The 115,343-nt window shown below is 36.1% G+C and carries 115 protein-coding genes, 8 pseudogenes and 1 riboswitch (2 of these 124 cut by a window edge); of the genes and pseudogenes, 86 read left to right on the top strand and 37 right to left on the bottom strand.

Annotated elements, in window-relative coordinates:
- The 3 genes from RCG17_RS18920 to RCG17_RS18930 all read left to right on the top strand — a co-directional run.
- Window positions 1-2,436, top strand: the 3' portion of a protein-coding gene (locus RCG17_RS18920; RefSeq protein ID WP_308171643.1) for an AAA family ATPase. The gene continues 573 nt to the left of window position 1, outside the view; only the last 2,436 of its 3,009 coding nucleotides appear in the window; its start codon lies beyond the left edge, outside the window; the stop codon is at window positions 2,434-2,436.
- A 31-nt stretch (window positions 2,437-2,467) separates the two neighbouring features.
- Window positions 2,468-3,412 (top strand): 3'-5' exoribonuclease YhaM, encoded by a 945-nt coding sequence (gene yhaM / locus RCG17_RS18925; protein ID WP_308171644.1) that lies wholly within the window; start codon window positions 2,468-2,470, stop codon window positions 3,410-3,412.
- A 129-nt stretch (window positions 3,413-3,541) separates the two neighbouring features.
- Window positions 3,542-3,730, top strand: a complete 189-nt coding sequence (locus RCG17_RS18930) for a sporulation YhaL family protein (RefSeq protein ID WP_308171645.1) — start codon at window positions 3,542-3,544, stop codon at window positions 3,728-3,730.
- Between the two features lie 59 nt (window positions 3,731-3,789).
- On the opposite strand, the gene RCG17_RS18935 is transcribed toward RCG17_RS18930, so the two are convergent.
- The gene (locus RCG17_RS18935) at window positions 3,790-4,704 is read right to left on the bottom strand and encodes a peptidylprolyl isomerase (RefSeq protein WP_308171646.1); all 915 of its coding nucleotides are present in this window, start codon (window positions 4,702-4,704) and stop codon (window positions 3,790-3,792) included.
- 200 nt (window positions 4,705-4,904) lie between these two features.
- Here RCG17_RS18935 and RCG17_RS18940 point away from each other — a divergent pair, with 200 nt between their 5' ends.
- A complete protein-coding gene (locus RCG17_RS18940) occupies window positions 4,905-4,994 on the top strand; it encodes a YjcZ family sporulation protein (RefSeq protein WP_308171647.1) in 90 nt (29 codons plus the stop codon).
- A 53-nt stretch (window positions 4,995-5,047) separates the two neighbouring features.
- Here RCG17_RS18940 and RCG17_RS18945 read toward each other — a convergent pair whose 3' ends face one another.
- On the bottom strand, window positions 5,048-5,227 hold the full coding sequence (locus tag RCG17_RS18945) for a hypothetical protein (RefSeq protein ID WP_308175885.1): 180 nt from the start codon (window positions 5,225-5,227) through the stop codon (window positions 5,048-5,050).
- A 308-nt stretch (window positions 5,228-5,535) separates the two neighbouring features.
- Here RCG17_RS18945 and RCG17_RS18950 point away from each other — a divergent pair, with 308 nt between their 5' ends.
- Window positions 5,536-5,871, top strand: coding sequence for a DUF1878 family protein (locus tag RCG17_RS18950; RefSeq protein WP_308171648.1), 336 nt, complete (start codon window positions 5,536-5,538; stop codon window positions 5,869-5,871).
- Between the two features lie 3 nt (window positions 5,872-5,874).
- Here the strand turns inward: RCG17_RS18950 and RCG17_RS18955 are convergent, their stop codons facing one another.
- Entirely contained in the window at window positions 5,875-6,450 is a 576-nt protein-coding gene (locus RCG17_RS18955) for an HTH-type transcriptional regulator Hpr (RefSeq protein WP_308171649.1), read from the bottom strand.
- A gap of 347 nt (window positions 6,451-6,797) precedes the next feature.
- Here RCG17_RS18955 and RCG17_RS18960 point away from each other — a divergent pair, with 347 nt between their 5' ends.
- Window positions 6,798-6,989 carry a membrane protein YhzF gene (locus RCG17_RS18960; protein WP_308171650.1) on the top strand — a complete coding sequence of 64 codons (192 nt, stop codon included), beginning with the start codon at window positions 6,798-6,800 and terminating at the stop codon, window positions 6,987-6,989.
- A gap of 67 nt (window positions 6,990-7,056) precedes the next feature.
- On the opposite strand, the gene RCG17_RS18965 is transcribed toward RCG17_RS18960, so the two are convergent.
- From RCG17_RS18965 to RCG17_RS18980, 4 genes and pseudogenes are all read right to left on the bottom strand, one after another.
- Window positions 7,057-7,587: a tryptophan transporter gene (locus tag RCG17_RS18965; protein ID WP_308171651.1), complete on the bottom strand. Its 531-nt coding sequence runs from the start codon at window positions 7,585-7,587 to the stop codon at window positions 7,057-7,059.
- A 134-nt stretch (window positions 7,588-7,721) separates the two neighbouring features.
- Window positions 7,722-8,451, bottom strand: a pseudogene (locus RCG17_RS18970) (EcsC family protein).
- Window positions 8,452-8,510: 59 nt separating this feature from the next.
- Window positions 8,511-9,725, bottom strand: a complete 1,215-nt coding sequence (locus RCG17_RS18975) for an ABC transporter permease (RefSeq protein ID WP_308171652.1) — start codon at window positions 9,723-9,725, stop codon at window positions 8,511-8,513.
- Window positions 9,718-10,458 carry an ABC transporter ATP-binding protein gene (locus RCG17_RS18980; protein ID WP_308171653.1) on the bottom strand — a complete coding sequence of 247 codons (741 nt, stop codon included), beginning with the start codon at window positions 10,456-10,458 and terminating at the stop codon, window positions 9,718-9,720. Before RCG17_RS18980 ends, RCG17_RS18975 begins: the two co-directional genes overlap by 8 nt.
- 586 nt (window positions 10,459-11,044) lie before the next feature.
- Here RCG17_RS18980 and RCG17_RS18985 point away from each other — a divergent pair.
- Window positions 11,045-11,464 carry an HIT family protein gene (locus tag RCG17_RS18985; RefSeq protein WP_308171654.1) on the top strand — a complete coding sequence of 140 codons (420 nt, stop codon included), beginning with the start codon at window positions 11,045-11,047 and terminating at the stop codon, window positions 11,462-11,464.
- A 102-nt stretch (window positions 11,465-11,566) separates the two neighbouring features.
- Here the strand turns inward: RCG17_RS18985 and RCG17_RS18990 are convergent, their stop codons facing one another.
- Window positions 11,567-12,076 (bottom strand): antibiotic biosynthesis monooxygenase family protein, encoded by a 510-nt coding sequence (locus tag RCG17_RS18990; protein ID WP_308171655.1) that lies wholly within the window; start codon window positions 12,074-12,076, stop codon window positions 11,567-11,569.
- Window positions 12,077-12,331: 255 nt separating this feature from the next.
- Between RCG17_RS18990 and hemE the strand changes: the two genes are divergently transcribed.
- The 3 genes and pseudogenes from hemE (at window position 12,332) to hemY (ending at window position 15,960) form a co-directional block, all read left to right on the top strand.
- Window positions 12,332-13,369, top strand: coding sequence for a uroporphyrinogen decarboxylase (hemE, locus tag RCG17_RS18995; RefSeq protein WP_308171656.1), 1,038 nt, complete (start codon window positions 12,332-12,334; stop codon window positions 13,367-13,369).
- 199 nt (window positions 13,370-13,568) lie between these two features.
- Window positions 13,569-14,503: pseudogene (hemH, locus tag RCG17_RS19000) on the top strand (ferrochelatase).
- Window positions 14,504-14,538: 35 nt separating this feature from the next.
- Window positions 14,539-15,960: a protoporphyrinogen oxidase gene (gene hemY / locus RCG17_RS19005; protein ID WP_308171657.1), complete on the top strand. Its 1,422-nt coding sequence runs from the start codon at window positions 14,539-14,541 to the stop codon at window positions 15,958-15,960.
- A 337-nt stretch (window positions 15,961-16,297) separates the two neighbouring features.
- Here the strand turns inward: hemY and RCG17_RS19010 are convergent, their stop codons facing one another.
- Window positions 16,298-17,209, bottom strand: coding sequence for a nuclease-related domain-containing protein (locus RCG17_RS19010; RefSeq protein ID WP_308171658.1), 912 nt, complete (start codon window positions 17,207-17,209; stop codon window positions 16,298-16,300).
- 350 nt (window positions 17,210-17,559) lie between these two features.
- On the opposite strand from RCG17_RS19010, the gene RCG17_RS19015 reads away from it, so the two are divergent.
- The 3 genes from RCG17_RS19015 to RCG17_RS19025 all read left to right on the top strand — a co-directional run bounded on the left by RCG17_RS19015 (window position 17,560) and on the right by RCG17_RS19025 (window position 20,920).
- Window positions 17,560-18,294, top strand: coding sequence for an MBL fold metallo-hydrolase (locus RCG17_RS19015; RefSeq protein ID WP_308171659.1), 735 nt, complete (start codon window positions 17,560-17,562; stop codon window positions 18,292-18,294).
- Window positions 18,295-18,309: 15 nt separating this feature from the next.
- Complete coding sequence (locus RCG17_RS19020; RefSeq protein ID WP_308171660.1) at window positions 18,310-19,299, top strand: lipoate--protein ligase; 990 nt, start codon at window positions 18,310-18,312, stop codon at window positions 19,297-19,299.
- Window positions 19,300-19,651: 352 nt separating this feature from the next.
- Window positions 19,652-20,920 carry a M48 family metallopeptidase gene (locus RCG17_RS19025; protein ID WP_308171661.1) on the top strand — a complete coding sequence of 423 codons (1,269 nt, stop codon included), beginning with the start codon at window positions 19,652-19,654 and terminating at the stop codon, window positions 20,918-20,920.
- A 56-nt stretch (window positions 20,921-20,976) separates the two neighbouring features.
- Here RCG17_RS19025 and RCG17_RS19030 read toward each other — a convergent pair whose 3' ends face one another.
- Window positions 20,977-21,219: an IDEAL domain-containing protein gene (locus tag RCG17_RS19030; protein WP_308171662.1), complete on the bottom strand. Its 243-nt coding sequence runs from the start codon at window positions 21,217-21,219 to the stop codon at window positions 20,977-20,979.
- A gap of 180 nt (window positions 21,220-21,399) precedes the next feature.
- Between RCG17_RS19030 and RCG17_RS19035 the strand changes: the two genes are divergently transcribed.
- Entirely contained in the window at window positions 21,400-21,978 is a 579-nt protein-coding gene (locus RCG17_RS19035) for a competence protein ComK (RefSeq protein ID WP_308171663.1), read from the top strand.
- Window positions 21,979-21,985: 7 nt separating this feature from the next.
- Here the strand turns inward: RCG17_RS19035 and RCG17_RS19040 are convergent, their stop codons facing one another.
- Window positions 21,986-22,357 carry a YhjD family protein gene (locus tag RCG17_RS19040; RefSeq protein WP_308171664.1) on the bottom strand — a complete coding sequence of 124 codons (372 nt, stop codon included), beginning with the start codon at window positions 22,355-22,357 and terminating at the stop codon, window positions 21,986-21,988.
- Between the two features lie 290 nt (window positions 22,358-22,647).
- On the opposite strand from RCG17_RS19040, the gene RCG17_RS19045 reads away from it, so the two are divergent.
- The 5 genes and pseudogenes from RCG17_RS19045 (at window position 22,648) to addA (ending at window position 31,744) form a co-directional block, all read left to right on the top strand.
- A complete protein-coding gene (locus tag RCG17_RS19045; protein ID WP_308171665.1) occupies window positions 22,648-23,586 on the top strand; it encodes an LCP family protein in 939 nt (312 codons plus the stop codon).
- A gap of 193 nt (window positions 23,587-23,779) precedes the next feature.
- The gene (lepB, locus tag RCG17_RS19050) at window positions 23,780-24,334 is read left to right on the top strand and encodes a signal peptidase I (protein ID WP_308171666.1); all 555 of its coding nucleotides are present in this window, start codon (window positions 23,780-23,782) and stop codon (window positions 24,332-24,334) included.
- A gap of 142 nt (window positions 24,335-24,476) precedes the next feature.
- Window positions 24,477-27,962 (top strand): helicase-exonuclease AddAB subunit AddB, encoded by a 3,486-nt coding sequence (gene addB / locus RCG17_RS19055; protein ID WP_308171667.1) that lies wholly within the window; start codon window positions 24,477-24,479, stop codon window positions 27,960-27,962.
- 64 nt (window positions 27,963-28,026) lie between these two features.
- Window positions 28,027-28,446, top strand: a pseudogene (locus RCG17_RS19060) (UvrD-helicase domain-containing protein); the annotation flags it as partial.
- Window positions 28,447-28,855: 409 nt separating this feature from the next.
- Window positions 28,856-31,744, top strand: a complete 2,889-nt coding sequence (gene addA, locus RCG17_RS19065) for a helicase-exonuclease AddAB subunit AddA (RefSeq protein WP_308171668.1) — start codon at window positions 28,856-28,858, stop codon at window positions 31,742-31,744.
- Window positions 31,745-31,785: 41 nt separating this feature from the next.
- Here addA and RCG17_RS19070 read toward each other — a convergent pair whose 3' ends face one another.
- The 6 genes from RCG17_RS19070 to RCG17_RS19095 all read right to left on the bottom strand — a co-directional run bounded on the left by RCG17_RS19070 (window position 31,786) and on the right by RCG17_RS19095 (window position 33,740).
- Window positions 31,786-32,004 (bottom strand): spore germination protein, encoded by a 219-nt coding sequence (locus tag RCG17_RS19070; RefSeq protein WP_308171669.1) that lies wholly within the window; start codon window positions 32,002-32,004, stop codon window positions 31,786-31,788.
- A gap of 66 nt (window positions 32,005-32,070) precedes the next feature.
- Window positions 32,071-32,445: a spore germination protein GerPE gene (locus tag RCG17_RS19075; RefSeq protein WP_308171670.1), complete on the bottom strand. Its 375-nt coding sequence runs from the start codon at window positions 32,443-32,445 to the stop codon at window positions 32,071-32,073.
- 2 nt (window positions 32,446-32,447) lie between these two features.
- Window positions 32,448-32,630 carry a spore gernimation protein GerPD gene (locus RCG17_RS19080; RefSeq protein WP_308171671.1) on the bottom strand — a complete coding sequence of 61 codons (183 nt, stop codon included), beginning with the start codon at window positions 32,628-32,630 and terminating at the stop codon, window positions 32,448-32,450.
- Window positions 32,627-33,244, bottom strand: coding sequence for a spore germination protein GerPC (gene gerPC, locus RCG17_RS19085; RefSeq protein ID WP_308171672.1), 618 nt, complete (start codon window positions 33,242-33,244; stop codon window positions 32,627-32,629). The genes RCG17_RS19080 and gerPC overlap by 4 nt, the downstream gene beginning before the upstream one ends.
- Before the next feature lie 25 nt (window positions 33,245-33,269).
- Window positions 33,270-33,500 (bottom strand): spore germination protein GerPB, encoded by a 231-nt coding sequence (locus tag RCG17_RS19090; RefSeq protein ID WP_308171673.1) that lies wholly within the window; start codon window positions 33,498-33,500, stop codon window positions 33,270-33,272.
- Between the two features lie 18 nt (window positions 33,501-33,518).
- The gene (locus RCG17_RS19095; protein WP_308171674.1) at window positions 33,519-33,740 is read right to left on the bottom strand and encodes a spore germination protein; all 222 of its coding nucleotides are present in this window, start codon (window positions 33,738-33,740) and stop codon (window positions 33,519-33,521) included.
- A 150-nt stretch (window positions 33,741-33,890) separates the two neighbouring features.
- Here RCG17_RS19095 and RCG17_RS19100 point away from each other — a divergent pair, with 150 nt between their 5' ends.
- From RCG17_RS19100 to RCG17_RS19165, 14 genes and pseudogenes are all read left to right on the top strand, one after another.
- Window positions 33,891-35,051: a DUF418 domain-containing protein gene (locus tag RCG17_RS19100; RefSeq protein ID WP_308171675.1), complete on the top strand. Its 1,161-nt coding sequence runs from the start codon at window positions 33,891-33,893 to the stop codon at window positions 35,049-35,051.
- Between the two features lie 222 nt (window positions 35,052-35,273).
- Window positions 35,274-35,360: riboswitch (cyclic di-GMP riboswitch) on the top strand.
- Window positions 35,361-35,454: 94 nt separating this feature from the next.
- Window positions 35,455-35,796, top strand: coding sequence for a DUF192 domain-containing protein (locus RCG17_RS19105; protein WP_308171676.1), 342 nt, complete (start codon window positions 35,455-35,457; stop codon window positions 35,794-35,796).
- A gap of 14 nt (window positions 35,797-35,810) precedes the next feature.
- Window positions 35,811-35,981 carry a Flp family type IVb pilin gene (locus tag RCG17_RS19110; protein WP_308171677.1) on the top strand — a complete coding sequence of 57 codons (171 nt, stop codon included), beginning with the start codon at window positions 35,811-35,813 and terminating at the stop codon, window positions 35,979-35,981.
- 95 nt (window positions 35,982-36,076) lie between these two features.
- Window positions 36,077-36,580, top strand: coding sequence for an A24 family peptidase (locus RCG17_RS19115; RefSeq protein ID WP_308171678.1), 504 nt, complete (start codon window positions 36,077-36,079; stop codon window positions 36,578-36,580).
- Between the two features lie 19 nt (window positions 36,581-36,599).
- Complete coding sequence (locus RCG17_RS19120; protein WP_308171679.1) at window positions 36,600-36,974, top strand: TadE/TadG family type IV pilus assembly protein; 375 nt, start codon at window positions 36,600-36,602, stop codon at window positions 36,972-36,974.
- A 23-nt stretch (window positions 36,975-36,997) separates the two neighbouring features.
- Window positions 36,998-37,927, top strand: a complete 930-nt coding sequence (locus RCG17_RS19125) for a pilus assembly protein TadG-related protein (RefSeq protein WP_308171680.1) — start codon at window positions 36,998-37,000, stop codon at window positions 37,925-37,927.
- An 11-nt stretch (window positions 37,928-37,938) separates the two neighbouring features.
- Window positions 37,939-38,613: a Flp pilus assembly protein CpaB gene (gene cpaB / locus RCG17_RS19130; protein ID WP_308171681.1), complete on the top strand. Its 675-nt coding sequence runs from the start codon at window positions 37,939-37,941 to the stop codon at window positions 38,611-38,613.
- The gene (locus RCG17_RS19135) at window positions 38,613-39,443 is read left to right on the top strand and encodes a CpaE/TadZ family protein (RefSeq protein ID WP_308171682.1); all 831 of its coding nucleotides are present in this window, start codon (window positions 38,613-38,615) and stop codon (window positions 39,441-39,443) included. The genes cpaB and RCG17_RS19135 overlap by 1 nt, the downstream gene beginning before the upstream one ends.
- A 278-nt stretch (window positions 39,444-39,721) precedes the next feature.
- Window positions 39,722-41,014, top strand: a complete 1,293-nt coding sequence (locus RCG17_RS19140) for a TadA family conjugal transfer-associated ATPase (protein ID WP_308175886.1) — start codon at window positions 39,722-39,724, stop codon at window positions 41,012-41,014.
- A gap of 5 nt (window positions 41,015-41,019) precedes the next feature.
- A complete protein-coding gene (locus RCG17_RS19145; protein WP_308171683.1) occupies window positions 41,020-42,018 on the top strand; it encodes a type II secretion system F family protein in 999 nt (332 codons plus the stop codon).
- A gap of 2 nt (window positions 42,019-42,020) precedes the next feature.
- Window positions 42,021-42,665, top strand: coding sequence for a hypothetical protein (locus RCG17_RS19150; protein ID WP_308171684.1), 645 nt, complete (start codon window positions 42,021-42,023; stop codon window positions 42,663-42,665).
- 14 nt (window positions 42,666-42,679) lie between these two features.
- Window positions 42,680-42,952: pseudogene (locus tag RCG17_RS19155) on the top strand (type II secretion system F family protein); the annotation flags it as partial.
- A 29-nt stretch (window positions 42,953-42,981) separates the two neighbouring features.
- Window positions 42,982-44,277: an O-antigen ligase family protein gene (locus RCG17_RS19160; RefSeq protein WP_308171685.1), complete on the top strand. Its 1,296-nt coding sequence runs from the start codon at window positions 42,982-42,984 to the stop codon at window positions 44,275-44,277.
- A gap of 269 nt (window positions 44,278-44,546) precedes the next feature.
- Window positions 44,547-44,915: a YisL family protein gene (locus tag RCG17_RS19165; protein ID WP_374120846.1), complete on the top strand. Its 369-nt coding sequence runs from the start codon at window positions 44,547-44,549 to the stop codon at window positions 44,913-44,915.
- A gap of 33 nt (window positions 44,916-44,948) precedes the next feature.
- On the opposite strand, the gene RCG17_RS19170 is transcribed toward RCG17_RS19165, so the two are convergent.
- Together RCG17_RS19170 and asnB are read right to left on the bottom strand one after the other, a co-directional pair.
- The gene (locus RCG17_RS19170; RefSeq protein ID WP_308171686.1) at window positions 44,949-46,487 is read right to left on the bottom strand and encodes an alpha-amylase family glycosyl hydrolase; all 1,539 of its coding nucleotides are present in this window, start codon (window positions 46,485-46,487) and stop codon (window positions 44,949-44,951) included.
- 142 nt (window positions 46,488-46,629) lie between these two features.
- Window positions 46,630-48,480: an asparagine synthase (glutamine-hydrolyzing) gene (asnB, locus tag RCG17_RS19175; protein ID WP_308171687.1), complete on the bottom strand. Its 1,851-nt coding sequence runs from the start codon at window positions 48,478-48,480 to the stop codon at window positions 46,630-46,632.
- A 224-nt stretch (window positions 48,481-48,704) separates the two neighbouring features.
- Between asnB and RCG17_RS19180 the strand changes: the two genes are divergently transcribed.
- Window positions 48,705-49,268, top strand: coding sequence for a DUF2777 domain-containing protein (locus RCG17_RS19180; protein ID WP_308171688.1), 564 nt, complete (start codon window positions 48,705-48,707; stop codon window positions 49,266-49,268).
- 38 nt (window positions 49,269-49,306) lie between these two features.
- Here the strand turns inward: RCG17_RS19180 and RCG17_RS19185 are convergent, their stop codons facing one another.
- Window positions 49,307-50,341: a ThiF family adenylyltransferase gene (locus tag RCG17_RS19185; RefSeq protein ID WP_308171689.1), complete on the bottom strand. Its 1,035-nt coding sequence runs from the start codon at window positions 50,339-50,341 to the stop codon at window positions 49,307-49,309.
- A gap of 153 nt (window positions 50,342-50,494) precedes the next feature.
- Between RCG17_RS19185 and RCG17_RS19190 the strand changes: the two are divergent.
- A pseudogene (locus tag RCG17_RS19190) lies at window positions 50,495-52,320 on the top strand (aldehyde ferredoxin oxidoreductase family protein).
- 129 nt (window positions 52,321-52,449) lie between these two features.
- Here RCG17_RS19190 and RCG17_RS19195 read toward each other — a convergent pair.
- The 4 genes from RCG17_RS19195 to RCG17_RS19210 all read right to left on the bottom strand — a co-directional run bounded on the left by RCG17_RS19195 (window position 52,450) and on the right by RCG17_RS19210 (window position 54,581).
- Window positions 52,450-52,722, bottom strand: a complete 273-nt coding sequence (locus RCG17_RS19195) for a MoaD-like domain-containing protein (protein WP_308171690.1) — start codon at window positions 52,720-52,722, stop codon at window positions 52,450-52,452.
- Window position 52,723: 1 nt separating this feature from the next.
- Window positions 52,724-52,996, bottom strand: a complete 273-nt coding sequence (locus RCG17_RS19200; RefSeq protein ID WP_308175888.1) for a ubiquitin-like small modifier protein 1 — start codon at window positions 52,994-52,996, stop codon at window positions 52,724-52,726.
- 107 nt (window positions 52,997-53,103) lie between these two features.
- Window positions 53,104-53,970 (bottom strand): SDR family oxidoreductase, encoded by an 867-nt coding sequence (locus RCG17_RS19205; protein WP_308171691.1) that lies wholly within the window; start codon window positions 53,968-53,970, stop codon window positions 53,104-53,106.
- A 119-nt stretch (window positions 53,971-54,089) separates the two neighbouring features.
- Window positions 54,090-54,581: a YajQ family cyclic di-GMP-binding protein gene (locus RCG17_RS19210; protein WP_308171692.1), complete on the bottom strand. Its 492-nt coding sequence runs from the start codon at window positions 54,579-54,581 to the stop codon at window positions 54,090-54,092.
- Window positions 54,582-54,723: 142 nt separating this feature from the next.
- On the opposite strand from RCG17_RS19210, the pseudogene RCG17_RS19215 reads away from it, so the two are divergent.
- Window positions 54,724-55,603: pseudogene (locus RCG17_RS19215) on the top strand (S1 RNA-binding domain-containing protein).
- 100 nt (window positions 55,604-55,703) lie between these two features.
- Window positions 55,704-55,835, top strand: a complete 132-nt coding sequence (locus RCG17_RS19220) for a DUF3941 domain-containing protein (protein ID WP_084029058.1) — start codon at window positions 55,704-55,706, stop codon at window positions 55,833-55,835.
- Window positions 55,836-55,854: 19 nt separating this feature from the next.
- Here RCG17_RS19220 and RCG17_RS19225 read toward each other — a convergent pair whose 3' ends face one another.
- Window positions 55,855-56,724: a DegV family protein gene (locus tag RCG17_RS19225; protein WP_308171693.1), complete on the bottom strand. Its 870-nt coding sequence runs from the start codon at window positions 56,722-56,724 to the stop codon at window positions 55,855-55,857.
- A gap of 105 nt (window positions 56,725-56,829) precedes the next feature.
- Between RCG17_RS19225 and RCG17_RS19230 the strand changes: the two genes are divergently transcribed.
- Both RCG17_RS19230 and RCG17_RS19235 read left to right on the top strand, forming a co-directional pair.
- Window positions 56,830-57,672 carry a YitT family protein gene (locus tag RCG17_RS19230; protein WP_308171694.1) on the top strand — a complete coding sequence of 281 codons (843 nt, stop codon included), beginning with the start codon at window positions 56,830-56,832 and terminating at the stop codon, window positions 57,670-57,672.
- Between the two features lie 17 nt (window positions 57,673-57,689).
- Window positions 57,690-58,067: a hypothetical protein gene (locus RCG17_RS19235; protein WP_308171695.1), complete on the top strand. Its 378-nt coding sequence runs from the start codon at window positions 57,690-57,692 to the stop codon at window positions 58,065-58,067.
- A gap of 43 nt (window positions 58,068-58,110) precedes the next feature.
- Here RCG17_RS19235 and RCG17_RS19240 read toward each other — a convergent pair whose 3' ends face one another.
- The 3 genes from RCG17_RS19240 to RCG17_RS19250 all read right to left on the bottom strand — a co-directional run bounded on the left by RCG17_RS19240 (window position 58,111) and on the right by RCG17_RS19250 (window position 59,397).
- On the bottom strand, window positions 58,111-58,299 hold the full coding sequence (locus tag RCG17_RS19240; RefSeq protein WP_308171696.1) for a DUF3813 domain-containing protein: 189 nt from the start codon (window positions 58,297-58,299) through the stop codon (window positions 58,111-58,113).
- 1 nt (window position 58,300) lies between these two features.
- A complete protein-coding gene (locus RCG17_RS19245; RefSeq protein ID WP_308171697.1) occupies window positions 58,301-58,453 on the bottom strand; it encodes a hypothetical protein in 153 nt (50 codons plus the stop codon).
- A 131-nt stretch (window positions 58,454-58,584) separates the two neighbouring features.
- Window positions 58,585-59,397, bottom strand: coding sequence for a Cof-type HAD-IIB family hydrolase (locus tag RCG17_RS19250; RefSeq protein ID WP_308171698.1), 813 nt, complete (start codon window positions 59,395-59,397; stop codon window positions 58,585-58,587).
- Between the two features lie 211 nt (window positions 59,398-59,608).
- Between RCG17_RS19250 and RCG17_RS19255 the strand changes: the two genes are divergently transcribed.
- The 3 genes from RCG17_RS19255 (at window position 59,609) to RCG17_RS19265 (ending at window position 62,006) form a co-directional block, all read left to right on the top strand.
- Window positions 59,609-60,379 (top strand): alpha/beta fold hydrolase, encoded by a 771-nt coding sequence (locus tag RCG17_RS19255; RefSeq protein WP_308171699.1) that lies wholly within the window; start codon window positions 59,609-59,611, stop codon window positions 60,377-60,379.
- 18 nt (window positions 60,380-60,397) lie between these two features.
- Complete coding sequence (locus RCG17_RS19260) at window positions 60,398-60,706, top strand: metal-sulfur cluster assembly factor (RefSeq protein WP_308171700.1); 309 nt, start codon at window positions 60,398-60,400, stop codon at window positions 60,704-60,706.
- A gap of 175 nt (window positions 60,707-60,881) precedes the next feature.
- Window positions 60,882-62,006: a TIGR04053 family radical SAM/SPASM domain-containing protein gene (locus tag RCG17_RS19265; RefSeq protein ID WP_308171701.1), complete on the top strand. Its 1,125-nt coding sequence runs from the start codon at window positions 60,882-60,884 to the stop codon at window positions 62,004-62,006.
- Window positions 62,007-62,045: 39 nt separating this feature from the next.
- Here the strand turns inward: RCG17_RS19265 and RCG17_RS19270 are convergent, their stop codons facing one another.
- Window positions 62,046-62,744 carry a Crp/Fnr family transcriptional regulator gene (locus tag RCG17_RS19270; protein WP_308171702.1) on the bottom strand — a complete coding sequence of 233 codons (699 nt, stop codon included), beginning with the start codon at window positions 62,742-62,744 and terminating at the stop codon, window positions 62,046-62,048.
- 323 nt (window positions 62,745-63,067) lie between these two features.
- On the opposite strand from RCG17_RS19270, the gene moaA reads away from it, so the two are divergent.
- On the top strand, window positions 63,068-64,099 hold the full coding sequence (moaA, locus tag RCG17_RS19275; RefSeq protein ID WP_374120847.1) for a GTP 3',8-cyclase MoaA: 1,032 nt from the start codon (window positions 63,068-63,070) through the stop codon (window positions 64,097-64,099).
- Window positions 64,100-64,143: 44 nt separating this feature from the next.
- On the opposite strand, the gene RCG17_RS19280 is transcribed toward moaA, so the two are convergent.
- Both RCG17_RS19280 and RCG17_RS19285 read right to left on the bottom strand, forming a co-directional pair.
- Window positions 64,144-64,647: a hemerythrin domain-containing protein gene (locus tag RCG17_RS19280; protein ID WP_308175889.1), complete on the bottom strand. Its 504-nt coding sequence runs from the start codon at window positions 64,645-64,647 to the stop codon at window positions 64,144-64,146.
- Window positions 64,625-64,843: a DUF542 domain-containing protein gene (locus tag RCG17_RS19285; RefSeq protein WP_308171704.1), complete on the bottom strand. Its 219-nt coding sequence runs from the start codon at window positions 64,841-64,843 to the stop codon at window positions 64,625-64,627. The genes RCG17_RS19280 and RCG17_RS19285 overlap by 23 nt, the downstream gene beginning before the upstream one ends.
- A 194-nt stretch (window positions 64,844-65,037) precedes the next feature.
- Here RCG17_RS19285 and glp point away from each other — a divergent pair, with 194 nt between their 5' ends.
- The 3 genes from glp (at window position 65,038) to RCG17_RS19300 (ending at window position 67,842) form a co-directional block, all read left to right on the top strand.
- Complete coding sequence (gene glp, locus RCG17_RS19290; protein WP_308171705.1) at window positions 65,038-66,303, top strand: molybdopterin molybdotransferase MoeA; 1,266 nt, start codon at window positions 65,038-65,040, stop codon at window positions 66,301-66,303.
- Entirely contained in the window at window positions 66,291-66,809 is a 519-nt protein-coding gene (gene mobB, locus RCG17_RS19295; protein ID WP_308171706.1) for a molybdopterin-guanine dinucleotide biosynthesis protein B, read from the top strand. The genes glp and mobB overlap by 13 nt, the downstream gene beginning before the upstream one ends.
- Window positions 66,810-67,119: 310 nt before the next feature.
- Window positions 67,120-67,842, top strand: coding sequence for a YwiC-like family protein (locus RCG17_RS19300; protein ID WP_308171707.1), 723 nt, complete (start codon window positions 67,120-67,122; stop codon window positions 67,840-67,842).
- A 29-nt stretch (window positions 67,843-67,871) separates the two neighbouring features.
- On the opposite strand, the gene RCG17_RS19305 is transcribed toward RCG17_RS19300, so the two are convergent.
- Window positions 67,872-68,564 (bottom strand): Crp/Fnr family transcriptional regulator, encoded by a 693-nt coding sequence (locus RCG17_RS19305; protein WP_308171708.1) that lies wholly within the window; start codon window positions 68,562-68,564, stop codon window positions 67,872-67,874.
- 254 nt (window positions 68,565-68,818) lie between these two features.
- Here RCG17_RS19305 and RCG17_RS19310 point away from each other — a divergent pair, with 254 nt between their 5' ends.
- Together RCG17_RS19310 and clpB are read left to right on the top strand one after the other, a co-directional pair.
- On the top strand, window positions 68,819-68,998 hold the full coding sequence (locus RCG17_RS19310; RefSeq protein WP_308171709.1) for a YjzC family protein: 180 nt from the start codon (window positions 68,819-68,821) through the stop codon (window positions 68,996-68,998).
- Between the two features lie 104 nt (window positions 68,999-69,102).
- Window positions 69,103-71,701 (top strand): annotated as a pseudogene (gene clpB / locus RCG17_RS19315) (ATP-dependent chaperone ClpB).
- Between the two features lie 248 nt (window positions 71,702-71,949).
- Here clpB and RCG17_RS19320 read toward each other — a convergent pair.
- Window positions 71,950-72,132 carry a YjzD family protein gene (locus RCG17_RS19320; RefSeq protein WP_308171710.1) on the bottom strand — a complete coding sequence of 61 codons (183 nt, stop codon included), beginning with the start codon at window positions 72,130-72,132 and terminating at the stop codon, window positions 71,950-71,952.
- 186 nt (window positions 72,133-72,318) lie between these two features.
- On the opposite strand from RCG17_RS19320, the gene RCG17_RS19325 reads away from it, so the two are divergent.
- The 36 genes from RCG17_RS19325 to RCG17_RS19500 all read left to right on the top strand — a co-directional run bounded on the left by RCG17_RS19325 (window position 72,319) and on the right by RCG17_RS19500 (window position 107,859).
- Window positions 72,319-73,053, top strand: a complete 735-nt coding sequence (locus RCG17_RS19325) for a lipase family protein (protein WP_308171711.1) — start codon at window positions 72,319-72,321, stop codon at window positions 73,051-73,053.
- A gap of 71 nt (window positions 73,054-73,124) precedes the next feature.
- Window positions 73,125-73,937 (top strand): hypothetical protein, encoded by an 813-nt coding sequence (locus tag RCG17_RS19330; protein WP_308171712.1) that lies wholly within the window; start codon window positions 73,125-73,127, stop codon window positions 73,935-73,937.
- Between the two features lie 79 nt (window positions 73,938-74,016).
- Window positions 74,017-74,217 (top strand): ComZ family protein, encoded by a 201-nt coding sequence (locus tag RCG17_RS19335; protein WP_308171713.1) that lies wholly within the window; start codon window positions 74,017-74,019, stop codon window positions 74,215-74,217.
- Window positions 74,218-74,920: 703 nt separating this feature from the next.
- On the top strand, window positions 74,921-76,858 hold the full coding sequence (locus RCG17_RS19340) for an asparagine synthase-related protein (protein WP_308171714.1): 1,938 nt from the start codon (window positions 74,921-74,923) through the stop codon (window positions 76,856-76,858).
- 14 nt (window positions 76,859-76,872) lie between these two features.
- Complete coding sequence (locus tag RCG17_RS19345) at window positions 76,873-76,998, top strand: paeninodin family lasso peptide (protein WP_308171715.1); 126 nt, start codon at window positions 76,873-76,875, stop codon at window positions 76,996-76,998.
- Between the two features lie 81 nt (window positions 76,999-77,079).
- The gene (locus RCG17_RS19350) at window positions 77,080-78,015 is read left to right on the top strand and encodes an aldolase (RefSeq protein WP_308171716.1); all 936 of its coding nucleotides are present in this window, start codon (window positions 77,080-77,082) and stop codon (window positions 78,013-78,015) included.
- Window positions 78,012-78,308, top strand: a complete 297-nt coding sequence (locus RCG17_RS19355) for a lasso peptide biosynthesis PqqD family chaperone (RefSeq protein WP_308171717.1) — start codon at window positions 78,012-78,014, stop codon at window positions 78,306-78,308. The genes RCG17_RS19350 and RCG17_RS19355 overlap by 4 nt, the downstream gene beginning before the upstream one ends.
- 30 nt (window positions 78,309-78,338) lie before the next feature.
- Complete coding sequence (locus RCG17_RS19360) at window positions 78,339-78,800, top strand: lasso peptide biosynthesis B2 protein (RefSeq protein ID WP_308171718.1); 462 nt, start codon at window positions 78,339-78,341, stop codon at window positions 78,798-78,800.
- Between the two features lie 12 nt (window positions 78,801-78,812).
- On the top strand, window positions 78,813-80,009 hold the full coding sequence (locus tag RCG17_RS19365) for a nucleotidyltransferase domain-containing protein (RefSeq protein WP_308171719.1): 1,197 nt from the start codon (window positions 78,813-78,815) through the stop codon (window positions 80,007-80,009).
- Between the two features lie 4 nt (window positions 80,010-80,013).
- Window positions 80,014-81,810, top strand: coding sequence for an ABC transporter ATP-binding protein (locus RCG17_RS19370; protein WP_308171720.1), 1,797 nt, complete (start codon window positions 80,014-80,016; stop codon window positions 81,808-81,810).
- Between the two features lie 245 nt (window positions 81,811-82,055).
- A complete protein-coding gene (locus tag RCG17_RS19375; RefSeq protein ID WP_308171721.1) occupies window positions 82,056-82,781 on the top strand; it encodes a YveK family protein in 726 nt (241 codons plus the stop codon).
- Window positions 82,759-83,415 carry a CpsD/CapB family tyrosine-protein kinase gene (locus RCG17_RS19380; RefSeq protein WP_374120848.1) on the top strand — a complete coding sequence of 219 codons (657 nt, stop codon included), beginning with the start codon at window positions 82,759-82,761 and terminating at the stop codon, window positions 83,413-83,415. Before RCG17_RS19375 ends, RCG17_RS19380 begins: the two co-directional genes overlap by 23 nt.
- A 246-nt stretch (window positions 83,416-83,661) precedes the next feature.
- Window positions 83,662-83,802: a hypothetical protein gene (locus RCG17_RS19385; protein WP_308171723.1), complete on the top strand. Its 141-nt coding sequence runs from the start codon at window positions 83,662-83,664 to the stop codon at window positions 83,800-83,802.
- Window positions 83,803-83,837: 35 nt separating this feature from the next.
- Window positions 83,838-85,664: a polysaccharide biosynthesis protein gene (locus tag RCG17_RS19390; RefSeq protein ID WP_308171724.1), complete on the top strand. Its 1,827-nt coding sequence runs from the start codon at window positions 83,838-83,840 to the stop codon at window positions 85,662-85,664.
- Window positions 85,665-85,684: 20 nt separating this feature from the next.
- Entirely contained in the window at window positions 85,685-86,842 is a 1,158-nt protein-coding gene (locus RCG17_RS19395; protein WP_308171725.1) for a glycosyltransferase family 4 protein, read from the top strand.
- Window positions 86,827-87,936 carry a glycosyltransferase family 1 protein gene (locus RCG17_RS19400; protein WP_308171726.1) on the top strand — a complete coding sequence of 370 codons (1,110 nt, stop codon included), beginning with the start codon at window positions 86,827-86,829 and terminating at the stop codon, window positions 87,934-87,936. Before RCG17_RS19395 ends, RCG17_RS19400 begins: the two co-directional genes overlap by 16 nt.
- Before the next feature lie 5 nt (window positions 87,937-87,941).
- A complete protein-coding gene (locus RCG17_RS19405) occupies window positions 87,942-88,826 on the top strand; it encodes a glycosyltransferase family 2 protein (RefSeq protein WP_308171727.1) in 885 nt (294 codons plus the stop codon).
- Window positions 88,827-88,863: 37 nt separating this feature from the next.
- Window positions 88,864-89,943 (top strand): EpsG family protein, encoded by a 1,080-nt coding sequence (locus RCG17_RS19410; RefSeq protein WP_308171728.1) that lies wholly within the window; start codon window positions 88,864-88,866, stop codon window positions 89,941-89,943.
- Between the two features lie 18 nt (window positions 89,944-89,961).
- Entirely contained in the window at window positions 89,962-91,083 is a 1,122-nt protein-coding gene (locus RCG17_RS19415) for a glycosyltransferase family 1 protein (RefSeq protein WP_308171729.1), read from the top strand.
- A 20-nt stretch (window positions 91,084-91,103) separates the two neighbouring features.
- Entirely contained in the window at window positions 91,104-92,303 is a 1,200-nt protein-coding gene (locus RCG17_RS19420) for a glycosyltransferase (RefSeq protein WP_308171730.1), read from the top strand.
- A gap of 23 nt (window positions 92,304-92,326) precedes the next feature.
- Window positions 92,327-93,391 (top strand): UDP-glucose 4-epimerase GalE, encoded by a 1,065-nt coding sequence (galE, locus tag RCG17_RS19425; RefSeq protein WP_308171731.1) that lies wholly within the window; start codon window positions 92,327-92,329, stop codon window positions 93,389-93,391.
- A 20-nt stretch (window positions 93,392-93,411) separates the two neighbouring features.
- Window positions 93,412-93,555, top strand: a complete 144-nt coding sequence (locus tag RCG17_RS19430; RefSeq protein ID WP_308171732.1) for a YwzD family small protein — start codon at window positions 93,412-93,414, stop codon at window positions 93,553-93,555.
- Entirely contained in the window at window positions 93,552-94,196 is a 645-nt protein-coding gene (locus RCG17_RS19435) for a sugar transferase (RefSeq protein ID WP_308171733.1), read from the top strand. Before RCG17_RS19430 ends, RCG17_RS19435 begins: the two co-directional genes overlap by 4 nt.
- Window positions 94,162-94,800, top strand: coding sequence for an acetyltransferase (locus RCG17_RS19440; protein ID WP_308171734.1), 639 nt, complete (start codon window positions 94,162-94,164; stop codon window positions 94,798-94,800). Before RCG17_RS19435 ends, RCG17_RS19440 begins: the two co-directional genes overlap by 35 nt.
- Window positions 94,801-94,849: 49 nt before the next feature.
- A complete protein-coding gene (locus tag RCG17_RS19445) occupies window positions 94,850-95,974 on the top strand; it encodes a DegT/DnrJ/EryC1/StrS family aminotransferase (RefSeq protein ID WP_374120972.1) in 1,125 nt (374 codons plus the stop codon).
- Window positions 95,975-96,009: 35 nt separating this feature from the next.
- Window positions 96,010-96,360 (top strand): helix-turn-helix domain-containing protein, encoded by a 351-nt coding sequence (locus RCG17_RS19450; protein ID WP_308171736.1) that lies wholly within the window; start codon window positions 96,010-96,012, stop codon window positions 96,358-96,360.
- 44 nt (window positions 96,361-96,404) lie between these two features.
- Window positions 96,405-97,448, top strand: coding sequence for a glycosyltransferase family 2 protein (locus RCG17_RS19455; protein WP_308171737.1), 1,044 nt, complete (start codon window positions 96,405-96,407; stop codon window positions 97,446-97,448).
- 80 nt (window positions 97,449-97,528) lie between these two features.
- On the top strand, window positions 97,529-98,707 hold the full coding sequence (locus RCG17_RS19460; RefSeq protein ID WP_308171738.1) for a CDP-glycerol glycerophosphotransferase family protein: 1,179 nt from the start codon (window positions 97,529-97,531) through the stop codon (window positions 98,705-98,707).
- The gene (locus RCG17_RS19465; protein WP_308171739.1) at window positions 98,694-99,125 is read left to right on the top strand and encodes an FAD synthase family protein; all 432 of its coding nucleotides are present in this window, start codon (window positions 98,694-98,696) and stop codon (window positions 99,123-99,125) included. Before RCG17_RS19460 ends, RCG17_RS19465 begins: the two co-directional genes overlap by 14 nt.
- Before the next feature lies 1 nt (window position 99,126).
- The gene (locus tag RCG17_RS19470; protein WP_308171740.1) at window positions 99,127-100,119 is read left to right on the top strand and encodes a glycosyltransferase; all 993 of its coding nucleotides are present in this window, start codon (window positions 99,127-99,129) and stop codon (window positions 100,117-100,119) included.
- A 45-nt stretch (window positions 100,120-100,164) separates the two neighbouring features.
- Window positions 100,165-101,355, top strand: coding sequence for a glycosyltransferase (locus tag RCG17_RS19475; protein WP_308171741.1), 1,191 nt, complete (start codon window positions 100,165-100,167; stop codon window positions 101,353-101,355).
- 6 nt (window positions 101,356-101,361) lie between these two features.
- The gene (locus tag RCG17_RS19480) at window positions 101,362-102,555 is read left to right on the top strand and encodes a glycosyltransferase (RefSeq protein ID WP_308171742.1); all 1,194 of its coding nucleotides are present in this window, start codon (window positions 101,362-101,364) and stop codon (window positions 102,553-102,555) included.
- A 117-nt stretch (window positions 102,556-102,672) separates the two neighbouring features.
- Window positions 102,673-104,244, top strand: a complete 1,572-nt coding sequence (locus RCG17_RS19485; RefSeq protein WP_308171743.1) for a lipopolysaccharide biosynthesis protein — start codon at window positions 102,673-102,675, stop codon at window positions 104,242-104,244.
- Between the two features lie 85 nt (window positions 104,245-104,329).
- Window positions 104,330-105,481, top strand: coding sequence for a DUF2334 domain-containing protein (locus RCG17_RS19490; RefSeq protein WP_308171744.1), 1,152 nt, complete (start codon window positions 104,330-104,332; stop codon window positions 105,479-105,481).
- A 98-nt stretch (window positions 105,482-105,579) separates the two neighbouring features.
- On the top strand, window positions 105,580-106,659 hold the full coding sequence (locus tag RCG17_RS19495) for a glycosyltransferase family 2 protein (protein WP_308171745.1): 1,080 nt from the start codon (window positions 105,580-105,582) through the stop codon (window positions 106,657-106,659).
- A gap of 72 nt (window positions 106,660-106,731) precedes the next feature.
- Window positions 106,732-107,859 (top strand): glycosyltransferase, encoded by a 1,128-nt coding sequence (locus tag RCG17_RS19500; RefSeq protein ID WP_308171746.1) that lies wholly within the window; start codon window positions 106,732-106,734, stop codon window positions 107,857-107,859.
- A gap of 910 nt (window positions 107,860-108,769) precedes the next feature.
- Here the strand turns inward: RCG17_RS19500 and RCG17_RS19505 are convergent.
- The 3 genes from RCG17_RS19505 to RCG17_RS19515 form a co-directional block, all read right to left on the bottom strand.
- Window positions 108,770-109,927 (bottom strand): acyltransferase family protein, encoded by a 1,158-nt coding sequence (locus tag RCG17_RS19505; protein WP_308171747.1) that lies wholly within the window; start codon window positions 109,925-109,927, stop codon window positions 108,770-108,772.
- 648 nt (window positions 109,928-110,575) lie between these two features.
- Entirely contained in the window at window positions 110,576-112,846 is a 2,271-nt protein-coding gene (locus tag RCG17_RS19510) for a right-handed parallel beta-helix repeat-containing protein (protein WP_308171748.1), read from the bottom strand.
- Between the two features lie 46 nt (window positions 112,847-112,892).
- Window positions 112,893-113,243: a hypothetical protein gene (locus tag RCG17_RS19515; protein WP_308171749.1), complete on the bottom strand. Its 351-nt coding sequence runs from the start codon at window positions 113,241-113,243 to the stop codon at window positions 112,893-112,895.
- Window positions 113,244-113,706: 463 nt separating this feature from the next.
- On the opposite strand from RCG17_RS19515, the gene RCG17_RS19520 reads away from it, so the two are divergent.
- Complete coding sequence (locus RCG17_RS19520) at window positions 113,707-113,964, top strand: hypothetical protein (RefSeq protein WP_308171750.1); 258 nt, start codon at window positions 113,707-113,709, stop codon at window positions 113,962-113,964.
- Between the two features lie 488 nt (window positions 113,965-114,452).
- Window positions 114,453-114,839 (top strand): hypothetical protein, encoded by a 387-nt coding sequence (locus tag RCG17_RS19525; RefSeq protein WP_308171751.1) that lies wholly within the window; start codon window positions 114,453-114,455, stop codon window positions 114,837-114,839.
- 89 nt (window positions 114,840-114,928) lie between these two features.
- Here the strand turns inward: RCG17_RS19525 and RCG17_RS19530 are convergent.
- A pseudogene (locus tag RCG17_RS19530) lies at window positions 114,929-115,343 on the bottom strand (transposase) (its annotated part continues 28 nt past the right edge of the window); the annotation flags it as partial.

A 115,343-nucleotide genomic window follows, 5' to 3' on the forward strand; every position in this document is an offset into this window, starting at 1 on the left:
CATAGCTTGAACAAAGAGTTAAACGCAGCAGCAGCTAAAAATAAGGAATATGAAGTGCTGGTTCAACAAAAAAATAGGCAAGATCATGAAATGACTGAAATGCAGGAAAAGATAAAGGACATTCAAACACAAGTTGAAAACCTAAACGAGTGGAAAAAAGTAGAGAGCTTTGTAAAAGAAGAAAATTGGACGCTAAACGAGATTAATAAGTTAGAGAACGTTGACTTTCCAAACCGAGGGATACAAAGGTTAGAAGCTCTAAAACCGCTGCTATCTTCAAATAAAGCACAAATTGTCAGTTTAACTACAAGAATCGAACATATAAAAGAAGAAATTGAGAAGCTAAAGCCGAATCTTTCAATGCTTGAACAGGAATCCGAAATTCTGGGAGCACTAGAGCAGTATCCACTTTATCAACAGTTAAAATTACAGGAAAAACAAACTGAAATCAAGCTTAGCCAATTTGAAGAAAAACTCTCAAGTATTAGAGAAAAGTTGCATTTGCGTGGCGATGCTGAGGAAGTTTCCTCTATCAATACAAATATGTTTATGAAAGATAAGGCAGAGCAGCTTTCAAGAAAAGGACAATCGCTTAAAGAAAGAAAAATACAGCTTGATCATAGGTTTAACGAAGAAAAAGGTTCCCTTGAGTTGATAGAGGAAAATATCCGAACACTGCAAACGAAGTTGCTTCCAGACATGGAAAGAAGCGAACTAGAGAAGAAAGTAAATGATAGTCTGAACAGTGACAAAATTGAAATGAAATTAGAGAGTGTTCGGGATAAAATTGAACTTTATAAAAAAGCAGCACAACAGGAAAAGAAAATAGAGATAAATCTAAAAAGACAAAAGCATATACTCTTTTTAGTGCTTATCACATTGTTCCTGGGGCTTGGCATCTATGGCTGGGCATCCAATCAAAACCTGCTTGCCATCATAGGCGGGCTTGGTTTTATCGCATCCATGATTTTTTTGGCGGCGAATCTTCGAAAGCCTATAAGAAAGCCAAATGATAATACTCTGACAAAACTTTTGGAGGAAGAACAACGATTATTGCAACAGGCAAGAAGTGTTGATTTTAAGAAAATGGCTGTCCTTCAAGAAAAATTGGCACAGGATCAAAATTTTCGGGAACAACTGCAGGTGATGCAGGTAAAATATGATCAGCAGATGCATCAATATGACAAAGTCATTAAAATGTTTGAAGAGTGGGAACTTGATACTTCTCAATACAAAAAGCAAATAACAGAAATAAGCAGGCTGCTCTCGATATCTGAAGAAGTGGCAGAATCATATTTAGTTGAAGCGTTTCAGATGATTGAGCAATATAAATCGATAGAAAGAGAACGGCAGCAAGTACTCCAAAGTTTACATGCAGCCAAAAGTGAGCAAGAAGAAATGCTCACCAGAATCAACCAATTGGGAGAGCAATTTTTACAAGAAAAAAACGTGGAAACACAAGAATTAGTCTATTTACTTAGGAATAGTTTGAAAATGGAACAGGAGAAAAGCGTCCAATGGAAGGAAAAGCAGACAAAGCTCGCTGACTTGGAGGGGGACCTCAATCAATTAAGACAGGAAGGGCAGCAACTGGAATCCGATTTCTTACTGCTTTTAAAGGATGCAAGTGTTGAAAATGAAGAAGCATTTTACGAGCTTGGAGCGAAGGCTGAAAAAAAAGCAAAGTATTTAGAAAGACTGGAAGACTTGGAGAAACAATTGCATCATTCTTTTTTAAACAAAGCAGAAAGAGAGAACTATTTGCAAATTCATGATTGCGATGAAAACATTGCTGAGCATAATCGTGAGATGGAGGAACTCAGATTACGTCTAAAGGATCTCCAAGAGATGCAGGCTTCGATTAAGTATCAAATCCAAATACTTGAAGAAGGCGGCTTGTATTCCGTTTTACTGCACGATTTTAAGCAGAAAAAATATGAATTGGAAGAAGCTGCAAAAGAGTGGGCTGTTTTTTCCTTAGCACAAACTATCCTCATGCAAACGATTGAAAAGTATAAAAATATTCATTTGCCTCGGATGCTTTCCAAGGCCGATGAATATTTATCATTCCTAACCGAAGGAAATTACCGAAAAATTCTACTCCATCAATCTGGCCCAGGCTTTCTAATTGAAAGAAAGGATGGTACCATTTTTGAAGCGTATGAATTAAGCCAGGCAACTACAGAACAGGTTTATGTTGCGATCCGAATCGCTCTGGCGACAACGTTATATGAAAAATTTCATTTGCCCATTATTATTGATGATAGTTTTGTTAATTTTGATGCGAAGCGAACAAGAAAGGTTATAAGTCTTCTCCATCAGTTAAAACAAAATCAAATATTATTTTTTACATGTCATCAACATTTATTAGAGTTATTTACTAAAGATGAATTACTTTACCTAAATAATGGTGCTACCCGGCATTCAATTACATGATATACTTTGTCTAAGGGAAGGGGCGGATAGGATGAGTAAAGGCGTTCTTCAGTATGATGTTGGAGAGCAGGTTGAATTATTTCTCTTAATAAAAAGTGCGACAAAGGGAATTGCAAGCAACGGAAAGCCCTTTTTAACACTTATATTGCAGGATAAGAGCGGCGATATTGAAGCAAAGCTTTGGGATGCAAGTAATGATGATGAAAAAAACTATGTAGCTCAGAATATCGTTAAAGTAATGGGTGATATCCAAAATTACAGGGGAAGAAGTCAACTTAAGATTCGGCAAATCCGACCGTCATCACAGGTTGACCAAGTAAAATTGGCTGACTTTATTGAAACAGCCCCAGTAAGCCGTGAAGAGATGACTAGTAAGCTTACACAGTATATTTTTGAAATGAAAAATCCAAATATCCAAAGAATTACTAGGCATTTAATCAAAAAATATCAAAATGAATTTTTAGAGTATCCTGCTGCTACTAAAAACCACCATGAGTTTGTATCAGGGCTGGCTTTTCACGTTATAAGTATGTTGGATTTGGCAAAGTCAATCGCCTCTCTTTATCCAAGTCTTGATAAGGACCTCTTGTATGCTGGAGTTATTTTGCATGATTTAGGGAAAGTGGTGGAGCTTTCGGGTCCAATTTCAACGGTTTATACAATAGAAGGAAACTTACTGGGTCATATTACGATCATGGTCAATGAAATTGGTAAAGCCGCTGATGAATTAAATATTGCTGGGGAAGAGGTTATGATTCTCCAACACCTAGTTTTGAGCCACCATGGCAAAGCAGAATGGGGAAGCCCTAAACCACCTTTAATTAAGGAAGCAGAAATTCTGCACTATATTGATAATATCGATGCCAAAATGAATATGCTTGATCGAGCATTGGAGAGAGTGAAGCCTGGAGAATTTTCGGAGCGTATCTTTGCACTGGACAACCGCTCATTTTACAAGCCTGTTTTTCATAAATAGTCTTGGACAGCCCCATTTATTGGGGTATTTTTTTTGCCCATTATGAAAAAAATGCGCATTTTTTTGAATTAATTCGAATATGTTGATAAAAAATGGACAACCATTCACAAGTGAAAGGAGCAATTAAAGATGATCCCGATTTGGGTGTATGCAGTTGTAGCAGGAATCATTATCAGTGCAGTCATGGCAATAAAAACAGGCCGAGAAGAGCGTGTTTTTGAACTTGAGAATATAGAAAAGGAAGGGGAGGTCTATATGAAGCGCCTGGAGGATGAAAAAGAAACACGTGAAACCCAAAAAGTAATGGGGACTGAATAAATGAAAAGGATAAAAGCAAATGCTTTTATCCTTAATTTTTTTGCAGACTAAGTTTTATATTATTGTCCTGTTGTTACTCCGCCAGCTCCGCCAGCTCCACCGGCTCCGCCAGCAGCATTGCCGCTGGATGTAGCAGGATTAAGCGCATCTTTTAGTGCTGAGTCATCAACTTTTACGTTGGCAGCTTTGAGTTCTTTTTGTATTCTTGCATTAATAATATCGTTTGTAAGCTTAGACTCTTTAACAGCGGTGATGATATCCTTTTTCATTGCATTATAGGATTTCTTCGGTTTCTCGCCAGTTTTTTGAATAATATGATAGCCATATTGTGATTTAACTGGTGCACTGATTTCGTTTACTTTAAGAGCAAATGCAGCCTTTTCAAAGTCAGGATCCATCTTGCCTGTTCCAAACCAGCCAAGATCGCCGCCTTTATCTTTCGTACCTGTATCTGTTGAGTATTTTTTAGCCAAATCCTCAAATTTTGCCCCAGCATCAAGTTGTTTTTTCACATCATTGGCAGTAGCTTCATCAGCCACAAGAATATGTCTTGCTTTAATATCAGGTTTATAGTTATTGTAGTAATCCTTTAATTCTTTATCCGTAACCTTTACATCCTGCATGGCAGCCTTTTCTTGGAGCATACCAACCTTCATAGTTTCCTTAAGGTCACTCTCGTTTTTATATCCATATTGAGCTAAGGCCATTTGGAAGTTTGACCCTAAATCGGTTTTAAGCTGGGATACCTTAGCGTTAAGCTCCTTGTCAGTAACAGTATACTTTTTTGAAAGAACCTTTTCATAAAGAAGCTGCTGCAAGGCTTGAGTCCCAATCTTATCTTTCATCATCGTATAAAGCTCGTCCTTCGTAACGTTTCCTGCACTACTTTGAGCTACGTTGCTTGAAGAAGCACTACATGCACTTAAGGCTAGTACTCCACTTGTTAAAGTGAGAGCCAACATCCATTTTTTCATCAACAAATCTCTCCTAAAGTATATATTCGATTACAATACAATTTTTACTATAACATAAACCTTTGTGACTTCAAAAAGATATACCATATTTATGTAGTACTTTTTATGGAAAAATGCTCGGATTAGAGATAATTGGGTACTAACCCATCCCAATTTTTTAGGAAATACATATGATAAAAAAAAGATAAGGAGGTGGAATTATGTCTGGTGGTTACGCTGGAGGAGGATTTGCATTAATTGTTGTCCTCTTTATCTTATTGATTATTATCGGAGCCTCTTGGGTTTATTAATCTGAGTTTCCAAACGGGAAAAGCGGTGAGGACGATCTCAGCGCTTTTTCTTTTTATGTGAACAAATTTTCTATATAGGAGGATACAAGAAGGATGGTTATTAAGATATTAATTGTTCTAAACACTTTATTTTGCCGTTCTTCAGGTATGTCCTTTTGAATACATAAAGAGTTTGTCATCTTGTTCACATAGTATAGTATGGTAACAGCCATCACAATAAAAATGGAGATCATCAAAGATTCCCTCCCTTGTGTAAAATATTTTATTTAATGGGAGAGCACCTTTTAAAATAAAAAAAGACCCACCATATTCTTCATGAATACTACGATAACAAAAATAATTAAAAAAAGATAGCTTAAAAAGATTTAAACGTAAAATTAGTAGAATTATAAGGTGTAAATGTGAGAAAATGGTAAGCGGAATCACCCACGGTTAAAGAGAAATCAATAAAAAGCATCTCTTTAAAAAAATCGTTTACCTCTATGATGTTTAGGTGAATAATGAATTATAATATGGAAAAGGTCTGAAATGAGGTTGTATTATGGATGAACGTGAGCTCTTAAAACGAATCCAACTGCTGGAATATCATCAAAAACTATTGTTAAAGCTAGTAAACAATCCAAAATTGGAATTTAATAAACTAATTATTGAAAAAGGGATTTCAGAGCAGGAAGTAAAAAACTTCTTCAAATTGTGTGAAGAAATGTGCAAAAAAATGGAAGCACAAAAAGCGGAAGGTTTTGTCTATTTTAGTCCGCTTTTTGATGAATTTTCTACTTCCTTACCACTTACTCTCCAAACAGAAGAAGTAATACAAGCTTGCCTTAGCCAGAATCTATTTGAGTCGCTCATGCTTGATTTCAAAAAATACATTTAACTTTTACACTAATTCTTGTTCTGAGTTCTGAATTTTTACAAGCTTGCCATTTTCCTCTGTAAATTCATTTTCAACATTATTAAATGACTTTTCGAAAATTTCCATGAAGTCATCGCCGTAAATATTGCGGACGATTGCCATCATTTCAATAATATCAGGGAACTTTCCATAAAGTTCCTTTAGCGGTAATGCCCCAGATACCACAGAATTAGTCGTCGGGTTATAGTTTTCCATTAACCGCAACAAGATGTCTTCACCTTCAGGAGTAAGTTCAATGTACGTGTTACGTTTGTCATTTTCTTTTTTAGAAAATTTAAGTAAACCTCTTTCCTCTAATTTTTTCGAAAAATTGAATGCTGTGGATACATGCATAACCCCAAATTTTGCAACGTCTGAGATTGAAGCACCATGTAAATGGTACGCAATCCAAAGAATATGATGTTCATTAATGTTTAGATCAAAAGGTTTGATCCACTGCTGCCAATCCTTCTCAATTGATTTCCACAATGCTTTACTTAATTGTGCAATTCGCTGGCTAAATAGCATCGCTTCTTTCATGGAATATTGTTTCTCAGCCATCCCCAATTTCACCTACTTTTTTATTTCTCTATTAATATTATGCCAATAAAACAAAGATTAATAAAGATGTTAATTTACAAAATTTTTAGAAATTATTTTAGTCACTAAAACATCCTATGTTACGTTTTTAAAAGTTGTTATATAAATGGATGTATTTAAAAATAATTAGTTATCAATTTAATAATAAATAGTTTTCTCGAATATTTCCACTTTTTTTGAAAGTTTTGTTAACATTTAATATTCAGATATTGAATGTTAAATGTTTTTAGAATATATTGGGCTCATATGAAGACACAAAACCACATATAAATGGGAGAACAGCTTCTTTAAGTAAGGGAGGTTTGCCAATGGTCACTACAGCAATCATTTTATTCATTGTTAGTGCGTTATTATTTATGGCAACCATATATTATGGGCTGGCATTTTTAAGACCGGGTGTATATCCTCCAAAACAAGTTTTAAAGAGCAGAGCCCTGGCGTCAGGGAGTGCTGGAGGAATTTTGCTGATCATCGGAATCCTTATTTTTATCATTTGGTAAGCTTATATAAAAAAAGAACCTGAGAAAGGTTCTTTTTTCTGTTACAGCCAGCTACGTACTGGTGTACTTACTTTTGAGCAAGTGATTGTGAAGTTAATTTTGTTCTTTTCACAATGGAAAGAGCAATTGGGTAGATAACTATCATTGCGATTGTGTTAATAACTGCAGCTGGTAATACGACAGCAGCAAATAATCCAGTGAATGCACCAGGTAATCCAACAATGAAATATGCAGATGTTAAAAATGCTATCCCTGAAATAATCGTTCCAACCGCTGTTAGGATTGCAACACTAACAATGTTGTTGCGGAATTTGTTCAAAGATAGGAATAATCCAAAGAAAACAAAAGATGTGACAAATTTATCAATAATGTTTGGAATTAAGCCGCCAGGGAATGTTGTTGTAATCCCTGAAATTAAGCCAGTAACGATCCCTAAAAGCAGAACACTTTTAAAATCTGGAAAAAGAATAATTCCTAAAAACATCATTGCCAACATCATATCCGGTTTCATTCCAAGAAAAATTCCAGGTATTACAGCATGTAACACTGCCCCAATTCCCACCAAAAGTGCAAGAGCAACTAAATTCTTCGTATTCATTTCTCATCTCTCCTCAGCTATTCTAATAATTTTATTTGGTTTCTCCTGCAGTGCACTCATTGCCTGCAGCGAAAAACTTGATAGTATTATAGCATACTATTTTAAAAGGATAAAGTAATAAATTTTCAGTTAATTTACTGTTCCAAAATGGATGGAGGGGTCTTTAAAAACCTTAACCGATAGGCGTTCATTGCCGTTTCTCCAAGTTGATTGAGAAGATTATGATTGGCATAGGCACCCACAAATGCGCCGATACCGGGCACAAGCTGGAGTAATTTGGCAAAGTCGATATAATCCCTGTATTCTTGTTGAAACTTGCGCCAATCCATATCAGCAAGGAGACTTTTCTGGTTCTCCCAATCTTCAATAATGGATAACGTTTCCTTTCGAGTTAGATTGCTTGAAAAGGCAAGCTGAAATACATGAAGAATAAATAATCTTTCTGTATATTCCTTTGTATCAAACCCGTATATTGAAGCCAGTTCATAAAGGAACTTCATTTTTATCGTTAGTAATAAAGGAAAATCAGCCAGACCAAGGAGAATCCCCCCGCACCGGTCTGGCACCCTCCACCAAGGCCGTTTTTTGATAAAGGGCTATTTTTTTTCTGGCTAAATCATCTTTTTCAGCAAGTGATAACCCCTGGGCCTGATTTCTGGGGGTAGTGATTTGTGATCCGGCTAAAGTAACTTTGACCATCTGCTTTATACTCTCAGTTACAGCTTGGTGTACCTTATCAGGGATCAGATCAGTGATTTTCCCTTGTGCCTTTTTGGACATTCTAGCCATAATTCCCGACCGTTTCACGAGCTTGTGCTTCCATAATAGAATTTCCTCATAAACTTTTAACTCATAATCGTTCATAATCCCCCAACCTTTACGGAGTATTTTGGGTCTCAAGACAAGAGGTGAAAAACGACATTTCATTCAGACTTAAATCTGTTTTTATTATAAATAAATACAAAAATGTAGCTGAATGCACTTCCTGCAAGCAATTCAATTAAAGCACTCGACCATTGACCTTTGAACAAAAGAATGACCGTAAAGAGAACGGTTTGAACAATTAAAACCACCATTAATAAGGAATAAAAGGCGGTTTTTTTATAACTTGCCTGGACTGGATACAACTCGACCCAAATTTTACTTTGATGATGGTTCCAAAGCGGCAATAGTTGAAAACCAGTTAAGTATAAAAACAAAACCGCTATCAATATTTGTCCAGGTCCAAAGGAAAGGAAATAAATCGCCAGTCCTCCAATAATTGTTAATCTGATAAATAGGCCAAGATAGTCACCAGAGCGAAGAAAGGTTCTGACGAATAAGTATTGGAAGGTTTTCTCCTGAGAAAAACCCATTGGCTTTACAAGCAAATCCAGCCATTTTCTCCGTTTGACTGTATCTTTAAGCATTGGAACATCTGTAAAAAGATTAGCCAGTCGATAAAAGGAATTCATCCGTTTTTCTTCTTGGCTAATTAATAAATCCCATTTTAAACTACTGTTTTTTGTTGATTTATAAAAGAATCGATAGTATAAAGCCATGACAACAGCAATCAAAAGTAAAATTAGTGGATTTGCCTGCTTAAATAATAAAAAGGCAAATGTAGTATTAATAAAGTAGCGAACGATCCCATCCCATCGGTAAACAGCAGGATGGATAAAATATTGTATTCGCCAGCTGCTAGCCAAATTCCAAGCCTTAAGCGCCAGAAGCATAATTAAAAAAGTGAAAAAAGGGCGGAACCCACTGGTGCTTACCCTGGCATACATGGGCATGAAGACTGCGAGAACCAATAATAATATGTACCCTTGATAAATAAGACTAACGATCCCGGAACGGTAAAAATACCGTTTCATTTTGTTTTCAAGCGGCAGTAAAAACACTTGATCGGCTTCCAGTAAAAAGTTATAAACGGGGCTGTAGGTGAGAAAAAGCCCAATGAAAACTGCCATAATGATTTCTGCCGGAAAATGCTCTGGCAGCCCTTTTACCCAGTTTTGATAATAGTAGGCAGCTGCCCCAATTAAAAAGACTAATACAATCATTAAATGGCCATTAAAGATATAACGGAGATATTTCCCCAAATCTTTTGTTCGCTGGCTAAAACGGTCTCTCCAAAGTTTATGATCATCAAACATAATTTTCTTCCTTTGTCAGCTGGATATATAAATCATCTAAAGAAGCATCAGGCATTGAAAATTGCGCTCTTAATTCTTGAAGGGTGCCCTTTGCACGGATTTTCCCTTCATGGAGGATGACAAAGCGATCACAATATTTTTCTGCTGTGGCCAAAATGTGAGTTGAAATTAAAATGCCGGCACCCGCATCTTTCATTTTCTTCATTAAATCCAAGAGGGATTGAATACCCAGCGGGTCAAGCCCAACAAACGGCTCATCCACTATATAAAGGGATGGTTGCACTAAAAAGGCACACATAATCATTACTTTTTGTTTCATTCCTTTTGAAAAATGAGCAGGAAACCAGCTTAGACGTTTTTCCATTCGAAATTCTTTAAGTAATGGTGATATTCTTTCACGATATGAGGCCTCATCTAATCCGTATGCCATAGCCGTCAATTTTAAATGTTCCTCCAGAGTGAGCTCATCGTATAAAACAGGTGTTTCAGGGATATAGGTAATCAATTTTCGATAAGCTTCTTTTTCCTTGTTAAAGGAGAGTCCGTTGATCTTAATTTCTCCATGATGGGGTTCCATCAGACCAATAATATGTTTTATGGTCGTACTTTTTCCGGCACCGTTCAAGCCAATGAGGCCGACCATCTCCTTATTGTTAATTTCAAATGAGATGTCCTTTAAAACGGGGTTTCTTGTATATCCACCCGTTAAATTTTCAATTGATAATAAAGACATTCGCAACGTCCTTCCTATTCTTTATGCTTTTATTTTAACAAATCATCATAAGGTAAAAAAGAAATTGAAATAAATCGAAATTCTTTTGTATATTCTTCTCCCAAACGGACATCATAATATTCGAAGGGGAACAAAAAAAGTGATGATAACTTCATCGCAAAAATTGAAATGAGGTGTTGGTCGCAGACCAGTTTCCTTCAATTCATTAGCTTCAAGAACGTTCCAAAAAAGGGGATGGTTGTTTTGCACAAAGTGTATTGTAACCATTTGATGAACCATTTAGCTTTTTGAAATAAACAACTTCAAATGAGGTGTTTATCAAAGACCATCAACCGTTTAACACTTTATACGTTGTGAAAACATATGAAGAAGATTAGGGGATGGTAAGCTTGAACAGTAATCGCTCTTTATAAGAAACACTACATGATAAATGAGGTGTTTATCAAAGAAAGAGACCTAATTGAACGATAACTTAAGAAGCAAAGAGTTTCCCTTCAAGAAGGCAGGATTCTACGGATCCTGTCTTTCTTTTTTTCTTATGATTGATAAAATCAATAATAAACATAATTTGGAAAGGTTGTGCAAAATGAGCGATTGTATTTTTTGCAAAATTATAAATGGAGAAATTCCATCCTCAAAGGTATTTGAAAATGAACATGTTCTTGCTTTTCTGGACATCAGTCAAGTAACTAAAGGGCATACACTCATAATTCCAAAAGTACATAAAGAAAACTTATTTGAACTAACACCTGAAATGGCAAAAAATATATTTGAAGTGGTTCCTAAGATTGCCAATGCTTTAAAAACAGAGTATGAACCAGTTGGCTTAAATCTTGTTAACAATAATGGAGAGCAAGCAGGCCAAACTGTTTTCCATTTCCATATGCATTTAATCCCTCGTTACGGGAAAGGTGATGGTTTTGGTGCTGTTTGGAAAAATAATCAAAGTGATTATTCACCAAATCAGCTGCAGGAAATGGCGGAAGGCATTCGTAAGCGTTTATAAATTTAGGAAAGCAAAAAGGCTGAGATTTCCTCAGCCTTTTTATTTAAATTAAGAAACATTGCGAAGTGTTTAAAAAATGATGAATCCCTTGGCACCATCTGATCACACTTCTAATAGTGTATATGTTGTCGTGTAAGAAGGGCTGGAGAATATTTGGTGCTGTGGCTGAGCTCCGATTTCCTCTGCTTGTTTGTTATGGGCGCCTTTAAACGAAGATGAATTTTTCCAATTAGAGAATGCTGTTTCGTTTTCCCAAACCGTTAAAACAATGTAAGTATTGGAAGAAAGCGGCCGAAGAACCCTGATAGCAATAAATCCTGGTTCATTTTCAATTTGTTTTGACCTGTTTTTAAAACGATATTCAAAGATTGGACGACCTTCGTCAGTAACAGGAATATTATTAAAAATAACAAACCCCTCAATTCCGATACTCCCTGAGGAATCAAGCACTTCGTATTTTCTGGGTTCTTTGAAGACTGTTTCACCTTCGGTTTCGTGCAACAACAAGGCAGTATCATCATTTTCCATGATTGCAATACTTTCTTGAGAGTTCTTTGCTTTGATTGTTTTTAAATATCCCAAGGTTCCTACTGTAATATAAACATTCATCATTAACACCTCCTTTTATTTAAAGGTAACAATCTTATCTTTTAATTTAAACAAATTTGTAAACTTAAAAACGACTTTTTTTTGACAGTTAAGAATGGAATCTACCCAAGGATTTGAATAATCGATATAGTGAATACAACTGCATATGATTAATTTTAATACTATTAGCAAAAGCAAAGGCTACTTGTACCAAGTTTTACTTTATTATCAGATATATTACAATGTTAGCAGATAAGTCTTGAAAGGTGGATATTTTTAATGGCAAAACCAATTAACGATACGTTACTAAAAGCAGCAAGAGGAGAAAAGACCGATTACGTACCTGTTTGGTATATGAGACAGGCAGGGCGCTCCCAACCGAAATACAGAGAAATCAAAGAAAAATATTCGCTGTTTGAAATTACACACCAGCCTGAGCTATGTGCTTATGTGACAAGGCTTCCTGTTGAAAATTATAATGTTGATGCTGCTATTCTTTATAAGGATATTATGACACCGCTTCCTGCCATAGGAGTCGATGTTGAAATTAAAGGCGGTGTAGGACCCGTCATCTCCAATCCAATCAAATCCTTAGCGGATGTTGAAAAACTAGGAGAAATAAACCCTGAACAAGATGTTCCATATGTACTCGATACCATTAAACTTTTAGTCGAAGAACAATTATCTGTTCCGTTAATTGGTTTTTCAGGTGCTCCGTTTACCTTGGCGAGTTATATGCTCGAGGGTGGTCCCTCTCGGAATTATAATAAAACAAAAGCGTTTATGTATACAGAACCAGTTGCCTGGTTTGCTTTAATGGATAAACTTGCTGATATGATTGTCACATATGTAAAAGCTCAAATCCATGCAGGGGCAAAAGCCATACAAATTTTTGATTCATGGGTTGGTGCCTTAAATGTGGAAGATTATCGCTTTTTTATCAAACCAATTATGGACAAGATTTTTTCAAGACTTCGTGAAGAAAATGCCCCGCTTATCATGTTTGGAGTAGGTGCAAGTCATTTAGCGTTAGAATGGAATGATCTTCCGCTTGATGTCGTTGGTTTGGATTGGCGCATGCCGATTCGGGAGGCAAGAGAATTAGGAATTCAAAAAAACTTGCAGGGTAATTTAGACCCAGCTATTCTTTTAGCCCCATGGGAAGTGATTGAAGAGAAGACAAAAGCCATCTTAGACCAAGGCATGGCGCAAGATGGGTATATTTTTAACCTAGGACATGGTGTATTCCCACAGGTTAATCCAGATGTACTGAAGAGATTAACTGCATTTATTCATGACTATTCCGCTAGTAAGTGAGAAAATGTAGGGTTTCTTTCATCTCGACATTTATAAAATTGGTAAACTGACCATTTTTTTGGCACAATATAGGGAGCAATGACTAAAAGAGGGGATTATTGTCGTGCTCCCCTCTTTTCTATGGTGTCATCGATAAAATGGCTTTTTATAGTCAATTTTATGTGGACCCACTAGGACTTGAAACGAGGTGCTAAACAAATTGACAAAAAAGAAAATGGGTTTGCTTGTTATGGCATATGGAACCCCTTATAAATTGGAAGATCTTGACCGCTATTATACACATATTCGACATGGACGCAGGCCCTCTCCTGAAATGATTGAGGACTTGAGGAATCGATACGAGGCGATCGGCGGTATTTCTCCTCTTCGCGAATAACCCTTGAGCAAGCGGAAAAATTGGAGAAACAGCTTAATAAGGTCCAAAATGAGATAGAGTTTAAAATGTATCTAGGTTTGAAACATATTGAACCGTTTATTGAAGATACAGTAAAACAGATGCATGAAGATGGTATTGAAGAGGCCGTTAGTATCGTGCTTGCTCCTCATTTTTCTAGCTTCAGCGTTAAATCATATAATGACAGAGTCAAAGAAGAAGCAGAGAAGATAGGCGGCCCGAGATTTATCTCTGTTGAAAGTTGGTATGATGAGCCTAAATTTATTGACTATTGGGCAGAAAAAGTTAAGCAAATTTATGAGCAAATGTCGGAAGATGAGAAGAATGATTCCATGATCATTTTTTCTGCTCACAGTTTGCCTGAGAAAATCTTGCAATCTGGTGATCCTTATCCCCATCAGCTTCAAGAAACAGCTGATTTAATTGCTGAACAGGCGGGGATCAAAACCTACACGGTTGGCTGGCAAAGTGCCGGGAAAACACCTGAACCATGGCTTGGACCAGATGTTCAAGATTTAACAAGGGACTTATCTAAAGAACATAACTATAAAGCATATGTATATGTGCCCGTTGGCTTTGTGTGCGAACACCTTGAGGTGCTTTATGATAATGATATTGAATGCAAACGAGTAACAGATGAAGTAGGAGCGAACTACTATCGTCCTGAAATGCCGAATGCGAAAGAAAATTTTATTGATGCATTGTCTACTGTCATTTTGAAGACTGTAGCTGATCGTTAGAATAAACAGCAAGAAATGTGAAAGAGGTGACTTCCGTGAAGGAAGGCAAATACGTAGTTGCGATTGTTGGGGGTGGAATTACTGGACTAACTTCAGCATTTTATCTTCAAAAAATTGCTCAGGAAAAAAATCTTCCCATTGATGTGAAACTGATTGAAGCATCACATCGATTAGGCGGGAAAATGCAAACTGTGGTAAGGGATGGATTTACGATTGAGCGGGGACCTGATTCATTTTTGGCTCGAAAAACGAGTATTGTTAGGCTTGCCAAAGAAGTAGGAATGGAAGACCAGCTTGTACATAATTCAACAGGAAAATCTTATGTTCTTGTAAACAACAAATTATATTCAATGCCTGGCGGTTCAATTATGGGGATCCCAACAGAGGTTGGACCGTTTGTCACAACGGGCCTATTTTCCATTCCCGGCAAAATAAGAGCCGCAGCGGATCTTTTCTTGCCAAAGTCTGAAAGTGGAAAGGATCAATCGCTGGGGGAATTTTTCCGAAGAAGATTAGGAAATGAAGTGGTTGAGAACTTAATTGAGCCGTTATTGTCCGGTATTTATGCTGGTGACCTTGATCAATTAAGCTTATTGGCAACCTATCCGCAATTTTATCAAGTGGAACAAAAATACCGCAGCCTAATCCTGGGGATGAAAAAACAAGGCCCTTCGCAGCCGAAAAGGCAAGAACCGACTGGATCATCAAAAGGTGCTTTCTTAACCTTTAAGAGTGGTCTTCAATCTTTTGCGGATGCGATTGAAGCTAAATTAGAACCTGGCTCTGTAATACGCGGGCATCGTGTCAGCAAGATTTATAAAATAAACGATCAATATGAAGTGTTCTTAAATAATGGGGAAACGCTTATGGCTGATAGTGTGATAGCCGCAACTCCTCATAAAATCACACAGTTAATTTTTAAACAATATCCATTTTTTGATCCATTTAAAAATGTACCTGCTACTTCTGTTGCCACCGTTGCGCTGGCTTTTCCAAAAGAAGCGATTAAAAAGGACATTAATGGAACGGGATTCGTTGTCTCCCGAAACAGTGATTATACAATTACTGCCTGCACCTGGACACATAAGAAATGGGAGCACTCTGCTCCGGAGGGCAAAGTATTGCTTCGTTGTTATGTGGGACGTGCTGGGGATGAGACGGTCGTGGACCTTTCAGATGATCAAATTATTAAGATCGTCCTTGAAGATTTGAGTAAAACGATGGACATTTCGATGGATCCGGATTTTGCTGTTGTTTCTCGTTGGAACAAAGCCATGCCACAGTACACGGTCGGACATAAAGAACGGATTGCCACCATTCGGAAACATGTAGCCGAAGAATTGCCTGGAGTTTTCTTAGCGGGCTCTTCCTATGAAGGGATTGGCGTACCTGATTGCATCGACCAAGGCGAGGCAGCTGTGCAACATGTATTAGACTATTTAAAATTAAATGCTTGAGAAGCTGTTCAATTGTATCGGCTTCTTTTTTTATTTTTTGCAAAAAGTAGGTTGCGAAAGCTTGTCGGTGCTCGATGATGGAGGGGGCAGGGGTAGCATCGGGATGCGGCCAATAGAATTTATTGACGACCTGGAAGATGAAAAAACAGCTAGCAAGGTAGCCAATAGAATTTATTGACGACCGAGTAGACGAAAAAAATAGCTGTCAAGGTCGCCAATAGAGCTTATTGACGACCAGGCAGATAAAAAAATAGCAACCAGGGTAGCCAATAGAGCTTATTGGCGACTTAGAAGAAGAAAAAATCAGATGGCGAGTAGCCAATGAAACTATAGGCCATTACTCATAATATGTCCATTGACCAAACCCCAACATTTGATAATTTTGTTTTAATATTCTTCTATACTTCTTCGTAGACCCAATCCCCCCACACCAATCATAAACCAAATTCGTAGTAATCTTTTTATCAGGAAAAAGAAGTTTCAATTCTTCCACGGACCGTAAAATGGCTGAATCTACATGTTCTTCACAATCGCACTTTTCACAAAATACTTTCCAATCCCCATCATACGTCATAAATGAAAAGCAACGAGAACAGAGGATATGTTTTTTCAACAGATCATACTCATATGGTGGTATTTTGGAATTCGGATTTTTAGGTAGATGCATAGACACTAACTGAGCACCAATTTTTCTGTGCCAGTCAGTTAGTTTTGACGGTTTCTGATTCAGTGTGTTCATTAACCGTTTTAGCTGTGTTGGGAAAATAATCTGTTCGTTCAAGGGAGCTTGGTATAAGGTGAATTCAGGGTTAATGAAGACAAGGTAATCTTCAAGAGGCAGTTGAATATGTAAGCTTCGGAGTAAATCTTGAAGTAAGTTTCGGCATCGGTTTAATTGACCTAGTGGATTTAGAATTTCCTTCTTGGATAAAACCAATTTGAAATTATCTGATTCATAAATATAATCATCTTTATAATTTTTTACTTCAAAAAGGTAAATGGCTTTTTGGGAAATGATTAATGTATCAATTTGGAAAATGGTATTGCTAAATTCAAGGCATAAATCGTTGATAACCAAGATATCATTATGAAGTTCTGCAGTTAATTGATCAAACATTACTTCGCCTTGATAGCCTTTTTCCAGATTTATATTGTGCTTTTTTTCTTCTTCTGATAAATCTGCTCGAGTGTTTAATGACCTCATAACGCTTAACTCATGTGAAACGGACCTTTGCTTAACTATTTCCATAACCCACTTCCTCTCCATTAACGAACGATACCTTCATTTTACAAATAAAATTGCGAAATTTTTGAAAGCATTTATAACGATTTTGTTAATAATGATATTAAAATAAAAAAAGACCAGCCTCATAAGAAGGCTGGTATCCCAATATAAAAAACTTTTGAGGAAGGGTTGTATGAATAGCTGTCATAACAGGGAAGGGAAGTTACCGCTATTACATACAATAAATGTTCTTCATTGACATATTTATTGTAATATAACAGATTGGATGAGTCAACACCTTGTTGTTGTACACTTGCATAAAATCTGAAAAAATGACAAATTGTGAGTATATTATTGATATGGGAGGTAATTTGATGAAACTTACAGTTATAGGATTTTGGGGCGGCTATCCGAAAAAAAATGGAGCCAGTTCAGGCTATTTGCTCGAGCATAATGATTTTAACCTGTTACTCGATTGTGGCAGCGGCATTCTTGCCAAACTGCAGAATGTGCTGCAGCCAGAGGAACTTGATGCAGTAATCCTGTCACATTATCATCCTGACCATATTGCCGATATTGGCGTGTTGCAGCATGCAAGACTGATCCAAGGTCTCCTCGGTAAGAAGATGGACACATTGCCTATTTATGGGCATCATTATGACCAAAGTGAATTTACGAAGCTTACCTATAAAGAAATTACAAAAGGAGTGCCATTTGATCCTGCTGCAAGTCTTGCAGTCGGACCATTTAAAATTACCTTTTTAAAGACGGACCATCCTGTGCCTTGCTATGCAATGAGAATCGAGGCGGACGGAAAAGTGCTTATCTATACTGGTGATGGATCGTATAAAAATGAACTAATTGCTTTTTGTAAAAATGCCGATTTGTTATTGTGTGAATGTAATTTTTATGGAAATCAAAACGGAAAACAAGCAGGACATATGACGAGCCTTGAAACGGGGGAACTCGCTCAAAAAGCAGTGGTTAAACAGTTATGCCTAACCCATCTGCCGCATTATGGCAATACACAAGAGCTAGTAAATGAGGCATCAGGTAAATATACTGGTATAATAAAATTGGCGGAGGAGTTTCTAGCCATTTCACTATAAAGGAGAAAAGATGCGATGCTGTTTATTGATAACAAGGGCATAACAGATCCTCAAATTAACTTAGCTATTGAGGAATACGCCCTAAAAAATCTAGATATTAATGAAACCTATCTTTTGTTTTACATAAATGAGCCTTCCATCATCATCGGAAGAAACCAAAATACTATTGAAGAAATAAATACAGGGTATGTAGAAAAAAATGGAATCCGTGTTGTCCGTCGTCTTTCTGGAGGCGGTGCTGTCTATCACGACCTTGGAAATTTGAACTTTAGCTTTATTACTAAGGATGATGGAGAAAGCTTTCATAATTTCCGTAAATTCACGGAACCGGTGACTGCTGCGCTTAAAAAACTGGGGGTTAATGCCGAATTAAGCGGCAGGAATGATATTGAAGTTGAAGGCCGAAAAATCTCTGGCAATGCCCAATTTTCAACTGGCGGCCGAATGTTTAGCCATGGTACTCTGCTACTGAACTCTGAAATGGAGAATGTTGTATCTGCATTAAAGGTAAAAAAAGATAAAATTGAATCAAAAGGAATTAAGTCTGTTCGCAGTCGGGTTGCGAATATATCAGAATTTTTATCAGAGCAAATGACCATTGAAGAATTTCGCTCATTGTTATTAAAAAGTATTTTTGAGGGTCAAGATGACATCCCTGAATATCTGCTTACAGATGAAGACTGGGAGAAAATCAATGAGCTTTCAAAGGAACGTTATCAGAATTGGGAATGGAATTACGGGAAATCACCTAAATTTAATTTACAGCATTCGCACCGTTTTCCTGTAGGACAAATCGACGTGCGGCTGGAGGTTAATAAAGGGATCATTGAAAATTGCAAAATATATGGGGACTTCTTTGGTGTTGGGGATGTAAGTGATATTGAAAACACACTCCGGTCTGTCCGCTATGAAAGAAACGAATTGCAAAAAGCATTAGCCGATGTGGATACAACACATTATTTTGGAAAAGTTACCAATGAAGAATTTCTTGATCTAATCTATTGAAACATTTAAAGGCACTGCTGATTGATCAGCGTGCCTTTTTTATGTTGCACGAAGGACAGGATGTCCTAGTCAGGCAAGTGCAACTACGCCTCTGTCATCGCCCTTAGGGGCTCGCCAACCCACGAGTTTTCTTTATATGGTACGGTGTTTTAGGTGCGGCGGTTGTATTTATTACCGCTTTTTAAAGGCAAATGTTATGATTGTTGTATAAAGTTCTATTGTAGTATTGGCTGCTCTTTACTCCTACATATTTTACGTCGGCTTATTACCGGCTTTTTTTATTTCTTGTTCTAAACAGAGGCATTTTAACTAAACTAAATATAGAGACCTTGTACAAAAAGGGGGACAACTTATGGCTAGAAAAATAGGTGTATATGCAGTTTTAGCCTATGTATTATATGGATTATTTTTTTATTGGTATTTATTCTATTTTGCTCATACAAAATTGCCATTTGAATATCAAGGAACACAAGCGGATCCGGCGACCTTTTTGAATGGCAGAGAATTGATGCTGAGTGAGGAATATTCCAAAATAAAAAACTTATTATTTTTCTTATCTACACCTTTTGAATGGCTTTTTTACTTATTCATTCTACTATTTGGCCTCTCGAAAGCTTTTAAACGCTGGGCAGAAAGTTCATCGAAATATAAGATATTGCAAATCGCTATTTATGTGATTTGGCTTTCCTTTTTTGCTTTTATCGCAACCTTTCCACTGAACTATATTAGTTATTCGTTATCAAAGATGTACCATATTTCCACGCAAACTTTTCCCTCCTGGATGAAGGATGAGCTTATTGATTTTTGGGTGAATTATGGAACAATGCTGATTATTGTCCCCATTTTATATTGGGTGATGAAAAAAAGTAAAAAACGTTGGTGGTTGTATGCATGGCTCTTGTCTATCCCATTTACCATCTTCATGATGTTTTTGCAGCCGGTAGTCATCGACCCTTTATATAATGATTTTTATCCATTAAAAAACAAGGAACTTGAAACGAAAATACTTACAATGGCCAACAAAGCACATATTCCAGCAAACCATGTTTATGAAGTGAATATGGCTGAAAAAACAAACGCGATGAATGCCTACGTAACAGGGATTGGTTCAAATGCAAGGATTGTTTTATGGGACACCACCCTGGACCGGCTGTCTGATAATCAAATTTTATTTATAATGGCCCATGAAATGTGCCATTATGTTGAGAAGCATATTTATTTTGGAATTGCGGGATATTTGCTGTTATCGTTGATTGGTTTATATTTAACCTATCGAATCATGAACTGGGCCGTAAAGCGATGGGGCAGGGAATTAAAGATATCAGATGTCAGGGATATCCGCTCACTTCCCTTGTTTTTATTAATTATTTCCGTTCTTTTGTTTGCTTCAAGTCCTTTAACAAACCTTGCTTCACGTTACGAAGAATCCAGGGCAGACCGTTATGCGATTAATATGACAAAAGATCCGACAGATGCCATAGGTTCTTTTCAGAAGCTTACTCGTTCTGGGCTTAGTCAGGTAAATCCACCGCTTTTGGTTAAAATCTTTCGCTATGACCACCCAACCATGCTTGAGCGAATTGCCATGCTTGAAGAATACGAAGTAAAACATCGGAATTAAAGAAGATGACAAAGGCCAGGAGCTCTTTAGTGCGCCTGGCCTTTGCTGTAGTTTTATTACCCAAATCGTTTGGTAAGTTCGATGAATTTTTCAGATAAAAGCATAAATGTTTCTTTATCCTTATTATCAATGGCATTGTCAATTTTTTTAACTAATTTTTCTTTTTCAGAGTTTAGTTGAATTTCTACCAGAAGCATCTCGATGTACAGGTTTTGAATAAAATTCTCTTTCGCCTGACTGCGGTTCATCGCACTGATTTTCATTAATTCCGTGTAGGATTTATCCTTCAAGAAAATCACCTCTGTGGCTTTTTAATATTATATGGAGCTTTCTTAATAAAATCAATAAATATTTAAATATTCTGAAAAAAATAAAGTTGGTATAATTTTATGAATAATTTCGCAACAATTTTAACCAATCAATTAATTAAATCTTAAAAATGATATGATGAAAAAAATGTAATAAAGGAGATGAAATAAATGAAGGAAAGACAGATAGAAGAGTATGAGGTTAATCCATATACAATGTTTATTAAACCAGTTGTATATGGAAGTAAGGTGTATTCAGAAATATATGAATTGGAAGATAAATATCTATATCCTTTTAAGCCCCTTGATATCATTAAAAAGAGTTGTGAGTATTTTTCCAGCAGCTTTGAAGGCAGAAAGGACGGTACAAAACAGTTGATCGGGATCACACACAAGGTACCAATTGTTATTGACCCGACTAATTTCATTTATTTTTTCCCAACTACATCGCCCACACGTTCTGAGTGCACTTGGTTTTCCCATGAACATGTTTGGGATTATCGCAGAGTGGACTCCCGCCAAACTATGGTTATTTTTCGAAATAAACAATCTTTTAATTTTCCAATCTCATTTTCTTCTTTTCAAAACCAAATGTTAAGAACTGCTGATTTAAGAATGAAACTTATGCAGCGAACAGGTCAGACTGAGAGACAATCCTTTTATATCATGAACAGGGCAAAAGTGGTAGAAGCTTCAGAGTCAATGCGGCAATATGGCTTTGAAAATTCATTTGGGCCTCATCAAAGCTAGTAATTACCTATTTTAGGCGGGACGGATGTTTTTGGGAAAAATAAATTCCCATTAATTCTTGAACTTTGTTTCGAATTCTTGGATTAAAGTAATTATGATGCTCTTCATAACCTTTGTATAAAAACATATACATTGTAAAAGCATCGTCCCGATTCGTTTCTAATACTTTCAGGTTATTTATTTTCAGATATTGTTTCACTTCAGCTAATTCCCTCTGAATGGTTTTGATTGTATCCTCAATTAATTCTTCGTATGGTTTCTTTAATTTAAATGGACTGTTTTTTACTACGGATAAATCACGATTTAAGACAATTAAAAGCATTGGCAGGTAAATAGCTTTTTCCATGATATTGCGGTCTTCCTCTGGAATCTTTGTCACCTTCTGGACAGCTCCTTTCTTCCATAACCTTTAGGGAACGTACGTTTGCTTTTATCATACGAAAAAGAAAGATAAAATGCAACTGCCTCTAACAAATTGTATTATCCTCGTTAAAATAATGGACAAAAGCCGCAAAACTTAAATGTGTTAGCGGTTTTTTGTTGCAAAAATTAGGGCATGTATGAGAAAGTTTTTTTATAGAAGTGAAATGTAGGGGAAAACTAATTTTTAATAGTAAAATCAGAATACCTTGAAATACAAATATTCTTGTTGAATGGATGGATTGCGGTATGAGACACGAACGGAAACAAAAAAAGAAAAAGAAGAAATGGTTAGCAGTTCTGCTTACTTTGCTCTTGCTTGTTTTCGCAACGATTGCTTACGCCTACTTCCAGTATGAGGAAGGAGTGTCCCAATCAATAAAGAAGGTAGAAAAAAAATCTCAAGTGGTCTACAACTTTGAGGGCAAAAAAGATGTGTACGGAGACACCAATATTTTATTATTGGGCAGTGACTCAAGGGAGAAAGATTATCAAAATTCACGCTCTGATACCATTATGGTTGCTTCTTATAACGAGACTAACCAAACGTTTAAACTAACATCGATTATGCGGGATTGCTATGTGCCGATTCCCGGACATGGAAAACACAAAATCAATTCTGCCTTTGCCTATGGAGGCCCTGAACTCATGCGGCAAACACTGAAACAAAACTTTGGAATGGATCTGCAGTACTATGCGATTGTTGATTTCCAGGGATTTGTTCAGTTAATTGATGAAGCCTTTCCAAATGGTGTCGAAGTAAATGTCGAAAAAAAAATGTCTGCATATGTTGATACCCCGTTACAGCCAGGACTGCAGAGATTAAATGGCCAGCAAATGCTTAGTTATGTTCGATTTCGCCATGACGCAGTCGGAGATTTTGGAAGGGTAGAACGGCAGCAAAAGGCGCTAAAATTAATAGGGGAACAATTAATTGGATTTGAAACGATTCCGAAACTTCCTAAGTTAATAGGGGTGGTAAAACCTTATATTAATACGAATATGAACACAACTGATATGTTATTCATGGCGAAGGATTTTTTGACAAAAAGTAAAGGGAATGTAGCAACTATGAGAATACCTGTTGATAACAGTTTTACCGAGCCGAAGATAAAAGGGGAGGGGGATGTGCTAGCAATCGATCTTGAGAAAAATAAACAGGCATTCAATCAATTTATGGCGCAGTAAAAAAAGGGGGCGAGTCCCCCTGAACATCATTCCTTAGTGACAAAACATTTACGATCGGTAATTGTATCTATTAATATTTTCGTTCTATGGTATTTTGGTAGGAGAATCGAAGTAAGATTGAATAAGAGTTTGGAAAACGTCCATAATGAAGAAATAGATAGAAGCAGCGGTTAGAAAATGGGAGGAGTTTCTTGTGAGGAATGAATGGAAAAAGGAAGGTCTCGAGTGGGTTAAAGCAATAGGAATTGGTATTATTATTTTTGCGTTTATTCGAACGTTTTTCTTTTCAAATTACGTAGTTGAAGGACAATCAATGATGCCCACTTTGCAAGAGGGAAATAAATTAGTTGTCAACAAAATTGGTTACCAGGTTAGCGATCTCCAGCGTTTTGATGTCATCGTTTTTCATGCAAATAAAAAAGAGGATTATGTGAAACGAATCATAGGTATGCCTGGCGATAAAATTGCTTACCAAAACGATCAGCTATATATAAATGGTAAAAAGGTCCCGGAAACTTTCTTAGATGTTTACAAGAAAAAGAATCCCAATGCAAAGTTTACTGCTGACTTTACGTTAGAGGAGTTAACTGGTAAAAGTACTGTTCCAAGCGGGATGTTATTTGTCCTTGGCGATAATCGTCCAGGAAGCTGGGATAGCCGCTATTTTGGTTTTGTCTCTACTAAAGAGGTCGTAGGCAAAGTAGATTTAAGATACTGGCCATTAAATGAAGTGAATGTCCATTTTTGAAAATACAAAAGGAGCACAACCAAACTGTGCTCCTTTTGTATTATCATTGGAAATTAAGAATGGTGACAAACGTTTGTGCCCCTTTTGTGATAGAATAGGAGGTAAAGAATCTGATAGGAATTAGGAGAGTGAGGTTTAAACTATGTCGTTACGAATGGTAATAGGACGATCGGGCAGCGGGAAAACTTCGATGTTTCTTGAGGAAATCTCAAAGATGCTTGCAGAAAATCCCGAAGGTTCACCAATTATTTATATTGTTCCCGAACAGATGACATTCTTATCGGAATATCGGCTTTCAACAGACCCGGCTCTCGGAGGGATGATTCGTGCACAGGTATATAGTTTTTCCCGATTAGCATGGAGAATTTTACAAGAAACTGGCGGAATTAGCCGTTATCATATAAGCAGTGTTGGCATTAGTATGCTTATTCGCAAAATTATTGAAGAGCAAAAAGAACAGTTGAGGCTATTCCAAAAAGCAGCAGATAAAAGTGGTTTTATTCAGCAGGTTGAACAAATGATGGTTGAATTTAAGCGCTATTGTATTAGTCCAGAGGAATTAACTCAAGAAGGTTTAATGGTTGTAAGTTCAAAAGCACTGCAAGATAAGCTGCATGATTTAGAAATGATCTATAAAAACTTTGAAGAAGCTTTATTAGGTAAGTACATTGATTCGGAGGATTATTTTCGCCTTTTGGCCGAAAAAGCATCTTCCTCAAAATATCTAAAAGATGCCGAAATCTATATAGATGGTTTTTATAGCTTTACGCCTCAGGAATATCGAGTCATCTCCGAATTGTTAAAGAATTGCAGACGGGTAACCATCTCTTTCACAACAGAAAAACTATTTTCTAATTCAGCTCCTGATGAACTTGATTTGTTTCGCTTATCAGGCGGGGCTTGCTATGCCATTCACGAATTAGCACTAAATGAAGGGATTCAGATTGAGGCCCCTATTCATTTAAAAGAAACAAAAAAATGGACTAATGAGCCATCTTTAGAACATTTAGAAGCAAAATTTGATACTCTCCCCGCTGTTCCTTTTTGGGGACAATCTGCGGTTCATATTGGTCAGGCTGTAAACCGAAGAGCAGAGGTAGAAGGAATTGCAAGAGAGATTTTTGAATTAGTCAGGAAAAAAGGGTACCGCTATCGTGATATTGCGGTATTAATCCGTAACGGCAGGGACTATCATGAAATCGTCGAACCAGTTTTTACTGACTATGCTATTCCTTATTTTATTGACCAAAAACGAACGATGCTTAATCACCCGTTGATTGAATTTATTCGATCCAGCCTTGAGGTTGTTACTGGCTATTGGCGGTATGAACCGATTTTTCGCGCGGTCAAGACAGATTTATTATTCCCGCTTCAGGAAGACCCCGTCCGTTTACGCGAAAAGATGGATAAGCTTGAAAACTACGTATTGGCATATGGTATTAAGGGAGAAAAATGGACAAAAAAGGACCGTTGGACATATCGAAGAGTCAGAGGACTGGAAATTGACGAGGCCATTCAAACAGATGCAGAAAAAAAAGTGGAGCAGGAAATCAATGAATTAAGACTTATGATTACGGCACCAATCTCAAGACTTTCACGGCGCTTGAAACGGGCCGATTCAGGGCAAAAGCTTTGTGAAGCTGTCTATCTCTATTTAGAAGAATTGGAAATTCCCGCAAAACTAGAAAAGTGGAAGTTTGAAGCTGAAAAAAATGGAAATCTCGTAAAGGCTAGGGAGCATGACCAAGTTTGGAATGCCGTTATTGATCTTTTAGATCAGTATGTTGAAATCCTTGGAGAAGAAAAAATTGCTGTTAAACAATTCACGACCATTCTGGAGGCCGGGTTTGATTCTTTAAATTTCTCACTCATCCCGCCATCATTGGATCAAGTCATTATTGCAGATCTAGAAAAATCAAGACTCTCAGAAATAAAGGCTGCCTTTGTGATCGGTTTGAATGAAGGGGTTCTTCCTGCAAAAATGTCGGATGATGGAATATTAGCGGATGAAGACCGTGAAGCCTTATTTTTAGCAGGGATGAAAGTAGCACCAGCTAGCCGAACACGTTTGCTTGATGAAAACTTTCTAGCCTATAAGGCATTTACGACAGGTTCAGACATCCTTTATGTGAGCTACCCGCTTGCAAACGATGAAGGCAAAGCATTAATTCCTTCATCTTATATAAAAAGAATCGAGGATCTGTTTCCAAATCATCAAGAGCATTTTTATGAAAACGATCCTGCCGAGTTGTCAGAAATCGAACAACTAAATTTTATTACTAACCCAACTATCACTTTGTCTTATTTGACAAGTCAGCTCCAAATGAAAAAGAGAAACTATCCGGTAAATGATTTTTGGTGGGATGTTTATCATTATTATATAAATGGATCAGTGAAGAAAAAGGCAGAAAAAGTCCTTTCAAGTTTGTTCTACCAGAATCAAACAACGAGGATCACAAAAGAGGTTGCAGATGAATTATATGGTGACTCGATTCAAGCCAGCGTTTCAAGGATGGAACTTTATAATGGCTGTCCGTTTTCCCATTATGCCCGCCATGGTTTAAAGCTTCATGAAAGGCAAATCTTCCGTTTGGAAGCTCCTGATATTGGAGAATTGTTCCATGGTGCACTGAAGCATATCGCCGAAATCGTGAATGAACAAAATATTTCCTGGGCAAATTTGACCAAAGCACAATGTGAGAACCTTGCCAAACAAGCAGTAAACATGTTAGCACCCAAATTACAAAATGAGATTTTATTAAGTTCTGCCAGACACCATTATATTAAACGGAAGCTGGAGCAAATCATAACTAGAGCATCCTATGTCTTAAGTGAACATGCCAAATTAAGCGGTTTTTCACCAATTGAATTGGAACTGGCCTTTGGCCCTAATGGCAAACTGCCACCATTATCTTTTTCCTTGAAAAACGGTAAAAAGATGGAGCTTGTTGGACGGATTGACCGCGTTGACAAAGCGGTCGATGAACAGAATAGTGTCTATTTGCGGGTAGTTGATTATAAATCCAGTGAAAAGGACTTAAACTTAAGCGAGGTATACTTTGGTCTTTCCCTGCAAATGCTGACGTATCTCGATATTATCATGACCTATTCAAATGAGCTGGTTGAGATGGAAGCAACCCCTGCGGGTGTCCTTTATTTTCATGTACACAATCCAATGATAAATTCTTCGAAGATCCTGACGCTCGAACAGCTTGAAAGCGAACTGCTGAAAAAGTTTAAGATGAAGGGATTAATGCTGAGTGACCAAAATGTCATTAGACTAATGGATCAATCCCTTGAATCAGGTAATTCGCATATTGTTGCTGCCGGTATCAAACAGGATGGCACATTAATGAAGAACTCAAAAGTAGCAAGCATGAATGAATTTGAGGATTTACGCCAGTATGTAAGGGAGCTCTATGTAAAGACAGGCAATGAAATTATCGATGGGAATGTTGAAATTGCTCCATATAAATTAAAAGATAAAACCCCATGTAAATTCTGTGCCTATAAAGCGGTTTGCCACTTTGATGAGGCCATTGAAAATAATCATTACCGAATTCTTAAACCAGAGTCAAACGAAACCGTTTTTGAGTTAATTAGAAAGGACGGGCAGGAAAATGGATAATCTGCTTAATATTCCTCCAAAGCCGCAAGATTCAACTTGGACGGAAGATCAATGGAAGGCAATTATGGCGAAGGATCGAAACATCCTTGTAGCCGCTGCTGCAGGCTCAGGGAAAACAGCCGTGCTTGTCGAACGGATCATTCAGAAAATCCTTTCTCCTGATGATCCAGTCAATGTCGATGAATTATTAGTCGTAACTTTTACAAGTGCTTCTGCCGCAGAAATGCGTCATCGAATTGGCGAAGCTTTAGAAGCTGCAATCATTCATAATCCGAAATCCAGAAACCTAAGGACACAGCTCAGTCTATTAAATAAAGCATCTATTTCGACACTTCATTCCTTTTGCATGGAGGTAATCCGAAAATACTATTATTTAATTGATTTGGACCCGAGTTTTCGGATTGCCGACGAAACAGAAGCACAACTATTACGGGATGAAGTAATTGATGAGTTATTTGAGGATGAGTACGGCAAAGAAGGTAATGAGGCATTTTTTACTCTCGTTGATACCTTTACAAATGATCGAAGTGATGTTGACCTCCAGGAGATTGTCCGTGATATATATGATTTTGCGAGATCTAACCCCTTGCCAAATCAATATTTACAAAAGATTATTTCCATGTATGAGGTGGAGAGTATCACCAAGCTGGAAGAACTTCCATTTATCGAAGCACTGCTTTATGATGTTGAACTCCAACTGGAAGCAGCGAAGGAATTGATTAGGCAGGCACTTGAGATTACGAAGCTTCCAGGAGGGCCTGCTCCAAAGGCAGAAAATTTTGTGGATGATTTAAATGTGATTGATACTCTTATTTTTGCGCAAAAAGATTCTTGGGAAACACTTTATCAAGCAATAAAATCATGGGCATTTGGAAGGGCCAAAACAGTAAAAGGTGACCAATACGATAAGGCTCTTTCAGAAAAAGCGACGAAGCTTCGCGATAAGGCAAAGAAAAAAATTCAAGATCTTCAGGATCAGCTTTTTTCAAGAAAAGCCGGAAAGCTTTTTGCAGGACATGAGCAATATGCTCCCCATCATTCAAACACTAGTAAGTCTGGTTCAATCGTTTTCGGAGCGTTTTGCCGCAAAAAAACAAGAGAAAGGAATTGTAGATTATTCTGATTTGGAGCATTATTGCCTTGAAATTTTAACGAGCGGGACTAGTGAGGAGGGAGAATTATTTCCTTCAGATGCTGCAATCGCTTATCGCAGTCATTTTAAAGAGGTATTTGTTGATGAATACCAAGATACGAATATGGTGCAGGAAACTATTTTAAAGCTAGTTTCAAAGGATGATGGAGAAAATGGCAACCTTTTTATGGTGGGAGATGTAAAACAAAGTATTTATCGTTTCCGACTGGCGGAGCCTAATTTATTTTTAGGGAAATATAATAGCTTTACACATGATGGTTCCTCACCGGGCTTAAGGATTGACCTTGCACGGAATTTCAGAAGCCGTCATGAAGTATTAGATGCGACGAACTTTTTGTTCAAGCAAATAATGGGAGAAAAAGTAGGAGAAATCGAATATGATGAAAGGGCTGAATTAAAGCCTGGTGCATCATATCCTGAAAATGAAGCCTATTCGGTTGAACTGTTGCTGATGGACCTTGAAGAAGGAAATGAGAAGGCCGTTGAAAAAACAGAGGAAGAGTCTCCTGCAGATGAAGAATTTGATCCTGAAGATTTAGAGAAATCACAGCTTGAAGCTAGGATGATGGCAGGGAAAATTAAAGAACTAATCCAGGAGGGCTCGCAGGTATATAATCCAAAAACAAAATCAATGCGTCCTCTAATGTACCGGGATGTTGTGATTCTCCTTCGTTCAATGACATGGGCACCGCAGATCATCGAAGAATTTAAACAGCGCGGTATCCCTGTTTATGCCAATTTATCAACAGGCTATTTTGAAGCAACAGAAGTTTCGATTATGATGTCTTTATTACGGGTTATTGATAACCCTGTGCAGGATATTCCATTAGCTGCGGTATTAAGATCTCCTATTGTTGGCTTAAACGAAACTGAATTAGCGAAAATCCGAATTTATCAAAAAAGCGGAGCATTTTGGGATGCTGTCTCGAAATTTTGTCGGCAGGCGCCCTTGGAAGAAGAAGAAGGATTTTATGAAAAAGTCCGTTCTTTTTATGAGCTGTTAGGAAAGTGGCGGACGATGGCTCGGCAAGGGTCTCTCGCTGATTTAATTTGGCAATTATATCGGGATACACAGTTTTATGATTTTGTCGGCGGTCTCCCTGGAGGAAAACAACGGCAAGCGAACTTAAGGGCTTTGTATGATCGTGCAAGACAATATGAAGAAACATCTTTCCGCGGATTGTTTCGCTTTTTACGTTTTATTGAAAGAATGACAGAAAGGGGCGGTGACCTCGGTGCTGCCCGTGCGTTGGGGGAACAAGAGGATGTAGTTCGCATCATGACTATTCACAGCAGTAAAGGGCTTGAATTTCCGATCGTTTTTATTGCTGGGTTAGCGAAAGACTTTAACATGAAGGATATACGTAAATCCTATATGCTCGATAAAGAATACGGATTTGCGGCAAAGTATGTAAACGTGGAAAAAAGATTTTCATATCCTTCATTGCCTCAGCTTGCTTTTAAACGGAAAAAGAAAATGGAAATGCTTGCAGAAGAAATGAGAATTCTTTATGTTGCTTTAACAAGGGCAAAAGAGAAGCTCTATTTACTTGGATCAGTAAAGGATGCTGCTAAACAGATCGATCAATGGATGGAAGCTGCCTCCAATCATGAATGGCTGTTGAAGGATTATGTAAGAGCTTCTGCAAAAGGTTATCTTGACTGGATTGGGCCTGCGCTTATCCGCCATCGAGATATGCAGGATTTAGTTCAAAAAGTGTCAGACGGCCAGCAAGTTTGGAACGGTATAAGCGAACATCCTTCAAAATGGACGGTCAAGCGACTAACAAGGGAAGATTTAAAGAAACAAAAGATAATAGAAGAATCGGGCGATGATGACTTTTTAAACTTGGTCATGGAAATGAAGGATGTCCCTGTCCAATCTCCATTTGCAGAAGAGGTAAATCAACGCCTGTCCTGGAGATATTTATATTCGGATGCCTCCAGCCATCGCTCCAAACAATCAGTGACAGAGATCAAAAGGCAGCGGGAAGTTTCTGATGAATACAGCGGAACGGAATTGGTCCGAAAATTTAAAAAATCAGTTTTAGCTCGTCCACGATTTATGCAAGAAAAATCATTGTCGCCTGCAGAGCGAGGAACAGCGATGCATTTGGTGATGCAACACGTGGATTTGTCCAAACCGATTAGCACGGAAACGATTAAGGAGCAACTCCAATGGATGATTAATCAGGAGCTCATGACCGAAGAACAAGCACAGGTCACTAACCCGGAACTTATTTTCCAATTTTTTGAGTCACCAATAGGAAGAAGATTGGTCTCATCAAAAAATGTTCAACGTGAAATCCCTTTTACGTTAACATTAGATGCGAAAGAAGTTTATATGGATTGGAAAGAAGAACAGGAGCAGGTATTTGTTCAAGGTGTGATTGACTGTATTTTCGAAGATGAAAGTGGGCTTGTTCTACTTGATTTTAAATCAGATGGAATCAATGATCGTTTTAAAGGTGGATTTGAACAAGCAAGACCAACACTTGAGAAACGTTATAAACTGCAAATTGATTTGTACACAAAAGCTATTGAGAAAATTTGGAAAAGAAAAGTGGACGAAAGGTATTTGTTCTTCTTTGATGGAGCCCACTTCTTAAAATTAGAAAAGGAACATTAACTACTAAAAAGACATAAACCATCACTTGGCTTATGTCTTTTTTAGTTATTTCCCACCGTTGGCTGGTCGATCAGATTTGTATCAACCACATTTGTACCATTTATTCCATTATTTGTGACAATGAAACCGCCAGTATTGAAGCCGCCAGAACCAGCATAGGTCTTCATGCTGCTTTTGGGGGAGATCCAAGCAGTATCACCAAATTGGACGACACCTCCGCCTACATTTATGATTTGTACTGGTCCAATAATCGCAGGCATGACAAACATCCTTTTCTATAAATTCTTTGGGCCATAAGGTAAAGCATGCTTCTCCTATCTGCTTTGCTATCTTTGTCGTGGAAGCAATTGACGGATATGTTTAACTCTTGCTTCCATTGAAATGGTTTGGCTGTTTCCAACATGTAAGACCGCAGATGAAGAAAAACCGATCACATTTACATGATTTACTTTGATGATTGGATTAAGATGATGTGTTTGAGAGCAGAAGTTTTCAGTAATAGGTGTAAATGGGATAGACTCGGAAAATACAGAATATGCTGCAAAGTTTCCCTCATTCCCATAATCCTGCTCCTCCTCCCGCTGTACAGCCAAGGCACGTGATAATCCATTAATAATGCAGGAATCTCCAAGCTGTAGGACTGAAGAATAGGAAGCAACCTTTACATTTATTGTATTTACATAAGAGCTTCGTGATAGCATGATCAGGTCGCTTCCGCTGTTAATGGGACGAATGGACCGATAATCAATGATTCAGGCGGGGTATCAAAGGTTGCAGCGAGCTGAATGGTTTGCGTATCACCAACCATGAGCAGCGAGGCGCTTGCCACCCCAATGACTCGGATCGTGTCAACGCAAATATCTCGGTTATAAACTTCAAATATCATTGCTGGTTCATTCCTTTCATATTTTCAGGTAAGTGTTGAAAAAAGGTGAGCACTCCATTTTGGATTTCTTGTTTAATGGCATGTAAAATATTTTCATGGATGACATTGTCATTTTCCTCAGTTCGATTTTGTGCTGCAGCCGCTTTTAAATGAAAATCAATTCGGCTGGGAAGCTGCTTTTTAATATCCTCTTTGATAAAGGATAAATAAGCATCATTTGGCTGGATATTTAATTTCATTTGTGTTTCTGTGATTATGTTAGGTAAATCTGTTTCTAAATAGTTGTATATGGAATCTTCTATTTCCATTGATCGCTGCATTTGGGCTTTAGGATCAACAGGCATATTCATGCCTGCTTGATTAATGGCTAAATCCTCAATTCCTTGTAAATCAGAAGGATTCAAACCGATATTTAATGTACCTTCAACCGTTTCAATCTTTAATTGATCAAACTTGTACTCGATTGTACCAACATGAATGGGCGGCTTATCTTTTAATTGCTTTAAATCAGCTGCCATTTGTTTTACCAGTTGCTCTAATTGAGCGATCCGTCTTTCTTGTGCTTGCACACATTGCTGCAGCCATTGGATGTATTGGGAATAGTCCTGATACATATCATCCCCCCCGAAAAGGTCCGACTTACCTTACTGGTGCTTGTAACGGAACGGCAGGTGCCAATAGTGGAGGAGTAGTTGGTGGTGTACCAGGTTTAAGGGCTTGAGGAGCTGCTTGGGTAAATCCTCCAGTATTATACAGATGTGCGGTTGGTTTCACGATGCCTGCACTGCCAATTTGTAAGACTGAAGCATTGGTAATTCCTCCGATTTTGATAAAATGGATCTTAATACACTGTTGAATATAAAAATTCATTAAGAATCACCCTTAGGCTTAAGCATTGAGAATGATTCCTTGGTCTAAGGAATCAGGATCATTTGTATTTGTTGAGCTTTGTGTATTTTGCAGGCGCAAACTTTCACCCGTGTTAAATGAACCAGCACCGGAAAAAGTTTTTGCATTAGATAATGGCATCATTTTGTAGACATCACCAATATGAAAAATAGAACTGCTCCCGAGTGTAATCACTTGGGCAACCCCGACAATAGCTGGCATTTTTCTGCACCCTTTTCGTATATGTTATTTCTTATATGGTATGTATAGGCGAATATAATGTGATTCATTCGCCCAAAAAATTAGTGTCACCAAAAATATTCTAACAAGTGGGTTACTTTCAGAAGGGTTAAACATATAAGGAGAAAAATTATGATTCCTCAAAACCGTATATTAGCTTTAGATGTGCTCAGAGGGATTGCTTTATTTGGCATCCTGATGGTTAACATAATGTCCTTTCTATCACCGATTCTGTACATTAATCCATTGCAATGGTGGACATCGACAGGTGATCATCTTACATATTTGATGATCGATCTTTTCTTTCGGTCGAGTTTTTATCCGCTCTTTTCACTTCTATTTGGCTATAGTCTAATGATCTTTCGTGAACGGGCCCTCGCAAAAGAACTGCCCTTTAACAGGCTGATCTTAAGAAGATTTTCCTTTCTATTTATGACCGGCTTTATTCATGTGTTATTTATTTGGCATGGGGATATATTAATGGTTTATGCTGTAATCGGTTTTTTTACGCTGCCATTTTTAAAAATGCCCCCCAAACTTTTGCTCATGTTTGGATGTGTACTATACTTACTTGCAAATAGTTTTTTTGCTATTTTTCTAGCTTTGTCAGGCTTCCTGCACCTTGGAACGAATGAACCTGCTCGAAATTATAAACTAATAAACACCATCGTACACATATATCAACAAGGTACATATAGAGAGATTACCAGACAAAGAGTGCAGGATTGGATGGTCGAGTATAATCCGCAAGCCATTATTTTGCTTTTCTTTACTGTGTTCCCCTTATTTTTAATTGGAGCGGGATTTTCTAAATTAAGATTGCTTGAACGGATCGAAGAGTATGGAAGCAAGTGGAAAAGAGTCTTTGTGTGGACACTTCTTCTTGGTATAATGATTAAATTTCTCCCTTACATTTTTGGAGAAATGAAGGCACTGATCTATATCCAGGATGTTTTTGGAGGATGTTGCCAGGCAATTTCCTATGCATGTTTAGTTGTCGTTTTACTTAAGAAAAAAAGAACAGCTAAGTTTTTTATGATTTTTTCGTTTGCAGGCAAAATGTCACTAACGATTTACCTGCTGCAATCAGGAGTGGCATCCATTCTATTTTATGGCTACGGGCTGCAGTTATTCGCCAGGGTTTCCTTACTTAGCGGAAGTATTTTAGTCTTGGCGATATATGGCGTTCAAGTAGTATTCTGTACTTTCTGGCTCAAGTATTCTTTCAATGGACCAATTGAATGGCTTTGGCGCAGTTTTACTTATTTTAGGTTTCTTAAGTGGAAACGTTAAACTAAAAAACAGGTAAATTTACCTGACTAAAAGCTAAAAATATGAATTTCAGCCTGTTTTTTCATAATTCTTAATAAACGCACATATAATCCTATTGAAAAAATTAAAATGAGTCTAAATACCTATTGTGTTTTAAAATAAAACGGTCCTTTTGATGCATGTTCGAAAGGGAAAAACGTTCTATTATATGGGTAAGAGATCGGTTGGAGTATTAAAACTGAGTCTCGATAAAGGCAAAACTGATGAAAATCAGTGACGCAAAGCTACAGGGGCTAAGGTGCTTTTGCACTATGCCAGCCAGTTACCGAAGGATCAGGGTACTTCACCTAGACGTACGTATGTTTAGTTATGCCCCCCTTTCGGTAAAGGCGGGGTTATTTACGTTGTATGGAGGTGAAACCTGATGAGAGTCGTGAACCTGTCAACTGGGACGGAAGTAGCAAACACGATTGCAACAGCAGAAACTTTTTTCACAAGATTAAAAGGGCTGATGTTTTCAAAAAGTTTGCTTACAGGACACGGCTTGCATATTAAACCCTGCCGATCGATCCATACATTTTTTATGAACTATCCAATTGATGTTCTCTATTTAAGTGAACAGCTGGAAGTAGTGGGCATGGACGTGGAAATGAAGCCTTCAGCAGTTGGAAAGTATCAGCCTAAGGCGTTCTCTGTTTTGGAGCTGCCAGCGGGAACCATTCAGGAAACAAAAACAAGAATCGGCCATTATTTATCGATAAATTGAAAGGGGTTTTTATCATGTTGAAAAAAATTAAAGCTTTGTTTGTAGAAGAAGAAGGACAAGGTATGACAGAGTATGGATTGATTTTAGGATTGGTTGCAGTAGGAGCAATAGCAGCATTAATTCTATTGAGAGACAAAATCAAAGGAATATTCGACAGTATTACTGGCCAACAAATTACTGGATAATATAGTTTTTCTATCAGATGATAAAGAGCTCTGCGACCGTGTGTTGCAGAGCTCTTTTAAAGAAAGGTCATTTTTTTATGTTAGGAGATATGGATATGTTCCTTAATCTATTATTTTTCATTACATTGACGATATCGGTTTATACAGATCTAAAAAGCAGAAAAATATATAATAAGGTCCTTTACCCCGTTCTTCTAATCATACTGATTACCCGCCTCGTTTTAAATGGCACAGATGGACTAGCGGGAGCTATCATTGGTTTTTTCACAGGGATGGGTATTTTGATCGTCCCTTTTTTCCTTGGCGGCATCGGCGCCGGAGATGTGAAACTGCTTGCCTTAGCAGGAGCTTTTAAAGGCTGGGTATTTGCCCTTTATACTGGCATTTATATGGCCATCTTTGGCGGAGTTATTGCGTTATTCATCATCTTATTTGGAAAAGGTTTGATAAAAAAAATAGTGATTTTCCTCCACGGAGCGAAATATATGCAAAACATGTCGTATCTATTTAATAGGAAAACGACCTATCCTTATGGAGTGGCCATTGCAGCTGGTGCCATTTGCGCATTTTTCCTCGAAGGGAGAGTGGTATTTTGGTAAAAAAGTGAAAAAGCTTGCTATGCAGGAGGAGGGTCAATCGCTTGTTGAATTTGCCCTTATTGTTCCCGTCTTTTTACTAATGCTAGTCGGTATGATTAATATTGGTTTCATACTCTATAATTATTTGAGCTTAAACTTGACGGCACAAGAAGCCTCCCGCCTGGCAGGCCTCGGCAAAACAGATGCGGACATTACCCAATTTGTTCAAAATCAATCGACGGTAACTCACCCTTCTGATATTACGATCACCATATCTCCCAATCAAACTTCCCGTGTATCCGGGAGCTATGCGACCGTAACATTGTCTTATCCGATGGCTGACATTACCCCCGTATTTGATCAATTCCTCTCTCCTTACAACCTAAATGCGAAATCAACGATACGTGTAGATTAAAAATGGAGAATAGGAGGATAAAGGTGGGTCTAATAAAAAAAAAGACGGTTACTTTATTGCGAAATGAGCAAGGAAATATAATGGTCCTTTTTGCATTTTCGATGGTATTGATATTTGGTATGGTTGGCCTCGTTGTTGATATCGGTATGGTTTACAAGGAAAAAAGTGATTTGAAAAAAGTTGCAACAACGGCGGTCTTGTCCGGTGCCCAGGAACTCCCAAACGGAGATCCAGCACGTGTACAAAACGTCGTCAACACGATTTTGTTATCTTATCAAGAACAATCGAGTCTGCAAAATATGCAAATCGATATGAACCAGCAAGTTAAGGTTTCACTAAAAAAAGCAGTCCCACTGCTATTTGCCAGAATCTTTGGCTTTGACAGCATAACGGTTCAAGAAAGTGCAACGGCAAAACTTTATCCAATTGGCGGAATCCTTGGGGCTACACCGCTTGGCATTGACCAATCAATAGCCATCACATACGGCCAAACCATGTCACTTAAAGTTGGGGCTGGAGATTCTACGAGCGGAAATTTTGGGATTTTGGCTCTGTCAGGCCCAGGTGCGCGTAATTATGGAGATACATTAAAATATGGATTTGATCAGCCTGTTTCCGTTGGCAAAGTTGTACCAACACAAACAGGAAATATCGCAGGCCCCACGCAAGATGGTGTCAATTATCGTATAAATCAATGCCCAAATCCTAGCGGAGATATGACGGTTCGAAATTGTGCACGCATACTCCCCGTTATTGTATATAAACCAAATATCTCCAGTAACAATACAATTAGTAGCATCACTGTAACCGGTTTTGCTTTTTTTTACTTACTTAATCCGATGAGCTCTACGGATACAACGATTACGGGTAAATTTATCCAGCGTGTGGATATTGGAACATATGGAGCTGCAAGTTTGGACAGTGGAGCCTACATGGCAAGGCTTGTAGAGTAGGAGAATGGAATATGAAAAAAAAGACAATATTTTTGCTCTCGATTATGATGGCTGGATTGGCGACTTTTCTTTTTTATCAATATACGAACCAATTATCAAAGCAAACATCTGGCCAGATGAAATCGGTTGTCGTTGCAGCTGTGCCCATTAAAAAGGATACGCAAATTACAGCCAACATGCTGAAGAAAATAAAAGTACCAGTAAAAAGTGTTTATCCTAATGCAGTCCAGGATGTTGCCGGCATCATGGGTCAATATTCTGCGGACGATATTGCAACAGATGAAGTAATTTTAAAGCATCATCTTCAATCATTGGAGGAAGCCACAACTCTAACTGGGAAAATTAAGGGAGATAATCGTGCTGTTACCCTTCCGGGAGGAAAAATAGAAACAGTAGCCAATATGATTGACCCTGAAGATACGATCGATATTATTTACACCGGGCCTTCACTGGACCCCAACGCTGCTAAACCGGCCGATACGGAAGTTCTACAGGAAAACGTTAGAGTTTTGGCTGTTGGAAGGCGTATGAAAACGACGGATGCATTTGCGGAGTATGATTCAATAACTGTTGAGGTAAAACAGACTGACGCAGTAAAGTTGATAAAGGCTTCAAAAACAGGTGCTCTTAATTTTATCCTGCATAGCAAAAGAAAAACATCAGATACACTAGTGGAGGGTTCATAATGATAGATCCAGGTTTACAGAAGCAAAGCCGGAAAGGAAAAATGGTTGTCATTTGCAGCGCAAAAGGCGGAGTCGGTAAAACAACTTTAGCCGTTAATCTTGCAATTGCTTTGCATAAAAAAAAGCTGCAAATCGCTTTAATGGACGGTGACTTCCAATTCGGAGATGTAAATGTAGCCATGGATATTGAATCTTCTTTTTCCATCAGTGACGTTGCTGAGAGGTTTGAGACACTAGATTCATTTAGTTTAAATAATTACTTGTTTAAACATACAAGTGGTGTACGTATTTTACAAGCCCCTGAAAGGCCGGAATTGGCTGATTTAATAACACCAGAAATTATCAATGAGGTTACAGATTTTATTTTAGAAGACTATCACTATCTTATTGTCGATACCGGGGTTGGTTTGAATGACCAAACACTCGCGTTGATTGAAAAAGCAGATGTGATCCTTCTCATGACAACATTAGAGCTTATTGCTATCAAAAACACAAAACGAATGCTGCAAATTCTTCAAACCCTGGAAATGGATGAAAAGGTTAGCATTGTCTTAAATCGTTCTACAATGGAAAGTATCATTCAAATCGATCAAGTACCGCAAATTTTACAAATGGACCATATCTATTCTATTCCCAATAATTTTCAAGTAGCGTCAAAATCATTAAATCTTGGGATTCCTTTTGTTATCAACCAGCCAAGCTGTGATCTTGCTAAAGCAATCTTTAAAATTGCTCAGCATCTGGATTCCAATGAGCCTATGGCATTACAAAAAAGGCAGACCTTACTGGAAAAGATGCTTTCAGGAAATAGAAAGAAAAGGAGAGAATAACCATGGGACTGTTAGAAAAAATGAAAGAAAAGACTAATGGTTCCCCCGCAGCCTATGGGAAAAGCAACGGTGCACTGCACCAAATAATCACAGAAAAAGAGTCTGTACCATTAGAGGTGGTTTCTGATAAGGCAGTAGTTTCCTTATCAAAACAAATAGATAAGAATGACCTTGAGCCTGAACAAGAAAACCAAAAGAAAAATGAAAAACGTATGGAAGAACAAATAGCAGCCCCACAACCAAATAAAAAGACAACAGAAAAAACATTGAAGACAAAAATGAAAAGTATTCTGACTACCAGCAGTTCTCCTCCAATAAATGAAAATAACCAAAAGTTAAAAGAAGAATTACAGAAAAAGATTTTAGAAGGGTTTACCTATGAGAACCAGGAAGAAATCACTTCTAAACTTGAAGAAATGGCTATCGAAATCATTCAGGATGATGATGCGTTAAAAGGAAGTGTTGACCGCCGAGTAGTCATAAACGAGTTGGTTAACGACATTACCGGCTTTGGCCCAATCAACCCCCTTTTAGCTGATTCAGACGTTAGTGAGATCATGGTCAATGGTCCTGACCAAGTATATGCAGAAAGAAAAGGAAAGCTGGAATTAACGGATATCAGATTTAGAGATTATGAGCATGTCATGAATATTATTGAAAAAATTGTTGCTCCGTTGGGCCGACGGATTGACGAGAGCAGCCCGATGGTGGATGCCCGCTTGCCAGATGGCTCTCGGGTTAATGCAATAATTCCCCCTTTAGCTTTAAATGGACCGACAGTCACCATTCGGAAATTTGCTAAAGATCCATTTAAAATTTCCGATTTAATACGCTTTGGAACTTTAACAGAAGAAATGGCTGCATTTATCGATGCATGTGTAAAAGCAAGATTAAATATCTTTGTCAGTGGTGGTACTGGCTCCGGTAAAACGACAACCTTGAATGTATTTTCTTCCTTTATACCAAATGATGAACGGATTATTACAATAGAGGATGCTGCAGAGCTGCAGCTTGGGCAGGAGCATGTCGTATCACTTGAAACAAGGCCTCCGAATATGGAAGGAAAAGGTGCCATTACGATTCGCGATTTAGTTCGGAACTCATTACGGATGAGACCAGAGCGCATCGTCATCGGAGAAGTTCGTGGAGCAGAAGCACTCGATATGCTGCAGGCAATGAACACGGGCCATGACGGTTCATTGGCTACCGGTCACTCCAATAGTCCACGTGATATGATCTCTCGGTTAGAGACAATGGTATTGATGGCAGGAGTAGATCTTCCACTCAGAGCGATCCGTGAACAAATTGCCGGAGCACTGGACCTGATTGTACAGCAATCCCGATTAAAGGACGGCTCACGTAAAATAGTAAATATCACCGAGGTACAAGGGATGGAGGGCGATATCATTGTTCTCCAAGACATTTTTGCTTTTGAGCAGCGGGGGCTGGATTCCAATGGAAAAATTATTGGGAAGCTTGTACCAACAGGAGTGCGTCCCGCTTTTTATGAACGGCTGGAAAGTAGCGGAATTCATATTCCTCCAACCGTTTTCTTTGAAAAGGAGGGTTAAGCTTCTTGTTTACAATCAGTATGTATGTTTATTTATTATTTCTTTTATTTGTTTTCTTCTTTTTTTTCTTTTTGCTTCAGCTATTTGTGCCGAAAAAACAGTTAATAGAAAGACGTCTGAAATTTTACTTGCTGCAAGATCATCCTGCAGCAGCACAAGAGGGTACGCAGGAAAAAAGGCAAAAGCAAGAAACCATTAGTATTAAGAACAACATTAAGATATACAACGAAAAACTAAAAAAAGTAATGAATAAAAGAAAATCCAGTGTAAAGGTGGAGCAGTTACTCAAAAGTGCCGGATTTGCCTGGACCTTCGGAGAATATGAGGCTTTTCGTTGGATTTTTGCCTTTATTTTGGGAGGTATTCTGTATTCCCTGACAGGGCAACTCTTGATTGTGTTCATTGGATTTATAGCAGGTTTTTTGTATCCCAAGCTATTGTTACATTCAAAAAGAAAAAAACGAATCAACAAATTTAATGATCAGCTTCAGGATATGATTACAACAATTATCAGTTCGATGCGAGCGGGATATAGCTTTAATCAAGCATTAATAGCAGTGGCAGAGGAATCCTCTTTCCCACTGAAGGAAGAAATTGAAACAGTGCTAAAGGAAATGAAATATGGAGTTAGTACAGAAGATGCCCTTCATCGTTTATACGAAAGAGTGCCCAGCAAGGACTTGGATATCATGATCCAGGCGATCTTAATCCAGAGACAGGTTGGCGGAAATTTGGCAACTGTTTTAAGCATTATCGTCGATACGATTCGTGAAAGGCAAAAAATTCACGCCCAAATTAAGGCACTCACCGCTCAAGGGAGGATGTCAGGCATTGTGATTGGAGCCCTTCCAATTGCCTTAGGGGCATTATTGTATATCATTCAGCCTTCCTATATCGGCATCTTTTTTAAAGATCCTATCGGTATCATACTAATTTCTGCCGCTCTTTTATCAGGTATTCTAGGATTTTTATTGATTCAAAAGTTAACTAAAATCGAGGTGTAATTATGCTATATGCTGCCTTTTTTTTCGCCATTTTCCTCCTTATCTTTGGACTGCTGTTCATTCCACTGAACAAAAAAAACCAAGTAAAACATCGAATTGAACAGTTAATGAGTGAGAATAAATCAAATCTTAAAATTTTGCCAAGTGAACATGAAGATAAAAATAATAAAGAATCCTTTCGAAATCGAATCTTACTACCTCTTTGGATGGAAGCAAAAAAAAGCTTTTCCAAACGATTGCCTAATAAACAAGTAGAAAAGCTGGATAAGCAATTAATACAAGCAGGCAATCCGTTTCATATGAAGGCAGCTGATTATCGAATGGTACAATTGGCCGTTATGATTGGAATGACTGTCTTATCCTTTTTTTATGGATTGTTACTGGGTGTCCAAGGCGCTTCATTATTCATTTTTCTATTTGTTGGATTAGTGATAGGCATGGTCTTGCCGCGCCATTACTTGAAAATGAAAATGGCCAAGCGAAAAAAACTTGCAGCAAAGGAATTACCTGATTTCGTAGATTTATTATTAGTATGTCTGGAAGCAGGTTTAGGCTTTGATTCTGCAATAACTAAAGTAATTGGAAAACAAGAGGGTGTTCTTGCCGGGAATTCCAGCGCTGCCTTGAGGAATTACGTCTCGGCTTAAGCCGCAAAGAGGCATTAATAGGCGTACGGGATCGTTTGGAAGTAGAAGAAATTTCGGTATTTATCAATAGTGTGCTACGTGCAGAGAAGCTTGGTGTCGGAATGGTACAGGTCCTGCGAATCTTAAGTAGTGATGTCAGGGAGCACAGGCGCCAAAAAGCTGAGGAAACAGCTATGAAAGCTCCTATAAAAATCCTGTTTCCATTAATATTCTTTATCTTTCCGAGTCTTTTTATTGTAATCCTTGGTCCAGTTGCTATTCAGCTTTTTCACCAATTCCATAAATAGAGAAATTTTCCAAAGGAGGTTGGGGTCATTTGTTTCGAGCTATTTATCTATTCTTAATCATCTTCCCTTTTTTAGTTATCCCGTATGATGAATATATAACGGTTATGAAGATGGGACTCCTCGCCTATCTTTCATTATCCATTTGGATCCTGATGTTTTTAAAATGGTACAGACAAAAAATGCTTCCTTTTGAGAAAAAACTTTACCCTCCGGAGCTTTTTCTTATTGCGTTTGCCGTTTGGGCAGCATTATCCGCTTGTTTATCGAACCATCCTTATATTGCCCTATTTGGAATGATTAAAAGGCATGAGGGCCTTTTAGCATTGTATTCTTATTTTACAATCTTTTTTATAACTTTACGTTTTGCTCCAATCGAAAAATATAAATCTTTGCTAACAGGGCTCGTTAGTATGTCTATTATTGCGGGAATATATGGAGTTCTCCAGAAATTTCCTTTATACTTTCTTCTTCCTGATCCGGGGCGAGTGGAGTCATTCTTTGAAAACGCAAATTTTTTTGGAAGTTATCTTGTAATCATGCTTTTAACGGCAACAGTATTGATGCTATTGGCAAAAAGCAGAAAAGAAATTACTCTATTCATCTTGATTGCAGATTTGCTTTTTTTAAATACATTGTATACAGGAACGCGAAGTGCCTTAATTGGTATCCTTGCCGGGGTGTTATTTTTTAGTGTGTTTATTTTAAAAAATTCCCCAAATAGGTTAAAGCGATATATATGGCTTCTTTTTACCTTTTTCATTATATTTGGGATTGTGAATGTGATGGAAGGCAACGTCTATTTACTTAGAGTGTTTAGTATTGCCGATAGTGCAAAGCAGGCATTACATAACGATGGGGACGCCGGAAGCTATCGCTGGAAAATATGGCAGCTTGCATTGCCATTAGTAGGAAAATACCCTTTGTTTGGGTCGGGACCGGATACATTAGTCTATGTATTTAATCAGGGTGCTTTTCGCAACTTCATTCATGTAAAGGACGCTCTCGTTGATAAAGCACATAACGAGTATTTACAAATATCCATTACCATGGGAATACCCGCACTCCTGTTTTATTTAGGATTTTTAAGCACCGTTCTAAGGTCAATTTGGAAAGCCATATGGAAGAGCAGCGGCGAAAAACAATTATTATTGGCAGGCTTCTTCGCCATTTTGATTGGATATATCGTTCAGGCATTTTTTAATATTAGTGTAGTGCCTGTAGCACCATTTTTCTGGTTCATGCTCGGGATGGCTTATAGGCTTTCGTATACAGAAACATTTACAATTGAAAGCCACACCCATATGTCAACAATTCCACTCTCTTAGGAATTATTGGAAAAATGAAGCTAAATAAAGCATAAGTGCCATAAAGATTCTCCTCTTTGTCACTTTCCGTTTAATCTGGAGATGACCCGCATGATTGACAAAGTTAACTTCAGCATTGGATCGCTAGCCTTCCCAACTACATCAAGTCTGTCAATTTCGGAATGCAAAGTTTGAGTTAACACTATGCAAGACGTATTTTTAGTTTTTGGGGACTGTCTATGATATGATATTTCATAATATATGGACTTGCCAGAAGGAGGAAAATTTATATGAACGGCCATATTACTGACGCCCATATAACTACATGGTTTTTGACATTGGTTTTATTTTTGATTGCACTAAGCTTAAACAAAAGCGGAAAAGCGAAGGGTTTTAAGATCCTTCATATGATTATCAGAGTTTTTTACTTACTGATTATATTAACTGGCGGGATGCTGCTTTTTTCGATTTACCAAATTAGCTTTTTGTATATTTTAAAAGTAATTGTTGGACTTTGGATTATTTCTTTATTTGAAATGATTCTGATAAAAGCGGGCAAAAAAAAGGAAACAAAGGGTATGTGGATTCAATTTATCATTGCGTTTTTACTAGTGTTGTATTTAGGCTTTAAACTACCGCTAGGAATTCATATTTTCTAATGAAAAAAGGCTGCAGATCTGCAGCCTTTTTGTTTATCTTTTTTGCTTTCTTCTCTTAATTATGAAATATAGGAAAGTGAAAAACGCAATATAGACTGCTGTAATTGCAGCGGTGAGCGGGAGGTTGATTCCTGATTTGTTTGCCAGTACATAAATTTCTGCATTGTCACGGTCAAGAATGATTTTATACTGGTGTTGATTGCTTTTTGCGACATCTCCGTTTAATAACCCGCGCAATTCTTTTCCATCTTCAATTTGTTTGTTTGATAGAGTAACCTGTTGAGATTTACTGGTATTATTAATGGCAATGACAGAGGTCTCATTTTGATAGACACGTTTATAGACGATCATGCCATTTTTTTCATAAAGTTTTTCAAATGTACCTCTTTTTAATGACGGAAGCTGGTTTCTTAATTGGCCCAGCTTAGTGATATAGTCAATTAAATCTTTATTTGCTCGGAAATTCATTTGTCGGTGGTTATCTGGAGCCTTGCCGCCGTTTAAAGCAATTTCTGAACCGTAATAGATAACAGGAATTCCTGGAGTTGTGTATAAATAAGTTAAAGCCATCTCCCATCGAGATCCAGGATACTGTTTATTGGAAACGATATCCTTTGTAAATCTAGTTGTTTGCGTGTCATCCATATAGGTTCCCATTAAATAGGGATTAGGGGTGCTCTGCTTCGTTTTTTCCCAATCAGAGAATAAATGATTTAATGATAGGTCTGTTGAAGCAAACCCCTTTCTTAAGTCCATGTTTAACTTTGAATCTGTAAAGCCATCCAAACCAGTGGATTTGTATAGATTTACGACATTTGGATCATCAGATTGGACATCTCCAAGTAAATAAAAGTCTTTTTTTGCGCTTTTTACAGCTTTGGAAAAAGTTGCCCAGAAAGCTGGCGGAACGAAATTGGCACCTGTTAATCGATACCCGTCAATATTTGTTTCTTTGATCCACCACTTTGCGGCATCTACTAAATAATTCGTGACTTCTGGATTTTCCTGATTTAAATCGGGCTGTCCATCAATCCAACTATTTTCAAGAACCTGTTGGTTATCAGATGATACATTTCCTTCTTGCTTGGGGTGAAACCAATTTTGCTTTGTCGGGTCATTTACCCATGGGTGTGTAGGGGCTACACTATTTGCAACAAAATCAATCATGATCTTGATTTGACGCTTATGTGCTTCATTAACTAGTTTTTTAAATGTTTTGATCGAACCAAAATGCTCATCTGTCTTGTAATAATTTTGAACTGAATACCCATCGTAACCTTTTGCGGCAGTATTTAAAATGGGTGTCAGATCAATGGCTGTAAAGCCCATAGCTTTTATATAATCCAGTTTATCGATAATCCCCTGAAAATCGCCTCCATTATAAGCGAGGGGATTTTTTGTATCCACATCAGGAGCATTATTCGAATCGCCATCATTAAAACGGTCCACCATTATGTAGTAAATCGACTCATCCTGCCACTTTCTGTCTGTTTTTTTTACAGCTGCAGAAGCAGGTACTGTTGAAAAGACAAAAAGGATGATGGCAAATAATAAGAAAGCAGCTTTTTTCAAATGATTAATCCCTCCTCATCAAAGGAAAGAGAAGTCCTTCCTTATCTTCATTGTAATGTAATTGACGGAATTGTCCAATAATATAACATTCCTTGAATTGTAAAAAACTCTGCCCTTGAGTTGGCAGAGTTTGGGATCTATTCTATTCAGCAATATTGATATTGTAGGCTTTAAACCAAATATGAATTTGGGCAAGGTATGCCAATAATTGCGGACCTGTCATTAATTGACCAAACCATGGTTCTTTAAAGGAGTCTCCACCTGTTTCGACAATACTTTGTAAATAAGCCTTATCAAAAAACTCATGTAATACCGAAGATTTATCCTTTAAAATATCCTGCAGCATCGTTTGAACAGCCAATGTATATTGAGGATTATGGGTTTTCGGATATGGACTTTTTTTGCGGTACAGCACATCCTCAGGAAGAACACCTTCAAAAGCTTTCCTTAAGATTCCTTTTTCGCGGTTGCCGTACATTTTTATATTCCAAGGGATATTCCAGACATATTCAACCAAACGATGGTCGGCAAACGGCACCCGCACCTCTAAACTTGCACCCATGCTCATTCGGTCTTTACGGTCAAGGAGTGTTGTCATAAACCAGATCATATTTAAATAAAACAGCTGCCTGCGTTGTGCAGCCTCACCGCTTTCGCCATCCAAAACAGGTGTTTCAGCAATGGTTTGATTATATTTTTCCATTACATAATCCTGGATATTTAATTTATTCCGCCAATGTTCTTTTAAAAGATTCTGTCTTTCGTTAACGGAACGCATCCATGGGAATCCGTCGCGCTCCAAATCGGCTTTACGGTGAAACCATGGATATCCGCCAAAAATTTCATCTGCACATTCTCCGGAAAGACTCACAGTAAAATCCTTTTTGATTTCTTTACAGAACCAAAGCAGGGAAGAATCAACATCAGCCATTCCCGGGCAATCGCGGACATATACAGCTTCAATAAGGTCATAAGCTAATTGTTCCTGTGAGATTATTTTTTTATGGCTCTGGGTTTTATAGGCATTTGAAACCATTTGAATATAAACTTCATCCGAATTTGGTTGGAATTCATTTGCTTTAAAATGAACATCATTGCCTTCATAATCAATCGAATAGGTATGAAGCTGACCTTTTCCTTGGTCCTTAAAACCTGTTGCGGCAATCGCAGTAATGATACTCGAATCCAGCCCGCCGGATAAGAATGTACATAATGGTACATCAGAAACTAGCTGTCTTGTAACTGCATCGGTAACCAAGTACTTGATATGGTCAGCAGTTTCATCGGCAGTTTCCGTATGTTTACTGCTTTTAACGTTCCAATACCTCCAGATTTTGAGACCATTTCTGGTAAATGTAAGAGCATGCGCCGGTCTAAGTTCATTAATTCCTTTAAAAATTCCTGTTCCAGGTGACCTTGAAGGACCAAGACCAAATACTTCTGAGAGTCCCGATTGATCTACCACGGTACTGATTTCAGGATTGGCAAGAATCGCTTTTATTTCAGATCCAAAAATAAGTCCCTTGTTGTTTTCCGAAAAAAATAAAGGTTTGACGCCTAAACGATCGCGGGCAATGAATAGCTTTTCTTGTTCACGGTCCCAAATCGCAAACGCATATATTCCGTTTAGATGATTAACACATTCTTCCGCCCATTCTATATAGGCTGTTAACAGTACTTCTGTATCAGAATGACCCTTAAAAGAATATCCTTTAGTAAGAAGGGTTTTTCGCAGATCTTCTGTGTTGTACAACTCACCATTATAACAGATGGTATAAGTATTTCCTTTGATGGATGGCTTTGACATCGGCTGTCTCCCCCCTGAAGGATCAACGACAATTAACCTTTTATGACCAAAACCGACATGAAGATCATTCCAAATATTGGTTTCATCTGGTCCTCTTTTACTTAATGTATTAGCCATTTTTTCAATGGTTTTTGACTCTTTGCGCAAATCCCTATGAAAGTCAACCCAACCTGAAATCCCGCACATATTACAGCCTCCTCCCTCCAATGAATGGAGCAATCAAAATCAAATCTAAGGTGAATGTTTTATATACTATTCCGCCCATTTTAAATGGTTAATTGTCCAAAAAACGTTACCTGCGAAAATTGAAATGAAATGAACAGAACTTCTCATCTCATTCAAGGAAAAGTATAAAAACAGTGGAAGATGTCTACAAAGAAGAAGAAAGCATCAATCACGGAGGTTAAGTGATGAATCGACAGCAACGATTAAAACTCTATAATAATCAAGAAAGAGCTCATACAGAAGGAACCGTTGAACAAATCAACGATCAATGGATTTTCTTTGATGCGGAGACAGAGGAAGCATCATTAATGGAGGATTTCCTGCAGCAAGACGTTGAAATATTCCGCTTAAACCGCTGGAAAAGTGGAGTGTTGGTTGAGGCAGGGAAAATTTCCATTGGAAAGGAAATCTTGCTGTTACGTGATCATGATCTTTTAAGGGTTCGGAAACATATCATTTATTCTCTAGAAAGATTATTGGATAGCATGAATGATGATGCCTTTTTCCAATTTGTGACGACGCTTAACTCCTTAGACTTTTCTCTCTATGATTGTCTTTACTGCTATAATCATTTGACATTCTTAACAGATGATACGCGTAAAGATGGAGTTAACTTTATTGTTTTTGATAATCAAATACAAATTTGCAATGTGCAGCATCATTTTTGTTATTTCGAAAAAGTAAGTGACCGATTTGAATTCACTTTAAATACGGGAAAACGGTTAATTATTGAAAAACTCATATCTTAAACAAAGGGAATCCCTAAAAATGAAGGGATTCCCTTTGTTTAGCTACCAATATATTTGGAATAAACTGTTTTTGCTTTGGAGATATCATTTGTACCATGCACTAACACACGTGAGTCGGTGAAGACGACGATGGTTATTTGCTGATCATCCTCAGGTGAGAAGCGAAGTAAAAAGTCGTTGGCAGCAACTTTGCCACTTTTTTGTAGCTGCCCGGCTAAGCTTTTTAAATCCACTTTTGCCTTTTTTCGATAATTAATTTGAACGGTCTCTCTTCCACAGAGTGTAGTATATGTAGCTTGCTCGTTTGAAGAACGGTCAAGAAATTCAAATTCATGATTCGCACAAGTAGGACACTTAGGATTTCTACCTTCGCTAATATTCATATCCATAAACGAATTGTCCCAAATATCTAATTGCGTGAGGCTAGGGTTTGGATCGGCTCCAACCAATAGTTTTATAGCTTCTATTGCTTCAAAAGAGCCGATAATATCCGTAATAGGCGATAGTACACCAACAGTATCGCATGTTTCCCCTCGGCCTAACGGGACAGTTGGAAATAAGCAGCGGTAGCAAGGTGTAATACCAGGTTTAATAACAGCAAACATTCCTCGTGAACTAACCGCTCCGCCATAAATCCAGGGAATGTCATATTTTACTGCCACATCATTGATTAAATAGCGGGTCATAAAATTATCGGTGCCATCCACAATGATATCGATATCAGATAATAATTCCTCGGCATTATCAATATTTAAATCAGCAATAACAGGTTCAATCTCAACAGTTGAATTAATTTCCTTCAGCTTTTGGGCAGCTGCCATGGCCTTGGGCAGGTTCAAACGTGCATCTTCCTCATCATAAAGCGTTTGACGTTGTAAATTAGTTAATTCGACAAAGTCTCTGTCTATCAATCTAACAAAACCCACACCAGAACGGACAAGATGGTTGGCAATAACTGCACCAAGTGCGCCCAAACCAACAATTGCAGCCCTGCTGCTTATTAATTTCTCCTGCCCATCATGACCAATTGGCTTAAATAATACTTGTCTTGAATAGCGGTGGAGCGGATCCATTTGGAACACCTCTTTTATTATTTTAGTATTATAAAAAGTTCATAATTTGTCCTTATTTTATAACAAATTAGTAGAGGGATTTTATAGATGAATATCCAATTTAAATAAAGTATATTATTTTTTCCAATATAAAGATATAGGGAGGTATAAGCTTTGAATATCGGGGGATTTAACAACAATGAAGTTATGGTGGATCTGTCGACTGGTGCAATCAGCTACAGAACCATTAATGAAGAGGATGCTAAAAAGTATATTGGCGGCCGTGGACTTGGTGTCAAATACGTGTATGATAATGGGCCAGATGTGGAAGCGTTTTCACCGGAGAATATTTTATGCGTGATGACAGGCCCGATAACTGGATCCCGTTCATCGATGAGCGGCAGATTATGCGTGGTTACGAAATCACCCTTGACTGGAACAGTAACAGATGCTCATATGGGCGGCTGGACTGCAGCCAGGTTAAAGTGGTCCGGATTCGATAACATTATTTTTTCTGGAAAGAGCGATAGACCAGTTTATCTTTACATTGAGGATGGAAAAGCGGAATTACATGATGCTTCAGAGTATTGGGGAAAAAGTACACGTGAAACGGTTAAAGCATTTAAAGAAAAATATGGTGAAGAAGATCTAAGTGTCATGACGATCGGCGTTGCCGGTGAAAAATTGGTCCGCTTTGCCGGCATTATGAATGAACTTGATCGTTCTGCAGGCCGGGCGGAACAGGAGCAGTAGCTGGATATAAAAATCTAAAAGCAATTGTCATTAAAGCAGCACAAAAAGGCAATATGCAGGAACCTAAACTTCCAGAAGACTATAAAAAAGCTAACAAGAATGCGGTGAAAGCGATCCTTGAAGGCGGTCTGACAGCTCCAAGAAAAGGCGGACTTTCTGTATACGGTACAAACGTTTTAATGAATATTCTTAATGAAGTGGGAGGACTTCCTACGAAAAACTCCCAACTTTCTCATTGGGATGAAGCTGATAAAACGAGCGGTGAATTTTTCGTTGAGAATTTACTCGTTGCAAACAATGCCTGCCATGCATGTCCTGTTGCTTGTAAAATTGAAGTAGAAGTAAAAGAAGGCCCATATAAAACAAAGGTAGAAAGTATTGAGTATGAATCTGCATGGGCATTTGGTTCGAACTGTCTCTTAAGTGATGCCAAAGCAATTGCCAAACTTGTTGATTTATCTAATGAATACGGTTATGACACAATTGAACTGGGCCACTGTTTCTCTATAACTATGGAAGCTTCAGAAAAAGGCATCATTTCCGACAAGCTTGAGTGGGGCGATGCGGATGCAATGATTGCTTTAGCACAAAAAATTGCTTTCCGTGAAGGCATTGGCGACACTCTTGCAGAAGGACCTGCACGTGCTGCTGACGTCTGGGGTGCCCCTGAGATCTCGATGTCCGTTAAAGGACAATCGATTCCAGCTTATGACCCGCGCGGTGTTCAGGGTATTGGTTTGGGGTATGCAACTAGTAACCGTGGTGCTTGCCATGTTCGCGGTTATACCATTGCCAGTGAAATTGCCGGTATTCCTGAGCCTACTGACCGCACTGTGCCAGAAGGCAAAGGTGCATTGTTGAAGATATTCCAAGACTTACTTGCTTTCTCTGATTCTATGGATATTTGTAAGTTCTCTTCCTTCTCAGAAAACGCCGATAATTATGCTGAACAATATAGCGGGATGACAGGAATTCAGCTGACGGCTGATGATGTAATGAAGGCAGGCGAGCGGATTTATAACTTGGAACGCCATTATAATAACCTTGCAGGTTTTAATAAACGCGAGGATGACTTCCTTCCTAAGCGGTTCACTGAGGAACCTGCTTCAGGAAACAGTGCTGGTATGGTCAGCCGCATGGATATTATGCTTGATGAATATTACCAAGAACGCGGCTGGAAAGACGGGGTTGTTACTGAAGAAAAGCTTGCCGAGCTTGGAATCGCTGATTCTGGAGTATCTAAGTAAGCAGTCCAATTCATAAAGAAAAGACTTCTGCATTCTGTTGCAGAAGTCTTTTTTTAGCTAATAAAAAAGTATAAGTACAACTACCCCTCTGTTATCGCACTTAGGGGCTCGCCAATCGGCGATTTTTCTTTATCCGCCGACTCTAGTCGTCTTCTTTCGATAGTTTTTGATTACTTGTTCTAATATTTCCTCATTATCAGCGATAAAACGAATCTTCACTGCATTTACGTGAAAGCTGGATGTTATGGTGATTACCTCTTCGCTTAAGATTTCTGCTTTCCAGGTCAAAGTCTCAAACAGATAGGGGGAAGAATCAGAAAGCTTTTCAGCACCCAGGTCCTCAAAATACATCCCAAGATGTGAGAGGTTTATTCCGCGAAACTCAAGTACCTTATTTGCCATCTCAGCCGCCAGCCACCGGCGGAAATAGAGCAAACTGATCTTTTTCAGTAACTTTCGTTTCAAAGCCGTCAATATGAATTATATTTCTGCCATTGATGAAGACATGTACAAAGGGTTTTAATGTTCTCTCAGGTGTAAAAATCTCTTCCTCCAAATCCGGAAAATTCTTAACCAATTGTTCGAGAATATCGATGACTCGATTACCGTTTACTTCAATGTTTACTGAAACTCCTCCGCAAATTTTTCGAAGGTTAGCAAAAACTTTTACGAGCACAACCATCCCAAAGCCACTCCTCTCTATACTTCCATAATAAAGCCAACCTTCCAAGTTTGTCACCAATAAAAACTGCGATCTCAATTGAAATCGCAGTTAAACAAATTTTATCCATTTATAATAGTCCCGCCATTTACGTGGAGCATTTGACCACTCACATAGGAAGAATCTTCTGAGGCAAGGTAGACATAGCTTGGTGCCAGCTCACAGGGCTGTCCAGCTCGCCCAAAAGGTGTATCGGAACCAAAGGTCTCTACCTGATCTGCTGTAAAGGTTGATGGGATCAATGGTGTCCAAATTGGGCCAGGTGCAACACCATTAACGCGTATCCCTTGCGGTGCCAAAGACTTTGCCAAAGAACGTGTAAACGTAACAATTGCTCCTTTAGTTGAGGAATAATCCAATAATTGTTCATTTCCTTCATAAGCGGTAATCGAAGCTGTGTTAATGATCGATGCCCCTTTTTGCAAGTGAGGAAGAACCGCTTTTGTCATATAAAAAAAGGAAAAGATATTGGTTCGGAACGTTTTTTCCAACTGTTCTGCTGTTATATCGATAAGGCTTTTTTGGGGATGCTGTTCAGCTGCATTGTTAACGAGAATATCAATTTTTCCAAAGTTTGTTTTTATTTTCTGAACGGTATCTTGGCAAAATGGTTCTGAACCAATATCCCCTGGAAAAAGCAGGCACTTTCGCCCTTCTGCTTCAATTAATTTCTTCGTTTCCTCTGCATCAGAAGTTTCCTCTAAATACACAATCGCCACATCTGCCCCTTCTTTGGCAAAGTAAATGGAAACGGCTCTGCCGATTCCACTGTCACCCCCAGTGATGATGGCTGTTTTGTTCGCTAATTTTCCGCTTCCTTTGTAATTGGGCTGAACCGAGATTGGTTTCGGATTCATTTCACTTTCAAGCCCAGGCTGGTGGTTTTGATGTTGCGGCGGGAATACCTTCTTTTTTTGCTGGTTACTCATACAATCACCCTCCAGTTCATCTATTTTCATAATTCCTTTATTTGCCGAGAACAAACGTGGAAATAGATGGATGAAAGTGATTTTCCAAAAAAATGCGAAAAGCAAAAAGCTTTTCGCATTTACCGATAATTAATAAATTGAACATCAATCGTAAGATCCGCTGCTTTTACGGCAGCAATGATTTGCTGGAGCTCATCGCGGCTTTTTCCGCTGACCCGAACTTGGTCATCCTGAATCTGACTTTTTACTTTTATCCCACTGTTTTTAATAATCGTATTAATCTTTTTCGCATTTTCCTTGTCAATCCCTTGGACAAGCTTAGCTCGTTGACGAACAGTGCCGCCTGAAGCCTTTTCAATTTTTGCATAATCAAGGTTCTTGATGGGAACGCCCCTTTTGATTAGTTTTCCAAGCAATACATCTTTAAGCTGATCTAATTTGTACTCATCATCCGAGACTAATACAAGCTCCTCTTTATCAAGCGAGACTTCACTTTTACTTCCTTTGAAATCATAACGGGTTTGAATTTCCTTCATCGTTTGCGTTATCGCATTGGTTACTTCTGAAAAATCAACTTTGGATACAATATCAAATGAACTATCTTTGGCCATGTTAAAACCTCCGAATTTTTATATCTTTCATTTTAATGATAAAATAGATAAATTTTTTTGAATTACATTTCCCTTTACGTTTTCATTATAGTAAAATATAGCAGTCCAAACAACCTTTTGGAAAAAGTACCATTAAAAAGAAATGAGGAGAATCAATTTGCCTTTAATCGAATTAGTTGGACAGGTTGCCAATTTAACGGTTGCCCGTAAAGCACCATTTGGCTTTTTTTTAACTGACGGACATGAAGACGTATTGTTGCATATAAATGAAACGGACCGCAAGTTTGAAGAAGGGGAGAGTCTAGACGTTTTTCTATATCCAGATTCGCATGGAAGAATCGCAGCTACTACCATAATCCCAACAGTTTTAGCCGGTAAATACAATTGGGTGAAGGTAACAGATATTAAGCCTGGTATCGGTGTGTTCTTAGATATTGGGATCCAAAAAGATTTATTGCTTGGAGAGGAAGATTTGCCTGCCCATAAATCTGTTTCGCCAGGCTCTCGGGGATATGCTTTATATTACATTACGAGTGAACCGAAATTATCGGTTATATGCGAAACTTGCAAGTGACCAGGTGATACATTCTATTTCGACAATAGCAACCCGTGAGGACTTTAATAAAAATGTCCAAGGGCACATTTATCGGACAGCCAAGGTTGGCAGCTGGGTATATACAATTGAAGGTTTTAAAGGATTTATTCATGAGTCACAGCGCTTGACTGAGCCGCGGCTGGGAGAAAAAATCGAAGGGCGGATAATTGATATTAAGGAAGACGGAACGATTAATGTGTCATTGTTGGCCCGTAAGGAAGAGTCACTCGATCGGGATGCTAACATGGTTTACGATTATTTAGTCAGCAGAAATGGCGCAATGCCATTTAATGATAAAAGTATGCCTGAGGATATTCAAGAGCGTTTCCAGCTAAGCAAAGGGGCATTTAAACGTGCTTTAGGAAAGCTATTGAAAGAAGGAAAAATTTATCAAGAAGGCGTATGGACCTATTTAAAGAAAGATTAAAAAACAAGCATAAAACGGATGCTTGTTTTTTTTTTACATACTCTCTGCAGTTTAACAAAAACTATTGTTTGTAACCTAGGTAAAAGAAAGGGGATTTACAATGCCGCATACGTCAGATAATGATAAAAAAGCGCAGGACAATAACGCTCTACGCCATGAAAAAAATATGATGCGTGAAAAGAATCGAAAAGCGGGAAAAAATCAGTACTCCAAGAAAACCGATCATTTATAAAAAATGAGTGAGGGGGTCCTCACTCATTTTTTTTGGGAAGTTGGTTCAAAAAAAAGATGGCAATAGTTCCTGGGCCGGTATGTGCGCCAATCGCAGAGCCAATCGCTGAAATATAGACATCTTGAGGATGAAATTCTTCTTCAATCATCCTTCGCATTTCTAACGCCGTTTCTTCATTATCAGCATGACTAATCCCAATTATTTGTTCATTTAATTGGCTGCCGCGTTCCTTCATAACTTCAATGACCCGATGAAGGAGTTTCTTTTTCCCTCTAATTTTTTCTAAAGGAACCAGTTTTCCATCCTCAACATTTAATAATGGTTTGATATTTAACAATCCTCCAAGAAATGCTGAGGCTTTGGAAACGCGTCCGCCTTTAGCAAGGTACTCTAGATCCTCAACGGTAAAAAGGTGTTCCATGTGCTGCACTCTAAAAAGAACATCCTTTAAAATTTCTTCCTTTGTCGCATTGTTAGCTGCGAGCCTTGCTGCTTCCTTAACAATTAGCCCTTGGCCAAGGGAAGCACATTTCGTATCGACAATTGTTAAATCAAAGTTAGGATAATTTTCCTTCACTTGGTCAAGAATCATAACAGCGGTTTGATATGTACCTGACAGTGCTGAGGAAAAGGCAATATAGATTCCGTCTTCATTATTTTTAGCCATGTTTGTAAATGCTTCTTCAAATAAAACCGGTGAGGGCTGGGATGTTTTCGGGATATTTCCGTTTCGAATGGCTTCATAAACCATTTGAGGCTGGATTGTTTTGACATCTTCGTATTCGTTTCCGTTTACTTGAACCTTTAAGGGTAATAATGTCGCATTTTGCTCTGTATAAAAATCAAGAGGTAAATCGCATGCGCTATCTGCCAGTATTTTTACTTGCATTCAAGCTCACCTGCTTTCAAACAAATATGTTTCTTATTAATTAAGTTTATCGGTTTCAAACTAAAAAAACAATTGACTATAATGCGAAACTTTGGGGGTGAAGGGATGATCTGGCTTCAGACAAAAAAATCATTTGTTGTGATTATGGGGGCATTTTTAGTTGCAATTTCAATGAACTTATTTTTAATTCCCGCAAACGTCTATTCCAGTGGTTTTGCTGGTGTTGCCCAATTATTATCAAAGGTTATATCTGAATATACCCCATTACATATTTCCATGGGATATTTACTTTTATTGCTTAATATTCCTGTGGCTATACTCGGTTGGAAGAAGGTGGGGAAGTCCTTTACGCTGTATAGTTTTTTGAGTGTTGTCTTTTCTACTTTTTTTTTAGAAATCATCCCCATTAAACATGTGGCCCATGATCTTTTATTGAATGCAGTATTTGGCGGTGTCATCTTAGCAATCGGTGTTGGCTTTACCTTGAAATGGGGTGCGTCAACAGGCGGATTAGATATCATTGCTATGGTATTATCTCGGCAAAAGGATAAGCCGGTTGGAAATTATATGTTTATCCTTAACGGAATTATTATCCTTACAGCAGGATATCTTTACGGTTGGGAAAAAGCACTGTACACGCTTGTTACGCTCTATACATCGACTAGAGTTATTGATGCTATTCATACAAGGCATGAAAAGCTGACAGCTCTTATTATTACGAGAAAAGGCGAAGAACTGAGGAAGGCAATCCATTCTAAGCTAGTCAGAGGAATAACGGCGATCCCGGCAAAAGGTGCCTATACAAATGAGTCCAAGGACTTGTTAATGATCGTTATTACTCGTTACGAACTATTCGATTTAGAACGAATCATTAAAGAAGTCGATCCAAAGGCATTTACCAATCTCATTGAAACAACAAATGTGGTTGGCTTTTTTCGTAGGGATTAAGCATTGGAGGAATATATGTGCGTGTGATATTTATTCTTTTAGCTTTATTAATGGCTACACCTCTAATTGACAGCAAGGCAGCCTCGATGCAAACCATTAAAGAAAGTGATCAGGTTTATCGAAAAATATATAAACTAGGATATAGGGGTAACTATGTTATAACGGGTGAAGCAAAAAGTTCCTTTTATTACAGCGTGGAGGATGGGCATGTTCAGTATATTCAGGAGAAAAAGGTGAACCTAAAAGGAAAACCATCCTTGTGGCATCCTTTTAAAATAATGATCAACATTCCGAGAACAGCACTGCCTGAAAATGGTTCTGTTATCGTAACATTTTATAAAAAAGGAGAAAAAACAGACACTTATCCGATTGTTCTTGAACAATTTTACCATTGAAACAGGGCTCGCCCCTAAACAGGGTTTAGGGGCGAAGTCCATTTTACGAGTTAAGATGATCAAGCTCATCTTGCATTTCGTGCAACTGACTTTGTTCGGCTATGGTTGAGTTAGCATAAGCTGAACTCAACGCATTTTTAGCTTTTTCCATAGCAGATTGTCTGTCATTCGTACTGGCGGATTTGGCCATATCAACAAATCTTCGGGCTTCTTGAAATAGTTGGTTACCCATCTTATAATCCTCCAAAAGAAGAATCAGGTTTATTGGCCATCTTATAGGCTTCTGCTTCTGCATATGTCATGTGATAGGGGATACGCTCGGCATGCTTACTAACAGAATCTTTCCCTTGTTGGACAAAGCGCTTCGATTTGTTTGATCTACCCATTCGAATCCCTCCAATATTGAGCTTGTTCAGTCACAAGGGGCCACCTCGGTCCTTTGTGTTTGAAGAAGCATTACTGCTTCTATAATAGTATGCCCAGGAGAACCATAACCATTTAGGTAATCAATGTCACTTCACGAAAGATTCAAAAAGTCAGCCAAATAAACAGCAACTCCATCTTCTTCGTTGCTAAGCGTAACTTCATTGGCGATATTTTTAACTTGCTCAATTCCATTTCCCATTGCAATGCCGTGACCAGCATATTCAAGCATTTCTAAATCATTGTCCTCATCACCGAACGCGATGATTCTTTCTTTAGTGATACCATAATAATCTGCTGCTTTTTTCAAACCAACCGCTTTACTGAGTCCCCTTCTGATAATTTCAATGACATGCCACGGAGCTGCCCAGCTGCGGTGTTCAATAACTTCAGCGTGTGTTTCGGATAAGTGATTTCGAAGGGGTTTTAGTTGTTCTTCTTCTGTATGAATTAACAGGCTGGTTGGGGAATCATGTAAGTAATTAACTAAGTCGCCAGTTGTGATTCTTGGATTACCAAAGCCAAAGATATCCAAAAGTTTTTCATCATGATAATGAAAATAGACGTCATCCATAACTTCGGCAACAATATTATAAAATTGATAAGACCTGCAGGCATCCACAATGTCCTTGGCTACCTTAATATCAAGCGGGTAATGGTACGTTCCCCAGCTATGATCAAGTGGATGGTGAATAAAGGCACCATTAAAATTAACAATAGGGGTATCGAGTCCAAGCTCCCGATAATACAATTCACTTGAACGAAATGGTCTTCCAGTTGCGATCATCACAACATGTCCCATTTCTCTTGCTTTATTAAGTACCATCTTTGTTTTCGGTGAAATGGTTTTATCATCCTTTAACAAAGTTCCATCTAAATCCAATGCGATTAAATGTCGTTCAGCCATCAAGTCACCTTCTTCTTCATCGTTTAGTTTAAGTTGTTTTTTTAGAAAAATGTATCCGTAAGTGTTAAACTGTTCTATGGGTTTTATAAAAAGTGGAAAAAGGCATTTAATCTTTCTATAATAATTACTATGTTAACAATTTTATATCTATCCTGTAAAAAATTTCACTTCATGAAATTTTTACAGTTTATATAATTGAGGAGGAAATTCTTTGGTTGTTGTTGAGAAAGATAAAGTTGAAAATATTCCACTCCTCCATGTTGTTAAAGAAAGTGAAAAGCTTGAAAAGCTTCCGCTTGTCATTTTTATTCATGGCTTCAAAAGTGTGAAGGAACGTAATCTGCATTATGCTTACCTTTTGGCTGAGGCTGGGTTTCGGGTTGTCATGCCTGAGGTTCTTTACCATGGAGAAAGGGATCAGGGTTTGAATGAAAAAGAATTTTATATCCGTTTTTGGGAAATGGTACTAAATACCATAGATGAAATTAAGAGGCTAAAGGAATCTTATCTAAAAAAAGGTCTGATTGACTCGGAAAAGATTGGATTAGCCGGTACATCGATGGGCGGAATCGTTACTTTAGGTGCTTTAACCCAATATAAATGGATTAAGGCGGCCGTTAGCTTAATGGGAATGCCATCGTATGAGGAGTTTTCACTATGGCAGTTGGAACAGCTTAAAGCTCAGGGGCTTACCCTTCCGTTGACTGCGGAACAAATTGATGAGCAGTTAAGAATTCTTCGGGAATATGATCTTAGTCATCAGCCCGAAAAACTTGATAACAGGCCGTTATTATTCTGGCATGGAAGAAAAGACCCGCTTGTCCCTTACCCATTAACCCATCAATTTTTTGAAAAGGTAAAGCCCAACTATCAAGATGATCCAGAAAAAATTCGCTTTATCACAGACCAAAGAGCAGGTCATAATGTCAGCCTTGAGGGTGTTGAGGCAACTGTTGACTGGTTTATCCATTACTTACAATAAAGAAGGGTGAAATACACGATGAATGAAGAACTAAAAGAGAGTATCATGGGTGCACTTGAACTTGTAATTGACCCGGAGCTAGGAATTGATATTGTTAATTTAGGTTTAATTTATGATCTTAAAATGGATGACGAAGGAAATCTTACAGTCGATATGACTTTGACGGCAATGGGTTGCCCGCTTGCCGGCACGATCGTTGACCAAGTCAAAAGAGCATTAGCAGATATTCCTGAAGTTAAAGATACCGAAGTAAACATTGTGTGGAATCCGCCTTGGAACAAAGACATGATGTCAAGATATGCAAAAATTGCCCTTGGAATTAAATAATACAAATCACAAATGAAAAACAGCAGAAATCTGCTGTTTTTTTGTTTCATCACATTTTAGTCACAATGATCCTCAAGGTTTGTGAGTTTGCTCACTTTTTAAAAATATTAACACCATTATAATACAGATAATAAGGCTGTAGATATGAAAAGGCCGTTTTTAGGAGGCGTTTCACATGGTGTTTAGCCGTGATTTTAATAAAGATCCATTTATAGTCATTTGGGAATTAACAAGAGCATGTCAATTGAAGTGTTTACATTGTCGTGCAGATGCCCAATATCTTCGTGATCCTCGCGAATTAACATTTGAAGAAGGCAAAAATCTAATTGATCAAATGTACGATATGAATAATCCAATGCTCGTATTTACAGGGGGAGACCCGCTAATGAGGGAGGATGTATTTGATATCGCCAAATATGCTGTTGAAAAAGGTGTTCGTGTTTCGATGACACCGAGTGCAACTCCTAATGTAACAAAAGAAGCAATGGAAAAAGCAAAAAATGTTGGATTATCACGCTGGGCTTTTAGTCTTGACGGTCCAAGTGCTGAAATTCATGACCATTTCCGCGGTACAGCTGGTTCGTTTGATTTAACTTTAGAAAGAATCAAATACCTACATGAACTTGAGATTCCTGTTCAAATCAATACCGTTATTTCTCGTTATAATATCGATTATTTAGATGAAATGGCTAAAATGGTAGAAGATTTACAATGCGTTTTATGGAGTGTATTTTTCCTAGTTCCAACAGGCCGCGGCCAGGAATCCGATATGATCTCACCTATGCAGCATGAGCAAGTTTTTAGATGGCTTTATGATCTAAGTAAACGAGTGCCTTTTGACATTAAAACAACAGAAGCACAGCATTACCGCCGCGTTGTCATTCAGCAGAAAATGCGGGAGGCAAAAGACCAGACTCAAGAAATTAACTATTTAAATACTTTAACAGAGCAAGGATTAACAGGCTCCATTGATGGGCTTGGCAGAGCACCGAAGGGTGTAAACGATGGAAATGGATTTGTATTTATCTCTCATATAGGTGATGTTTATCCTAGCGGTCTATTACCAGTTAAAGCTGGAAATGTTCGTGAAACGTCACTTGCGGATATTTACAGGAATTCTCCTATTTTCACAGCATTAAGGAACCCTGATGAATTTAAAGGCAAATGCGGTGTTTGCGAATTCCGCTATGTCTGCGGCGGTTCCCGATCAAGAGCATATGCAATGACAGGGGATTATCTCGAAAGTGAACCATTCTGTGTCTACATCCCAAAAGCTTTAAGAGGAAAACAAGAGGTGTAAGCAAAAAGGGACGGTTGCCGTCCCTTTACTTAAGTTCACCTATTCAATGCTGCAGAAAACAGCTGGACAATTTTCACAGCCTATTTCGGTTTTTAAGTATTGTAAATCCAAAATCGTAATTTTCCCCTTTTTAACAGAAATAATATTATCTCTCTTCAGATCACTTAAAATTCGGTTCGTACTCTCCCTTGATGTTCCACAAAAATTCGCTAATTCTTGATTCGTTAACGGTAAATCAATTAAAATCCCATTTTTTTGTTGTACTCCATAACTGTTTGACATACGTATAAGAGTAGAAAATAATGCTCCTCTTTTCCCGTTTAAAACTAGATCACGGAATTTTGTTTGCGTTTTACGGAAATGGTCACTCATCCATTTCATAAATTCAAAAGCCAGTGTGCTATTTTGGAAGATTTCATTTTCAAGTAGGTCCTTACGAATCGCTACAATTTCTCCATCTTCAATAACTTTAGCGCTTAATAAATATTTAGGGTTATCGGTAAATAATGTTAACTCACCACAAATGTCATTTTCACCGCAAATTCGTAATGAAAGCTCACGGCCATCAGCAGTAATCTTACTGATTTGTACTCTGCCGGATAGAATAATATAAAGTTCTTTTGCTTCCATTCCTTCTTGAAATAAAAATGTCCCTTTTTCACATTTGAATGTACGATCTGCGAATTGCAGCAGTTCTTTTATTTCAATTGACTGGGTTGGTTTAATTGGTGTTAACATTTGTCTCCCCCTTGTTCATAAATGATTTATGTTATCTGCCAATGAGTGATATTTTATGATACGATTAATGTACTATTTTATTGTAGCTCAAGATTGGATGTATAAAAGAAGTAAACAATGACAATATAGTGAAAACTTATCTAAAAAATGTTATTCTCTTTTGGAAATGTGACAATCTTAACATCTAAACTAAGATAAATAAATTAAAATTAACAGTTCTATTGGGTATTCGTGAATGTGAAAATTACAGGCAGAAAGTGAAATAAATAACAGTATTTTTGTAAGCTTATTGGTAAAATTGAACTATATTCGCTTTTAAAATAATGGAGTTGATCAGATTGAACGGTACCATAATCACAGATACATTAAATCGACCATTACACGACTTAAGGATCTCCGTTATTGATCGCTGTAATTTTCGCTGCCAATATTGTATGCCGGCTGATAAATTTGGGTCAGATTTTCAATTCTTGCCGAAAACTGCACTATTAACCTACGAAGAAATCGAACGCACAGCTAAAATTTTTGTTGGGTTAGGAGTAAGAAAGATCAGGCTAACAGGGGGAGAGCCATTACTTAGAACTGATTTGCCTTTACTTGTGAAAATGCTTTCGTCAATCGAAGACTTGGAGGATATTGGACTCACGACGAACGGCGTCCTTCTTCCGAAGCTTGCGGAGGACTTGAAGAACGCTGGATTAAAAAGAGTCAATATAAGCCTAGACAGTTTAAATGATGAGCTGTTTGGCAAAATTAACGGTCGTAAGATTGGTACAAAACCTGTTCTTGATGGGATTGAAGCAGCAAAGAAGGCTGGCTTAGGCATAAAAATTAATATGGTTGTTAAAAAAGGTTTAAATGATTCGGAAATCATACCGATGGCTGAGTTTTGTAAGAATGAAGGCCTGCAGCTTCGCTTTATTGAATATATGGATGTTGGCTCGACAAATGGCTGGAAGATGGATGATGTTGTTACCAAAAAAGAGATCTTTAACATTCTAAATCAGCATTATGAACTTGAAGCGGTGGACCCTGCTTATTTTGGAGAGGTAGCAAAAAGATATCATTATAAAGATTCAAAAGTCGATGTCGGCTTTATTACTTCTGTGTCTGAATCATTTTGTAGCAGTTGTACGCGAGCGCGTTTATCTGCAAACGGGCAAATTTTCACTTGTTTGTTCAATGGAAATGGCCACGATATCCGTAATATCATGAGAAATGGTGCATCTGATGAACAGCTTCGCCAAAGGATCATTGATATTTGGAAGGGAAGAACAGATCGGTATTCTGACGAGAGAACGGCCGAAACCAATAAAAATCGAAAGAAAATTGAAATGTCTTATATAGGCGGCTAATAAAAAAACTCTCTAATTTAGAGAGTTTTTTCATTAAGTAATCCTTATTTAATATATCGAGGGAAGAGAATGTTATTTTCAAGGTGTACATGCATAAAAGTGTCTGCTTCAAGCATTTCTAGACGCTGATAGACAAGAGTATACGTTCCGCATGCATCAAAAGGTAAAGCAAAATCAGAAGTAATTATGCGAAGCTCCTTCAAAATAGCTCCTGCGGCATCGTGCTCTTTTTCTAATTCAATGATCATGTTAATGGCTTCTTCAGTGTTTTCAACTTCATTTGCAGCTAATTTTTTGATTAATGGAAAAACAATTTCTTCCTCTTTTGCTGTATGTTCAATCATTTCTTTTTTAAATTCATAAAATAGTTCATTCACTTTTAGGAGCTCCGGATGATGTTCTCCATGTACCCGAGATACCTTTGTCACATATGGGCTGAGGAGGGAAAGCTCCTCGATAAGCGGACGGTGGTAGTGCGAAATAACGTGATCAATGATTGTATTTGAATCTGAATCAGTCCATACTTCAACGTTTGTCTCTTCCGGAATTGATCTTTTCGATGACTACGTTTAATTCTGAAATTAATAAATCCAGCTCCACATCACTTTCTGTTGCAGCTTGTTCGATAGGGATATTCCCTCCGCAGCAAAAATCAATTCGATGTTTTTTAAAGACATCGCTGGACTTAGGAAACTCATTTACTATATCTTTAACTAAGGTATTATTTGTAATTGTATAATTCACCTGTAATTCCTCCTCAGTAGTAGGTTTACATATAGCATATAGGATGGAGGAGAAAAAAATGGTGACGAGCATCACACACTTATTATGATTTTTCTTTATAATTAGTGTTAATATATTACAATGATTTTTAAGCGAAATATATGGCAATTATGAAAATACATATATGTACTTACGTGTTTTAGGAGCTGATAAGAATGTTTGAAAGAAGAACACCGATTTCAATAGCGGAAGCTGTACAAAAAATAATGGAGCACCAATGCAGTGGAGAAACTGAATTGGTTTCAATTGATGAAAGTTTTGGACGTTTTCTTTCGGAAGATTTAACGGCAACTTGTGATGTTCCCCATTTTAACCGTGCTCCGTATGATGGATTTGCGATAAGATCCATTGATTCCAGTCCTGCATCGTTAAATCATCCAGTTGAATTTGAGGTTATTGATCATATCGGGGCTGGAATGGTTTCAAAAAAAGTGCTGAAAGACAAAGAGGCTGTGCGCATCATGACAGGTGCTATGATGCCAGAAGGCTCTGATGCAGTAGTGATGTTTGAAGTCGCACAATCCTCCGAAAAAAACGGCAAACCTTATATGACGATAAAACGCAGTGTTAAGGCAGGAGAAAATGTTTCTTTTATCGGTGAAGATGCCAAGGAAGGCGAAGTACTTGTAAAAAAAGGAACCTTGATTAATCCAGGAATACAAGCCATGCTTGCTACTTTTGGGTATGCTCATGTGCCTGTTGCCAGAAAACCTGTTATTGGTTTATTTGCTACTGGAACAGAACTTTTAGAAGTAAATGAACCAATAGTTCCCGGGAAAATTCGCAATAGTAATTCACATATGATTGCAGCACAAATAGGGCGTGCCGGAGGAATTGTCAACTACCTAGGAAAGCTACCTGATGAATTTGATACATGTTTTAATGCGGTTAAAGACGCCCTGGAAACGGTTGATTTATTAATGACAACTGGGGGAGTTTCGGTTGGCGATTTTGATTACCTTCCTGAAATCTATGAAAAACTTGGAGCGGAAGTTTTATTTAATAAAGTTGCGATGCGTCCAGGAAGTGTGACAACGGTAGCTGAATATAAAGGAAAACTCTTGTTTGGGCTTTCAGGAAATCCTTCTGCATGTTATGTAGGATTTGAATTATTTGCGAGGCCAATCATCAGGAGAATGTTATGTTCGGAAAAGCCTCATTTACGTAAGGAAAAAGCCATTTTGGATACCAATTTTCCAAAGGCAAATCCTTTCACCAGATTTGTTAGAAGCAGATATACATTTGCAGATGGAAAATTGCAAGTTTCACCGAGCGGATTGGATAAATCCAATATTATTATGAGCCTTTCAGGTGCCAACTCGTTAATGATCCTTCCTGGAGGGACAAGAGGGTATGAATCGGGAACAGAAGTAGACGTTTTATTGCTTGAAGACCAGGAGGGTAGTGTTTGGCCTTGGTAAAGCCATTAATTTTTCAAATTGTTGGCTATAAAAATAGTGGGAAAACCACCGTCATGTCAAAGCTAATTAACAGGTTAAAAGCTGATCATCTAAATGTGGTCGCTATTAAACATCATGGCCATGGAGGTAAACCTAAGACACCTGAAAATAAAGATTCAACGAATCATCTTGAATCGGGTGCCCTTGCTTCAATAGTAGAAGGTGATGGCGGTCTTTTATTACAGGCAGAGAAGACGTTGTGGACATTGGAAGAAAAAATCCAATTAGCCTCCTTTTTTAAACCCGATGTAATTTTAATCGAAGGGCATAAAAACGAGCAGTATCCCAAATTAGTGTTATTAAGGGGAAAAGAGGATCTTGAATTACTACAATTGCGTAATGTTCAAATCATTATGCTTTGGGAGGAGATCCCCAAAGAAGATTCCTTTAAAAAAATCCCATCGTTATATTTAAACGATACAAATGCAATTGATTGGACGAAGGATTACTTGAAAAAACAATTATAAAAAAATTCCATCAAAATTGGTACAATTGACAAAAATGTGACTATCATCACTCCCTTTTTATAAAAATTGGTATATAATGTTTTTAGGGGATATTATGTTTGTTGACATATTTGGTACAAGTGAGTATTGGAAATACTCGAATCTCCGTTAGATTCTCGAATATTTCCAACTCCTTGGGCCATTCTATTTATGAATAAAACGTTACAATTCAGAAGGCGGATGCCTTCTTTTTATTTTACTGTGACAAGTTTCACTTTCCTTCCAAGTATGCTGACTTATAGTTAGGGTAGCTGGAGAGGAAGTGATCAAAGTGAAGTTATTCTTACCAAAACAACATGGTGCTTGGGCAATGGTTATTGTTCCATTTTGGCTGGGGGCAATCGAAGGTGGTTTTGTTTGGCAGCATATACCATTTTTTATTGGCTGGCTTTTACTATATTTAGCAACATATCCGATGCTATTGTTATTTAAAAAGAAAAAGATCCCTTTTTATACAAAGTGGACATTCTATTATATGGTCCCAGCAGTTTTATTATTGCTATTTCCGCTTTTTAAAAATTTTGCCATTATCTATTTTGGTTTATTAATGATTCCCTTTTTTATCATAAATGCATTTTATTCTGCAAAAAATAAAGAACGAGCTCTGATGAATGATTTTAGCGCAATTTTTGCTTTTTCCTTTGCCAGCTTGGCAAGTAGTTTTCTGGGGGTAGGAAAAGTTACCCCGATGGCTTTCTTTGTTTTCTCTTCATCGGTACTATTCTTCGTAGGATGTACCTTTTATGTGAAAACAATGATAAGAGAAAGGAAAAATGTCCAATATAAATGGCTTTCCTGGATTTATCACATTGCTGTACCCATACTTTGGCTTTTCCTGGGATATTGGATTGCAGCGATCGCTTATGTACCAAGCCTCCTCCGAGCAATTGGTTTTTACGGAAAACCTTTATCAACCAAACAAGTGGGAATATATGAAATTGTTAATGCAGCGATATTCTTTATAATTGTTGCGATTCAACTAGTTGTCAACTAAAAAAGCTCGAGCAGATCGCTCGAGCTTTTTTAGTTAATCTGACAAATCTCAGCAGGACAATTTTCACAATCAATTTCGATGCGAAGGTAATTGAGATCATGGATTGTGATTGTCCCTTTATCAACAGAAATAATGTCTTCTTTGCGCAATTCACTAAGAAGGCGATTGACCACTTCCCGTGATGTCCCACAAAAATTAGCCAATTCCTGATTCGTTAATGGAACGGTAATTAAAATCCCAGCATTTGTTTTTGTTCCATAACTATTGGCAATTCGAATTAATGTTGAATAAAGTGCCCCTTTTTTTCCATTGAGGACTAAATCGCGAAATTTTGCCTGTGTTTTGCGGAATTCGAGTCCCATCCATTTCATAAATTCTGCGGCAAGAACATGATCTTTTGAGAGTTTTTCTTCAAGGAGATCTTTCATGATGATGGAAACTTCTCCGCTTTCTGTTACTCGTCCACTTAATAAATATTTTTTAGCTGGACAAAATAATTCAAGTTCACAGATCATATCACCGCCCTTACACATGCGGATTGTAAGCTCTCTCCCATCGGGAATTATCTTGCTGACTTGGACCATTCCACTATGGAGTATATATAATTCATTTGCAAGGGAACCTTCCTGAAAAAGGAAAGAACCTTTTTCGACTTTTTTTGTATGATGAACCAATTCAAACAGTTCTTGCAGTGCGGTTGGAACTTTATCGATTGACTGCATATTATAACCACCTTCAAAGGAGATCGGTGCTTCAATTTTTGAAAATTGTGATTAATAAATGATTACACTGTAATTATAGTGTTTATAATGGACAGATTTCAATCATATCCACTATTATTTCATATTTTCGTCATAAATTGTATACTTTTTACATGCATTTTAGGTAAATACATACAAAAGGTTAGAAAAGTTCCATTCATGAAACCACATCATAAACGAAATAATAATCGTGTAAAGGTAAAGGAGGAATAGGAATGGGACAAAATCGGCAATTTGGTGCAGGGAAAAAAGCACCTAACAATGGGATCTATATCGAAGTTGGCGAGACGGGAAGCAATATAAACAACCCGCAAAAAATCAAGCTTAAAGCAGGAGAAGCATTCCCTGAAAACTCCAACCATAATCGTAAGTGGACTTACAAGAGAAAGCCTTAAAATAGAAAGAGAAAAGTCATCCTGCGGATGGCTTTTCTTTCATTTTTTATTGGTTTATAATAAAGATAAAGGTCAAAAATGGTCAAATGAGAGGTGAAAAAATGATGGACTTAAATCAAATGACAGAACGATTGCAGAACGGATTTGTGGATGCGCAATCACTGGCAGTCAAGTCAAATCATCAACAAGTTGATGAACCACATTTGTTCCTGTCGCTTATGAATCAAGAGGATAGTTTGATTAACACCATACTAACTAGGATAGACATCCCATTACAAAAAATGGAGGATGATTTTAAACAAGAACTAGCTAAAATTCCTCAGGTAAGCGGTGCAGGAGCTGATCAAGGATCATTATATATAAGTATGCGATTGCAACGGATGATGGTAAAAGCAGAAGAAATAGAAAAAAGTTTCGCAGATGAATATTTATCTGTTGAGCATGTACTGTTAGCAGCTGTGTACATGAAAGATTCTATTCTCTCTAAGGCTTTAACCACTTTCAAAAAAAGTGAGGCGCAATTTTTACAAGTAATAAAAGAAATAAGGGGGAATCAAAAAGTGACATCCCAAAACCCTGAGGCAACATATGAAGTTTTAAAAAAATATGGCAGAGACTTAGTAGCAGAGGTAAAAGCAGGTAAAGTTGATCCTGTCATTGGCAGAGACACGGAAATAAGGCATGTGATTCGAATTTTATCGCGGAAAACGAAAAACAATCCTGTACTTATTGGCGAGCCTGGCGTGGGGAAAACGGCGATTGTCGAAGGACTGGCCCAGCGGATTGTCAGAAAAGATGTACCAGAAGGATTGAAAGATAAAACTGTTTTTTCATTAGATATTGGCTCGCTGATTGCTGGGGCAAAGTTCCGTGGTGAATTTGAAGAGCGATTAAAAGCAGTTCTTAATGAAGTGAAAAAAAGTGAAGGCCGAATTTTACTTTTCATTGATGAGCTTCATACGATTGTCGGTGCAGGAAAAACCGAAGGGGCAATGGATGCAGGGAATATGCTAAAACCAATGCTGGCCCGTGGCGAACTTCATTGCATTGGTGCCACAACATTGGATGAATATCGCAAGTATATAGAAAAGGATCCTGCACTTGAACGAAGATTTCAGCATGTTCTTGTTCAAGAGCCGGACGTAGAGGATACCATTTCGATTTTACGTGGTTTAAAGGAAAGATTTGAAGTCCATCATGGTGTCAAAATTCATGATCGGGCACTGGTGGCAGCTGCAACACTTTCTGACCGTTATATCACCGACCGATTTCTTCCGGATAAAGCAATCGATCTTGTCGATGAAGCCTGTGCCTTAATTCGTACGGAAATTGATTCCATGCCAACTGAGCTCGATGAGGTTACCCGCAGAGTGATGCAACTAGAGATTGAAGAGGCTGCATTAACAAAGGAACAAGATGAAGTAAGTAAACAAAGATTATTAGTACTGACGAAAGAATTAGCAAACCTAAAAGAACAAGCAGATCAGATGAAGGCACAATGGATGCAAGAAAAAGAAGTCATCCAAAAATTAAGCGGAAAACGGGAAGAAATTGAGAAACTCCGCCGAGATTTACAAAAGGCTGAAGATGATTATGATTTAAATCGTGCGGCAGAATTACGGCATGGCAAAATTCCTCTTGCGGAGAAGGAATTAAAGGAATTAGAAGAAAAAACAGCGTTGCAAAGTGAAAATAGACTCTTGCGTGAAGAAGTTACCGAAGAGGAAATTTCCAATATCGTAGCAAGATGGACAGGCATACCGCTGGCAAGACTCGTGGAGGGCGAACGTGAAAAACTGCTGAAATTGGAAAGTCTCTTGCATGAGCGTGTTATTGGACAGGATGAGGCAGTCGAATTGGTAACAGATGCCGTATTACGAGCACGAGCAGGGATTAAAGATCCGAATCGTCCAATTGGCTCATTTCTTTTCCTAGGACCAACCGGCGTGGGTAAAACGGAATTAGCCAAGGCATTAGCAGAAGCACTGTTTGATAGTGAGGAACAAATGATTCGAATTGATATGTCCGAATATATGGAGAAACATACAGTATCTAGGCTAATTGGAGCTCCTCCCGGTTATGTGGGTTACGAAGAAGGTGGGCAGTTGACGGAAGCGATAAGGAGAAGACCATACTCCGTTATTCTCATGGATGAGATCGAAAAGGCCCATTCAGAAGTGTTTAATATTTTATTACAGGTGCTGGATGATGGCCGTATTACCGATTCACACGGAAGAACAGTCGACTTTAAAAATACCGTCATTATCATGACCTCTAATATTGGCTCGCAAACATTGCTTGAAAGGCCCAGGAAGTGAGATCGATGAACAAACAAGAAGCAGTGTGTTAAATCAACTAAGGGCCCATTTCCGTCCGGAATTTTTAAACCGAGTCGATGAAACGATTTTATTCAAGCCGTTAACAGTTGTGGAAATAAAAGATATCGTGGTTAAGCTGATCAAAGAATTACAGCAAAGGCTTAATGAACAGCAAATTGAAATCTCGTTGTCAGAAGAAGCGAATGAGTTTATTGCGGTTAATGGATTTGATCCGATCTATGGAGCAAGACCGTTAAAACGATATATTCAAAGAAATCTCGAGACAAAGCTTGCTCGGGAAATCATCGCTGGCAACATTCATGATCATTCCAAAGTCAATATTACCATTGGAAATGGGGAATTGAAGATACATTCAATGCTATAATTTTGAATAAGCTGTGTTAAAGGAGTTTGTTGATTTTTTAGCTAATAGGAAATTATAAATTTTTTATCAAAATTTATAATTTCCTATGTCGCATAAGTGCAACTATGCCTCTGTCTTCGCCCTTAGGGGCTCGCCAATCGGCAAGTTTTCTTTAAACTGTAGCGGAAATCAACAGCCGAATTTAACATAGCTATGAATAAAATGAAAAAAGGTCATCCTGCCATAAAGCAGGACGACCTTTCTAAAAATCAGTGCTTCTCAGCAGGTTCATTTGGAATAAGCGCTGAAATTGCATATACCATCACAACAAGTACTACAGTTAAGATGGTTCCCATTTTAAAATCATATGTAGTTCCAATCATGGAACTAACAACGTAAGTCAACATTTGCACAAGTAGGAAGCCCCAAAACAAAGACCAAAAATATCGCACTTTTTTTCACCTCTTACCTATTATAATCCTATTTTAATCTTATCATATGCCCCCAAAAAATAGAAACGAAAAATGAGAATTTTGACATTTTAATGAATTTGTACTCGAATCTAGGCACAAATCCCATTCACTTTAGATAAAACAACATAAAATAAGTTGAGGAAAACTGGCAAAAGGAGTTTAATCATGGAGAACCGGAATTTTCAGCTTGATAATGAGTGGAATATTATACATTACCCTGAAAAACCAACCGGGTTTGGCATCTTGATATTAGGTGATGAACGACATTTTGTTGATGCTAAAAATAGCTTTTGGTTACAGAATGAGGGAAAGCTGTCGATTATTAATAAATTTAAAGAATCAGGATACACAATATTTTCCTCTAATCTTTATGGACGGAATTGGGGTAGTGATAAAGCTTTTGACCTGGCAGCTAGATTGTATCAATATGTGATAAGAACGGAAATTTTAAATACTAAAATTCATATTTTTGCAGAAGGTATGGGAGCACTAACGGCCATTCAGTTAATGAAGAGAATGACTGGGCAAATAAGATCAGTGGTTTTTCTAAACCCTATACTTTCACTGAAAATTCATCTTGAACAAGAAAAAGAGCATAAATTTTTTTTAAAAAAGCTTTCCAAAGAATTGGAGACTGCCTATCAATGCAGCTTCAAACAATTAGAAGAAAAAGTTCTTACTCAGAATGAAGAGTTTCCGTATGATCACCATATACCAATAAAAATGATTCATGTTCTGTCTGGAGGAAGAGCCTATAACCAAACCAAGTTTAATCTATCTCTCATCAAGCATGAGGTAGAAAGTCATAAAATTGAATCCAGTTTAATCCTTCCAGAAAAAAAACAGCAGATTGGGGCAATGATTGTTAAATTTTTTAACCGCCATGAGAAGATTTTGTAAACTTCTCAGCTGAAATAATTCCTAATGAATCTGCATAGGATTCATTAGGAAATATAATGGGGGGTACTAAATTGGACAAGGTTTGTATTTTGGGAGTTTATCAATTTATCGGATTTCATCTTTGTAAAAGGTTTCTCGAAAATGGTTTCTCTGTTGAGGGATTTCATTTTGATACCGAAGGTGATTTGCTTTTGGAAGAAAAAAGACTGGAAGTGGGACGCAATGCTAATTTTAATGAAAAATCATTTCCAGTTGTTGGGGAAAATATTGAGACAGAGGTTACGATTATTCCAATTTATGATTGGTTTATGACATATAAAGAGTTGAAAAGGCCCTTTTCGGGAATTATTCAAAATGCTCCAAAAACAAACTTTGTATTCCTGTTACCGATTCAACTTTTAACCGATAGTCAGGATGAAGGAATGGATGAGATCAGGAATTTTATTGCTCAAACCAAAAATATGGCTCAGACTATTCAATATTTTTATTTGCCAACCATTTTTGGCCCGTGGCAGCCAAGTTCATTCCTATTTCAAAATGAGCTATTAAATCAGTTTCATCAAACGAACGAATCATTGGAAATCAGAGAGTGGCCGTTTGATGCCATCTATATTGATGATCTTCTGACTCCTCTGATTGAAAGAATTGAATCAGCTGAACCAGGAAGCTTTCTATTGGAAAGTGGTATACCTAAAAGCTGGGAACTTTGTACGGAGATTTTACAACTGGATAAAAGCTTAGGAAAAGTTTTTGAGGATGTTAAGTTTAAAGTTGATGATGGGATATCGAAAATAACGCTTAAGGAAGTTACTCCCTATCAGGAAGCATTGATGACCCAGAAAGAACATGTATCGTTTATGAATAAGATGATGGACCTTTCATAGGAGCTTTCCATTTATCTGTGATAAGTTTAAAATAGAAGTGCTAATCTAAAATATTTACGTAATAAAAGGAGATCAAGTAATGAATACACCAGATAAATCCATGGAATTTATGCAAATTGCCATGAAGTACTTCCCACAGGCTAAGGAACAATTAGACAAAGCAGGAGTTGAATTATCATTTGATGTGATTCAACCGTTCATGGAATTATTTACAAAAGTTATGCAAGAAGCATATGAACTTGGCAGGGAAGAAGCACTCAAAGAAGTAAAACAGGATTAGCTGGCTGTAAGTCTGGCCCGTTGGAGCGCTGGAGGTGCATTCGGGAATGCATCTCCAGGGATTCCAAATACATAATGAGAAGGTAGACTGTTTATTAGAATGGCTTTAGGAGTGTTTTGACCCCATATAATTCTACGAGGATATGAATCTTCATAAACTATTTTTTTATTTCCGTTATAAATGAAAGAATCACCCATATACATCCGCAATTACTTCATTTTATTTTTCAATTTCTTAAAATTAGTGACTTAGCTTTATTCAATAGAAGAACATTGAAGGATGCTGAGGCACAGCAGTCCATTCTCTCAACATTTCAAGAGCTACTAATATCAATTTATCTTGGTCATTAATCAATTTGGTTCATAAGGTTTCAAAGTATTTATATACCACAAAAGTAGTATAGATAATTACTAATTAGTAGTATAGGTAAAAAGTAATAAAAATTTTCCGAAAATTATTCTGAATATTATTGACGATTGGTTCAAGAGATGATAATTTATATCTATAAGGTGTTCTTTATAAAGAACTTTAAAAAAATAAAGATTTGAAATAGTAATTAGGTTTTGTCGATATAGAAAGTAAGTTTGAAAATTTTTGTATAAGGAATGGGAAATGTCAGGTTCCTTTTGTTAACTATACCTTTAATGTTCTATTTATAGAACATTCGTTGTGATGCATTTTATATATTTTACGGGGGAAAATCATGAGCGCAATAGCCGGTATTTATCATTTAAATAACGAACCAATCAATCTTGAACACGGAAATCGAATAATGAAAGCTTTGGAAAAGTTCCCTGCTGACGATGTTCAAATTTGGAATAATGATAAAGTTTTCCTCGGCTGCCATGCTCAGTGGATTACACCCGAGTCACTCGGCGAGAAGCTTCCTTATTATGACCATGAAAGACGGTTGGCAATCACCGCTGATGCGATCATAGATAACCGAGACGAATTGTTTGAGAGATTGCAAATAGATCGAGACCGTCGAAAAAAGATAACCGATAGTGAGCTCATATTACTAGCTTATCATAAATGGGGAGAGGATAGCCCGAAGTATCTCGTGGGAGATTTTGCGTTTATGATTTGGGATGAGAGAAAGCAGAAGATGTTTGGGGCCAGGGACTTCTCTGGATCTAGGACAATTTACTTTTTTCAGAGTAATCAAAAGTACGTTTGTTGTACAACCATTGAGCCTCTTCTTAGACTCCCATATATAGAAAAAAAGTTAAATCAACAATGGATTGCTGAATTTTTGGCTAATCCCGGAATGTTTGATTCGGTAGATACATCTTCTACTGTTTACAAAGACATACGACAATTACCCCCCTCCCACTCTATAACAGTTGCGGGAAAAAATATAACTTTATCAAGATATTGTAAACTTCCTGAAGGAGACACCTTACGTTTAAGGTCTAACTCGGAGTATGAAGAAGTTTTTCGTGATGTATTTCAGACAGCAGTTAATGCCAGATTGCGTACTCACAGACAAGTGGGTTCTCATCTCAGTGGTGGCCTAGATTCTGGGTCTGTTGTAAGTCTCGCATCAAGGGCTTTACTAAAAGAAAATAAAAAATTACATACGTATAGTTATGTACCAGTTGAAGGATTTGAGGATTGGACTCCACAAAGCAGGGTTGCAAACGAAAAACCATTTATAGAATCAACTGTAAAATATGTAGGGAATATAAATGCTGAATATTTAGATTTTGAAGGGATGAGTCCACTTTCAGTAGTTGATGAATGGTTGGAATTTCTGGAAATGCCTTATAAGTTTTTTGAGAATACTTTTTGGCTAAAAGGTATTTATGAAAAAGCTAATCAGCAAGGCGTGGGTGTCCTATTAAATGGGCAAAGAGGCAATTGGACCATATCATGGGGTCCTGCAATTGAGTATCAAGTGATGCTGTTGAAAAAATGGCAATTGATTCGATGCTTTCGTGAAATAAGTTTATACAGCAAAAACTTGGAAGTTAAAAAATCGCGAATCATTGATGTAGTTAGGAAAAAGGCTTTTTCATCATTAACTCAGTTGTTTGCATCTAATAATGCCAACAATTTCCCACTACTAATCAACCCTGAATTTTCTAGAAGTATGAGAGTTAATGAAAAGTTAGAGGAATATGGGGTGGATATTACCGGAAGTAAACTGCCAAATTGGTATGAAACCAGAATAAAGCAATTTGAAGATCCATTTTATTGGAATATAACTGGTACATATGGTGCCAAACTATCTCTACCTTATTCAGTCTGGGATAGAGACCCAACAAATGATCTTCGGGTTGTTCGGTTATGTCTTTCGATTCCTGAAGATCAATTTGTTCAAAATGGCATGGATAGAGCAATGATTCGAAGAATAACAAAAAATCTTTTGCCCGATAAGGTAAGGTTGAACTTTAGGACAAGAGGTGCACAAGGCGCAGACGGAATTTACCGTATGGCTCCAAATTGGAAGACATTTATTGCTGAGCTTGACCGATTAACCAATGATTCACTAGTTTCTGATTATCTTAATGTAGATGTACTGAAGAAGGCAATTTCAAGGTTTAGGGAGATACCTTCTCCTGAATATATATATGATCCTGATTTTAAAATTTTAATGAGAAGCTTAATTTTTTATAGATTTATGAAAAAATTTGCTTGAAGGGAGGTGACAGTATGAAGAAAGATTGGAATACTCCAGAACTAGAAGTTCTTAATGTTAATATGACTATGGCTGGACCAGGTCATAAGATGCCGGACTCTGTTCAACCAGATCCAGATGATCCAGTTAAATATAGCTAATTAACCAAATGAAGTTGACTTCCCTTATACAATAAAGTATAAGGGCGGTCTTAATTAATTTTTCATTTTTGGAGTGAGAACATGATCCGAACGAAAAAGTCTTTCGCCTACATTGGTTTTGGAATGGATATAGTCAGTGAAATCCGTCTACCCGAATTAACTCGAGTTGGGTTTTTATCTGAAAGCCCAGATGTGAGGATTGAAATTAATGACCTAACCAAAGATTGGTATAAATTTGATTCTGAAACTCGAAAAAAATTTGTAGTAGAAAAAGGAAAAGTTATGTTTGAGGTACCTAATACGGCGATTTTTTTAATAACAGAAGGACAAAAAATTGTTGTTTCTCCGATGATAGAGGCTGAGGAGGACAAAATTCGGCTTTATATTCTAGGGACATGTATGGGTGCAATATTAATACAGAAGAGAATACTGCCACTACATGGAAGTGCACTTGCTATCAATGGAAAGGCGTATGCTTTTATTGGTGATTCAGGTGCGGGAAAATCAACCCTTGCTGCAGCATTGATTAAAAAAGGTTATGCCCTTATGAGTGACGATGTGATTCCAGTAAGTTTATCGAAGGAAAATGTACCTTTTGTGACCTCTACCTATCCTCAACAAAAGCTCTGGCAACAAAGTCTAAATCATTTTGGGATAGATACGGATCAGTTTCGTTCATTATTTGAAAGAGAAACAAAATTTGTAGTACCAGTTAATGCTAATTTCTCTTCAGAACCATTACAACTTGCGGGTGTGTTTGAATTAGTTATTTCAAATGACGAAGATGTGATTATTGAAAAAATTGAAGGCCTTGAACGATTTCGTACACTATATAACCATACTTTTCGAAACTTTTTAATCTCACGTTTAGGGTTAGAAGATTGGCATTTTTTGGAGTCATCACGTATTTTGAATCAAATCAACGTGTACAAATTACAGCGCACTCAGCAGGGATTTACGGTAAATCATTTAGTAGATCTCATTTTAGATAATTTGAAAAGGGAGGAAGGCAAATGATTCATACATCATCTGAAATCTTACTTAAAACAACGGTCGTACAATGCGAAGGAAATATAGCGAGTGATATGAATGGAGAAAAAGTGTTACTCAACGTTCGAAAGGGAAAATATTTTAACTTAGGTACAACCGGTGGAGAAATATGGGGGTTAATTAAATCACCAATCAAAGTAAATAAACTGGTAGATGTCGTAGTTGCTGAATTTGAGGTGGAAAAGAACATATGTGAACTTCAAGTACTATCTTTTCTAAATCAATTGTATAAAGAAGATTTGGTGAAAAGAATTGATTAAAGATTAGTATTTTCAGAGGGTGGATGTTTAATGCTCGTTGTAAAGAAAATGATGAGTTTTTTTACTCTGGATACCAAAAGAAAACTTTTATTAATAGAAGCTGGATTCTATTTAGCATTGGCAAGAATTCTTAAGGCGTTGCCTTTTTCGAGAGTATCTCCTCTTTTAGGAAAATATATGGAGGAAACTTCTAAAGATTACAAACAAACTGATTGTCCAATTTTGTGGAATATATCAGATGCGATTGATCTAGTAAGTAAACATACTATGTGGGAAAGCAAATGTCTTGTAAGAGCGATGGCAGCCATGAAAATGCTAGAAAGACGTAAAATTGAAAGTACCCTTTATTTAGGTACTGGAAAAGATGAAAATGGAAGTTTAATTGCTCATGCATGGTTACGGAGTGGTCCCTTTTATATCACAGGTGGGGAAGAAAAGAATAGGTTTGTAATTGTTGGGAAATTTGCGAAACAAATAAATGAAAAATCGTAAGAGGAGTAAATCATGAATAATGAACTTTATATTAATTTAGACGAATTTCCTAATGAATTGCAATTACTACTTTTTATCCTAAAAAACAAAATGGATGATCATTCTATCGGGTTATGTAAGGAGCAATATAAGAACATTGATTGGAATTTATTCCTCGTTCTTGTGAAACATCATCGAGTCACTCCCTTGATTTATACAAAGTTAAAAAGTATTAATCAAAGTTTTATTCCTCTATTCATTATTCAAACATTATTCCAAGATTACCAGAAAAATATTTTTAACATGCTTCATTTAAGTGGTGAAGCAGAAATATTGGCTAATACTTTTAGCGATAATCAGATACGCACCCTTTTTTTGAAAGGACCAGTACTTGGTTCTGATCTTTATGGTGATATTTCCTTACGCATGTCTTCAGATTTGGATCTTTTAATACCAATCAGTGATTTGAATAAAGCCGAAAATATCCTGCTATCTCTCGGATACATTAAAGATGATTATATCGAAACAGTGTTAAATGATTGGAAATGGAGACATCATCATATTACTTTTTTTCATCCTGAAAGAAAGATTAAGGTGGAAGTGCATTGGCGACTTAATCCAGGGCCTGGAAAGGAACAAAAATTTAATGAAATGTGGGATAGAAAACGGGTTAGCTCTTTAACAAGTCGACCTGTTTATATGTTGGGATTAGAAGATTTGTTTTTATTTCTAGTTTCCCACGGTGCACGGCATGGGTGGTCACGTCTACGTTGGTTGGTAGATATCAACCAGCTAATCAATAAAGAATTTGATTGGATAAAGTCAATACATTTACTAGAAAAGAGCCAATTAGTACAAATTGGGGGTCAGGCAAGTATTCTTGCTTCTCAATTATTAGGTACAAATATACCTATTGAGTTTAATAATTTGATCAAGAATAAGAAATACCAGCAGTTAGCACTCGAAGCTGTGTTTTATATAAAGCAAATGGTTAACCTGCACACACCAACAGTCCCAGAAGAAATATCAGACTATCATAAACGGCATTTATTTTCATTAATGTCAATGGAACAAAAAGTTGTCTTTATCCTTAGCTTTCTTTATCCTTACCCAGAAGATGCGGAGTTTTTACCATTGCCAAAATCACTACACTTGTTATATTTTCCCTTACGTCCCTTTATTTTGATTAGTCGAAAATTAAAAAAACGTGCAATAGCTAGGAGGGCGTAAACAGATGGAACAAGTTTTTTATTATATTAAAAGACTGCATACATATTCAGGGAAAATTCTTTATTTTAATTTAATAGGAATGGCAATAGTTAGTTTTATAGAAGGTATGGGGATATTTTTATTGATCCCCATGTTAAATTACAGTGGCATATTTCATGTTGCGACGGGTGAAAATCGGTTTATAAAATATCTCAATTATATTGATTTATTGCCAAAAACATTTGTCCTCATATTTATATTAGGATTTTATATTTTACTAGTTACAGTTCAAAACTTGGTACAGAGAAAATTATCAATTAGAAATGTGAAAATTACAAATGGATTTGTCCGCCAGCTAAGATTGGAGACATATAGCGGTTTACTTAAAGCTAGTTGGGGGTTCTACACAAAAGAAAGAAAAGCAGACCTGATAAATATAATGACATTAGAACTTGCACGAGTTGCAGGTGGGATTAATCAGTTCTTAGTATTTTTAACCTCAATAGTTTTTACTTTAATACAAATCATTATTGCTTTTTGTCTATCAGCTCAACTAACGATATTTGTATTGTTTTTTGGTTGTATACTTGGGTTTTTCTCTAAGAAATTTATTAAGCAATCAAAAACATTAGGAAACAAGACGTCTTTGTTAGCACAAGAGTATCTTGCAGGTATTACGGATCAACTTAATGGAATAAAGGATATTAAAAGTAATATGTTGGAAGAATCACGATTAAATTGGCTGCAGTCCGTAACTAAAGGGATGATTGAAGAACAAATTGAGTACATCCAATTAAAATCGTCATCTCAAATATTTTATAAAATTTCATCAGCTAGTTTAATCGCCATTTTTATTTTTATTTATGTCACGATATTCAAGGTTCAGCCAGAACAGTTTTTACTTATTTTACTTATTTTTTCCCGACTGTGGCCCAGAATTACAGATATTCAATCTTGTTTAGAGCAAATTGCTTCTTCCGTTCCAGCATTTAAATCTTTGATTGATTTAAATTCCAAAACAAATAAAGCATTAGAAAGTTCAGAGTTTAATAATGGAAATGTTCAGTCCCTTACTATAGAAGATAGTTTGGAATGCAGAGGTGTATATTTTCGTTATACTCAAAACGAAAATATATATGCCCTGAAAAATATATATTTAAAAATACCTGCAAACAGAATGACTGCGATAGTTGGACCTTCTGGTGCAGGTAAAAGTACATTAATTGATTTATTAATGGGGTTAAATAAATCGGAAAATGGTGAAGTACTAATTGATGGAATATTGTTATCAAATGAAAACTTATTATCTTTGAGACGGTCTGTTAGCTATGTTTCCCAAGAACCCTTTTTATTCAATGCTAGTATTCGAGAAAATCTACTTTTGATCCAACCAAATTCAAATGAAGAAGAATTATGGAAAGCATTAGATTTTTCATCAGCTGCAGAATTTGTAAGAAAACTTCCTATGGGAATTGATACAATTGTCGGTGACAGAGGAATCCGATTATCAGGAGGAGAACGGCAGCGACTTGTAATTGCACGCGCAATATTAAGAAAACCCTCTATTCTAGTCCTTGATGAGGCAACAAGTGCACTTGATACAGATAATGAGTCTAAAATTCAAGAGTCACTTGAAAGGTTAAAAGGGCAAATGACAATTATTGTGATCGCCCACCGTTTATCAACTATTCGGAATGCAGACCAGGTCATTGTATTAGACCAAGGTAAAATTATCCAACAAGGCGGCTTTAAACAGCTGGCTAATGAACAAAAAGGTATGTTTAACCATTTATTAAAAAAACAAATGGAGGTTAGTGTTTAAGTTTCTCTCTTTCCAAAATTTAATGAAAAATTAATCTATTAAGTTTCTTTTTAACGTTGACATGTTCTATATAAAGAACTAAAATTAGTGATATAGTGTACGTTATAATCGTTTTATTGATAAATTTGTAAAAATTAGGTGAATTTACGACAGAAAGTTAAAGTGGAAGCTATTTTTTTTCACCGCACGTTCTTTATTTAGAACATATTAGAAGTACTAATAATGTCTAACGAAAAGGTGGTTTCATGAATCAATTTGAACAAAATTTTGAAAAGAGAAAAGCCAAGGAAATTAATTTAAACGAAATATATAAGGTAATTAAAAAGCGAATTGGGCTTGTATTCATTCTGACCATTATAGCTGCTGTCGTAGGATACCTACAAGATCATGTTACTATTACTCCACTGTATCAAACATCTTCAAGAGTCATAATTGGTGCCGATGATCAAGCAAGAACAACCTTACAGGTTATTGTGAAGGACCCAACCATTTTAGATAAAGTTGTTCAACAATTAAAATTACCAATGACTTCAGATGCCTTGGCCAATGAGATTACGGTTGCAAGCATCGAAAGTTCACAGGTTGTAAGTATAACAGTTGTTAATAAGGATCCAAAATTAGCTGCTCAAATCGCAAATACAACTGCTAGTGTTTTCAAAGATGAGGTACCCAATATTGTAGGTAAAGATTATGTTCGTCTTTTATCAGATGCTAAAGTAAACCCAGTTCCAATTAACCCAAAAAAGAATAATAAAATTTATATGTATACGATTGTTGGATTCGTTCTAGGAATTGGATTAGCATTTTTACTAGACTCATTGGATAACACGTTAAGATCTGAGATAGAAATTGAGAGGCTGCTAGGGCTTAATGTGCTGGGGAAGGTATCTAAAATGAACAAAAGAAATGTTAAAAAGAAAAAGTCGAAACTCAATGTAAATGTAAGAGGTGAGACAATTGATTATAAGTAATCTAATTAGAAACAAAAGAGATTTAATTACTCGCTCACATCCTGAATCCATTATTTCAGAACAATTTCGGATGATCCATACAAATATTAAATTTTCTGTTGATGAACAAAATGGAAAGATTTTTTTAATTACCTCACCTTCCACAGCTGATGGAAAATCGACTATAGCAGCAAATTTAGCGGTTTCAGTTGCGCAACAAAAGAAAAAAGTTCTTTTGATAGATGCCAATCTTAGAAATCCAGTACTTCATACTATTTTCAATATACCTAATACAGAAGGAATTACGGACGTACTTAAAGGTTTGGCCAATTTGGAAGAAACTGTTCATCATACTGAAATAGGAAGACTTGATGTTTTATCAGGTGGAAAGACCTCAGTAAATCCTGTTGAGCTATTGGGATCAAGCAGGATGGAGGAATTATTAAAATTTGCTTTAAAAAAATACGATGTTGTCTTAATTGACTCATATTCAGTTATCGGCTTAACCGATACACAACTTTTGGCCCCCCTTTGTGATGGAGTGATTTTGGTTATGCAAAATGGCAAAACCCGACTTGAAAAAGCTTTTGAGGCAAAAAAAGTGTTGGAATTTGCAAAGGCAAAACTTATGGGTGTTATTTTAAATGAGAGCTAAAATTATTTTTTTTAAGATAAATGTTCTTTATTAAGAACCGTTTAGACTTTTAAAAAGAAAATTTGGTAATGTCTCCTTACCGTTATCAATGGAGGCACTCGGCCATGCTGTGGGTGGAGACACCTTAGACGCCAGTCGTCAAGAGTGTGGTGTGAGGACGGGTTAGATGCCCGATTTATTAAAAAGCTTTCTTATGTGGGTCTTAAAAAAGAACATGTAAGAAAATTTTTTAAAGGAGAGATTATTTTGAAGAGTATTGACCAGTATCCAAAATCGATTAAAAAAGCCATTCGCTATATCAAACAAGAGGCAAAAAAGGAGGAGCTGAAAGAGATTCAAATGCTGATCGAAAGAGCGATCGAAATAAGGTCTTTAAGGGTGGAGTAGGTATTTTGAATTAAATAAGATAAGGAGGGGAATTTATGAGCTATCGACAAAGATTATCATTATTTATTTTGCTTGATTCCTGTATCGTGTTAACGGCCATTTTCTTTAGTCGATTTTTAGTAAATGCATCATTCAATGTCATTACTTTACCAATCGTAGTAAGTTCCATTGTTCTCTTACTTAGTCACCATTCCTTTTCCTTCAAATTCCGACTCTATCAAAAGGCTTGGGAATATGCAAGCATAGGTGAATTAATGATTATTTTAAGAGTCGTCACCTTTTCTATTTTAATGGTAGGAATTATACAGCCTATCATTTTCCATCATACCTATTTTCGCCTCTTAGCCGTAACGTGGTTATTACATATTTTTTTAATAGGAGGATCTCGTTATTGTTGGAGAATGCTTAGAGGTGCTATTTTCGATAAGGCAAACAACAAAAAACGAACACTGATTATTGGGGCCGGTTCAGCAGGAATGATGGTGGCGAGGCAATTATCAAAAAGTAATGAAGCCGACCTGCTACCGGTTGCTTTTATTGATGATGATCCAAAAAAGCATAAGCTTGATATTCTTGGTATTCCGGTATTTGGTGGAGTTAGAGACATAAAGCAAGCTGTGGAAGAATTAGAGATAGACAATGTCATTATTGCGATCCCATCGCTCAGTAAACGCGAATTAAATAATATTTTTCAAGAATGTGCAAAAACAAATGCCAAAACGCAAATTTTGCCAATGCTAGAGGACTTAGTCACTGGGAAAATTTCAATAAAACAGTTCCGTGATGTTCAAGTTGAAGATTTACTAGGAAGAGAACCTATCAATTTAAATATTGATAGTATTTCCGAATATGTAACAAATAAAGTTGTCTTAGTTACAGGTGCAGGGGGTTCAATTGGATCGGAAATTTGCAGGCAAATTTCTACATTTAGGCCTAGTAAATTAGTTCTAGTTGGGCACGGAGAAAATAGTATTTATACGATCGAAATGGAGTTGAAAGAAAAGTTTAAGGATAAAGAAATTGAATTTGTTGCTGTTATTGCTGATTTACAAGATGCAAATAAAATGATGGCAGTAATGAATCGTTATCATCCGGATGTAGTTTACCATGCCGCAGCACATAAACATGTTCCTTTAATGGAAGGGAATCCGGAAGAAGCTGTGAAAAATAATTTGATTGGAACAATGAACGTAGCGAAAGCAGCGAGTTGGAGCAAGGTGAAAACGTTTGTCATGATTTCCACCGATAAAGCGGTTAATCCAACAAGTGTAATGGGGGCAACCAAAAGGCTTGCTGAAATGATGATTCAATACATGGATCAGAAAAGTGAAACGAAATTTGTTGCTGTTAGATTTGGAAATGTACTTGGCAGCAGGGGCAGTGTCATCCCACTATTTAAGAAACAGATTGAAAAAGGAGGCCCTGTTACAGTTACTCATCCAGATATGATTCGCTATTTCATGACAATTCCAGAGGCATCTAGGCTCGTTATTCAAGCTGGAGCTCTTGCTAAAGGGGGAGAAATCTTCGTTTTGGACATGGGGGATCCAGTTAAAATTGTTGATTTGGCGGAAAATTTAATTAAACTGTCAGGGAATACAGTAGAAGATATAGGGATTGAGTTTAGCGGTATAAGGCCTGGAGAAAAATTGTTTGAAGAATTACTCAATAAAGATGAAGTTCACGAACAGCAAATTTATCCTAAAATCTACGTTGGAAAAACGGCATCTCTCTTTTTAAAAGAAATTGAAGATATTATTGAAACCTATGAAAGCTTAAATAAAGAAGAGCTAAGGGAGAAACTAATTAATCTAGGCAATAAAAAGGCAGTTATTGACTCAAAACAAGTCGTTTCAGTATAACAAGAAATGGATGGATGATAATGATAACCAAAAGGATCCTTTTTTGTGCGACTGTTGATTTTCATTTTAGGGCCTTTCATTTACCATACTTAAAATGGTTAAAAGAACAAGGCTGGGAAGTTCATATTGCTGCATCGGGAAAACTTGACCTGCCCTATGTGGATAAGAAATATGATATTCCAATTCAACGGTCACCTCTCCATAAAGCAAATCTTTCGGCGTATAAACAGCTGAAAGAAATTATTCATAAAAATCAGTATAAAATCATTCACTGCCACACACCAATGGGCGGGGTACTGACAAGGTTAGCAGCAAAAAGAGTGCGGAAAAATGGAACGAAGGTCATCTATACGGCGCACGGATTTCACTTTTGTAAAGGAGTACCGTTTACTAACTGGCTGATTTACTATCCTATTGAGAAAGTATTGTCCAATTATACTGATACGTTAATAACTATAAATAAAGAAGATTATAAACTAGCGTTAAATCATCACTTCAAAGCTAAAAATATAGAACATGTTCATGGAGTGGGGGTAAATATTGAAAAATTTCATCCAGTTAATGCTATTCAAAAGAACCAGTTAAGAAAACAGTACGGATATAAGGATGACGAATTTTTAATGTTTTACGCAGCAGAATTTAATAAGAACAAGAACCAGCAATTGTTGATTCGTTCACTTGAATTGGTGAAGGCTCAAGTACCAAATGTGAAGTTGCTGCTTGCTGGTGAAGGTCCACTCTTAAGGGAGTGTCAGGAGCTTACTGCTCAATTAGGATTAGATAAGATGATTGATTTTCTGGGTTATCGAAATGACATTGACTCCTTACTGAAAATGTGTGATTGTGCTGTTGGATCCAGTATCCGCGAAGGACTTCCAGTTAATATTATGGAAGCGATGGCCTGCGGGTTGCCGGTGGTTGCAACTGATAACAGAGGACATCGTGAACTAGTTTTGGACCAAAAAAATGGGTGGGTGATTGCAAACCAAAACGTTTTAGAGTTTGCTGGTCGTCTTGTTTCATTAGCCCAAAACCGTGAATTGGGTGTAGAGTTGGGCTTAAACAGCCGAAATATTATTCTAGCAACCTATGGAGTTCAGCAAGTTTTAGGAGAAAAGTCGACGATCTATTTAAACTATATGAATGAAATGGAGGGTGTTTTGTGGACAGCCCATTGAGAATATTGCATGTTGTCGTCAATATGAACCGCGGCGGTGCAGAAACTTTAATTATGAATTTGTACCGAAATGTTGATAAAAGCAAGGTTCAATTTGATTTTTTGACATGTAAAGAAGGCGTGTTTGATGAGGAAATAAAAACGATGGGTGGTATTGTTCATAGAATTCCATACATATCAGATGTTGGACATTACAAATATGTAAAAACACTTGAACAATTTTTCTTCCGAAACAACCATTATAAAATCGTTCATTCACACTTGGATAAGATGAGTGGCTTTGTTCTTCGGGCAGCTAAAAAAGCTGGTATTCCTGTCCGTATCTCTCACAGCCATAATACAAGCAGTGAAGGAGGGATGCTTGCTCGTTCATATAAATGGTATGCGAGTAGATTTATCATACCTAACGCAACCAATTTATTTGCTTGCTCGAATGAGGCGGCCCAATGGTTATTTGATAAAAAATCAAACTCAACAAAAATCTTGAAGAATGGGATTGAGAGCAATCAATTTATCTTTACTTTAGAAACAAGGAACCAAGTGAGAAAGGAACTGGGAATTGATAACGGTTCATTTGTGCTTGGACATGTTGGAAGGTTTTATCATCAAAAAAATCATTCTTTTCTAATTGATGTGTTTAAGCAATATAGCCAAAAAAATAACCAAGCTGTTTTATTACTAGTCGGAGATGGTGTGTTAAGACCTGAGGTAGAAAAAAAGGTAAACGATTTGAATTTAAGTACAAAGGTGAAGTTCTTGGGTATTCGAGAAGATATTCATCGGGTCCTCCAAGCTTTCGATACTTTTGTTTTTCCATCATTACATGAAGGTCTGCCCGTCTCATTAATTGAAGCTCAAACTGCAGGACTACCTTGTCTTATTTCAGATACAGTTTCAAGAGAAGTTGATCTAGAACTTAACTTAGTTAACTTCCTATCTCTTAGTGATAAGAGCTACTGGATCAATCTTTTAACAGATATAGCTACTAGTCAGAAAACAAGATCATTGACTCCTGAAACATTATCTATACTTGGATATGACATTAGGGAAACTGCAAAATATATTGAAAACTACTACTTAAAAATATCAGGGTGAATGCCATGAAATTATTAACGGTTTTTACTCCAACTTTTAACCGTGCATACTGTTTGGAAAAATGCTATAAAAGTTTAGTTAACCAAACATGCCATGAATTTGTTTGGCTCATTATTGATGATGGATCAACTGATGAGACAAAAGAACTGGTTGAAAAGTGGAAGAAAGAACAGAAAATCGAAATAAACTATGTTTGGCAAGAGAATCAGGGAATGCATGGTGCACATAATACTGCTTATGAACAGATTGATACTGAGTTAAATGTATGTATTGATTCCGACGATTATATGCCAAAGGATGCTGTCGATAAAATAATTGCTTTTTGGAAGAAATATGGCAGTGATGGAGTCAGTGGAATTATAGGTGTTGACTCTTTTACTGATAATAAAATCATTGGAACCGAGCTACCTGAAGGCCTAAAACGTTCGACATTATTTGATCTCTATTATAAACATGGTGTTACGGGAGACAAGAAGCTTGTCTATCGCACAGAGTTAACGAAACAATTTCCTTATCCTATTTTCAAAAATGAAAAGTATGTTGGTTTAGCATACAAATATTATAAGCTTGATCAACAATATGAAATGCTGTTGATGAACGAGGTACTTTGTTGTGTAGATTACCTGCCTGATGGCTCTTCACAAAATATGTTAAAACAATACCGAAAAAATCCAAGGGGATTTGCATTCTATCGTAAGGAACTAATGAAATTGCCATTTGCAAAATTCTCATTTAAATATCGACAAGCCATTCATTATGTTTCCAGTAGTTTAATGATAAGTAATCCAAGGTTTTTACAGGAAACGCCTGATAAAGGTCTCACAATATTAGCTATTCCATTTGGCATTTTATTATATTTTTATATAACTACAAAAACAAGGACCGCTTAAAAACTTTTATTATTAGTTCTTTGAGAGGAATGAACAGATGACTGTCCTATGGATCAATCTTGCCATAGTTTTTATTTTATCTTTTTTTTCAAGATACTTTGCCACTGCTACAGCGATAGGAACGTTCTCATATCCTAAAATAAGGCCTAACAAACTATTAGTGTTACTTGTTATGTTAACTTTTATAACTGTATCGGGCCTTAGGTCAGGTATTGGAGATACCTATTTCTATAAACATATATATGAAATGAATGATTTTTCCTGGCAATTTATTTTTTCCCAGAAAGACATTGGGTTTGGGATTTTTCAAAGGTATTTGAAAAAATATTGTTCAAGTGATCCACAAATTTTAATCCTAACAACTGCAATCATCACGAATGTACTCATTATTAGTGTTTTATATAAATATTCGAGACTTTTTGAACTAAGTATATATGTTTATATTACTGGTGGAGAGTTTCTAGTTACTATGAATGGCATGAGACAATGTTTGGCAGCAGCAATCATCTTTGCAGCTACAAAGTTTATCATTGATGGTAATTGTAAAGGTTATATATTAGTGGTGCTGTTTGCTTCGACTTTTCATGAGAGTGCACTTATTTTAATACCAATTTATTTTTTAGTTCGAACTAAAGCTTGGTCTAAAAACACTTTTCTACTTTTATTCTTATCCATTGTCATTGCTTTAGGATTTGATAAGTTTTCCTCAGTCTTATTTTCAGCGATTAAAGACACACAGTATAGTGTTTATCAAAATTCGCAGGAGGGTGGGGCAAATATAATCAGGGTGCTTGTAGATGGAATACCGATTGCAATTTCTTATTTTGGAAGGGAAAAGCTTAGAAGAATTTTCCCAATTAGTGATATATTTGTGAATATGTCCATTATTGGATTTGTCTTCATGGTTATATCTACCAGGAACTGGATTTTTGCAAGATTTGATATATATTTTAACCTTTATCAATTAATATTAATATCGTGGATTATTAAGGTTTTTAGAGATAAGGATCAGAAAGTAATTTATTATCTTATCCTAGTTTGCTATCTTGGTTACTACTTTTACGAAGACGTTATTGCTTTAGGTATCATCTATAAAAGTGCTTATTTTAAATTATAGGAAAGGGGTGATTAAGACATGGTGAAAAGGGTTTTACATATTGTTAGTACAATGGACCGAGGCGGTGCGGAAACTTTAATTATGAATATCTATAGAAATATAGATAGAAAGAAAATTCAATTCAATTTCATTACTCATACACCTATGAAATGTGATTTTGAAGACGAAATCATCGCATTGGGCGGTAGGATTTTTAAAATACCGAGTCTTGGACAATTGGGCCCTTTTTCGTATGTAAGAGATTTAATGAAGATCATGTCAGCACATTCTTATGAAGCCGTGCATATTCATACTGATTTCCAAGGTGGGTTCCCTGCTTTAGCTGCAAAATTAAGTGGAATTAAAATTAGAATTTGTCATTCGCATAGTAATAGCTGGCCTCGTGGGAATCAATTTATGGATCGAACTGCCCTAAAAATTTTTCAGACACTCATTAAAATTTCTTCCACTAGATTTTGTAGCTGCAGTTCTGAGGCTGCAGAATTTTTATTTGGAAAGCGCAGTTTCGAATCCTCTAAAGTAAAAATTCTGAACAATGGTATTGATTTAACGCAATTTGAAAATATCCAAGAAAATAGAAATGAAATTTTAAGAGAATTGGATATACCTGTAGGGGCAAAAATAATTGGTCACGTTGGAAGATTTTCAACTTCCAAGAATCAAACCTTCATTTTAAAGGTTCTTAAAAAGCTTTTAGAGAAAGATAAACGAGTTTTTGCTTTATTGGTTGGAGATGGCCCATTAAAGCAACAAATTGAAGAAGAAGCTTTGAAACTTGGCATCGTTGATCATATCCGCTTTTTAGGAGTAAGAAGTGATATTCCAAGGCTTATGAGACATTTTGATGTTTTTTTATTCCCATCATTATTTGAAGGATTTGGAATTGTCACAATAGAGGCTCAAAGCTCAGGTACTCCATGTATTATGTCAGATATGGTTCCAAGAAGCACCGATATGGGATTAGGATTAGTAACATATCTGAGCCTGGATGAAAGTATTGATGTTTGGGGTAATAAATTGCTTGATGCATTTAAAGTAGAACGACCAAATAAACAATTAGTTTTTGAAGCCATTTCTAAAAATGGCTTTAGTATTAAAAGTACCATTAACGATTGGTTAGAGTTATATGGAGCAAGTTGAAAAAGAAGAGGGTTTATAAGATGAAGAAGAAGATATTAATTACCTCTTTTGATTTAGCAATTGGAGGGGTGGAAAGAAGTTTAATAGGTTTGCTTAACCAAATTGATTATCAAAGATTTGATGTTGATTTAGTATTATTTAAGCACGAGGGTGAGTTCCTTCCTTATTTACCATCTGGCCCAAATTTGCTGCCTGAAATACCAGAGTACACAACCTTTAGGAAATCGATTGGGCAGATTGCAAGAGAAGGGTATTATCGTATCGGATTATTCCGTCTCATGGCAAAGTATATTAGCTTGTTCCATGGAAGAATGAAACACATAAATGAGCCGGGATACCTAAATATTCAATATGGATGGGAATTCACAAATTCTTTTCTTCCAAAATTAAATAATGAGTACGATGCGGCCATCGGTTTTCTGTGGCCGCATTATTTTATTGGAGAGAAGGTAAAGGCAAAGAAGAAAATCGGCTGGATTCATACGGATTACTCCAATATCGATATTAACAAAAAAGTGGAAGCAAAGATGTGGGGAAAAGTAGATAAAATCGTAGCTGTTTCTGAAGATTGTTCAAAAACATTTTTGAATATTTTTCCTGATTTTAGAAATAAAACAACGGTTATTGAAAATATTCTTTCACCCGAATTTATAAGAGAACAAGCCATGATGGATAATCCAATTGATCTAAATAAAACTTCTGGGAAGACGATCCTGTTAACCGTTGGAAGACTAACTCCAGCAAAGGGGCTAGATGATGCTGTAAGAGCTTGTAAAGAGCTGGTGGAAAAGGGATATGATATTGCCTGGTATGTTGTTGGATACGGTCCACTTGAAAATGATTTGAAAAAAATAATAAAGGAATTGGGGATGCAAAGTCATTTCTTTTTATTAGGAAAGAAAACAAACCCATATCCATTCATCAAGCAATGTGATATTTACGTTCAGCCATCAAGATATGAGGGTAAGGCGGTAACTATTCGTGAAGCCCAAATTCTTGGAAAACCAGTAGTTATAACCAATTTTCCTACTGCTAAAAGTCAAGCGGTTGATGGATTCGATGCGATTATCACTCCTCAAAATATTGAGGGGATTGTAAAGGGGATTCAAAACGTAATCGATAATCCTGGACTCAGAGAGAGGTTAATTTCAAATGTATGTTCAAAGGATTATGGGAATGAAAGCGAGATTAATAAATTATACAGCTTAATTGAGGCTTAATTAAAGAAAGGTGGTGCTTCTAAATGGCAATACTAGTGACTGGAGGGGCTGGCTACATTGGAAGTCATACTTGTGTTGAACTATTAAATGCAGGTTATGAGATTGTTGTATTAGACAATTTTCTAAATAGTAAACCGGAATCTCTAAATCGAATTGAAACAATTACCGGTCGAAATTTTAAATTCTATGAAGTTGACTTGTTAGACAGGGAAAATGTTATTCAAGTATTTATTGAGAATGAGATAGAAGCGGTAATACACTTCGCAGGCCTTAAAGCGGTTGGTGAATCAGTGAGAATGCCGTTAAATTATTACTATAATAACATTACAAGTACGGTCATTCTATGTGAAGTAATGAAAACGCACAACGTTAAAAAAATGGTCTTTAGTTCATCTGCGACTGTATATGGTATGCCAGAACAGGTACCGATTTCAGAAGAAGCTCCGCTTTATACCTTGAATCCTTATGGACGAACGAAATTAATGATTGAAGAGATATTACGTGACCTTTATGCTTCGGATCCGACATGGAGTATTGCTTTGTTACGTTATTTTAATCCGGTTGGGGCACACGAGAGTGGATTAATTGGAGAAGACCCAAACGGAATTCCCAATAATCTTATGCCCTACATTACCCAGGTGGCGGTTGGTAAATTAATGGAGCTTAATGTCTTTGGGAATAACTACCCAACACAAGATGGCACAGGTGTCCGTGATTATATTCATGTTGTCGATTTGGCTCTGGGGCATTTACGTGCGCTTGAAAAGATTTCATCCTCAACTGGCATTGACGCTTTTAATCTCGGTACGGGACAGGGATACAGTGTACTAGAAATGGTTTCTGCGTTTGAAAAGGCATCAAGGGTAAATATTCCATACAAAATAGTAGAAGCTAGAGCGGGTGATGCGGCAATCTGTTATGCTGATCCTTTAAAGGCAAAACAGAAATTAGGCTGGCAGGCAAAGAAGAACATTGATGAAATGTGTGAAGATGCGTGGCGATGGCAGAAACAGAATCCAAATGGTTATGAAAAGAACATAAGAGGTCCTCACTATTCAGATAGTGAGGATTTTTTAGTAGAAATTTAATGTTTAGTGGGGTATGAAAAATGAAGATTTCAGAAACACTGACTCAAGAAAAATTTCAAGAGATTCTCCTTCATGCTTTTTTAAAAGGTGAAAAATCAGAAAATATAAAAGTTTCCGAATTAATAGAGGAAATAAAACAACAAGTATTGGTGTCAAATCAATGAAACGAATGTTTGATTTATTTGTTTCATTCATTTTATTAGTCTGTACCTCTCCACTTATTTTGTTGGTTGCACTGGCAGTAAGAAAAAAATTGGGGACGCCGGTACTTTTTAAACAGCAGCGGCCCGGATTAGATGGAAAGCCTTTTTACCTTTATAAATTTAGGACGATGACGGATCAAAAGGATCAAAATGGGAATCTGTTACCAGACCATATCCGGCTTACTAACTTTGGAAAACAGTTGAGAAAATATAGCTTAGACGAACTGCCGCAGCTTCTTAATGTACTAAAAGGAGACATTAGTTTGGTTGGCCCAAGGCCGTTATTAATGGAATATTTGCCACTTTACACAAGGGAACAATTTAGACGGCATCACGTTAAACCTGGGATTACCGGTTGGGCTCAGATTAATGGGCGTAATGCGATCTTGTGGGAGGAAAAATTTAAGTTGGATGTTTGGTATGTCGACAATTATTCCTTTTTGCTAGATTTAAAGATTATGTTTTTTACTATCGTTAAAGTAGTCAGATCAGAAGGAATCAATCAACGGGAGAGGCAACAACCGAAAGTTTTAAGGGGAATAGTCAACTTTCACGGGGAGGACATGGATGAAATTCGTGATTATCGGTCATGGGGGTCATAGTAAAGTTATTAGTGATTTGGTGTTAGCAAGTAAGGAAAATGATATTGTTGCGTATTTGGATGATAAATTTAAAGAATTTAAAATGCAAGGAAACCTATTTTACGGTCCAATTGTGTCAGTGAAAAAAATGATTGAATATTTTAGTGATTTGCAAATTATTATTGCAATTGGAAACAATTTAACAAGAAAAAGGATTGTACGAAAATTGAATTTACCTGAAGAAATGTATGGAACATTGGTCCATGCATCCGCTGTAGTCAGCCCTAGTGCCTCAATTGGGAGTGGTACGGTAATCATGCCTCATGCTGTGGTGAATGCTGATGCCCAAATTGGCAAGCATGCCATTATTAATACAGGTTCAGTAGTGGAACATGATTGTAAAATAGAAGACTTTGTGCATATTTCTCCACATGCCTCCCTGACAGGTGGAGTACAAATAAAAGAAGGGGCAAGTGTTGGTTCCGGTGCGGCTATTATACCGAACTCTATTGTCGGAGAATGGTCTGTGATCGGAGCGGGAGCAACTGTAATATCCGATATACCATCACATTCTACTGCTGTTGGAACTCCAGCAAAGGTGAAAAACAAAATGGAGGTGAACTAATTTGTTAAAGATAGAGAATAAATCGAGGATTTTTCTCTCTTCCCCACATATGAGTGGGAATGAACAAAAATATATTAATGATGCATTCGAAACAAATTGGATTGCCCCGCTTGGTCCTAATGTAGACCAGTTTGAAAAAGAATTAGCCCGCTATGTAGGAGTCAATGAAGCCGTAGCTGTTAGCTCAGGAACAGCTGCCATTCATTTGGCTCTTTCTTTATTAAAAGTGAACAAAGGGGATAAAGTATTTTGTTCGTCCTTTACGTTTATCGCAAGTGCCAACCCAATCATCTATCAAGGAGCTGAACCAATTTTTATTGATTCCGAGCCTGAAACATGGAATATGTCACCGCAAGCACTGGAAAGAGCCTTTCAAGATGCTGTAAAAGAAGGGCAGTTGCCTAAAGCTGTGATTGTGGTCAATCTATATGGTCAGAGCGCCAAAATGGATGAGATCCTGGCTATTTGCGCACATTATGATGTTCCAATTATTGAAGATGCTGCTGAATCGTTGGGTTCTCTTTATAAAGGGAAACCAAGCGGTACTTTTGGAAAATTTGGGGTTTATTCTTTTAATGGAAATAAAATCATTACTACTTCCGGCGGTGGGATGCTTGTTTCAAATGAAGTTGAGTCACTGCATAAAGCCCGCTTTTTAGCAACGCAAGCTCGTGATCAGGCTCCTCATTATCAGCATAGCGAGCTCGGTTACAATTATCGATTGAGTAATATCTTGGCTGGCATTGGAAGAGCCCAATTAGAAATACTGGAGGAGCGTGTGGTAGCAAGAAGAAGGATTTTCGAACGCTATTACGAAGAGTTAGCACATTTACCTGGAATAACCTTCATGCCTGAATTAGAACAAACCAGATCAAATCGTTGGTTAACCGCACTTACCATTGATGAAAAAGCCGCTGGTGTTTCTGTTCAGCAGTTATTAGAAGCGTTAATAGCTGATAATATAGAAGCGCGTCCTGGTTGGAAGCCGCTTCATTTACAGCCAGTATTTTCAGGGATGAAATATTATTCACATCATAATAAGCAAAGTATATCTGAACAACTATTTACCAATGGAATTTGCTTACCATCAGGATCCAATATGAATGAGGAGGATCAATTGAGAGTGCTAAATTGTATCAAGGAATTATTTAAACAAAATAGATTAAAGAATTAAAGATATAAAAAAGGGGGAATCGAGGTATCGAGTAAATGTTAGGTAGAAATATATATAAAATTAGAAAGCAAAGAGGCTTTTCATTAACAGAGCTTGCTGAACGGGCGAAAATTTCAAAATCTTATTTAAGTAATATTGAACGAGATATAAATAAGAATCCTTCTATTGAAGTAATTAAAAGAATTGCCATTGTTTTAGATAGCGATTTAAAAGCCTTGATTAACACAGATGTATTAGAAGAAAATCAAAAAAATCCTGATAAAGAATGGATAGAATTAGCCAAGGAATTACAAAATTCAGGAATTGCAAAAGAACAAATTCCAGACTATAAAATGTTGCTTGAATTTATTAAGTGGCAGAATCTGAAAGAATCAGAAGGTAAATAAGTCCTTGGCATTTTTGGGTTCTGTATAAGGGTAGGACGATATCATTGAATAAAGTAGTAAGTATTGTTGTTCCGATTTATAGGGTGGAAAAATATCTAAGACGTTGTTTACAAAGTATCCTTCAACAAACATATAAACAACTAGAGATTATTTTGGTTGATGATGGATCTCCTGATGATTGTGGAAAGATGGCTGAAGAATTTGCAAGAAAAGATAACCGTATAAAAGTTTTCCATAAGGAAAACGGAGGATTGTCAGATGCAAGAAATTACGGAATGAAATATGTAACTGGCGATTATACAATTTTTGTTGATAGTGATGATTGGCTAGCAGCAAATATGGTCGAGCAGATGATGAATGTTAGTGAAGAGTATCAGGCGGACATTGTTCAAACTGCATTTTATTATGCTTACGATGAATATTTGCTTTTTGATAATCGTTATTATGCAAAAGATGATTACCCTATTGTCCTCGATCAAACACTGATGTGCGAATTAGTAAAAAACGAAAAAGTAAAGAACTTTGCATGGGGGAAACTTTATAAGACATCAATCATCCGGAACATCCCTTTTAGAAAAGGAGTCTTGTTTGAAGATGTTTTTTGGGCTCATACGGTGATGCATAAAGTGAATAAATTGGTGCTGTTAACACAACCATTATATTATTATTTTCAACGCTCCGACAGCATTGTTGCTACATATACACCAAGAAATTTAGACATACTAAAAGGTCTTAAAGAAAGACATCAATTTATTGAAACCTTTTATAAAGAACTAGTGAATGAATCTTATAGAGTTATCCTAGAGACAAGTTTGATTCACTACAATTTGCTGTTGCTAAATCGAAAACAGGATTTAGATGGTAAATATAAAAGAGAGATATGGAAATATATTAATAAGAACTATCAAAATTTGAAAATGGCTGTAGAAAGTGAGCATTCACTTAGAAACCAATTAACTTTGTTTACCATACATCCTTCTCTGAATATAGGATATCTCTTTCTGAAAAAAATATTAAGAAAGTTTTATATAGTTCCCCGACCGATTGGACTGGAAAAGGTAGACTATAGAGCGAAAAGTGACTTTTGAACGTCGGTTTTTAATAGGTAGTCTATTAGCTTCCCGAAAAGGGGAGCTTTTATTATGGAAACAAAGAAACGGAGATTAAAATGAATCAGGTCATAAAAAAATATGTATGTTGCGCAATAATCTATATTTTTAACTTGCTGCCAATAAAGAAAAATAAGATTTTCTTGTTTAGCTATTATGGAAGTCAGTATGGCTGCAATCCTAAATATATAACAGAATTTATAGTGAAAAAATGTCCAAAAGAACAATTTGATATAGTCTGGACTTTTAATGATCCTAATTCTAAGGATTATCTTACAGGAGTAAGGAAAGTAAAGACAATGTCGTTACGGTACTTCTATAAGCTATGTACATCCAAAGTTATTATAACTAATTTTAGAACAACAGATTTATTCATTAAAAGGAAGGACCAATATTACATTCAAACATGGCATAGTTCGTTAAGATTGAAGCAAATTGAAAAAGATGCGGAAGATGCTTTACCACAGAGTTATGTTCAAATGGCCCAAAAAGATTCAATAAAGTGTGACCTATTATTATCGGGCTGCAAATTTAGTACCGATATTTTTAAACGTGCGTTTTGGTATGATGGCCCTATTTTTGAACATGGAACACCAAGAAATGATTTTCTTTTCAAAATAGACCAAAGTCAACGACGTGAAATTCTAAAGAAATTAAAAATTTCTGATCATTATAAGATTGCATTATATGCCCCTACATTTAGAAAAGGTAATAACATGGATGTTTATAATCTTGATTATGATAGACTTCTAGATTCTTTAAATAGAAAATTTGGTGGTGAATGGAGATTTTTGGTCAAGTTGCATCCTCATTTAATTTCCAAATCAAGACAATTATTGAAGGGTAATCATGTCATAGATGCCACTCAATATGATGATATTCAGGAGTTATTGGGAGTTGCCGATTTTTTAATTTCAGATTATTCTTCCCTGATGTTTGATTATGCAATAACCAAAAGACCATGTTTTCTTTATGTACCGGATTTAAATGAATATATAAGTAACGATAGAGAATTATATTTCAATGTTAAAGAACTCCCCTTTGTTTCTACTTATTCTAATGATGACTTTTGTACGAAAATAGAGAATTTCAATGAAAAAAGATACAAGGATCGATTGGAAGAATTTTTAAACAGTATTGGTACATTTGAAGATGGAACTGCTTGTGTAAGTTTGTTAAATTTAATCAATCAAATTTGTTTTAGTAAGAAAGGAAGTATTGTGTATGAAGCCGTATAAAATTGGTTATACAACAGGGGTTTTTGATTTGTTCCATATTGGCCATTTGAACATTTTGAAAAGAGCAAAGGAACAATGTAATTTTCTAATTGTTGGGGTAAGCACAGATGAGTTAGTCATGAATTATAAAAAAAAGAGCCCTGTGGTTCCATTTGAGGAAAGAAAAGCTATTGTTGAAGGAATTAGATATGTTGATATGGTTATCCCGCAAACTAATAGAGATAAATTTTCAGCCTGGGAAAAGGTTAGTTTTGACGTTATGTTCGTAGGTGATGATTGGAAAGGAAATCCTTTGTTTAATGAAGTAGAAAAAGATTTTAATAAGATTGGTGTTGAGATTGTTTACTTTCCGTATACAAAAGGGATCTCAACAACTGAATTAAAATACAAAATCAAATCTAAGGAAACGGTCATATAAAGTGAAACCGGAAATAAGTATTATTGTGCCTGTTCATAATGTTGAAAAGTATCTAGATGACTGTATTAATAGTATTCTCGATCAATCTTATAACAATTTTGAAGTAATACTAGTGAATGATGGGTCGACTGATCAGAGTGGGAATATCTGTGACTTTTACGATCAAAAAGATAAAAGGGTGAGAGTTGTTCACCAGGAGTATGGTGGAGTAAGTTCAGCGCGGAATGTTGGGGTTTGCATTTCCCAAGGTGCTTATATAGGTTTTGTCGACGGGGATGACCGAATTGATAAAGACATGTATAAAAATTTATATACACTATGTACAAACAAAAATAGTGATATAGCTATTTGTAAATTAGGAAGAGAAGTTGATGGGAAAATAATTAACAAGGATGATATAGAGTTTCTAAAAGAAATGGATAATATCGAGGGAATGAGGGAACTTTTTAAAGGGGTTTTATATCGTTTTTCCCTCTGTAATAAACTGTTTAAAAAAAGCTGCTTTGAATATGTGGAATTTCCTGAAGGTAGAATTCACGAAGATTTATCAACTACTTATAAACTTTTTTCAAAAGCAAAAAAAGTGATCTACACAAATTATATTGGTTACTTTTACGTTAAAAGAGCATACAGTATTCTAACTTCCAAATACAATGAAAAGAGGTTAGATGCATTTTTAGGCTGGGATGAAATTTTGCAATTTATGAATAATCAATATCCGAATTTATCTGGAGATTTCATACCATGTTTTGTTTATAGCTGTATTGATCATGTTTATTACATCTTAAATCAAATTGAAAACAAAGAAGAAAAACATAGGCATTTAACAAGTATTAAATTTTATGTTAATAAACATCACAAAAAAATCCTTAACTGTAAAAATTATCCCAGAAAATATAAATATTTAATATTTATAATTCAGTATAATATTAGAATATTAATGTTAATAGATAAATTTAAAAGACATCAAGGAGATAAACTTTCTTCCAATTAACAATTGATCTTTAAACAAAAACTTAAATTAATGGAGTAGCCTGAAATGAAAAAAAGCGTATTATTTGTTATAGATTCACTGGAATGTGCTGGTGCAGAGAAGAGTTTGGTAACTTTACTTTCTCTCATCGATTATTCCTGTTATTCCGTTGACTTAATGTTATTTGGACATGGTGGAGTTCTTGAAGAATTAGTTCCTAAAGAGGTAAATATATTAAAACCTTTAAAATACGCTGAATTTGCTAAACTAAGTTTTCTCAGAGCTTTAACATATTCAGTAAGCCATTTAAACTATAAGATGTTCGCTTCAAGAATCCATTATTCAGTAGGAATACGTAAAAATAAATGTAGTAATCCACAAAAAGCAGGGATTTACTGGAGAAGTGTTTCGAGAGTTATTGAAAAGAATCCTAAAACTTATGATGTGGCAATTAGTTATGCCCAGGGTATACCAACATTCTATGTGGCAGAAAAGGTTAAATCTAAGAAAAAGATTGCTTGGGTAAACGTTAGTTATAGATTGGATCAATTTGAACGCGAATTTCAAAGACAATTCTATGATCAGTATGATAAGATTGTCGCTGTGTCCGATTCAACAAGGAATATTTTTCTCGAGTCCTTTCCCCAATATAATAAAAGAATGAAAGTTATATACGATATCAACAATCCAAGGCTAATTATCGACATGGCTTATTTGGGTAATGGGTATGAGGACCAATTTAATGGGGTTAGAATTTTAACTATTGGCAGGTTGGCTTACCAGAAAGGTTATGATTTTGCTTTAGAGGCATGCAAAAAGTTAAAGGATAAAAATATTAATTTTAGATGGTATGCTCTAGGTAAAGGCCCTTTACAAAAAGAAATTGAAGATTATATTAATCAAAATGGGTTATCGGAACATTTTGTGTTGTTGGGAGTTAAATCTAATCCATATCCGTACATTAAACAGGCCGATATTTATGTTCAGCCTTCAAGGTTTGAAGGATTTGGAATAGCGATTGCTGAAGCAAGAATGCTCGACATTCCTGTTGTAACAACTAGATTTGATGCCGTTTATAATCAAATGGTTCATGGGAAGAATGGCCTTATTGTTGATATGAACGCAGAAGCAATTACTGATGGAATTCTACAATTACTAGAAGATAGTTCTCTAAAAGATGAAATTACTAAATACTTGAAAGCAGAGAAAAAAGGTAATATAGAGGAAATTGACAAAGTCTATGAATTGTTAGGATAGACGAAAGTGAGTAAAAATATGAAGACTAAAATAATTTTTATGTTAATTAATATGAATGTTGGTGGTACCGAAAAAGCTTTACTTAACATGATATCCGAAATGCCAAAAGAAAAATTTGACATCACTATTCTTCTGTTGGAGGATTACGGAGGGTTCCGAGGCTCAATTCCAAATCATGTTAATGTTGAATATTTACGAGGATACAATCAAATAAAAAATATAATCAATGAACCTCTTCATACAATTGCCTTCAATTTCCTTAAATCAAGAAATTTAATTAAATCCTTAACTTTCATGTATTTTTACTTAATTACTAAAATTATGAATGAAAGAAGTCCACTTTTTAAATATGTTTTGAAGGATTTCCATTTTGATAAAAAAGATTATGATATTGCTGTAGCTTATGCAGGCCCAATGGATTTAATAAGCTATTTTGTTTTGCACAAGATAAAAGCTAAAGAGAAAATTCAATGGATCCATTTCGATATAACAAAAATAGGTTTTAATAAGAGTTTTGCTAAAAGTAATTATAAGAAATTTGATAGGATTTTTGTAGTATCAGAAGAGGCGAAAAAAAAATTAACAAAGGTTGTACCATCGATAGCACCAAAAACTGGTCTATTTTTAAATATTGTGTCTCCAAAAACAATTTATGAGCAAGCAAAAAAAGGGCAGGGGTTTAAGGATGAATTTAATGGTGTAAGGATTTTAACTGTAGGTAGATTAGCTCAAGAAAAAGGACAAGATTTAGCAATACTTGCATGTAAAACACTAATTAACGATGATTATGACATTAAATGGTACTGTCTTGGGGATGGTAACATGAGAAGAGAGTATGAAAAATTAATCTCTTATAATAACTTGGAGGATAAATTTATTTTTTTAGGTGCAGATCCAAATCCATATCATTATATAGAACAATGTGACATATATGTTCAACCATCTAGATATGAAGGTTACTGTTTAACTATTTTGGAAGCAAAATATTTTAATAAACCCATTATAGCAACTAATGTAAATGGGGTGAGGGAACAAATTAAAGATGGTGAGACTGGAATAATTGTAAATATCAATGAAAATGAAATATATTTAGCATTGAAAAGATTAATTAATAATAAAGACCTAAGACATAAATTAACCTACAACTTAATAAAAGAAGATAAGCAACAATATAATTCTTTACCATCTAACTTTAAATAGTAAGAGTTACTAAGTCCCAATTTTTTATATTAGGATTTTAAAAAGTGTATGTAATAGCTTTTGGTATTATTGCAATAAACAAAAAGTATAAAATTAAATTGAAAAGGTTATAAAAATATGAGAGCAAAAAATTCGGTAAAAAATATATCCATGGGTATATTTACACAGGTTGTCATTGCATTATTGGGATTTTTATCAAGAAAGGTTTTTTTAGATAGTTTAGGGGCACAATATCTAGGGATTAACAGTTTGCTGGATAATGTACTATCGCTACTTGCTTTGGTTGAAAGTGGAATAGGAACTGGAATTGTATACAGTCTTTATAAACCTTTAGCGGAAAATGATAGACCAAAGATAAGTGCTCTTGTAAATTTATATAAAAAAGCCTACAAAGTTATTGCCTTTATTGTTTTCATCTTAAGTTTTATTTTATATCCATTTTTAGGAAACTTAATGAAAGATAGTGGTCATGTACCTTATTTAACCGCAGCTTACTTTATTTTTGTAGCCAAAAATATGACCTACTACTTGAATGCTCATAAGGTATCTTTAATTAATGCAGATCAAAAAGGATATGTATTAGACAGACTTAATGTTATTTTTCAAGTGTTAATAACAATAACTAAAATAATAGTCCTAATTCTAACAAAGAATTACATACTTTACTTGATAATAGAATTAATTATTTTTATTTTACAGAATATCGTAAATGGTAAAATAGTAAACAAAAGATATCCTTATTTAAAAGAAAAACTATCCTATAATCTTAGGAAAGAGGAAAAAGAAAGTTTAATCAAGAATGTAAAGGCTTTATTCTTGCATAATATTGGAGCATATGCTGTTATGGGAACTGATAATTTAGTAATTTCCGCCTTTGTCGGGGTTACTACAGTTGGTCTTTACTCTAATTATTCAATGATAATAGGTCAATTAGCTGTTTTAGTATCTCCGTTTTTATCAGGAATTGGGTCTAGTGTAGGAAATCTAATTGTAAAGGAAAATAGTGAAAATACTTATAAGGTGTTCAAAGTATCCTATTTGATAAATTTTTGGATTTATTCTGTTTGTGTTATTTTTTTATATAATTTATTGGAGCCTTTTATAGATTGGTGGCTGGGAAAAAGGTATTTGTTAGATTCACTTACATTTGTTGTACTGCTAATTAATTTTTACATTGCTGGTTTAAGAATATCAATTTTTACATTTAAAATAAAAGGTGGAATATTTGTTGAAGATAAATATATGCCTTTAATAGAAGCTACTATAAATTTAGTAGCTTCTATTATTTTAGTAAAAACCATTGGTTTAGCAGGTGTATTTTTCGGTACCACTATAAGCACAATATTAACAGTATTTTGGAATAATCCACGGTTGGTATTTAAAAAAATATTTAAATTACCTGTTTGGCTTTATTTTAAAAAGTATCTATTTTATGCTATTTTAACGTTAATTTCTGGTTATTTTACAACGGAAATTTGTGTTTATATATCAAGTTTGAATGTAGAAAGTAGTCTTATGTTATTAATCTTAAAGGGGCTAATTTGTATAATTATTCCAAGTATTATTTATGCAGCTATTTTCTATAGAAGTGAAGAGTTTAAGTATATAAAGAGTCTTTTTAAAATTGTTATTTTTGGGATAAGGGATAAAACAAGGAAAAACGATGATAAAATAAAAAATTTAGGATGAATATATAATTTGTAATAATAAATTATGAAGTAATTAATGTATCAAGAGAATTAAAAAATAATTTTTAATTATTAGGGTGATAGCATTGGGCTTGAAAAAAGTTGTAAATCTGTATGATTTGTTGAAAAAAAACTATTTCCAGTGGAGATATTGGTCAAATACCTATAGGGGTATGAAAGTGCATCTGAATATGGAGCTAAATAAAGAAAAAACGACTATTAAAACTCCTGGAATTGCTTTTTCCTTTGATGATAGCTTTAGAATAAAACATTGGCATACTTATGGGAAACAGTTATTTGGTTTTTATGATGTAAAAGTTACCTTTAACATTAATGCTTTTCACCATTTTGAAAATCAAAGAGAACATTCTCAGGAAGAAATTGATATGCTATTGGAATTGCAATCAGATGGTCATGAAATTGCCCATCATGGTTATAGGCATAAAAAAGCTGATAGTTATTTAGAAGCGTATGGGCTTAGAAAATGGGTTGAAGACGAAATTGAATCATTATTTAGGTGGATGAATAAACAAAAACATTCGATTACAAATGAAAGATTTAAAAAATCCGTTTCTTTTGCATTTCCCCATTTTGTATTTAATCATAATAATCTTTTAGTATTAAAGCAAAAATATTATAAAGTTGTTAGATGTCACCTGAATAATACTAATTTAACCCCCTTTGATTACTCAGGTTTAGCACCTTCAATTTGTTTAGATGGTTATTACGGATGCAATTTATTTTTTTTAAAAAGGATACTTAGACTTGTTAAAAAGTCTGGTGATAATTTAATTCTTACATGCCACTCAGTTTTGCCTAAAGAGGTTAACTGGCAGGATTTCGGATGGGGAAAAGAAGCAGAAAAGTCTGGTGAATGGAGAATATCACCTAAAACTATTCAGAAAATTATATTTGAAGCAAGAAAATTAGGACTGGAATTTTATACAACATCTGAAATTGCTGGAGTAGCAACTTTTATTGATCAAAATTTTGAAAAATGTATAAGAGATGAATTAAACATTGCTTCTTCGGAGTGGCTATCAATATCTGAATTAAGTTCAATGAATAAATTAGATTTAAGTAACAAAGAAATTAGTAATATAGATGGAATTCAATATTTTACTAATCTAAAGGAGATTGATTTAAGCAATAATAAAATATCCGATTTGAGATTACTAGGAAAACTCAAAAATCTTAATCGGGTAAATGTGGAAAATAATCCGGTTAAAGTACGCTAAGAGAAGCTTCAAATTTAATTGTGTGTTGATCTTTTAGTGTGTAAAAGATAATTTTGAAGTAAAGTGCACATTAAAGAAATATATTGTGGATTAAAAATGTGAGAAAGGAATTACTTATGACTAATGTTAGTGTGGTTGTTCCAGTTTACAATGCTGGAAAAAGGCTAAACAAATGTATTACCTCTATACTTAATCAGAATTACAGAGAATTTGAATTAATATTGGTTAATGATGGTTCTACAGATAATAGCCTTGATATATGTAAAAAGTATGAAAGAAAAGACAATAGAATTAAGGTAATTAATAAGAAAAATGAAGGAAGTATATTAACTAGAAGAAAAGGCGTTGAGAGTGCAATCTCTAATTATATTATGTTCGTTGATGCTGATGATTGGATAGATGAAAGGACCATAGAAATCTTATACAATGAAGCACTAGAAAGTAAAGCAGAAGTAACTGTATGCAATATTTACAAGGTAATTGGAAATAGTGCATTCATAAAACGTGAAAATATAAATAAATATTTTAATGGTAATAAAATTTATCAGGAAGAAGAAATAAAAAACCACTTAGTAACTGCATATTTTCACGGACATCCCTTCCCATCATCACTATGTGCAAAGCTGTATAGGAAAGAGCTTTTAAATTCTAGTGGGAAGTACCTTGATAGGATAAAGTTCTTAGGGGATGATCTTTTTTATAATATTGAGATTTTACTAAAAGCAAACAGAGTAAAAGTAATTAATAAGCCTTTGTATTTTTACAGGCATGGAGGGTTTACAAGTAAGTTTATGCCTTATCTATTTGAAGATATGATCAATGGCTATCTTATTCAAAAGGAACTAATTAATGAATATTTTAGTGAAACCAAACAAAAACAATATAATGGAATAAGCATAATGTTATTAAATACATTTAAGACCTGCTTAAATAATCTATTTAAAAATAATCTCGGACAAAGCCAAATTAAAGAATTAATATGTACCTATATTTCTAATCCAATAGTTCTGGAATGCTTAGATAACAAGGGGGTAATTAAATATTTCCCTGCAGATTATTTAGAAGCAATAAGAAATAAAAATATAGATTATCTCTATAATCTGGGTAAGGCCTTATATAAAAAGTCTCTACATAGGAAAATCTTTTTAATTGTAGCAAGCAAGTTATCAATTATTTAGAGATTTCTTCGAATGAGAATCACTATGAATTATTTGTGATAAAGCTATCTTATATTTAAAGGGGATCAATAATTGAAAAAAAAGCTACTAATAGTAACAGATGTAATGACGACTGGCGGAGTTGAAAAAGTAATTGTAAATACATTAAAAGGACTTGATTACTCGAAATTTGAAGTAACTCTTTTTATAATGTATAAATTAAATGGTGAAAACTTTAATTTAAAAGCTATACCGGAAAGAGTAAGTATACAATATTTGTTCGATCGCCCGGTTAAAGGAAAATATCAAAAAATATTGTATCGAATATTTATGCTTTTTCCCAAGATAGTTAATAAGATAGTTTTTAATGGGGATTTTGACATCATTGTAACAACTAAAGATGTTTTTTCTTATCCTATAAGTAAAAGTAGAAGTTTTAAAATTATGTGGATCCATGGAGGTTTAGAACATCTCGAAACTGAATTACCTACGATAGCTGTTCGATTTAAAAGATGGATTCAAAGAGGAAAGTATAGAAAATTCGATAATATATTATTACTAACAAACGATGCAAAAAGTAGATTCGATAATAAATATAACTTAGCAACAAAAACAAGGGTTTTGTATAATCCTATTAATCATGATGAAATAATTAGCTTGTCCCAAAAAAACTTGACAGATTTGGAATTTAAAAAAGGAATTAATATAATTTGTTCTTGTAGGTTAAGTGTTGAAAAAGGAGTTCTTAGGTTAATCTATGCTTGTAGTAGGTTATTAAAGGAAAATTATGATTTCAATCTAATTATTATTGGCGATGGCCCAGAAAGAGAAAAAATTGAAAATGCTATCTTAAGTAATGATATTGGTGAAAAAGTTACACTCTTGGGTTTTAAAAAAAACCCTTATAAATATATGGATAAATGTGATATATACGTTTCTCCTTCATATACCGAAGGGTTTTCTTTGTCCATTGTCGAAGCAGTTATTCTAGGATTACCTGTTATTAGCACGAATTGTAACGGACCGAAAGAAATTTTAAAAAATGGAGAATACGGTATGTTAGTGGAAAACAGTGAAAGTGGCATTTATAGAGGGATAAAAGATATGTTAGATTCTCCAAAATTAATTGAATACTATGGTAACAAAAGCCAAGAGAGAAAAGTGTTTTTCAGCTATGAAAAAAATATAAGACTATTCGAAAAAGCTATTTCAGGAAAATAACATAATATTTTTTGTAACAGATTTCTTCAAGAAATCTAAGTTACCCTTGTATCAAAATGGACAGGCAACAAGTTTAAGTTGTGAAGTTTAATATTATATTTTATTACAAAGGTTAAAAAATTAAATAAAAAAATTCTCCTTTCTTAAAATGATAGACATTTGTAAAAACTAAAAATCTAATAATTCGTTCTTTGGATATTGATACAAAATAAAATTTGCTAAAGCCTTGATACTATTTGAGGTGGGGAACATACTTGTTTGTCTAGACACTGTGGCGGAAATACATGCAAATCGAATGGCTTGTAAAACATTGTTATCTTAACGTTTGAATTTTTACCCAAATTTAAAATGCAAAATCATGATCTCACTTTAGAGTTTCTCATACAATTGAGCAAACTCTAGTCTAGCTGCGAGTTAAACTGCTTCCTTATCTCAGGTCACATAATATACCTACCATTTTTCTTCCAATTGTCGATTGTTGACTTTTTTCGATCTGAATAAATAACAGTGTCATAAAAATTTTTCCTTTAATACAATGTGTAAAAACCTTTGAATTTATTGAAAAAGGAAATACGGGCTCCTGTTCATCTTCACATTGATGATGTTTTCATGTTTCCAATCTAGGGAGCAGTTATAAAAGATAACTCTCATTTGTAGCTGTATATGACCAAATAATAATAATATATATATTAAACTTCTTTTATCGGACTCTATAACAACTACAGGCCTTCTTATAATACATTCATAAACTCTAAAGAATAATCAATAATTTCTACTGCTTTTCTATCCAAACGATTAATCATTTTAAAGATTAAAAAGCCCCTGGGCTGTTAGGCTAACGGGGCTGTTTTGAGGTGCAAAGAGAATAAAACGCATCCTGTTTAACACTCCGTAACTGAACACGTTACTTTTAGGCAGAAGCTTCTTTGTTTTGTATAGATTTAGATGTTTTTTGTTTAGTTAAATATTTCCCAAGTGTTATTGCAGGTTTTTCAATGAACTTATAACAAAGCCAAGAAACTAACAGGGATATTATAAAAGAAATAAATAGTATTAACTGCTTTGGTATTGTTCCGAAAAGAATATGAACCATTGTAATTAAAATAACGGGATGCACTAAATAAAGACTATAAGATATTTTACCCAAAAAATGAATTGGCTTAAGTAATAATAAGCCAGAAAACGCCTTTGAACTTAAAGACAATAAAATAATTAATACAGCTCCACATAATATTGTCCAATCGGTAACTATAAAGGCTAATGTATCATTCATTTTACCGAAAAACTTCGCTACTATTCTTACCGTTACTCCTGGAAAGCTTAACAAAAAAAGACTTAGAGGAATAAGAAAATAAAAGGCTTTTACACGATTAAAATTTCTAATAAGATACTCTCTATTTACCGCAAGGAGTGAACCAATAACAAACATTGAACTATAATGCAGGGTGATGAAATAATTAGTAGATACGGTTGTATTAAACTCAGTTGAAAAGGTATGAATGAGCGTAAAACTAACGACAGAAAGGATCAGGGCTAGTCCAATACTTTTTTTCCAGCCAAACTTAATAACAAATAACGCTATTAATGGGAAAATCAATGATATTCTCATTTCATGGACTAATGACCAAATAACCATAAGAAAAGCATCAGAATTAAAATGTCCAAGGAATATAATATGATCTATTATTCTGGAAAAAGTTACGTCTATATCCCACCTTCCCCATTGAATTAAACCAGGGATAGTACCAATCTTTGAGTATAATGAAATCTTCATTACTACTGCGACTGTTACCACGGTCAAATACGGAATATAGATTCTACAAATTCTTTTTGTTATATACTTACGATATAGTTGTTTTTGACTTCCAATGAAAGGCATAGTTAAAACAAATCCACTTAACACAAAGAAAATAATTACCGCTGAGTGACCACTCCATAAGATTGAAAAAAATAAACCGTATTTTGAATCTATTTCATTTCCGATTGTTGGAAATATAAAAAGAAAGTGTCCAAATAGTACAATTAGTGCAGCAATTCCTCTTAATGAATCCAATTCTTCATAGCGCATATTCTGTAACCTCCAAAATAAATGTTCTTTATTAAGAACAATTTTATTTCTTTGGAGTTTTATTTGCAATACTTTTTAGCAGAATTTGCATTTGACTCAACCCATTTTCTATTTATGTTTGAGTCGGCATCAACACGATAAGTAGTTTTACAAGGTTTAATCAAAATTTGATACTTTTTGGCCTCCATATGCTGAGAGTAACAGATCTTGACCTACAAGTTATATTTCCTGCAAGTCTGTTGACCAAAACCATTGCTTCTTCGGTAAGAAGTACTCAATTTGTCCGAAAGTAACTCTTTTTAAAAACTTTATAAGTACTAAAATAATGTATCAATACCAAATTTCTAACTTATTGTTTACAAAATCATATACTAAATTAGTATCACTATTGTTACTCCAGTTTGCGGTGCCCCAATATTTGGGTTAATTCGTTATTCGAGAAGTGGATTTGTGAGACTTTGCGGCTTTACTCATTTAATCATAATCTAAAGATGTTGCTATACACGGGTCCATAAGTCAGGAGATTTATCGGGAACATCCTTGTTAGAATATTTAAATTAATCGTTAATATTTTTCAACCGAATAAGAAAGAGCTGACTCTTCTTATTCGGTTGAGTGTCCCATTATTTAAATAATTTATAGTTTCCTTTAATTTAATGTTCCAAAACGTTTAAACATTCCACCAGTTGGTCCTAAAAGTTTCCATACAATCACATATCTTTGCGTCCAGACTACTGTACCATCAGATACAGTAGCTCCGCCCCATGTGGGTTCGCTGTTACCAGCTATACCTGCTTTAGTACATTCATAGTAATAGGTCCCATTTGATGAAGTAGGTAGTATGATATCACCTACAGCATAAGCTTTTGAAGACCAGCCTATCATGCCTGCATTGTCAGAAACTGTTGAATAAATAGGTACTGTTGGAAAATTAGGCGATATTTTTGAGGATTTCCCGCCAAGACGATTAGTACAATAGTATACATACCCATTCACAGTGATGCGATTATATAGACTATAGTTGGTATAAGGAGTCCAGTTACTATAACTATTTATAAAACCTTCCTTTGTACAAATCCACCCTATATACCCATCTGTATTCATATTAAGATTTTTAAGCTGCTTACCTAACTTATAAAACCCAGATGTTGGGGCAGCAGTTACCCAGTCATAAGGATCGACTGTCCCATTTATCGTATTGTTTGTAAATCCACTCATTTGAGTTTGATCAACTACGTAGGTAAGATTTCCTTCTATAATGTTGTTTTTAAAGATAATTTGGAAGGCATCTGGGGTAATATTAGGAGCATTGATAACTTTCATGGCTAGATTGGATTTAAATCGATTACCATCCATCAATAACGTTCCCCCAGTAACGTTCCCCCAGTAGCCATCAATAAATCCTTGGGCTGTTGATGAAGAGTTATTATATTCAAAGATATTGTTTATTAGCTCTACTCTTCCTTGTGTTTGTGCACTGAAGTAGAATGCAGTGCTGGATCTTCCATTAAATGTACAACTAAAAAATCTTGATAATTCATTACCACTGTATTCAAACAAATTATATCCATCCCAATTAAATGTACAGTCAATTAATTCCACTCTCTTATTTGGCCATAATCGACCTGGGTTATTAAACTTGCATCCTATATATGTTCCTCTTACCAAACCAAGACTGCTGTTTCCATTGGGCTTTCGAGTATTATTAAATAATACATTAGAATAGGTCCATCCTTCTGTTGCATTATTATCACCAGTAAAGCAGACATAGGACGAACCTAAATAGCCGTCAAATGAACAATTTGTCATGGTTTGGGGGAACGTACCAGCATTAAACCCAGCTGGTAGAACGGAATTATAATAATCTAAATCGAAGGTAAAAGAGCAATTCGAGACTGCAACACAATAGGGTTTAGGACGATAAACGTTAAGAGATCCATTCGTAAAGATATTGTTATCAACAACAGCAGGGTCTGTTGTTCCACTTCCCAGAGTGCATCCTGATCGATGAAACTGATTATTGGAAACTACGCATTCACCATCAATAGTAAGGCTGGCATCCTTGAAGTAATTACCATCTATAAAAAGTTTTTTCACTCCCGGTTTTGCAGCCATACCGATTCCACGTTCAATCTTGTTATTTTGAATATGGAAATTTTTACCCTTAACCAATATAATATGCAGTGGACAATCATGTAAAAAGTTATCTTCAATCCATAAGTTTTGATTAAGGGAAAAGTTATCTTCCACGTCAAGTGAAGCAGCAGGTCCTGTCCCGCTAATATGATGAACATCATTATCTCTAAGCCAGACGAATTTTGCTCCTTGGAGTGCTAACCCAAGCCTTCGGCAATGGTGAATATGGCACTTCTCTATAAAAATATATTTTGGTATTGTCATACATCTCAATGTTAATCCGTTACCGCTAGCAGAAGGAATGTTGGCTTGGTGGAGGACAATCTTTGCTTGGGTTGCACCTATAGGAAGGGGGATTTCATCAAAGAATTCTACATTTGTAATTGAGGAATTGAAGGAACCATTAGCATTGTAGAAAATAATATCAAAAGGTTCATTGCTGTCTATTTCTGAACCTACAGACTGGTATGTTACGTCACCGTATATCCCAAAGGTTTTCCATTGGACGATAGCGGGATTCGTTAAATCTAAAAAAACGTTTGATCGTATTCTAGTTGTATCTGGAACTAAAGCTCCATTTGATGGATTAATGGATCCTTGTTCAAAAGTGATGGCGTAGGATTTTGTAGGTGTTGTGGTGGCGAAAACCAATCCTTGGGTAGCAAAAAGTGAGACTCCATCACCAGTTAGGTCAAGGAATTCAATATTATCAATTGTAATATATCGGCAATTTACCCCTTCACCATTGGAAGTGTTGACGGTATTAGGAAAAAGGATTCCCATTCCCCATTCATGGGTGGAAGCCTGACCGGGGGTAGTATAGTTGTGGTTATACCGGTTCTCCCTGAATAATTCCATTAGTGACTCTGGAGAATACTTGATTTTGTTTAAAGCAGATAATTGAGTATCCTGCTAAACCATTATCCCTAATTCTTAATGTTGAACCGCCCAAATCTAATGTCATATTGCTCTTCGGTTGGATTGGAATTGTCTCATGAATTAAATAAGTTCCTTTTGGAAGGACAAATTCTGTATATCCTTCATTGGAAGCCCAAGTAAGTGCATTATTAATACCGTTTGAGTTATTGGTTGCAAGGGTGGCATCTGCGGTATTTGTAACAGTGGTAGAAACACCCCATCTTGATAATTCTAAAACATAGGAACCATAAGTTGCTGTCAAAAAAACACCTCTTTTAGTTATTCTTTTAGTTATTGGAGAAAGCTTGTACTAATCATAGTTTATGACTGGCACTTATTAAATGTTCAAATAATAGTAAAATATCAGCGGTTTCATTATAGAAAATATAGTAATGCTACTGGCTTCATATTAAGAGAGCCCATTTAAAATGTGTTTTATAAAATAATCTTAGTTTAAAATTCGATTCATCAGATAATTGTTTTAGGTTATGAAATGATTTTGTAGTAATTGCTGTTAAATTTAATTTTCTGGTTTGTTGAGTATTGCAAAATAAAAGTACAGAGCCTTACAAATTAATTATTAACTATTTTTTTAGAATACATGTACCGAGATCAGTATTGAAAAGGTCTAGCAGGGGCAGCAATGAGAAGGAAATAGTGGTATTTCAAGCAGGAAAAAATAACCTTTTTATAGAAAATATATTATTAAAGGAGATGAGTGAAGTATGACGTTGAGTATTAAAGAAAGAAAATTATTCAGAAGAAATTTGCTCATTGAAATTTATACCAGATTTTTTGATGATGATGGTAGACCAATTCGTTTATTTCAAAATGAATTAGACATGGAAAAACAATTAGCTTTTCAATATTTAGAAGAAAAAGGGTTTATCAAAATGGAAAAGCAAGGCGTAACCACATACATTACATTGACAATAAATGGAATTGATACTGTTGAAGGTAATTTTGCTGAAGCATCCAAATAATTATTTGGTGCTTTTTATTTTGTAGGGCGTTTGCCAGGAATTGAAAGGTGTCAACGAGAAAAGCTTAAGAAAAGGTAATGTTATGATTGTTAAAGAAACTGATTTTACATGGATTAGAATTCTTATGGGTCATACTCACGAGAGCACAGACATAAAAAATAAATATAAAAATAGACTAATATATTGGTACATTAGAGATCTTGGTAAAAAGTATTATTTTATAAACATCCTCCGGGGTGTTCTTAATTTTGTGTTAATGGAGAATAAATTTACTTATTGTTTTGTTAAGGCAAGTTTACATAAACATCCTGTTAGATCCCGTTACCTTTAATCATTAACATACAATCTACCGTCCCCATTTTTGGAATTTGTAATATTTTCTTTAAGGGTCAAAATAACTTTACAAGTTGAAAAAATAATAATAATATATTCTTAATAAAGAACACTTCTGCACTAATTAACGTACATATCGTAAAAGGAGGTCATTGATGGATTTGAAAAAGGTAAAAAGTATAATTTTTCTAGCAATACTTTTTGGTTCATTAATTATCCCAACTTCTGCTTTTGCTTCCACCTATACTGGTCAATCAACATCAACTACTGGTATTTCACAAGTAATATCTGACTTTTTTTCAGTGTTCAATAAAACTACTTCATCTGGATCCGTTCAAAATACCACTACTAATAGTTCCAATTTCTCTAGTATGGAGAGCAATGATTTGTTTGATTGCTTTTGGAAATGGCTCTGTAGTGGAAATAATAGCGGTGGGAAAGATGATGATGGAAAATGTCAAAAGGAAGATTACAACTGGGGCAATGATAACGGGTGTTTAAGCTCAAGTGATGTTTGGAAAGAATGGTATTGTAAATTTTAGATTAATATAAATGTTGATTAAAATATATTTTCAAAGAGTTACAAGTGAACTGCCCCATGTCAAGAGACAGCAGAAATAAAAAAACTACACTAGGCGGCTTTAGCGCTGTATTCTAAGGGACTAAGGCCGTTTAGTCTTTTTTGTAATTGATTATGATTATAAAAATGTATGTATTCCTCAATATCCTTCTTCAGCTCTTCAAACGTTCTGTACTTGTTTAGATAATACTTCTCACAATTCAATGATCCCCAAAATCCTTCCATTGGTCCATTATCGATACATCTTCCTACTCTAGACATACTTTGCACCATATTAGCTTTCTCAATTTTCCTTTTAAACCCTTGGGAAGGTATTGGAACCCACGGTCACTTGAGAGGATGGGAGTGGCTCCTGGATTAGCTTTCAATGCTAAATCTAAGGTATTAAATACCAATGGATTATTATTAGATGTACCTAACAAATAACTGACAATTGACCCATCATGCAAATCCAAAATCGCACTTA

The sequence above is a fragment of the Neobacillus sp. PS3-12 genome, assembly GCF_030915385.1.
In the GTDB taxonomy this organism is placed as follows: Bacteria; Bacillota; Bacilli; order Bacillales; family Cytobacillaceae; genus JAEVLT01.

Excerpts from the sequence above, each read along its gene's own strand:
- yhaM (WP_308171644.1), top strand. The coding sequence starts at position 2,468 with ATGAGTAAAGGCGTTCTTCAGTATGATGTTGGAGAGCAGGTTGAATTA.
- RCG17_RS18930 (WP_308171645.1), top strand. The coding sequence starts at position 3,542 with ATGATCCCGATTTGGGTGTATGCAGTTGTAGCAGGAATCATTATCAGT.
- RCG17_RS18935 (WP_308171646.1), bottom strand. The coding sequence starts at position 4,704 with ATGAAAAAATGGATGTTGGCTCTCACTTTAACAAGTGGAGTACTAGCC.
- RCG17_RS18940 (WP_308171647.1), top strand. The coding sequence starts at position 4,905 with ATGTCTGGTGGTTACGCTGGAGGAGGATTTGCATTAATTGTTGTCCTC.
- RCG17_RS18945 (WP_308175885.1), bottom strand. The coding sequence starts at position 5,227 with ATGATCTCCATTTTTATTGTGATGGCTGTTACCATACTATACTATGTG.
- RCG17_RS18950 (WP_308171648.1), top strand. The coding sequence starts at position 5,536 with ATGGATGAACGTGAGCTCTTAAAACGAATCCAACTGCTGGAATATCAT.
- RCG17_RS18955 (WP_308171649.1), bottom strand. The coding sequence starts at position 6,450 with ATGGCTGAGAAACAATATTCCATGAAAGAAGCGATGCTATTTAGCCAG.
- RCG17_RS18960 (WP_308171650.1), top strand. The coding sequence starts at position 6,798 with ATGGTCACTACAGCAATCATTTTATTCATTGTTAGTGCGTTATTATTT.
- RCG17_RS18965 (WP_308171651.1), bottom strand. The coding sequence starts at position 7,587 with ATGAATACGAAGAATTTAGTTGCTCTTGCACTTTTGGTGGGAATTGGG.
- RCG17_RS18975 (WP_308171652.1), bottom strand. The coding sequence starts at position 9,725 with ATGTTTGATGATCATAAACTTTGGAGAGACCGTTTTAGCCAGCGAACA.
- RCG17_RS18980 (WP_308171653.1), bottom strand. The coding sequence starts at position 10,458 with ATGTCTTTATTATCAATTGAAAATTTAACGGGTGGATATACAAGAAAC.
- RCG17_RS18985 (WP_308171654.1), top strand. The coding sequence starts at position 11,045 with ATGAGCGATTGTATTTTTTGCAAAATTATAAATGGAGAAATTCCATCC.
- RCG17_RS18990 (WP_308171655.1), bottom strand. The coding sequence starts at position 12,076 with ATGATGAATGTTTATATTACAGTAGGAACCTTGGGATATTTAAAAACA.
- hemE (WP_308171656.1), top strand. The coding sequence starts at position 12,332 with ATGGCAAAACCAATTAACGATACGTTACTAAAAGCAGCAAGAGGAGAA.
- RCG17_RS19010 (WP_308171658.1), bottom strand. The coding sequence starts at position 17,209 with ATGGAAATAGTTAAGCAAAGGTCCGTTTCACATGAGTTAAGCGTTATG.
- RCG17_RS19015 (WP_308171659.1), top strand. The coding sequence starts at position 17,560 with ATGAAACTTACAGTTATAGGATTTTGGGGCGGCTATCCGAAAAAAAAT.
- RCG17_RS19020 (WP_308171660.1), top strand. The coding sequence starts at position 18,310 with ATGCTGTTTATTGATAACAAGGGCATAACAGATCCTCAAATTAACTTA.
- RCG17_RS19025 (WP_308171661.1), top strand. The coding sequence starts at position 19,652 with ATGGCTAGAAAAATAGGTGTATATGCAGTTTTAGCCTATGTATTATAT.
- RCG17_RS19035 (WP_308171663.1), top strand. The coding sequence starts at position 21,400 with ATGAAGGAAAGACAGATAGAAGAGTATGAGGTTAATCCATATACAATG.
- RCG17_RS19045 (WP_308171665.1), top strand. The coding sequence starts at position 22,648 with ATGAGACACGAACGGAAACAAAAAAAGAAAAAGAAGAAATGGTTAGCA.
- addB (WP_308171667.1), top strand. The coding sequence starts at position 24,477 with ATGTCGTTACGAATGGTAATAGGACGATCGGGCAGCGGGAAAACTTCG.
- RCG17_RS19070 (WP_308171669.1), bottom strand. The coding sequence starts at position 32,004 with ATGCCTGCGATTATTGGACCAGTACAAATCATAAATGTAGGCGGAGGT.
- RCG17_RS19075 (WP_308171670.1), bottom strand. The coding sequence starts at position 32,445 with ATGCTATCACGAAGCTCTTATGTAAATACAATAAATGTAAAGGTTGCT.
- RCG17_RS19080 (WP_308171671.1), bottom strand. The coding sequence starts at position 32,630 with ATGATATTTGAAGTTTATAACCGAGATATTTGCGTTGACACGATCCGA.
- gerPC (WP_308171672.1), bottom strand. The coding sequence starts at position 33,244 with ATGTATCAGGACTATTCCCAATACATCCAATGGCTGCAGCAATGTGTG.
- RCG17_RS19090 (WP_308171673.1), bottom strand. The coding sequence starts at position 33,500 with ATGAATTTTTATATTCAACAGTGTATTAAGATCCATTTTATCAAAATC.
- RCG17_RS19095 (WP_308171674.1), bottom strand. The coding sequence starts at position 33,740 with ATGCCAGCTATTGTCGGGGTTGCCCAAGTGATTACACTCGGGAGCAGT.
- RCG17_RS19100 (WP_308171675.1), top strand. The coding sequence starts at position 33,891 with ATGATTCCTCAAAACCGTATATTAGCTTTAGATGTGCTCAGAGGGATT.
- RCG17_RS19105 (WP_308171676.1), top strand. The coding sequence starts at position 35,455 with ATGAGAGTCGTGAACCTGTCAACTGGGACGGAAGTAGCAAACACGATT.
- RCG17_RS19110 (WP_308171677.1), top strand. The coding sequence starts at position 35,811 with ATGTTGAAAAAAATTAAAGCTTTGTTTGTAGAAGAAGAAGGACAAGGT.
- RCG17_RS19115 (WP_308171678.1), top strand. The coding sequence starts at position 36,077 with ATGTTCCTTAATCTATTATTTTTCATTACATTGACGATATCGGTTTAT.
- RCG17_RS19120 (WP_308171679.1), top strand. The coding sequence starts at position 36,600 with ATGCAGGAGGAGGGTCAATCGCTTGTTGAATTTGCCCTTATTGTTCCC.
- cpaB (WP_308171681.1), top strand. The coding sequence starts at position 37,939 with ATGAAAAAAAAGACAATATTTTTGCTCTCGATTATGATGGCTGGATTG.
- RCG17_RS19135 (WP_308171682.1), top strand. The coding sequence starts at position 38,613 with ATGATAGATCCAGGTTTACAGAAGCAAAGCCGGAAAGGAAAAATGGTT.
- RCG17_RS19140 (WP_308175886.1), top strand. The coding sequence starts at position 39,722 with ATGAAAAGTATTCTGACTACCAGCAGTTCTCCTCCAATAAATGAAAAT.
- RCG17_RS19150 (WP_308171684.1), top strand. The coding sequence starts at position 42,021 with ATGCTATATGCTGCCTTTTTTTTCGCCATTTTCCTCCTTATCTTTGGA.
- RCG17_RS19165 (WP_374120846.1), top strand. The coding sequence starts at position 44,547 with ATGAACGGCCATATTACTGACGCCCATATAACTACATGGTTTTTGACA.
- asnB (WP_308171687.1), bottom strand. The coding sequence starts at position 48,480 with ATGTGCGGGATTTCAGGTTGGGTTGACTTTCATAGGGATTTGCGCAAA.
- RCG17_RS19180 (WP_308171688.1), top strand. The coding sequence starts at position 48,705 with ATGAATCGACAGCAACGATTAAAACTCTATAATAATCAAGAAAGAGCT.
- RCG17_RS19185 (WP_308171689.1), bottom strand. The coding sequence starts at position 50,341 with ATGGATCCGCTCCACCGCTATTCAAGACAAGTATTATTTAAGCCAATT.
- RCG17_RS19195 (WP_308171690.1), bottom strand. The coding sequence starts at position 52,722 with ATGGCAAATAAGGTACTTGAGTTTCGCGGAATAAACCTCTCACATCTT.
- RCG17_RS19205 (WP_308171691.1), bottom strand. The coding sequence starts at position 53,970 with ATGAGTAACCAGCAAAAAAAGAAGGTATTCCCGCCGCAACATCAAAAC.
- RCG17_RS19210 (WP_308171692.1), bottom strand. The coding sequence starts at position 54,581 with ATGGCCAAAGATAGTTCATTTGATATTGTATCCAAAGTTGATTTTTCA.
- RCG17_RS19220 (WP_084029058.1), top strand. The coding sequence starts at position 55,704 with ATGCCGCATACGTCAGATAATGATAAAAAAGCGCAGGACAATAACGCT.
- RCG17_RS19225 (WP_308171693.1), bottom strand. The coding sequence starts at position 56,724 with ATGCAAGTAAAAATACTGGCAGATAGCGCATGCGATTTACCTCTTGAT.
- RCG17_RS19230 (WP_308171694.1), top strand. The coding sequence starts at position 56,830 with ATGATCTGGCTTCAGACAAAAAAATCATTTGTTGTGATTATGGGGGCA.
- RCG17_RS19240 (WP_308171696.1), bottom strand. The coding sequence starts at position 58,299 with ATGGGTAACCAACTATTTCAAGAAGCCCGAAGATTTGTTGATATGGCC.
- RCG17_RS19245 (WP_308171697.1), bottom strand. The coding sequence starts at position 58,453 with ATGGGTAGATCAAACAAATCGAAGCGCTTTGTCCAACAAGGGAAAGAT.
- RCG17_RS19250 (WP_308171698.1), bottom strand. The coding sequence starts at position 59,397 with ATGGCTGAACGACATTTAATCGCATTGGATTTAGATGGAACTTTGTTA.
- RCG17_RS19260 (WP_308171700.1), top strand. The coding sequence starts at position 60,398 with ATGAATGAAGAACTAAAAGAGAGTATCATGGGTGCACTTGAACTTGTA.
- RCG17_RS19265 (WP_308171701.1), top strand. The coding sequence starts at position 60,882 with ATGGTGTTTAGCCGTGATTTTAATAAAGATCCATTTATAGTCATTTGG.
- RCG17_RS19270 (WP_308171702.1), bottom strand. The coding sequence starts at position 62,744 with ATGTTAACACCAATTAAACCAACCCAGTCAATTGAAATAAAAGAACTG.
- moaA (WP_374120847.1), top strand. The coding sequence starts at position 63,068 with ATGGAGTTGATCAGATTGAACGGTACCATAATCACAGATACATTAAAT.
- glp (WP_308171705.1), top strand. The coding sequence starts at position 65,038 with ATGTTTGAAAGAAGAACACCGATTTCAATAGCGGAAGCTGTACAAAAA.
- RCG17_RS19305 (WP_308171708.1), bottom strand. The coding sequence starts at position 68,564 with ATGCAGTCAATCGATAAAGTTCCAACCGCACTGCAAGAACTGTTTGAA.
- RCG17_RS19310 (WP_308171709.1), top strand. The coding sequence starts at position 68,819 with ATGGGACAAAATCGGCAATTTGGTGCAGGGAAAAAAGCACCTAACAAT.
- RCG17_RS19325 (WP_308171711.1), top strand. The coding sequence starts at position 72,319 with ATGGAGAACCGGAATTTTCAGCTTGATAATGAGTGGAATATTATACAT.
- RCG17_RS19335 (WP_308171713.1), top strand. The coding sequence starts at position 74,017 with ATGAATACACCAGATAAATCCATGGAATTTATGCAAATTGCCATGAAG.
- RCG17_RS19340 (WP_308171714.1), top strand. The coding sequence starts at position 74,921 with ATGAGCGCAATAGCCGGTATTTATCATTTAAATAACGAACCAATCAAT.
- RCG17_RS19345 (WP_308171715.1), top strand. The coding sequence starts at position 76,873 with ATGAAGAAAGATTGGAATACTCCAGAACTAGAAGTTCTTAATGTTAAT.
- RCG17_RS19350 (WP_308171716.1), top strand. The coding sequence starts at position 77,080 with ATGATCCGAACGAAAAAGTCTTTCGCCTACATTGGTTTTGGAATGGAT.
- RCG17_RS19355 (WP_308171717.1), top strand. The coding sequence starts at position 78,012 with ATGATTCATACATCATCTGAAATCTTACTTAAAACAACGGTCGTACAA.
- RCG17_RS19360 (WP_308171718.1), top strand. The coding sequence starts at position 78,339 with ATGCTCGTTGTAAAGAAAATGATGAGTTTTTTTACTCTGGATACCAAA.
- RCG17_RS19365 (WP_308171719.1), top strand. The coding sequence starts at position 78,813 with ATGAATAATGAACTTTATATTAATTTAGACGAATTTCCTAATGAATTG.
- RCG17_RS19370 (WP_308171720.1), top strand. The coding sequence starts at position 80,014 with ATGGAACAAGTTTTTTATTATATTAAAAGACTGCATACATATTCAGGG.
- RCG17_RS19375 (WP_308171721.1), top strand. The coding sequence starts at position 82,056 with ATGAATCAATTTGAACAAAATTTTGAAAAGAGAAAAGCCAAGGAAATT.
- RCG17_RS19390 (WP_308171724.1), top strand. The coding sequence starts at position 83,838 with ATGAGCTATCGACAAAGATTATCATTATTTATTTTGCTTGATTCCTGT.
- RCG17_RS19395 (WP_308171725.1), top strand. The coding sequence starts at position 85,685 with ATGATAACCAAAAGGATCCTTTTTTGTGCGACTGTTGATTTTCATTTT.
- RCG17_RS19405 (WP_308171727.1), top strand. The coding sequence starts at position 87,942 with ATGAAATTATTAACGGTTTTTACTCCAACTTTTAACCGTGCATACTGT.
- RCG17_RS19410 (WP_308171728.1), top strand. The coding sequence starts at position 88,864 with ATGACTGTCCTATGGATCAATCTTGCCATAGTTTTTATTTTATCTTTT.
- RCG17_RS19415 (WP_308171729.1), top strand. The coding sequence starts at position 89,962 with ATGGTGAAAAGGGTTTTACATATTGTTAGTACAATGGACCGAGGCGGT.
- RCG17_RS19420 (WP_308171730.1), top strand. The coding sequence starts at position 91,104 with ATGAAGAAGAAGATATTAATTACCTCTTTTGATTTAGCAATTGGAGGG.
- galE (WP_308171731.1), top strand. The coding sequence starts at position 92,327 with ATGGCAATACTAGTGACTGGAGGGGCTGGCTACATTGGAAGTCATACT.
- RCG17_RS19430 (WP_308171732.1), top strand. The coding sequence starts at position 93,412 with ATGAAGATTTCAGAAACACTGACTCAAGAAAAATTTCAAGAGATTCTC.
- RCG17_RS19435 (WP_308171733.1), top strand. The coding sequence starts at position 93,552 with ATGAAACGAATGTTTGATTTATTTGTTTCATTCATTTTATTAGTCTGT.
- RCG17_RS19440 (WP_308171734.1), top strand. The coding sequence starts at position 94,162 with ATGAAATTCGTGATTATCGGTCATGGGGGTCATAGTAAAGTTATTAGT.
- RCG17_RS19445 (WP_374120972.1), top strand. The coding sequence starts at position 94,850 with ATGAGTGGGAATGAACAAAAATATATTAATGATGCATTCGAAACAAAT.
- RCG17_RS19450 (WP_308171736.1), top strand. The coding sequence starts at position 96,010 with ATGTTAGGTAGAAATATATATAAAATTAGAAAGCAAAGAGGCTTTTCA.
- RCG17_RS19460 (WP_308171738.1), top strand. The coding sequence starts at position 97,529 with ATGAATCAGGTCATAAAAAAATATGTATGTTGCGCAATAATCTATATT.
- RCG17_RS19465 (WP_308171739.1), top strand. The coding sequence starts at position 98,694 with ATGAAGCCGTATAAAATTGGTTATACAACAGGGGTTTTTGATTTGTTC.
- RCG17_RS19475 (WP_308171741.1), top strand. The coding sequence starts at position 100,165 with ATGAAAAAAAGCGTATTATTTGTTATAGATTCACTGGAATGTGCTGGT.
- RCG17_RS19485 (WP_308171743.1), top strand. The coding sequence starts at position 102,673 with ATGAGAGCAAAAAATTCGGTAAAAAATATATCCATGGGTATATTTACA.
- RCG17_RS19505 (WP_308171747.1), bottom strand. The coding sequence starts at position 109,927 with ATGCGCTATGAAGAATTGGATTCATTAAGAGGAATTGCTGCACTAATT.
- RCG17_RS19510 (WP_308171748.1), bottom strand. The coding sequence starts at position 112,846 with ATGGGAATCCTTTTTCCTAATACCGTCAACACTTCCAATGGTGAAGGG.
- RCG17_RS19520 (WP_308171750.1), top strand. The coding sequence starts at position 113,707 with ATGACGTTGAGTATTAAAGAAAGAAAATTATTCAGAAGAAATTTGCTC.
- RCG17_RS19525 (WP_308171751.1), top strand. The coding sequence starts at position 114,453 with ATGGATTTGAAAAAGGTAAAAAGTATAATTTTTCTAGCAATACTTTTT.